An 82,926-nucleotide genomic window follows, 5' to 3' on the forward strand; every position below is an offset into this window, starting at 1 on the left:
CGGCAGGCCCCGCCGACCGATTGCAAGCGGTCGGCGGGGCCATTGTGGCTCTTGACAGCGGATTGGGTCATATGAGCGAACGGCCACCATTCGAGCCAAGGTGTCGCGAAAGAGGAGCGACGCGTACTTTTGTACGCGAGCGACGGTTTGAGCGACAGATTGGCCGAATGGTGGCCGTGCAGCGTCGAGTAGTTACGCGGTTTGGTAATACCGCGTAACCTAAAAGTTGTCGGTATCGAGGACGATGGTGAAGGGGCCGTCGTTGACGAGGTCGACCTTCATGTCGGCGCCGAAGATGCCATGCGCTACGTGCTCGACGTCCTCGCGCACAAGCGTCAGGAAGTACTCGTAGAGCTCGTTGGCGACATCGGGGGCGCCGGCATCCGTAAACGATGGGCGGCGGCCGTGACGGCAATCGGCGAACAGCGTGAACTGCGACACCACGAGAACCTCACCGTCGACATCGGCAAGCGCCAGGTTGGTCTTGCCGTTCTCGTCCTCGTTAATGCGCAAGCCCCGGAGCTTGCCCCACAGATTATCGGCCTCGGCGCGCGTGTCGCCGTGGCCCACGCCCAGCAGCACCAGATAGCCGCGCCCAATTTTGCCCACGCACTCACCGTCGACCGTCACGCCGGCGTTGAGCACGCGCTGAACCACCGCACGCACGGCCTACTCCTCGCCCGTCAGTTTGGCGGATAGGTGCTCGAGCGCATGGAATCGATGGCTGATGGCGTTCTTCTCGTCCGCCGTCAGCTCGGCCATGGTCTTGCCCGGCGTGTCGACCGGCAGGAACAGCGGGTCGTAGCCAAAGCCGTGATCGCCGCGGCCCTCGTGTGCAATAACGCCCTCGCAGGTGCCCTCACCATAGGTGACCAAACCGTCCGTGTCGATGAGCGCGACGACGCTCATAAAGCGCGCGGTGCGGTCTTCGTCGGCCACGCCCTCCAGATTCACGAGCAGCTTGGCATTGTTGGCGGCATCGTCGCCGTGAACGCCCGCGTAGCGCGCGCTATACACACCGGGCTCACCGTCCAGCGCGTCGACGACCAGGCCCGAATCGTCGGCAATGGACATGAGTCCCGTCTCCTCGACGGCAGCCTGCGCCTTGATGATGGCGTTCTCCAAAAACGTCGTGCCGTTTTCCTCGGGGTCCTCAAAATCGCCCAGCTGGCCGAGCGCCACAAAGCGAACCTCGGGCATAACCTTGCCCAAAATGGCCTCGATCTCGGTGAGCTTATGGGCGTTGCCCGTTGCCACGACGATGGTCGCCGCCGGGTCGAGGGTGTCGATGTCGATCTTCTCAAGTGCCATGAGTGGTCTCCTTGTCTCTATAGCAATGCCGTGTTGAGGACGACGAGGCCTCGGCCTCTCCCCCTCTAATCAGCGGCAGTCTTATACTTCGACGTTTTCCCAGATAAAACCTGCCAAAATAAACCTGTCTCTTTTTGGCAGGTTAGACGAGGGCCTGGCGCTGGAGCTCGATGAGATCGGCGATACCCTTGTCGCCCAAATCGAGCAGGGCATTGAGACGCTTGCGGTCGAAGGGCGCCTGCTCGCCAGTGCCCTGGAGCTCGATCATCTCACCGGTGTCGGTGGCGACAAGGTTCATGTCGACCTCGGCGTGACTGTCCTCGGAATAATCCAGGTCGAGCAGGGTGTTGCCGTCGACAACGCCCATGGAAATCGCGGCGACCTGGCCCGTGAGCGGGATGCGCTCGAGCTTACCCGCCTCGACCCACATGGCAAGGGCGTCGTGCAGTGCCACCCAGGCGCCGGTAATGCTCGCCGTTCGCGTGCCGCCGTCTGCCTGAATCACGTCGCAGTCGACGATGACGGTGCACTCGCCGAGCGCCTTCATGTTGACGACGGTGCGCAAGCTACGGCCGATCAGACGCTCAATCTCCATGGAGCGACCCTTGCGGTTGGCGTGCTCGCGCTTGCAGCGCTTGCCGGTCGATGCCGGCAGCATGGCATACTCCGCCGTTACCCAACCGGCCTTGGCGCCCTTGCGCCAGCCCGGCACGCCCTCCTCAATGGTGGCAGCGCACAGCACGCGCGTATCGCCAAACTCGGCCAGGCACGAACCGTGGGCGTGCTTCATGACGCCGCGAGTAAGCTTGATGGGGCGCAGCTCATCGGCGGCGCGGCCGTTGGCGCGATTGACCTGCATATACTCCATAGAAAAATCCTTTCGGCAAAAGGTGTGGCGAAGGCTTTGGCGGCTGCCTTACATCTATTTCAGCTCATCGATATCGATATGCTCAATGCTCTTGAGCGGCTGGCCAAAGATAAAACTGCCCGCCACCGCAAACTCGGCAATGTTATCGGCCGTCGTTGCAAAACGATGCTGCGGCTCGGCTGCGTCGCCCGCCAGCTGCTCGCGGCGCGTGAGAATATCGGTCAGCTCGCGCGTGGTCTCCTCGGCGGAGCTCACCACGCGCACCCCAGACCCCAGCGTATGGCGGATAGGTCCCACCAACAGCGGAAAATGCGTGCAGCCGAGCACCACGGTATCGATGCCGTGATCGCGTAGCGATTCAACCGTGGCGCCGACCAGCGCGCGTACGGCAGGCGTATCGAAGATATCCTCGTTCTCGAGCCACTGCTCTTGCAGATGCGCGCCCGAGGCGAGCTCGTGCTCAACGACCTCGACAAAGCTCGAGGCAGGGCAGCCGTATACGTCGACGCCGGCATCCAGATCCTGAATGGCACGTGTGTAAGCGCCTGAGCGAATGGTGAGGTTGGTGGCAAGCACGCCCACCCGGCGCGTGCGGGTACTGTTGATTGCCGCGCGTGCGCCCGGTGCAATTACACCGATGACGGGAACGTCGAGCACCTGCTGGGCCAAACGCAAGGCCGCTGCAGTCGCCGTGTTGCAGGCGATGACCATGATCTTGACGTCGTGCTTCGACAGCCAACGGCCCGCCTGCAGTGCAAACGAGCGCACCTCGTCCTCGGTGCGGGTGCCGTAGGGACAGCGCTTGGTGTCGCCGAAGTAGTAGACGGACTCATGCGGCAGCGCCGTCGCGATGGCACGTGCAACCGTCAGACCGCCCAGACCCGAGTCGAATACGCCAATGGGGCGCGTGTCCCCGGCCAGATTCTCGATATCGGACATTACCTCACCAGTCTCTCTCGAAAAGACATGTCCAAGTGCGGCGACGGCGCGCTACGAACGCGCCGCGACCAGCAGCTCGGCCGTTGCCACCCAGCCGTCGACAATCTTACCGCGCGTGACGTAGGCGTTATCGCAGGCATCCAGGAACTCGGGCGCGCCGGCGCTCGTCAGGCCGTTCTCGACCAGGCAGAACGTGCCCACGTGATCGGCCATGTAGAAGTCGGACTCGGAGTCGCCGAGCGCGAGCGTCTCCTCGCGCTCGATCCCTAGGTGCTCGCAGAAGCGCGCAATGGCAACGCCCTTGTTGAGACCCGCCGGATTGATGTTGAAGGCACGGCCGTCCTCGACGCGATCGAGCTCGAGCGTCGTCGGCTTGGACAGGTGAGTCAGATGGCCGTTGCAAGCCCAAATCAGGCCGCAGCCGGCCTCGTCCAGGATGGCCTGGACCTCATCGTCGGGCACATCGCCGCGCATGCCGACGGTGACCTCACGGTATTTGTAGCCGGTCGACATGTCGTTGTGGTACTCGATCTTGTGCGGCCAGCGGGCAAGGATCTTCTCGCACACGCCGGTCTGCTCGATCACCTGGTGCGGCGTAAGGCCGCAGGCGGGGTCGTAAGGCATGTCGCCGGTCAGATACTCCCAATCGTTGGCCTTGAGATCGTACATGACCAGGCCACCCATCTCGCCGATGTAGGAGTTGAGGCCAAGCACGCGCGCATCCTCGTGGATCATGGTGCGGTTGCGGCCCGAGGTGGGAACCACCTGAATGCCGGCGCGGGCAAGTGCCACGACAGCCTCGACGAGCTTGGTCGAGGGGTTGCCGTCGTTGTCGCGCAGCACGCACGAGCCGGGCGCGAGCATGGTGGCGTCCAGGTCGGTAAAGACGTACTTAACCTTGGCAAGACGCTCGCGCATCTCGCCCGAAAGCTCAGCGACGGTCGGCAGGGTATTGTGGGACATGGTCACTCCATTACGTAGAAGGGGATTCTGGTCTTAGGCGTCGTACGCCGCAAGGGTGCGCTTGAGAATCGAACCGTCGCGCTCACAAGGCTCGGGTCCGTTCTTGCGCAGCATACGCTCTTCCTCGCCCTTACCGGTCACGATGACCACGGCAGGACGGACAGTTTCGCGCACGACAGTCTCGATAGCGGCAACGCGATCAGTCACGATTTGCCAGTTATCATTTCCCTGCGCTTGAACGTTGCGCGCGATCTCGGCGCAAATATCCTCGACATCCTCGGGGCCGGGGTCATCCTCGGTAATCACGATTCGGTCGGCATACTTGCCAGCGGCGATGCCCATCGTGGTGCGTCGATCGACACCCTTACCGCCCGTAGCGCCAAATACAACCGCCAGCTCGCGCTCGGGATAGTTCTCGCGCAAGTCGCGCAGGAGCGTCTCGAGGCTCATGCCGTTATGTGCAAAATCGACGATGCCCAGGATTTTGCCCGATACGGACGGATAGAGCTCCATACGGCCGGGAACGAAGACGCCCTCAAAGCCGTGGACGATACCCTCTTCGGAAATGCCCAGAGCCTCGGCGCAGGCAATAGCGGCAAGCGCGTTGGACACATTGAACTTAACCGGCGTGGGAATCACAATGTCGCGCGTAAAGCGGGGCGTGCGCACCGTTGCCACCACGCCGCAGTCACCATTGCGAATCGCCAGCGCAAGCACGTCGGCACGCTCGTCGGTCAGGGAGAACGTCACCGTACGTTCGCAACGAGATGCCGCCTCGAGCACACGATCGACCTTATCCATATCGAGATTGACCACGGCAAAACGGCTCTGCGAGAAGATTTTGAGCTTGCTGGCAAAGTAATCCTCGAGCGTCGGATGCTCAATCGGCGAAATGTGATCCTCGCCGATATTGGTAAAGGCGCCGACTTCAAAAGCGATCTTGCCTGTGCGCTCGTATTTGAGGCCCTGGCTCGATGCCTCCATAACCAGCCACGGGGCACCCGCCTCCGCAGCATGTGCGATGCGAGACTGCAGCAGAAAGGATTCGGGGGTCGTCAGCTTGGAAGGACCTGCCTCGATGCCGTCGTCGAACTCAATGCCCGTATTAAGAGCGGGTCGATGACAGCCCGTAAGCTTGGCCTCGTTGGCGAGAATGCCGCGCAGATAAAAGCTACAGGTCGACTTGCCCTTGGTGCCTGTAAAGGCGCAGACCTTCACCTTACCCGACGGGTGCCCATAAAAGGCATCTGCCACCACGGCGAGCGTGCGACGAATATCACTCACAATCACCGCGGGAAGATCAACATCGTAATCGACCTCGGAAACGTAGGCCACGGCGCCATCGGCGATTGCCGAAAGCAGATACTCACGCTTAAACGCGCGGCCCTTGCAGACAAACAACGTGCCCGGGCGCACCTGGCGCGAGTCATCAGTCGCAAACTCAATGCGCTGGTCGCACGAAGCGCTCGGTTTGGAAACAACAAGATCATCTTCCTCGAGCAACTCTATATAGCGCATCAGAGTTAGCTTCTCTTGTGTCGGACTCGACATACAAAGACCTCTCTCGCTAAATTCAGCCTTAAAGGGCAAAAGACGTCCCGCGGCAGAAACGATGAAACATTCTGTATTATCAACCATCCTAATATGCCACCTGACCTTGCGCGCACTGCAGCCTTCTAAAAAAATGCATGGACTGTGCCGTGGGTTAATAAATGACAACAGTGTCCGTCCCGCGTAAAAACAGGGAAACCTGGGTGCTATTCTTTATCCAAATGTCTTGATGTGCCTCACTGACTCACAATGCCGACCCATCATGCCCAAGCAAAGGATTCCAGATGAAACGACACTTCGAACGTCGCCACCGCTCGGCACGCGTCCAGTTGACCCGGCGCATCGTCTGCGCCTTCGCGACGGTCGTTGTGGCCCTTGCCACCATCATCGGCGCGAGCGGCTGTTCGTCCTCCTAGAACGCCTCGAGCACCTACACACTCGTCGAGAATGGCAAGCTCACCGTCGCAAGTGACTTGGCCACGCCCCCGTTTGAATACGTCAACGATTCCGGCGAAGACCAGGGCTTTACCTATGAACTCATGGGTATGATCGCAGACGAGCTCGGTCTGGAGCTCAACTACTTGCCGGCGCAAAAGTTCGACGGCATTATCCCCATGGTCAAGCAGGGTGTAAAGACCGATGTCGGCGCATGTAACATCACGATTACCGACGAGCGCAAGGAAGAGGTCGACTTCGCCGATCCCTATATCGACTCCAACCAGGGCGTCGCAGTTGCAAAGAACACTGGATACGACACGGTCGATAGCCTCAACGCACCGGGCGTCAAAATTGCCGTGCAGTCGGGCACCACGTCCGAGGAGTGGGCAATCGAGAACCTGCCGCAGGCAACCACCGTCAACTTTGACGACTGGACGGCAGCCTTCACCGCCGTCATGAGTGGTCAGTGCCAGGCGGTCGTATGCGATCTTCCCGTTGAGCAGTGGATGGTTTCGAACTCCTTTACCGGTATGGAGATCATCAAAGAGGTTCCGACGGGCGAGCAGTTTGGCATTGCCGTCTCTAAAGACAACCCCGAGCTGACACAGGCCATCAACGATGCCCTTGCCAAGATCAAGAGCTCCGGTGCCTATGACAAGCTGTACGAGAAGTGGTTTGGCATGGCACCCACGAGCGGGTCCGATAACGAGGATGCCTCGAGATCAGACGACGCGACGGACGCTTCACTCGCCGTCACCTCGGCGACCGCCAAGTCAAACGAAGACAGCGGTAACGGCGTGCTCGGCGGCATCGCAACCCGCCTGACCTGGGAAGCGACAACGGGTAGCGACGAGGGCAACGTTTCGCAAATTGAGCTTGAGCTGCCCGAGGGCGGATCGTTTGAAAGCACAGATGTTAAGGTCACGCTGCTCGACGGACTGAACCAGACGGGTGTCAAGGCATCGTGCTCGCTGAACGGCTCAAAGCTCGTCATCAAGTTCGCCGATCTCGTCGCCGCCGGCTCACAGATTCGCGTTGTCGTCCCCGACGTCGTATTCCCGAGCAACGCGGGCGCCTATGCCGTCACCGGCAGCTATGTCGCCGACGACGACAAGCGAGATCTTCCCGAGAGCCCCACCATCAGCGTCTCGGAGAGCACCATGGTGCAAGAAATCGTCGCCTGGCTCGATGCCCAGCCTTGGGTTGCCGCATGGAACTCCAACCCGTTTTTGGGCATGTTCTGCAAGCCGCAGATTATCGTCACCTCAATCGCCTCGCTCTTTAAGGGCTGGGGCATAGCACTTGCCGTGACCGCCATCGGTTTTCCGCTCGCCATCCCCATCGGCTTGCTGTTTGCCTTTATGAAGATCAGCCATAGTCGTATGCTGCGTGGCATCGCCGTGACATACATCAACGTCCTGCGCGGAACCCCGCTCTTCCTGCAGATCTACATTGCGTTCTTTGGGTTCCCTATGATCGGTCTCAACGTGCCCAATCTGCCGCTCGGCGTTGGCGTGCTCGCCATCAACTGCTCGGCCTATCTTGCCGAGATTTTCCGCGCCGGCATCGAGAGCGTACCGCATGGTCAAGCGGAAGCTGCCTACTCGCTTGGCATGACTTGGTCCCAAGTTATGTCGCGCATCGTGATTCCGCAGGCCGTACGTTGCGTTATACCGACTATGACCAGCGAGTTCGTTATGCTGTACAAGGACACGTCACTGCTTTCGAGCGTTGGCGTCATGGAGCTCATGCTGTTCTCCAAAAACCTCACGGCCACCACGGGCAACATTACGCCCTACATTTGCGCCGCACTTTACTATCTGGTCGTGACGATTCCGCTCATCCACATCGTCACCAAGGTGGAGCACCGTCTCGCCGAGCGCAGCAAGCGCTAACCGCTCGTACATAGCGTTCGCAACCACGGCCCGCCGCTTCGTCTGAAGATCGGGCCGTGGTTTTTTCGGTTCGCTCGACGCTTATGCCCTATCACGAAACAAAAGATTGGCATGATAGTAAAGATTATTTGACATCAGCTGCCGCAATCCTTGCGGCAGTACACCTGAGCCGTCAGCAGAAAGGATCTTGCATGTGCGGTTTTGTCGGTTTTACCGGTACAGATGAACAGAGTGAGCTGGTTCTCACGGCTATGATGAATCGCATCATCCACCGTGGTCCCGATATGGGCGGCCAGCATATCGTCGACAACGTTGCCCTTGGCTTCCGTCGTCTTTCGATTCTTGATCTTTCCGAAGCTGGAGCTCAGCCCATGTCGAGCGACGACGGCAAGGTCACGATTGTCTTCAACGGAGAGATCTACAACTTCCAGGAGCTTCGCGCCGAGCTGGAGGCAGCCGGCTACGCCTTCCACTGCAACGCTGATACCGAGGTCCTGGTACACGGTTACGAGGAGTGGGGCGAGGACCTGGTCAACCGCCTGCGTGGCATGTACGCGTTCGTGATCCACGACCAGAACAAGAACAAACTCTTTGGCGCTCGCGACATCTTTGGTATCAAGCCGTTCTATTACTACCAGGCATCCGATGGCTCGCTGCTGTTTGGCTCCGAGATCAAGAGCTTCCTGGACCATCCCAAGTTTGAGAAGGCCGTCAACCACGACGCGCTGCGCCCCTACCTGACGCTGCAATTCCCCGCCACGGAGGAGACCTTCTTTAAGGGCGTGTTCAAGCTTGCCCCGGCGCATTGCTTTACGTATGACCTGACGACCAACACCATGGACATCAAGCGTTACTGGAGCTGTGACTTCACCGACGACAACTCCAAGACCTTCGAGGAGTACGTGGACGAGTGCGACAAGGTCGTGCACGAAAGCGTCGCTGCGCACCGAATCGCCGATGTTAAGGTGGGCTCGTTCCTTTCTGGCGGCGTGGACTCCAGCTACATTGCCGCCTGTCTCATGCCCGACACCACGTATTCTGTCGGCTTCGATTACAAGAACTTCAACGAGACCAACTACGCTGCCGAGCTTTCCGACAAGCTGGGCATCAAGAACGTGCGCAAGATGATTACCGCCGACGAGTTCTTCGATGCATTGCCCGATATCCAGTATCACATGGACGAGCCGCAATCAAACCTGTCCAGCGTGCCGCTGTACTATCTGGCGCAGATGGCTTCCGAGGAGGTCACCGTCGTCCTTTCGGGCGAGGGTGCCGACGAGCTGTTTGCCGGCTACGAGTGGTACGAGGACACCCCCGAGATGCGCTCCTTTAAGAAGCGCGTGCCGCTCGGCGTACGTCGCGCCCTGGGCTCGCTCGTTCAGCATCTCCCCTACTTTAAGGGCCACAACTTCCTGACGAAATGCGCCGAGGTTCCCGAGCGCTGGTATGTGGGTCAGGCAAAGGTGTTCGATCCCTCCGAGGTCGACGAGGTGCTCAAGCCCGCTTATGACACCGGCAAGAACGCCGCCGAGATGTGCGCCGAGTACTACAAGCAGGTTCCCAACTGCTGCGAGCTTTCCAAGAAACAGTATCTGGATATGAACATGTGGCTGCCGGGCGACATCCTGCTCAAGGCAGACAAGATGTGCATGGCGCATTCTCTGGAGCTTCGCGTCCCGTTCCTGGACAAGAAGGTCATGGAGTTTGCCGAGCACATTCCTGCCAACTACCGTGTTAACGAAGAAGGCTGCAAGCTCGTTCTACGTCACGCTGCCAACCGTACGCTGCCCGACGAGTGGGCAACGCGCAAGAAGGTGGGCTTCCCCGTACCGGTCAAGTTCTGGCTGCGCGAGCAAAAGTACTACGACTACGTAAAGGAATATATCACCGCACCGTGGGCTGCCGATTTCTTTGACACCGATGCGCTCATGAAACTGCTTGACGATCACTTTGAGGGTCGCGCGCTCAACCAGCGCAAGATCTACACCACGCTGACGTTCCTCATCTGGTACAAGCGCTTCTTTATCGACGAGGACACGGACGCCGAAGTCGCCGCGTAAGTTTCGTTATGAATTAGCAGTGAACAGCACGGGGTTTCCGCTATACTCAATCCCTGCGGGCGATTGGCGCAACGGTTAGCGCAGGTGCTTTACACGCACAAGGCTGGGGGTTCGAATCCCTCATCGCCCACCACTTGATTGAAAAGGCTCCCAGTGATGGGGGCCTTTCTTTTTGCGCCCATCGCAGAGGGATTCGAACCCGCAAGGGTGCGGAGCTGAGGAAACGCGCAAGCCTTTTCCAGCGCAGCACGCGAGGGCCGCAGGCCCGAAGCGGAAGCGGGCGGCGAAGCCGCACGCGACATCCCTCATCGCCCACCACTGATTTGGAAACGGTCCTTGCAAGGGGACCGTTTTTGTTTGGGCCCATCGCAGAGGGATTCGAACCCTAAGGACCCCTTATTTCAAGGTCCGTGGTCAAAAAATGGCAAAAATGAGTACTGCTACTTTGCTTGCAACATATAAAAAGATAGTATTTGCTTAAGTTACGCAACATATGTCCATTATAAGGACTAACAATTGGATCAAAATCGTGCATTCATCGCCATTTCGTCTTGCTATCTGGCCTTATTAGTCCAAAATTGCTGCTACCAAATCGGTAACAGTACTCATATTTGACGTTTTTTGACCAGCAGGTCTTCCCGCCTTAGCAAATCGATAGCAAAACGGGCTCCAGACCGCTAAATCGTGCCGCATAGGGCACGTCCACAGTCCGGAACCCGGTCCAAATTGAGTTATTGCGCTGTGTTAGGCCAAAACGTCCGACAAAATCTCGATCAGGCTGTCCACGTCGGCTTCCTCGCAGACAAGCGGCGGCAGGAATCGCAGTGTATGAGCTCCGGTCGCGTTAATCACGGCGCCGGCGGCCAGCGCGCGGGCAACAATATCATGTGCATCGCCCGCAGCGTCATCCAAGTCGCAGCCGAGCATCAAGCCGCGACCGCGCACCTCGGTAACGTGCGGAAGCTTGACCAGCGCCTGCTCCATATAGGCGCCCACCTTGTCGGCATGCTCAGCGTAGTCGCCGCGCACGAGCGCGGAGAGCGTCGCGGCGCACGCCGCGACAGCCAAGCAGCTACCGCCAAAGGTCGAGCCGTGGTCGCCCGGCTTAAACGCGTCGGCGATCTCCTTCTTTGCCACCACGGCACCCATGGGCACGCCATCGGCAATGCCCTTGGCAAGGCTCATAATGTCGGGCTCCACGCCATAGGTCTGGAATGCAAACGGCTTGCCGGAGCGGAAGATGCCACACTGGACCTCGTCGGCGATAAGAACGGCACCGGCCTCGTGCGCCAGGTCGCGCGCCGCCGTCATAAACTCCTCGGTCATGGGATGCACACCGCTCTCACCCTGAACCGGCTCGAGCATCACGGCGCAAATCTCGCTTCCCAGCTGCTTAAAGATTGCGCGCAGCTCATCGACATCGTTGGGCGTGCAGGCCACAAAGCCGCCCGGCAGCGGACGGAAGCTGTCCTGCAGCCAATCCTGCATGGTGGCGGCAATGGTCTCGAGCGTACGGCCGTGGAAGCCGCCGCGCATGCATACGATGGTGTTGCCGCCGTTACCAGCACGCTTGGCGTACAGACGCGCGAGCTTCATCGAGCCCTCGTTGGCTTCGGCACCGGAGTTGGCAAAGAACGTCTCCCATACCTGCTCATCCGCAGCCGGGGCACCGAGCGCAGCGGCCGTGGTCTCATCGCCGGCGGCAATGGCATCGGCCAGAACGCACGCACCATCTACGTCGTCGTTGGCAAGCTTGGACAGCAGCGCCGCGACCTGTCCACGCTGCTCGATGTAGAAGTAGTTAGACACATGCAGAAGCTTTTTGGTCTGCGCCTCGAGCGCTGAGAGCACCGCAGGGTTGCCGTGGCCAAGGCTGCACACACCGATACCGGCAAGAAAGTCAAGATACTCACGGCCGTCATCGCCGGTGAGCTTCATGCCGTGGCCTTCGACAAACTCTACCGGAGAGCGACCAAAGGTATGCATAACGTAATGGGATTCGAGCGATTGTTGAGTTGCAAGTGACATGGGATGCCTTTCGTTGGGCGCCGTACGGCGCAGGGCTATGGGTGCAGGGACGCGACGACCGCGGGTCAGCTAGACCGTCTGGAGCTTCTCGACCTCGTCGAGGTTCTCGGTCAGGCGCGCCGCAAACGTCGAAAGCGGGTGCGGATGCGTATCGAACTCGTAGGCCGTCTCGGTGGAGTGGATCACGGTGCCGACGCCAGCATCGGTCAGCAGCTCCAGCAGCAGCGAGTGCGGCGTCGTGCCGTTGATGATGTGGGCTCGGAACACGCCGGCGGTAAGCGCATCGACGGCGGCGCGCAGCTTGGGGATCATGCCCTTGTCGACCTCGCCGCCATAGAGCATCTCATTGACCTCGTCGAGCGTCAGGTTGGAGATAAGCGAATCCTTGTCGCTAAAGTCCTTGTACAGACCGTCGACATCGGTCAAAAAAATCGCCTTGTGCGCATGGAGCGCCGCCGCAACGGCGCCGGCAGCAGTGTCGGCGTTGATGTTGAAGAAGCCGCCGTCCTCTCCCGCCGCGACCGTGGCGATAACGGGAATGTACTCGCTGTCGAGCAAACGCTCGATATAGTCGGTATTGACGTGCGTGACCTTGCCTACGCGGCCGAGTTCTGGGTCAAGTGGCTCGGCGATTAGGGTACCGGCGTCGCTGCCGGACACGCCCACGGCCAGGTTGCCGTGGTGGTTGAGCGCCGCGACCAACTCCTGATTGACCTTGCCGCCCAGTACCTCGCGCACGATATCCATGGTGGCAGGCGTAGTCACGCGCTGGCCGTTCTTAAACTCGACGGGGATGTCGTAGTGGCTGAGCGCCTCGTTGATGGCCTTGCCGCCACCGTGCACGATAACAGGGCGCATGCCGATAATCTTGAGCAGGACGATGTCGCTCATCACGTCACGACGCAGCTGCTCGTCGACCATGGCGGCACCGCCGTACTTGATAACGACCGTCTTACCGGTCAGGTTCTTAATCCACGGCAGCGCCTCGAACAGCAGCTGCGCGGTAACTTCGTTGGATTCGCTCGAGCGACAATCGCGTGCGAACTTCATAGTCCGCCTCGTCTTTCGTGTAGCTATCGCGCCGTACCTCGTTGCCCGCGATTGTAGCGGGACGCGCGGCACATCGGGAGTCTAGGAACGGTAATCGCCGTTAATGGAGATGTACTCGTGCGTGAGGTCGCAAGTCCACACGGTGGTCGCCGCGTCCCCTGCGCCCAGGTCTGCCGAGATCACAATCTCGGGTGCCTCAAAGCGACGCAGCGCCTCGTCCTCGTCAAAGGGAACGGTCAGGCCATCACGGCAGACGGGCATACCCATCATGTCGATGGAAACATCTTCCTGGTTAAACTGCACGCCGCACTTGCCGAGCGCCATGGCAACGCGGCCCCAGTTGCAGTCGTGGCCGGCGATGCAGGTCTTGACGAGCGGCGAGTTGGCGACAGCACGAGCGGCGATATCGGCCTCCTCGTCGTTCACGGCGCCGGTGACGTTAACCGTCACGAGCTTGGATGCGCCCTCGCCATCTGCGGCGATGTTGCGCGCCAGGCTCTCGCACACCTCATGCACGGCAAAGGCCAGCTCGTCGAAGGCGTCAGAGCCCTCGACAATAGGCTCGGCATCTGCGGCAGCGCCGGAAGCAAGCATGATGCAGGTGTCGTTGGTCGAAGTATCGGAGTCGACCGTTACCTTATTAAAGGTCTGCTTGACGGTGGAGAGCAACAGGGCGTGGAGCGCCGCCGGCTCGACGGGGGCATCGGTAGTGATGACCGCGATCATGGTTGCCATGTTGGGCATGATCATGCCCGAGCCCTTGCACATACCGCCCGCCGTATAGGCATTGCCTGCGTGCCCCGCGGCCTCGCTGCGGTAACACACGGCATACTCCTTGGAGTGCGTGTCGGTCGTCATGATAGCGCGGGCGGCATCGGCGCCACCGTGGGCAGAGAGCGCTTCGTAGGCGGCAGGAACGGCAATCTCAAACGTGTCGATCGGCAGAATCTGACCAATTACGCCCGTGGAGGCGACCAGAATCTGCTGGGGCTCGCAGCCGATGACCTGCGAGGCGATGTTGCAGGTTTCGCGCGCGCAGGCAAGACCGGTCTCACCCGTGGCGGCGTTGGCATTGCCAGAATTGACCGAAACGCCGGCAATGACGCCGTAGCCCTTGTCGGCACCGCCCAGGTTGGCGCGGCTCACCTGCACGGGCGCCGCACAAAAGCGGTTAGTCGTAAACACGCCAGCCCCGGGACAGGGTTTATCGGGCACGACGAGCGCGTAATCCAGACGCTCGGGATTCTTGCGGAATCCGGCATGGATACCCGCCGCCTTAAAGCCGGCAGCCGCCGTTACGCCGCCCTCTACGGCATGAATCTTGATATCGAACTGCTCAGCATTCATCGTCTTTATGACTCCTTATGTCAAACAAAAAATGGACATCGATTGGTGCGCCATGCCAGCCACAATCATGAGACCAGCTTAAGAGTGGCGCCCCACTCGATGCCCGACTACCAAATCGTTAACAATCGAATGTGCTACACCGGGCACGCCACTGTGGGCAAGCCTCGTCGCTCGTCAAAATCAAAGACGATGTTGGCGCACTGGATCGCCTGGCCTGCTGCCCCCTTACACAGATTGTCGATGGCGCCCGTAGCCACCAGAACGCCCGCGCGCTTGTTGAGCGCGAGGCCGATCTGGGCGGCGTTGGTGCCGACGACCGAAGCCGTCTTGGGCTGCTGGCCGGCATCGAGTACACGCACGAAGGTGCGACCGGCGTAGAACTGCTTGTAATGATCGACAACGTCCTCAAGGGTCAAGGTATCGATAGCCTGCGGCGTAAGCGGCATCGTCACCGTAGAGAGCAGACCGCGCTTGAGCGGTGCCAGGTGCGGGGTAAAGACGACGCGATCGGTTAGGCCCAAGATCTGCTCGATTTCGGGCGTGTGACGATGCTTGCCCACGCCATAGGCCTCCAGGTTTTCGTCTGCGCTACAAAAATGCGTACGGGCGTTGCAGGACTTACCGGCACCCGTTACGCCGCTGATAGCGTCAACGATCACGGGACCGCTCTGGGCAACCCAGCCAGCGCGCACGGCAGGCGCGGCGGCAAGGCTCGTTGCGGTGGGATAGCAACCGGCGCAGGCGACCAGTACGGGCTTGCCATCGGCGTGGTCGGATGCAGCGGTCTCCAAATCCTGGCAGAACAGCTCGGGCAGGCCGAAAGCGCGGGTCTTGAGCAGCTCGGGGCTCGTGTGCTCGGCGGCATACCAGGCCTCAAAGGTGGCAGGATCGCTCAGGCGATAGTCGGCCGAGAGGTCAATGCAGGAGACGCCCGCGGCAAGCAGGGCGGGCACCTGTGCCATGGCAGCCGTGTGCGGCACGGCCAAAAAGACCGCGTCGCAGTTCTTGAGCTCGGGGGCGTCATGCGTCGTGAAGACAAGATCGCTTACGCCGGTGAAGCTCGGGTACACCGCAGACAACGGCTGGCCGGCATCGGCGTTGGACGTAATGGCAGCAAGTTCAAATTCGGGATGACCGAGTACGAGGCGAATAAGCTCGGCGCCGGCATATCCAGCCGCACCGACGATTCCAACCTTTATAGACATATCAGACTCCTTGTCTGCAGTTATGCACCAATGCGCATCTCGCAGCCGTCGTTATGAAGTGAGTTGAAACTTTAGCACCAAAAGATGCATATATACGCAAATCTTTTGTATATTCATGCATTGAAACAGTCCCGACACATTCACTCGAAGGAATTGACAAATAAATGCGGGCCCCATATTGCCCCGTGCGCCTTACGGTGACGTTGCAATGTGGGGCCCGCTACATACGAGAATTAAAATTGTCGAAGCTTGCTGAGAGACTCGTTTAGAGTTCGACCGGCACCCATTCGTCATGGTTGCAGATAAAGGCCTCGGGTTCCTCCACGCTAAAGAAGACGAGCGTAGGATCGCCTGCGCCCTCGTAGTGCTCGCCTAGGCGCTCCAGGTGCTTCCAGCCTGCCTCGCGCATATCGGGAGCGGCCTGGTCATCCAGGCCCGCATGCCCGCGCAAGATGAGCCAGCCATGGCCCGGCCACCAACTCGTGGCCTCAAAGCGTTGATTTTGCAGCAGCTCTTGCCACACGTCTTTGGTGCGCGCCGTTACAAACCACAGCTTGCCATCCTGGATCTGCGCAAACGAGAACGGACGCACATGCGGCTGCCCGTCCACGCTCGTCGCCAGATACCACGCCGGCACCGACGTCAGATACTCCAACACCGTATTCAATCCGTCCATGTGTCCTCCTGACGCTCGCTAATTTGGAATGGGCAGCTAATTTGGGACGGGGCTATTTTAGCTACCCCTTAACTGTCAATGAATTATTTGGACTAGGATAATTGTCAGCTGGCATATGGGGGTAGCTAAAATAGCCCCGTCCCAAATTAACTGCCCCGGAATACTGGTTGGTGAGGGTTAAAGCTCCAGGCGCTCCTCGCTGCCGTCGATATCACAGAAGCGGGCGACGATATTGCGCACCGAAAAAAACGCAAGGCGACCGTCATTGGCGCTCTCGTGTTCCTCGCCAATGCCCAGCATATGCTTAAAACCTGCCTCGCGCACCCGGTCGCTCACGACCACGTCGTCCTCGAGCGCGGCCTCGCCAGTCAGCACAATCCAACACTCCCCCGGTTTCCAACCCGAAACCTCAAACTTGGGGTTCGCGCTGAGCTCGGCCCACACGTCCTTATCGCGCGAGGTGCAAAACCACAGTTTGCCATCATCGACCATGGCAAACGAGAACGGCCTCACGCGCGGCTGATGTCCGTCCGTCACGTCGATCGTGGCGAGATACCACGCCGGAATACGCCTGAAATACGAACAGGCGCGCTCGAGCTGCGCCGTGCGGTCGTTGTCGGTCATTGGGGCCCCTTTCCTGCGCTCGAATCGCGCCTAAACAAGTTGAAGATTGATGACGATGACGCAGATGAGCAGCAACGCCGTCACCATCGCCGCCAACGCATCGCCGCGGCCAAATGCAAGCGCATGCAGACGTGTGCGGCCCTGCTCGCCATGATAGCAACGGGCATCCATGGCGGCAGACAACGTCTCAGCATGACGGAATACGCCGGTGAACAGCGGAATCGCCACGCTGCCGAGCATACGTACGCCGCCGAGCGGACCTCCCGTCACGCGCGCACCGCGGCTTGCCTGTGCATCGGCTGTCTGCTTCATCTCGGTGGCAAACTGCGGCATAAAGCGCAGCGCGATGCCCATGATCATGCCGAGCTCGTGCGCAGGAAGCCCCACACGCGCAAACGGCGCGAGCAGGCGCTCAAAGCCCGCGGTGAGGTCGAGCGTCGGTGTGGTGAGCGTGATAGCGCTCATACCGGCCATCATCAAGGTCAGGCGGCACGCCATAAAGACGGCAGAATGCATCGAGCCCTCGCTTATCTGCAAAAAGCCGAGCTGCCACAGAATGCGCCCGCTCTGGTCGGAAAACAGGTTGAGCACCGCGACCACCGCGACGATCGCCAGCAGCGGCACCATCGATGACAGGACGCGACGAGCCGGCACCCGGGACACGGCATAGATCAGGACAACGAAGATTGCGACCGGGACCAGTCCGCGGAAGCTGCTGACCGTGAGCGTCGTGATCAGAAACACAAAGCCCAAGAGCAACTTGGTTCGCGGGTCCAGGCGGTGGATTGCACTATCGCCGGGATAGTAGCTGCCAAACGAAAACGCCTCCATTAGCAGCCCTCCTCTCGCGCGGGTGCACTGGAATCGGCCCGACGAGAAGCGCTCGAAGGGCCATCCGCACAGCCGAGCAACAAGCTTGACAGTTCACCTGCTAACGACTCAACCGTATAGAGGCCGCCGCAACGCAGTGGCACGCCCGCTTCCGCAAGCGCCAGCGCCATGCGCTGAGCAGTGGGAACACCCAAGCCGATCGACTTGAGCTCATCGGCATGCGCAAACACCTGCGCGGGGGCTCCCTCGGCAAACACCGCACCTTCGTTCATTACGACGATACGGTCGCAGCAATTGGCCAGGTCATCCATACTGTGCGAAACCATGACAACGGTCAGGCCATCGCGGTGAAGCCGATCGATGAGCTCCAGGAAACCACTGCGCGCCGCCGGATCGAGCCCAGCCATGGGCTCATCGAGTACCAAGACCTCGGGCTCCATGGCAAGCACGCCAGCAAACGCCACGCGCCGCTGCTGCCCGCCCGAGAGCTCAAAGGGGCTCTTGTCGCCCACCGTGGCCAGGTCGAGGCCCACGCGCGCGAGCGATGACTCAACGCGGCGGGCAACCTCGGCCTGCGACAAGCCAAGGTTATGCGGACCAAATGCCACGTCCTGTGCCACGGTCTCGGCAAACAGCTGACGCTCTGGATACTGAAACACCACGCCGACCTTTGCCTTAACCGCGGCGGCATCTTTCTTGTTTACCAGGTCGAGCCCCAATGCATAAACGGAACCCTCCTGGGGACGAATCAGGCAGTTGAGATGCTGAACCAGCGTCGACTTACCCGAACCGGTATGGCCCGCAAGGCCCAGGAACTCGCCACGACGCACCGTTAGCGACACATTGCGCAACGCCCAAGGGCTGCGAGGGTCGTTGCCCCAGAGGGCCTGTTTGTTCGATGCACTCTCGGCGGCCGAGCGCTTGTGCCAACGGCGACGCTCGCGGGCGCTCAGCGAATAGCTATACGAAAGGTGCGAAATCTCGATGACGGGCTCCAGCGCGTCTGCGCCATCGATTGCAGAGGAAACGTTGTCGGGAATACGAGGATCGGATGCGAAAGGCCGCCCGGCGATGCCTGCCCTACTCCGCTCGGCATAAGCCTGCGCTATATCGGCAACCATATCCGCCTCGCGCACCTGTGCGCAAATGGGCACGCCCTTCGCGCGAAGCGCCCTGCCAAGACAGCACGATGGTGGCATATCCAGGTTCAGCCGCGCGAGCTCGTCCGCCCGCGTCAAGATCTCCTCGGGCGTACCGAGCATGGCAACGCGACCCGCTTGGAAGACAGCAACGCGATCGGCCTCAGCGGCCTCTTCCATAAAATGTGTAATCATCACGATGGTCATGCCGCGTTCGTGCAGCGCGTGACAGGCCTCCATAAGGCCCTTGCGCCCGCGCGGATCGAGCATCGAAGACGCCTCGTCCAAAATGAGCACGCGCGGCTCCATGGCGAGCACGCCGGCAAGCGCCACGCGCTGCTTTTGTCCGCCCGAGAGAGCGTGGGTCTCGTGTCGCTCAAAGCCCACCAGACCAACGGCCTTTAACGCCTCGCGCACACGCTGCGCGATCTGGGCCGATTCAACCCCTAAGTTCTCGGGACCAAACGCAACATCGTCCTCGACAAGCGTCGCCACAAGCTGATCGTCGGGATTCTGGAACACCATGCCCGCAGTCGAGCGGATGTCGTAGACCAGTTCGGGATCGGACGCGTCCATGCCGTTGACGCACACCGTTCCCGTATCGGGCTGCAACAGCGCGTTCAAATGCTTGGCAAACGTCGACTTGCCCGACCCGTTTCCGCCGAGGATGCAGAAAAACTCGCCATCCTCGATGTTCAGATCGATGCCATCGAGCGCCGGTGCCGCACCGTCATAGCTAAAGGAAACGCCCCGACACTCAATCATGCGCGGCCTTTAACCTGGTCCTTCTTGGGCGTGATGAGATTAGAGACCGCCTTGTACACCGCCAGCGTCAACACCGAGTTGAGCACGGTCTTGATAAGGTTGAACGGCAGCACGGCGGGAATCATGAGCGGCAAAATCACGTCGACCGAACCATACCAGAACCAAACGCCAATGGTCAGATTCGCGACCATAGAAAGCACCGTAGCGGCAATAACGCCCAGCGCCAGGCCAATCACGGCACCCTTGTAGGTGCGCATCTTCTGATAGACGATAGCCGCAGGCAGGATATAGCCCAGCGTGGCAACCAAATTCATAAGCGCACCGACCCAATCGCCCGTGGTGAGCGCATGGATAACGATCGCCATAGCGGCAACAGCGGTGCCGGCGCCAGGGCCATACGCAAATCCACACACCATCGCCGGCACCAGCGACGGGTCATACGTCAAAAACGGCGCCGAGGGGAGGATGGGCAGCTGCACATACATAAACAGTGCTCCCAAGGCGCACATCAACGCCATGGTAACGAGCTGTTTGGTGCTCCACCTATTCGTGTTCTCAAAATGGATATGCTGCGACTGTTCAGACATAAGATCACCTGCCTCTTTCATCCGGACTCTAACCGTTGGTACTGGGATCTCACCAGTTCAGCCGGCATGCGAACCAACGCACACACGGGTCGCGGACTCATCGGCTCGGTCGCAGACACTTTACCTGCGCCACGGCGCCCCTTTGGCACCGCCCGATTTACCGCCAGTGGGGAATTCCACCCCGCCCTGAAACAGCAATTGCAAGTGTAGCACCAGCAGGTTTTCGCGCAAGTATGCCAAGGGTAATTGATGGTGGGGAAACGCTCCAGAAATACGCCCGGGACAAGTTGGAACGACAACCACGTTCTCCGTTCAAGCCAAAGTGGTGCGCCTTTCGCGCAAAGCGCGAAACAGCAACCGGGATACGCATCCCTATCAGTCACAATCTCCGTCCACGCCGACCTCAAGGCCGTAAACGCAGGGGATCCGGGGGCGTGACGGGGGTTTCTCTCCGGAACATTCCGCAGGACGCAAAGAGGCTCCGCAGCGCGAAGCGCGATGCGGAGCCTCTTTGCATGTCCGAGGACGTTCCGGAGAGAAACCCCCGTCACGCCCCCGGATCCCCGGTGGGAGTTCTAGACCTTGTCGGCCTTAGTACATACCGCCGCCCTGCTGACCAGCGGTAGCAGCGGCGATAGCGTCCTCAAGCTGAGTGTTCTTGGGCACATCGGAGACGGTGGCCTCGGTGATGAGGATCAGGCTGGCGACAGAAGCAGCGTTCTGCAGGGTGACGCGGCTGACCTTGACGGGGTCGAGGACGCCCATCTCGATCATGTCGCCCCACTCGCCGTTGGCAGAGTTGAGACCCTGGCCGGCGGGCAGCTCGGCAACCTTGTCGACCACGACAGCGCCCTCAAAACCAGCGTTCTTGGCGATGGTGGCGACCGGAGCGGTCAGAGCCTTCTTGACGATGTCGACGCCGATCTTCTCCTCGGGGTCGTCGATCTCGACAGCATCGAGCGCAGGCGCAGCGTCCATGAAGGCGACGCCGCCGCCAGCGACAATGCCCTCCTCGACAGCAGCGCGGGTAGCCTGCAGGGCGTCCTCGACGCGGTGCTTGATCTCCTTGAGCTCGGACTCGGTAGCAGCGCCGACCTTGATGACGGCAACGCCACCGGAGAGCTTGGCCAGACGCTCCTGGAGCTTCTCACGGTCGAAGTCAGAGGTGGTGTTCTCCATCTCGCCCTTGATCTGAGCGATGCGAGCGTCGATAGCCTCCTTGGAACCGGCGCCACCCACGATAACGGTGTTGTCCTTGGAGATGGTGACTGACTTGGCGGTACCGAGCATATCGGCGGTGATGTCGGCAACCTTCACGCCCAGCTCATCGAGGGCAGCCTGACCGCCGGTGAGGACGGCGATATCCTCGAGCATGCGCTTGCGGCGATCGCCGTAGCCCGGGGCCTTGACGGCGCAGACGTTGAGGGCGCCGCGGATCTTGTTGAGGACGAGGGTAGGCAGAGCCTCACCCTCGACATCCTCAGCGATAATGAGCAGGCCCTTGCCGGTGCGCTGGACGGCCTCGAGAACAGGCATGATGTCCTGGACGTTGGAGATCTTCTGGTCGGTGATGAGGATGTAGGGATCCTTCATCACGGCCTCCATGCGATCGTTGTCCGTGACGAAGTACGCCGAGACGTAGCCCTTGTCGAACTGCATGCCCTCGACGGTGTCGATGGTAATGTCGAACGTCTGGGAATCCTCGACGGTGATGACGCCGTCCTTGCCCACGACTTCCATGGCCTGGGCGATCTTTTCGCCGACCTCGGGGTCGCCGGCGGAGATGGTACCGACGGAAGCGATCTGCTCCTTGGTCTCGACCGGCTTGGCCTGCTTCTTCATCTCGGCGACGGCGGCATTAACGGCCTTGTCGATGCCGCGACGGATGGCCAGCGGGTTGGCGCCAGCGGCGACGTTGCGCAGACCGTCGTTGACGATAGCCTGGGCGAGCAGGGTTGCGGTAGTGGTGCCGTCACCCACGGTATCGTTGGTCTTGGTGGCGACCTCCTTCACCAGCTGGGCGCCCATGTTCTCGATGTTGTCCTCGAGCTCGATCTCCTTGGCGACGGAAACGCCGTCGTTGGTGATGGTCGGGGCACCGAACGAGCGCTGCAGAGCGACGTAGCGGCCCTTGGGGCCCATGGTGACGGTAACGGCGTCGGCCAGAGTGTTGACGCCCTTAGCGAGCTTAGCGCGGGCATCGGTGTTGAACGTAATGTTCTTTGCCATGGTAGGTAATCCTCCAAAAGAAATGTGACTCGCGTCGCCGCTTCCGAGTCCTATGCGGCGGCCGTGTTCAAAGACGAATCAGAGATTCCGACGAGACTAGGCCTCGACAACGGCGTAGATGTCATCGGCGCGCATCAGCAGATACTTCTCGCCGTCGACCTTGACCTCGTTGCCACCAAACTTACCGTAGATGACAACGTCGCCAACCTTGACGTCCATGGGGATGCGCTCGCCCTTGTCGTTGGCCTTGCCGGCGCCAACGGCAACGATGGTGCCGCGCTGCGGCTTCTCCTGAGCGTTGCTGGCGATGTACAGACCAGAGGCGGTCTTCTGCTCGGCCTCGTCGGGCTTGACCAGGACGCGATCTGCAAGCGGCTTCAAAGACGACATGCTTGTTTCCTCCTTTTTGGGCCGCGCGGTCATGCCGCGCGGGTTAACCCTTTTTGTTTGCGTACGCGTTGAATGGTACCCACGAATGGCGGGTTATACAACACGGAGTCAAAAAATCTTATTTTTTGGCACTTAGATTTTCTGAATGCCGGGGGATAACTTAGCAGTGGCTCCCGGGGCGGACCGGAGGGCATGAAGTTTGCTGCTCTACAGTCCTGCTCGCACGAAGGCCACATTAAGTGGCCTTCGGCTCATGCGGAACTCGCGATAAACCTTATATCCCGCCCCTCCGGCGCCACACGGGAGCTGAGTCAACGTTATCGGGCCCGGCATTCAGAAAAGTCAGTACAGCAAAATGGCGATGCGGATGGAATGCACAAGATAGGGGGCACGTTGTTGGGACGCGCTCTTTTAAGTTGCGGTGGAATAGTTCCTGGTTTTGGGCTTGAAGGCCGATTTTAGGAACTATTTCACCGCAACTGAGGGATGGGATGTGGGGTTAGCGCTCGTAGATTAAGTTACCTGCCAGGTAGGTGGCCTGAACCTTGGTAGCCTGGAGCTCTTGTGGATCAACGGTGAGCGGGTTTTGATCCAGGACTACCAGGTCGGCGTATTTGCCGGGCTCCAGGCTGCCAAGGTTTTGCTCGTCGCCTGCCGCGTAGGCGCTGCCCAGGGTGTAGTTGCGCAGAGCCGTAGCCGCGTCGATGCGCTCGCTAGGGAGCCAGCCGCCCTCAGGCCAGTGACTGCGGGGGTCTTGGCGCGTGATGGCCGTGTAGAGCACGTTCATGCTGGTAACGGCTGTGATGGGGCTATCGGTACCGAAAGCTTGGCGGATGCCGCGCTGCTTATAGGTCGCAAACGGCCACATGATGCGGCTGCGCTCCAAGCCCAGATCGCGCTCCGGGCCACCCGGGTCGAGCGTGATGTGGCAAGGCTGGCTCGAGGCAATGATATTGAGCTTGCGCAGACGATCGATGTCCTGAGGTAGCAAATTCTCCAGATGCTCGAGCGTGTTATGACCGTGCGGGGGCAGACCGTAGAGTTCTGCCGCCTCCTCAAAGATATCGAGCGCGGCATGGATTGCACCGTCGCCGATAACGTGGATGCGCACGGTGTGGCCACGCTCGGCTGCCGCCAGAACCAACTTGCGCATGCGCTCGACAGGAACCGTCAGACGGCCCCGGTCACCCGGGAAGCGCGGATTAGTATACGGCTCGGTGAGATATGCCGTGTGTGCACTCGACACGCCATCGAAGAATTGTTTAAAACCAGGTGCCGAGAGCAGCGCGCTGTTCGCGTAACGTGCCTGCAGCTCTTCCAAGCGAGACTGATCGTCGAGCAGCGTGGGAAATAGATGGGCTCGAAGGCCCAGCCTGCCGGAGGCCTGCAGCTGGTCATAGACGTCGTCGCGAATAAAGTCGCAGCCCGGCATGGGCATGAGTGACATATCGCAGATTGAGGTGATGCCTTGCTCGGCCATACGCTTCATCTGGTCGGCGTAAGCGCTCGCGATGCGGTCCTCGCCCAGCCACTCCAGGCAGCGCGGCAGCAGCTGCATAGCAGCCGCCTCGTGGACAATACCCGTAAGCTCGCCGTTCGAGTCTTTATCGTAACTGCCGCCCGCCGGAGGCTCGCTGTCGCGCGTCACGCCGAGGGCTTCGAGTGCGCGGCTGTTGAGCCACAGGGTATGCCCATCGCCCGAATACATAACACAGGGGCGGTCGGGGAAGGCGGCGTCGACGGAGGCCTTGGTAGGGTGCTCGGGCGGATCCCAGCGGTAATCGCGCCAGCCCTGGGTCACGACCCAGGCGTCATCGGGCAAGCCCTGGGAAAACTCTCGTGCATGCTGCACCAATGCCACCTCGGATGTGCCCATATCCATGAGCATGTACGGCGAGGAGCCAACCGAAGTATGGAAGAAATGCAGGTGCGCATCGTGGAAACCGGGGCAGATGAATTGCTCGCCGTAGTCGACAACTGGCACGGCGGCAGGGGCGGCGGCAATCACGTCATCGAGCGCACCGACCGCGACGATGCGATCGCCTGCAATGGCAATCGCCAGCTCGCGGGCGGCATCGATGCCGTCTTGCGCGGTAAAAACGTTCTTGGAGCGGATAATCCGATCGATATGCTGCATGGGCATCCCCATCTCTGGCAGGAAATTCAACAACCCCGAGTGTACTCCCCCGCCCTTGCAACAAAACCCCAAGCGGCAAATGGCAACTTTACCAGCCCTAGCGGCAGGTGGCATACTTGAATGAGCCTGTATGATTTTGCGATCGACCCAGCAAGGAGCAAATCGACCATGACGAAGACCAAGGCACAGCAGATTATGGCGGCAACCGAGGTTCGCGCGGCAGATGAGGTCACCGTGGCCATCCGAGATATCGCCGCCGAGTTTGAGCCCTATATCATCAAGCAGCGCCGGCACTTCCATAAGCACCCGGAGCTGAGCCTTGCCGAGGAGCGCACGACCTCCGACATCGCCAACCAGCTTGACGCCATGAATATCCCCTACGAGCGTCCGCTCAAGACAGGCTTGGTGGCAACGCTTCGCGGCACCGCGCCCGACGCCTATCGCGAGGACGGCACGGCGCGCCGCCGTATCCTGCTGCGCGCCGATATCGACGCCCTGCCCGTCACCGAGCAGACCGGCGAGGAGTTCGCCAGCGTCAACGAGGGTTGCATGCACGCCTGCGGCCACGACTGCCACATCGCCATGATGCTCGGCACGCTGCAGATCCTGCGCCACATGACCGACGACATCCACGGCGAGATCCGCATCGTCTTCCAGCCCAGTGAGGAAAACGGCCAGGGCGCAAAACTCATGATCGGCACGGGTGTGCTCGACGGCGTCGACGGCGCCTACGCCGCGCACATTTGGAGCGAGGTCGATGCCGGCACCGTGAGCTGCGAGCCCGGCCCGCGCATGGCCAATACCGACTGGTTCCGCATCGACGTTCGCGGTACCTCATGCCACGGCGCCATGCCCCAGCGCGGCCATGACGCCGTTATGGTGGCGGCAGAGATTGTCAACGCCCTGCAGACCATCGTCTCACGCGAAATCAGCCCCTACGAGCCTGCTGTCATCACTGTCGGCGAGCTGAACGGCGGCACCGCACGCAACGTCATCGCCGGCACCGCCTACCTCGCCGGCACGGTGCGTACCTATGGCGATTCGACGCACGAGGAAATGCCCGAGCTCATGCGCCGCATCGTGGAGCACACTGCGGCGGCCCTGGGCGCCGAGGCCGAACTTACCGACTACACCATCGCCAACTATAAGGTCGAAAACGACGCCGCCTCGAGCGAGCGTTGTCGTCAGGCCGTGGTCAAGTGCCTGGGTGCGGCCGGCGAAGGCCATTACCGTGGCACGCTTTCGGGCGAGGACTTCTCGGAGTATCTGCGCCGCGTACCGGGCGTGCTCGCCTTTGTTGGCACGCGCAACCCCCAGATTGGCGCCACGTACGCCCAACATTCTTGCTTCTACAAGATTGACGAGTCGGTACTGGCCAAGGGTTCCATGGTAGCCGCCCAGTATGCCATCGACTTTTTGGCCGAGCCCACGCAAGAGGAGCTCGACGGCCCCACGATCACCGCGGTTGCCGAAACCAACCCCGACTTGGCCGCCAAACTGCGCTCTGCCAAGGCAACGGCCGCTGAGGCGCGCGACGCCATGCACGATGCCCGCACCGCCCGCCATGCCGCTATCAAGGGCATCCATGATGCGCGGGCTGCCGCTCGCCGCGAGGAGAAGCGCGACGAGTAGTCGTCGCGCGCCCACAGCCATCCGGCTATAACAAAGCGGGGGCGGACGCTACTTCGGCGTTCGCCCCCGCTTGTGTGCCGGTAGCTTTTTTAGCTCATCCCCTGTCACGACAGGCAAGCGCTTAGGAAGGCAAGCCATCGTGGTTGTTCGAGGTGGATGATATCGGTGGGAACTCCGGTGGGAGCGTGACCACCAAAGAGCAGGCCCGCGTCCGCCGGGTTGATAAGGCGCACGATCCACACGGCGACGACCAGCACGCACAACACGGTGACCGCAATGTCGATACCACGCTTTAGCTTGCTCGATGCCACCTCCTCGCGCACGAACGCGAGCACGAACGCAATCGGCACCACCCAAAACAGCGGATGGTAGGCAAAGGCCGCCGCAAAATCGAGGCGCAGCGCCGCCAGCCACGCCCTCGTCATGCCGCATCCCGGACAAGGAACGCCCGTCATCAATCGAAAAATACAGCCGATATCGAGCAGGTAGAGCGCGAGCCAGGCGACAAGGAGCGCGCCGGTGCAAGAAAGGGCGCGGCGAAGAAGCTCCGCCATGCCCTTATGTCCCTGGGAGCTGTTCACGCCGCCCTTATTGTTAGGCACGAGCGCCAAGACGGATGTTGTAAGCCGTTGCCATGGCATTGGTATTATTGATGATGATGTTCATGGCAAAGATGGGGCCAAGACCGCACAGCAGCACGCCGATGATCTGCCACAGAAGAACGGTGGTGCCGTTTTCCTGGAACACCAGGCCGTAGCGAGGAGCGTTGGCCTGCAGGCGGTTGCCAATCTTGTAATACCAGTAGTACGCGTAGAAGCCGCAGGTCACAAACGACAGCAAGATGAATGCCGCCAGACCCGGCGTGGAATCGCCGTCGTCTTGGCATATGACATTGATGTCGCGGGCCAAGCAATACAGGAAGTAGAACGAATAGATACCGCAGGTCACAAGAGAGAGCAGCAGCCAGCCGATCAGGCTGCGGTCAGCCTTGACGGGGCCATAGTCCATCGGAGCGGATGCGGACTGTTGGGCGTACTGACCGGTGTACTGCTGCTGAGGCTGGGGCGCGGGCTGAATAGCCTGGGCTGGAGCGGGCTGGACCTGCGTGGGCTGCGGGGCGGGCTGGGGCTGCGGGGCCGCAGCGGCAGAAGCGGCACCAACGGCGGATCCGCAAACAGGGCAGAATTTGGCATCATCCGAAATGGGAGAGCCGCAAGTGGGACAGAACATCAACTTCTCCTTTTCCTAAGGCGTCGCACGCCTTCAAACCTTACACGTCTATGTTCTCAACAATAGCCGCGACGTTGTTACGCAACATTGATCAATTTCCGAGAAATATTGCCGCAACCGTTTTCCAGGCATTTTCTTGCTTTCGCCGTAGAAAAAGGCACCCCGGGTTCAGTTGCCCAGGGCGCCTCGACCGACTATTCGGTTTGATTGTTTTCATCCGCAGGAGCCTCGCCCGACTCGTCAGCCGGCGTGGCGACGGCGGCCCAATCGGACTCCGTGGGCGTCGCCTCGGGCTCCGGTGCCGGGGCGGGTGCCGGGGCAGGCGCGGGCGCCGGGGCAGGCGCGGGCGCAGGCGTAGGCGCAGTACCAGTGGCGGCCGTAGGATTGAATCCCATAGGTGTAGGCTTCTTCTCGCCCGGAAGCACAAACGTCAGGACATCGTCGGAATCCTCGTCGGCCCACTCACTGGCATGACGTGCCGCCCAATAGCCAACGGCGCGATACTTGAGCATCTTGCCAAACACAATGAAAAACACCGAGACAAAGGCAGTGATCATCAGGAACAAGATGAGCACGATGCCGCCGCCCCTAAAAATCGCCTCGAGGCCCGAAGGAGAGTAATAGCCGTAATAGCCATAGCTGCTGAGACCAAGGGCTGCAAAGGAACCAAAGATGACGGTGAAGACCCCCATGATGATATTCGAAACAATGCCCGTCAAAACCTCGGGAAGAATCGAGGCGCAGAACAACTTGCCCAAATTGGCCTTGTAGGGCTTCCAAACCTTCTTGAGCGAAAACGCGCTCTCCATGCGGCCGGCGACCGCAAAGTGCATCACAGCGGCATCGCCAAACATCCTAAAGAAGATGCCCAGCACAAACGAGACGAACAGGGCAAAGACGAGCCACCCCATCGAGGCGATGAGGGCGCTCTCAAGGCCGCTCGAACCATAGAAATAATACGAACCGACAGCACCGATCACGGTGCTCTCAATCACCGAGAGCACCCCGCCAATCACCGGGATAGCGGCGATGAACCCGAGCACACCCGTAATGACAGACGAGAAGATGCCTAGTCCAAACGAGGTCGAGCGCAGCAGCGGACGCTCCATACCGTCATCATCCTTGAGCGACAGGTCGCGACCCCACTCGATAGCAAAGCCGGCACCGCACACGCTTGCCACGTAAGCGAGCAAAAAGCCAATGGCCGCCGCAATGCCACCGGTAACGGGGATGAACAGCACCAGCACCGACACGACGCAGATGAGCGCCGGCAAAAAGGCGATCTGGCACACGCGAACCAGGGCGCCGGGAACCTTAATCATGTCGTTGAAAGCCTGTGTCATGCAGCCCTTGGGCACGTTCATGACCGGCTGGGGCGCAACGAACGGCTGGGGCTGAAACTGGGGCTGCGAAGCAGAGGCAGCAGCCCGAGGGACCGCGGTATTGGGAGCACCGCACACGCCGCAGAACTTATCGTTGTCGCCCATGGGGGCGCCACACTGCGAACAAAACATCGAAATCATCCCTTCGTATCTTGAGCCAATCCTCAAATCGGAACCAATGTTTTGCACCATTATCGCCCAACATGAGGACAAATGTGCCCGAATGGCCATGAGGCAATGTAAAGGGTCTGTCGCAGCAGTTTAAAGTGAGCCGACCGCTAATTCGTACCGCGGAAGCCCTTACCGACAATCTCGGAACTATCGACGATCGTGATAAACGAGCCCGGGTCGATCTCACGGACATAGCGGCGCAGTTGCACCGCCTCGCGACGGCTCAGCACGCTCATAATCACCGTGACGCACTTGCCCGAGAAGGCGCCGTAGCCACGGCTGATCGTTGCCGTGCGGTTGAGATGCTTGACGATAAACTCCTCGACTTTGAGCGGTTCGGCGCAAATAATCGTACAGACCTTGCGCAGGTGGATGCCCTCGATGGCCTTATCGACGACGAGCGTCTTGGCAAATAGGCCAAGCACGCAGTACAGGCCGACGCGCGGGCCATACAGGAAAGCCGCGATGGTCACGATGCCGATATCGACCAGCAACAGGGCACGGCCGATCTCAAGCGTCGTACGACGCTTGAGGATCATGGCAAGGATGTCGGTGCCGCCCGTCGAGGCACCAATGTCAAAGACAATGGCACTGCCCAGCGCCGGCAAGATGACGGCAAAACACAGGTCGAGCCACATATCGCCCGTCATCGAGACATCGGTCGGAATGAAGAGCTCAAACAGCGAGACATAGGCGGAAAGCGCAAACGAGGCAAAAACGCTCCAAAGAATCGCCTTACGGTCCAAAAAGATGAAGCCCAAGACGACCAGGACCGCGTTGATGATCCACATAAAGACACCGACCGGTAGGGTCGGAAACAGCGTGGACAGGATAACCGACACGCCCGAGGTGCCGCCAAAGGCAAAGTGGTTGGGAGTTTTAAAGGCCACGATGGCGAACGCCGTGAGAATCAGGCCCAGGTTGAGCTCGGCGAAGAAGCGCGGAAAGCCCGGCTCCTGGCTGCGTTTTTGGCCGGCACGCTCGCCGCGCTCGATAACATTACGATCGACAACGCGCTCCATCGGCACCACGGGAGGACGATGCGCCTCCTCGGCAGCACGCGATGCCGCCTCTGCCGCGGCCGCCTCAATCGCCCATGCGTTGCTTTCTGTTTCGTGTTCGTCGGCCATTACGGCAACCCCTCGTTAACAATGTGGAAACAATGCGCCCATTAGGGTAACGCGGAACGCAGCGATTGCAACCCCTAGTTAGATGAGCGGTATGCCTGCATCGGGGGCATACAAATAACGGTCGGCCGCACATGCATCCGCGCGGCCGACCGTTTAGTGTTTCCGCAGATAAAACCTGCCAAAATAAACCTGTCCCTTTTTGGTAGGTTACTCATGCTGGCTGGTGCGGTGCTCGTACTCCTTGGGGGTGATGACGTCCTCGATGCGCAGGTTGACGCCTGCCACCTCAAGGCCGGTCATTGCAGCCAAGCGCTCGGTGACGCGTGCCTTAACGTCGTCGAAAATTGCGGGCGCATAGGCACCGTACTCGATGATGACCGAGATGTTGACGACCACGCGGTTGTCGTCGGTGACCTCGACCGTCACGCCCTTGGTCAGGTTCTCGGCACCAAACTGCTCCTGCACAAAGTGCATAAGGTTACCCTTCATGCCCAGAACGTGCGGCACCTCGCGGGTGGCCATGGCGACGATCTTCTCGATCACGCCGTTGGAATAGGTCAGCGAGTCCTCGGACTCGTCCGCCTCCTCGTCCATCTCCTCGTTGTCCTCGTCCGCATCGGGCTCGGCCTCGACGAGCGCCTCGTCCTCGAGCGTCACGTCCCCGGCATCGGCGATGGCCTCGTTCGCCTCGAGCTCGGTATCGGCTACATCGACCTTCGTGTTAAAAGCCATGGTTCCTCCTTATGCCTGCCGCGGATGCGACAGTCGAATACGTATTAACGGCCGCTAAACAGGCGCCCGAAGAAGTTGACGATGCCGTTTTCGCCATCACGAATCTGGCCAATCACGGCGCCGATGAGCACAAAGAACGCGATGACGAGCGTATCCCACAGGCCCAGCGTAAGCACCAGCACGGCGAGGATAAAGCCAGCGACGGCGCCGAGCGTGGTGTTGGGATGGCGTACGGCGTAGCTCCAGATGGCAGCACCCGTTCCCTTGATGAGACCCATGGCCTCGTCAAAGTCATTAGCGGCGCTGTCGTGCTGCTCGCCGGCCTCGGGCTTGGTGTCGGCGGACTCGCCTGCCGGCGTAGCGTTCTGGTCGATCGACAGGCGCGGCGTGCGGGCAGTCTTGTCTTGGTTGGTATCACTCACCGGAAACCTCCACGGTCTGGACGGTAGTCTTGGACGGCAAAAAACGGACGCGCGCGGTCGTGCCCGGCGTGCCGAGCATGGTGTCGCAGGCCTTCTCGATGCGCTGCTGCATCGAGGTGGCAAGGGAAGCGACGTCTTTATCATCGAGCGCGATGGCGTCGACCTTAAAACGGACGCGCGATTCGTCGGAACCCTGCACGCGTGCCTCGACATGCTCGATCATCACACGGTCGTCGCGCTCTGCCGCAGCACGAGCACACGAGGAGAGGGCCGCGAGCGTGACCTCGATATTGCGCTCCCCCGCCGGATGCACGCAGGATGGCTCGCGTCGAGCAAACATCAGGCGGAAGAAACCCACGAGCACGCCGAGCGCCACGACACCGCCGCACGCCGTAACAACGATACGCGGTGCAGCGTCGCGCATCAGCAGCATAAAGCGATAGGTGTATGGCCCCCAAAACTGGCAGACAAGCGTGCCCAGCGCCACGATGGCGGCGGCAAGATACACAATCGCTAGGGCTCGTTTGAGTACGCGCACGCGCGCTCCCTTCAGGTTTCGGTCCACAGAATGCAAAACGATTCGCATCATTATAAAAGAGCCGGGTCCGGTGCTTTACGCACGCGGATCCGGCTCATCTATTCCACGAGACTTGCATGCTCGTCTCATTATGCCCAGATATGCACGGCTTAACCCGTGCAGGCGCTACTCCTCCTCGAGGGCAGCGATGACCTCGTCGGTCATGTCCATGGTGCTGTAAACATCCTGGACGTCGTCGAGCTCCTCGAGACGGTCGATGAGGCGCTGAACCTTCTTGGCGTCGGCGCCGGAGACCTCGGTCGGGGTGGTCGGGACCATGGTGGTCTCGGAGCCCTTGACCTGGACACCCTGCTCCTCGAGCGCCTTGGAAACAGCCATGACGTCATTGGCGGCGGTCCAGACGATCCACTCCTCGCCGGCGTCCTCGTAGTCCTCGCCGCCGGCCTCGGCGATGGCCATCATGAACTCATCCTCGTCACCGGCAGCACCGTTGGCGATCATGATCTCCTTCTTGGCGTTCTCGTCCAGGATCTCCTTGGCGACGACGATCTGGCCCTTGCGCTCAAACTGGAAGGCGACGGAGCCGGAGGTGCCCAGGTTGCCGCCAGCGTGGGAGAAGGCGGAACGGACATCGGCGGCGGTACGGTTGCGGTTATCGGTCAGGCAGTCAACGTAGACGGCAACGCCGGCAGGACCATAGCCCTCGTACACGATGTTCTCGTAGACGGCGGCATCGGCACCCGAACCGAAGGCCTTGTCGATAGCGGACTTGATCTTGTCCTTGGGCATGGACTGAGCCTTGGCCTTGGCAACAGCAGCAGCGAGGCTGGCGTTGTTCTCGGGCAGCGGGTCGCCGCCGAGACGGGCAGCAACGGTGATGTTGCGGCTCAGCTTGGAGAAGAGGGCGGAACGCTTGGCGTCCTGCGCGCCCTTACGATGCTTGGTTGTGGCCCACTTAGAGTGTCCGGACATACGTGTCTCCTATCGGTTTCGACCTACAGCCCAGCGCAGATGCCGGGGCAATATAAACAAACGTCGTTATGATATACCTACTGGTCTGCGAGATAAACCCCAAAATGAAGGCGTCGTGATGATGCAACCCCTTGGTGCCACGTAACCTATCCCCTTTGCACCACATTAGGACCAGAGGAGGTCGCTGCGGGTGATGGTGGCGCCGATGGCAAAGGGCATGCAGACGATGACCGGATACAGGTAGCGCATGTAAGTCGAGCCGTTGCAGGGACCGATCAGGCACACGGCGAGCACGCCCAGCAGCGGCACCCAAATGGCCAGCCCGCGCCACGAATGACGACGTAACAGATAGACCACCACGGCGATCATGATCCACACATAGGTGGCCGAGCTCATGGTGAGCGAGATAAACGGGACGCGTTGTACTGCCACGCGATACAGGTTGCTCAGGTGGTCGCACCAGCGCACGACCTTGCTATCGACCGGATGGAAGTCGAAGTACTTGAGATTATCGGGGCGTGCCATAATCTCGGCACTGCGCGCCGTGCTGTAGACCCACGCATCGCGGGCACTCGGATAAAAGTAGCCGTAGTAGTTATTGATGAGCGCCGAGATATAGCACTCGGGATCCTTTTTGAACATCTGGGCCCACACCTCAAAATAGGCCTTGATGTCCTCCTGCGAGGCGTACTCGTTAAAGCAATTTTTGACGGCGTCCGACTTATCCGGGTCGTAACGGTGGCCCAGATTGTCGTACTTGAGTACCCGGTCGATCGCGGCACGCTCTTCGTCGGTCACCAAGCCGTCGCAAGGAGCCTCCACGATGGTGCCGTCCTCCTTAACCGTGGGGTTGACGCCCGAGTTGAGGCCGTCGTGCTTTTGGACGAAACGAGCCGTCTGCTGGAATGGAATCGAGAGGATTTCGCGCTTGGAACCAGGCGTGATGTCGTGTGCCGGCATAAAGACCTTAGTGAAGTACATATTAGAGGCAAGGCAGAGTGCAAGCACCGCAAGAACTCCCACCCAGCGGAAACGCGGGATGGCGCCCGAAGGCGCAGCACCAGCCTGCTTGCCTGCACGATGGGCCATATGCACGTCCCATGCGCAAAACGCCGCCGCGATTACGCATGCCGCCAGGGGAAACACCAGGCCGCCGTTGCGCAGAAACGTGGAACCCATGGCGCCCAGAGCGAGCAGCAGCCAGTCATGGCGCGCAAAGAGCACGGGCCTGGGATCGCCCGCACGCTCGGCATTGGCATAGCGACGGGGCAGGCCGCAGGCCACGAGCTTCACGGTCTGCACCAACAGCACCAAAAACGCGTCGGCAAACAGCACATCTTTGGTAAGCAGGGCCGCGTAGTTGGAGAACATGGGCATAAACACAAAGAACAGCAAGATCACGCCGCGGACCGGCAGGCTCACGCCCAGCTTGCGCAGCGACGAGATGGAATAGGCCATGCAGGCGGCCGTAATGACGAACTGAGTGCAGGTGTAGATGGCAAGACCTGCATTGGCGCTGTTGAACAGTGAAAGCCCCAGCTGGACGCACGAACCGATGATAGCCGTGTGCACCACGGGGTGATGTCCGTTGAGTAACACATTGGGATTGAGCAGGCGCAGGTAGTCACTTGTGCCGTTGGGATAGTTGAACCACTGGCGAATCTGCGCACCCGTATCTCCCATAAAAAGGCCGGGCAGCGAAGCGATGAGCGTGGGCGCCCAGCCGATCATAAGCACCAGGAAGGGCCCGGCAAAGGGATGGACCGAGAGCGCGGCGTGAGCCACACGCCATACGCGGCCAAAGTGCGCTTCGGAAAACGGAATACGTCGAGAGCTCAGCCAATCTAGACACTCAAAGGCAAGGTAGAAGGCAACGACCGCCAAGAGCATCCAGCCCACACCGCCGATCCAGGCGCAGATGATGCGGGCCTTGTCGCCAAGGACAAGCTCGGCCGAATCGGTGAGGTCGTAGCTGCGGCCAAACACCATGCAGACGGCAAAGAACAGCGACGGAAGGATCACCGAGGGACGCCAGGCGTCGCCGCGGCCAAAGAAAACGTAGCGAAACGGCAGCGTGAGCAGGCAGGCAAGCGCAAGCAGCATGACCGCGTCGGTATGGCCGGCAAACGAGAGGAGCACCTCGTAGCACACGTACAGCGCACCCGTCGCCTTGGGGTCAATCGCCAAGACTGCATTGCTCGACACCGGGGCGGGATCGATGGAAAACGCCGTGGTCGCCAACAGCGCGAGCAAAAATGCGATAAGCGTCTGCTTGGCGGGGTAGCGCTTAAACCAAACGATGCGGGCAGCGTCGCGCGCAGCCGTTGTGGAGAGGTCGGAATCCTTCACAGTCCGAAAGCCTTTCTAGAAACCTGCCAAAAAAGGACAGGTTTATTTTGGCAGGTTTTATCTGGGAAAACGTTACGGTTTTGTCATCGTTTCCCAGCGAATCACCACAAAGGCGCCTGTCCCCTTTTGGTGGTTTTGGTGGTTAGGCGTCCAGGTAGATGCGCTGGGGACGATTGCGATGTCGGGCGAAGATGATGAGCGCCAGACCGGCGATCACGAGCGGCGAACTCAGCAGCTGGCCCATGGTGATGACGCCTCCCAGCAGATAGCCCAGCTGGGCATCGGGCACGCGCACGAACTCAACGAGAAAGCGGACGATGCCGTATCCCATCACGAACACGCCCATAAACGTGCCCTGGGGCAGCAGCGGCTTTTTGCGGCTGAGCACCTGCAGAATGCAAAAGAGCACGATGCCCTCAAGAAATGCCTCATAGAGCTGGGAGGGATGACGCGGCATATCGCCCGCGGTGCCACCAAAGACAACACCCCAAGGCAGGTCGGTCGGCTTGCCCCACAGCTCGCCGTTGACAAAATTGGCACAACGGCCCAGGCACAGGGCCAGCGGGGCGCCTATGACGGCAAGGTCTGCCAAAGTCCATGCGTCGAGCTTATACATGCGGCACACGATGATGCCGCCGATAATGCCGCCCACCAAGCCGCCATGGAAGCTCATGCCGCCCTCGTTGGTGGCAAAGATCTCGAGCGGGTGGGTCCAATAGTAGCCATCGCCGTAAAAGACGACGTAGAACAGGCGCGCACCGATAATGAGGCCAAAGACCACGCCGACCACGACACTCGTCAGGTCGTCAATCGTGATGTTAAAGCCCCAGCGACGCTGCGTGCGGTACATAACGACCGCCGTAAGCAGAGCGCCAACCACATAGGCCAGACCATACCAGTAGATGGTGATGGGGCCCGCCGAGATCGCGACAGGATCAAGCATATGGTAGAAGTCGTTGAGCATGTCGACCCTCCTACTCCCTACATACAAATGCGGCCGCGGGCCTTGCGCTCGCAGCCGCATATTTGGACGTAACGTCTATGCGGAGTATGTCGTCCGCAGCCTTCGCATCTTAGAACGGCGCGTACTCGTCGTACAGGTCGTCGGCCTCACCGGAAGCATTGACCTGCTCGACGCGGGTAACGCCGGGCACATGCTCCTTCAGGATGCGCTCGATGCCCATGGACAGAGTCAGCGAGCTCATGGGGCAGCCGGCGCAGGAGCCCTGCAGTTCCAGCTTGACGACGCCCTCGTCGTCGACGCCCACATACTCCATATCGCCGCCGTCGGCCTGCAGGTTGGGGCGAATCTCTTCAAGAACCTTCTTAAGCAGCTCTTCGTTAACAGCCACAGGGGCTCCTTTCTCACAATAACGCGGGCGCGCCCGCGGACAGAAGCTATGTTACTACAGCCATGTACCCGCTCACGAGCCGTCCATGCGCGCAGACGCGACTTTCACGAGCAGTCAATTTGGGACGGGGCTCTTTTAGCTGCCTTCTGTTGCCAGCTGGCGTTGCCACGCGCTACTGCCGAGCCTGTCCCCCGGTACCAATCTGGACATCGACGATAACCTGGCGGTAGCTGATGCCACAGGAGTCGAGGATGCGACGGCTGATACGGCCGTCATCGGTGTCGGCATACTTGTTGTCCAGGTAGACAACCTCGCCTACACCTACCTGCGCCAGGATCTTGGCACAGTCGTGGCACGGGAACAGCGTGACGTAGACCGTGGAACCCTCAAGGTCTTTGAGCGAGCCGCGGTAGTTGAGCACGGCGTTTGCCTCGGCATGCACCACGTAGTTGTGCTTATCCTGCAACGGGTCGTCGCTTGTGCCCCACGGGAAAAAGTCGTCGTTGAGCGCCGAGGGCGTACCGTTGTAGCCCACCGATAGAATGCGGTGGTTGGTGCTGGCGATGCACGCGCCCACCTGCGTGTTAGGGTCCTTGCTGCGGCGCTGCGCGGCGATAGCCACACTCATAAAGAACTCATCCCAGCTAATAACGTCGCGGCGCTTGCCCGACGCGGTTTGATGAAGATCGTCCGACATGGCAGACACCTCCGAAATCGCAATAGTTTGACCTATTGTAGCAGGTGAAAGGTGGGGGCGTTTGTCCCACCGGCGCCCTCACTTTTACACGCGGCGGGGCTTTTGGTTGATGTGGTAGAGCTCGGCGAGACCCCGCAGCGTCAACGCGTCATCGACCGTCAGGCTATGACCGACCAGGGCCGCAAGCGCCTTGGCATCGTCGCCGGTAATGACGATGGGCACATCGCCCTCCCCCGCGATCTTGGTCGCGCGCATCTCGGCGAGCACCATGTCGAGCATGCCGTCGATGCGGGCCACCTCGCCCAAAACCACGCCCGAGCGCATGGCCTCGCGCGTGTTGCGGCCGATGACGTGTGTCGGCGCCGAGGGCTCAACCTGGGGTAGGCGCGCCGCAGCGGCCGAGAGTGAACGGGCACCGAGCGCCAGCCCCGGCGCGATAACGCCGCCGACAAAGGTGCCGTGCGCGTCGATGACCTCGATATTGGTCGTGGTGCCCAGGTCGATCACGATGCACGGCGAGCCGTAGACGGCGCGGGCCGCCACAGCATCGGCGATGCGGTCGGGGCCGATCTCGGCGGGATCGTCGTAGCGCACGGGCATGCCGGTCTTAAGTCCCGGCCCCACCGTGAGCACGCGCCCCGTGCAGGTACGGGAAAGTGCCGCCTTCCACGGGCGCTCGAGCGCCGGGACCACACAGCTCAGCACAGCAGCCGCGGGCACAAGCGCACCCGGCATGCCCGCATCGGCCGCCAGTGCGGCCATGACCTGCACGAGACGCATGCGCGCCTCGTCGGCCGTAATACGGGCCGGCGTCGTGATCTCGCACGTCGCAAGCGGACATTCCTGCGCCGCGGCCGAATCCTCTGCAAACAGGCCAAAGCGAATGAACGTGTTGCCCACGTCGACCGTCAATATATATGCGCACCCATTAAGCATCGTCGGCGCTCCTCTCGTCTGCCCAGCAGTATATCCCGATGATTATTCTGGGACGGGGATTTAAAAATCATTGCGTACCTAATGATTTTTAAATCCCCGTCCCAGAATAATTATCCTTCGGCTTTGCTCGGGGCAGCTAAAAAAGCCCCGTCCCAAATTAACTAGCTTGCGGCTATACTGGTGCGCGGTCGCGCGCGAGCTCACGCGGCGGCCCTTGGTAACCCGACTTCCCGCGCCGTATCCGTAGCGGCGCTCCCGGGGGAAGCGGATATACGCAAAGGAGTTCTATATGAGCAATCCCTCGAACCGCACCTCGATGCGCGGTCAACTCACGCTGCGCGGCGTCGTCATCGGCGTCCTTGGCTGCATGATCATCACGGCAAGCTCGGCCTATACCGCCCTCAAGATGGGTGCGCTCCCCTGGCCGATCATCTTCGCTGCCGTCATCTCGCTGTTCTTCCTGAAGCTCATGGGCAACGCCAGTCTCAACGAGGCCAACGTTACCCACACCATCATGTCCGCGGGCGCCATGGTCGCCGGCGGACTGGCGTTTACCATCCCGGGCGCCTGGATGCTGGGCTATGCCGACCAGATCAGCTGGCTCGACATGTTTATCGTGGCACTCGCCGGCACCATCTTGGGCCTTCTGGCGACAGCGCTCATCCACCGTCACTTTATCGTGGACGCCGCGCTGGAGTTCCCCACCGGCAACGCCGCAGCTCAGACTCTGCGCGCCACCGAGGCCGGCGGCAAGACTGGCAAGCAGCTCTTTGGCTCCATGGCCATCGCCGGCATCTACAGCGTGCTGCGCGACGCTCTGGGCGTGGTGCCCAGCATGCTGTGCACGCTCAATATCCCCGGCGTGACCTTTGGCATCTACAACTCGCCCATGTTGCTGTCCATCGGCTTTTTGGTGGGCTTCGCCCCGGTTGCCTTTTGGTTTGCCGGCGCGCTGCTGGGCAACTTTGGCATTATCGTCGGCGGTACCGCTGCCGGCCTCTTCGATGTTGTGACCGCGCAGGGTGTCGTCAAGTCCCTGGGTATGGGCCTTATGATGGGCTTTGGCGTCGCCGTCGTCCTTAAAGACATCCTGCCGCAGGTCGCAGGTATCGTCCGCGGCCTCGCCGCCGACAGCTCCAGCGACACCGACGAGCAGTCGCTCATCTCGGGCTCCCTTAAGCTCGACGCCGGCATCATCGGCCTGGGCACCGCCGCCATCGCCGTGATCGTTGCCATCGCGCTCGACCTCGGTCCCGTCCCGGCCGTCATCGTCACGCTGTTCACCTTTGTCACCACCATCATGAGCGCTCAGAGCTGCGGTCAGACGGGTATCGACCCCATGGAGATCTTTGGCCTCATCGTCATGCTCATCGTGGCAGCCTTCGCGCAGCTCGCGCAGGTCAAGCTGTTCTTTATCGCCGGCATCGTTGCCGTGGCGTGCGGCCTTGCGGGCGACGTCATGAACGACTTTAAGGCCGGCGCCGTGCTGGGCACCAACCCGCGCGCGCAGTGGGTCGGCCAGGCCATCGGCGGCATCGTGGGTGCCCTGGTCGCCGCAGCCGTCATGGTCGCGCTCGTCACCGCCTATGGTCCGGACGCCTTCGGCCCCGACAAGAGCTTTGTGGCCGCGCAGGCAAGCGTGGTCGCCACCATGGTCTCGGGCATCCCGAGCGTGCCGTGGTTCGCAGGCGGCTTTATCGCCGGCATCGTCATGTACTGGCTCGGCATTCCGGCCATGATGATCGGCCTGGGCGTGTACCTGCCGTTCTACATGTCGCTCACGGCCTTCCTGGGCTCCTGCATCAAGCTCGCCTACGACAAGTGGGCCGCACACCGCGACGCCGCCGCCGGTCTTTCGGACGAGGAGAAGGCCGCCAAGGATGCTGCCTTCCAGGAGCAGGGCCTGGTCGTTGCCAGCGGTCTGCTGGGCGGCGAGTCCGTCGTCGGCGTTATCTTGGCGTTTGTCTCCGTGGGCTTAAGCCTGCTGGGCTAAGCTGAGCAGCTGCTCGACAGCAACCATATTGCCTACGGCTTGCCCGGTCGGTAGCTTTTGCGGCTGCCGACCGGGCTTTTTTATATCGAAACAAAGAAAGGCCGGGCGCACTGCGTTTAACAGCGCGCCGGCCTTATCGGTTTAGTTATCGAAGCGTTCCTGCTATGAACCGCAGTTCGTTGCAGAATCTACGCTCGAAACGCTACATCTGCTTGCGACGACGATCACCCAGCGTCACACCCGCGGCCACAAGCGTTATGCCGCCGATGACGAACACCTCGCCTGCAAGTGCGGAGTCATCGCCAGTCTGGGCGAGTGCGGCCGACGCGGCCTTCTTCTTGGCGACAGGAGCCTTTGCAGCAGCCTGCGCAACCTGAGGCTTGGCCTGCAGCTCAGCCTTGGGATGATACTTGTCGTACTCGGCCTGCGCGGCAGCCAGGGCATCCTTGGCATCGCCAAGCTCGGCAAGCGCGGCGGCATAGGCGTCGTTGGCATCGGACAGCTTGGCATCGGCATCGCTCAGAGCAGCCTTGAGGCCAGCGGCGGCATCGACGGCGGCCTTATAGCGAGCGTAGGCAGCGTTCAGATTGACCAGCTTCTCGTTGCCCGTCGTGCCCGCGGCAAGGGATGCCTTGTGGTCGACAGCCTCAAGATCGGCCTTGAGCGCCTCGTCGTTGGCAAGCTCGGCCTTGGCCTTGACGATCTCGAGGTTCGCATCGACGACTGCTTCGTTGGCGGCCTCGAGCTGCTTCTGGGCATCGGCGACACCGGCGACGGCAGCATCATAAGCTGCCTTGGCGTCGTCAACAGCCTTCTGGGCTGCGGCATAGCGCTGGAATGCCTTGTTCGCTGCGTCGAGCGCGGTCTGCGCGGTCGCGACCTTGCCCTGGGCGTTGGACAGAGCCTGCTGCTTGTTGGAGACTTCCTGTTGAGCATTTGCGAGAGCCGTTGCGGCAGCGGTCTGCGCAGCCTGGGCGCGCTCCATCTCAGCTTAAGCGGCGTCGTCGGCCTTCTTGGCATCATCAACCGCGCTTCGCTTACTCGCAAGATCTGCCCTTGCGGCATCGCGCTTGGCGGTAAGGTCCTTGACCGAAGCAGTGGCGTTGTCATACGCCTCGTTGGCCTGGTCGGATTTTGCCTTGGCGGCATCGCGAGCGGTCTTCGCCTCGGCCTTGTAAGCAGCAGTCTTCTGCGCCTTCTTCTGGCATTCGGGGACCTTTGCGTTGGCGGCATCGAGCGCGGACTGGGCAGCGGCAGCCTCGCTCTTGGCGGCATCGAGCTTGGCCTGGGGCGTCTTGACGTCGATACCCTTGAGTTTGGCTTCGGCGGCGTCGTATGCCGTCTTCGCGGCGGCGGTGCCGGCTTTAGCCTTCTCGTACTCGCCCTTGGCAGTGTTCACGTCCGTGTCGGCCGCGGTATAGGCATCGCGAGCGCTTTCTTGCTTATCCAATGCGTTAGAATAAGCCGTTCCAGCAGTCCCGAAGTTCTTCTGTGCCTCTGCCAACTTATTCTGAAGCTGCTTCAGCTGCTCCTTCTGCTCCTGCGTGCCGCCTGCATTGTAGGCGGAATCGATGTAGTCGGTGACGAGCTTCTTGAACTCGGAGACAGTGAAGTCCTTCTGCCCCGTGCTCCCGCTATAGTCGAAAATGGTTACCTCGGAATCGGTGTTCTTACCACTACCGGTTGCGATGCCGATAGCCTTCGCGCCGGCATCGATGATGTTGAGATAGTGTCCGCACTCATGGTAGATGCTGTTGTAGTGCTGGTAGATATAGTAGGAATCATATCGGTGGCTGCCGAGTTCGTCGCCATACTGCTCGACGTACTTATCGAATGCCTCTTTCTCCTGGGTGTAGAGACCGGTATATGGCCAGCCGAGGGTATCCTCGGTCTCGCCTCCGGTGTATGCTCCACCGCCGCCTGCAAGGTTCTCACCTTGATCGAAATAGCAGTTCGAGTGTCCCCAGATGTTCGATGAATATGATGCATTAAGGGCGGCTGCCGCAGTCATGCGGAGGCTGACGCTGAGCTCCGACTGACCGTTCGCCTTGCGGAGGTTGTTCTGGGTATCGAGGTAAGTCAGGGCGTTGCGCATCTGCTCCAAGGAAAGCGGATTGGTGTCGCGAGACATGTCCTGATCGACGTACTTGTCATACCAGTCCTGTTTATCCGTCGTCCCCATGAGCATCGATACGGCAGTGCTTGCATTCGACTTCTGCGTGGCTGTGAACTGGCTGCCGCCAATGATGTAGTTCATGAAGCCGAACATACCCTGGCTGATGACATTCTGGTCTACGGTCATGTTCGACTTGAGGTCGGCAATCTGCTGGTTAAGCTTCTCGACCTCGGCGTTCGCGGCATCGTATGCCTTCTTGGCGGCATCGGATTCAGCGCATGCCGTCTCCCACTCGCTGTGCTTCTGCTGACGGATCCCGACGAGTCGGTCGTACTCGGCCTTCTTGTCGCCCTCGGTCTGCTGCGCCCGCTCGTATGCGGTCTTAGCGGTGGTGTACTTGCCGGTCGCATCGCTGAGCTTCGCGTTCGCCTCGTCGTATGCAGCCTGCGCGGTCGTGACGGCGGTGTTCGCGGCGTTGACGCGCTCCTGAGCGGCGGGGACGGCGGCCTGTGCGGCCTGGAGGTTCGCCTGGGCGGTTGCGTCGGCAGCAGTCGCGGCGTCAAGGGCGCTCTGCGCGGTTGCAAGCTCGTTGGCGGCGGTGTTCTTAGCAGCCTCGAGCGCATCCAGATCGACACCCGTGCCAGAAGTAGCGGCATCGAGCGCGGCCTGCGCCTGATCCAGCTTCTGCTGGGCGTTGTCACGTGCGGTGGTTGCAGTAGCGAGGGCAGCGGCGGTCTGCTGTTTCTTTGCCTGAGCGGATGTCAGAGCAGACTCGGCATCCCTCTTTGCCTGCTGGGCATTGGAGACAGCCGTCTTAGCGGCATCGAGCTCACCCTCGGCAGTCTTCACATCGGCGTTCGCTGCATCGAATTTTGCCTGCGCGTCCTCGACGACCTTCTTGGCGGCCTCGTATTTATCCATGCCTATGGCCTCGAGCTTGGCCTCGGCGTCATCGAGGGCTTTCTTAGCTTCGTCGCGCTTTGTGTTGGCATCCTTGAGCGCCTGGGTCTTGTCATCGACCCTCTTATTGGCCTGATCGAGCTGGTCGTTCAGGTCTCCCAGCTTCTTTTGCTGTTGCTCGGCCTTGTCGACGGCCGCCTTAAGCTCGTTGATCTTCTCCTGAAGCGCGGCGACTTCTGCCGCGTTCTGCTCGGCCGTGTTGTCGCTCAGGGCCTTAGTAGCATGGTCTCTGTGCTGCTGGGCCTGCTGCTGAGATTGAGCTGCGGCATCAACCTTCTTCTGGGCGGCGTTGTAGGCCTCCTGGGCGGCCTTGAGTTGCTTTGCCGACTCCTCGGCAAGCTGGGCAGCCGTCTTTGCGACCGCTTGGTTACCGGCGGCAACGGTGTTCTCTACAGAACTACCCCCCTGAACAGAATCGCCGTTATCGGTTGACGGTGCGGCGATTGCCGCCAGCGGCGACATGAGCGGCTGAGCGATGAGGCCCGCCGTCAAAACGGTTGCGACGGCACGGTTAGCAACGCCCTTGACGTTGACGGCCTTTGCCCGAGGCTCAAAGTGTTGTGGACTGTAGTTTGCCATGGCTTTCTCCCTTTGACACGGATGTATCCATACGCATCAAAATGTAGGAGCTGATTTTTGAATTCTGTTGCGCAACATTGGTCACCGGCGAAGTTTTTGAAACTAACACCTCATGACATCACAATTTCGACACATATGAGGGCGTTCGTAAATCATATTTTCATGAGGCAGCGTCCAGTTTGCCATGTACGCTTGTTCTTACGTCATCCGCCCTGCCAGCCGGCATCCAACTAGCACCCCGCCCGCCACGGTGTAGAGTAAGGGCGACGGGCGGGATATGCGGCCCGTGCCAGAATGGGGTAAACATGGAGCTCGACAAACAACAGATCAAGCGACTGCGCGAGCGCCATCATCGGCGCCATGGCATCCGCCCCGCCCATAGCGAGGCCATGGAGAACGCAAGCCGCTTTCTAAAGCAGGCATTCAATATTCGTGAGGGTCGCGCGCCCTACCACGTGATTCGCAAGCGCTTTGTAAACGGGGCGCGGCTGACCGGCTCTCACCTGTGCATCCTCATCATCGCCATGCTCATCGCGAGTATCGGCCTCGATATCGACTCGGACATCGCCATCGTGGGAGCCATGCTCATCTGCCCGCTCATGGGCTCAGTCCTTGCCATGGCATACGGCATCGCCACGCTCGACCGCGAGATTGCCGTCGAGGCCGTCGCGGGCTTGGCTCTGCAGATGGCCTTTTGCCTGGTCACGTCCACGTTGTACTTTAAGCTCTCGCCCCTTGGCACCACCACGGCCGCCATCATCGACAATTCGACACCGACCGTGTGGGACCTTGCCGTCGCGCTCGCGGGCGGCTTTGCGGGCGGGCTGGGCAACTCGCGCGACCAGGAACCCGCAACACTCATTGCCGGCGTAGCCGTGGCGACCGCGCTCATGCCGCCCCTGTGCGCGGCTGGTTACGGCATTGCCATCGCGAGCGGGTCGCTGTTTCTCTCGGCGCTTTATGAGTTTGGCATCAACGTGGTCTTTATCGCACTGGCTACCGAAGCCGTGCTGCTTCTTTTGCGCGTGCCGCTCAAGCGCGACCTGAACGGCGACGGTATTGTGACTGCCAAAGAAAACGCCGAGGTCGACGAGCTATCGCGCAAGGTGCGCCGCCGCATCATTGTGGGCACGGTAGTCTTTGCCATCCCCTGCATCGTTATGACCGCGAGGTCCATTGGCTCGGCGCAGGCCGGCGTGCAGGACGGCTACGGCGTCACCGAAACTACGCGCGAGCTCGCCGCGGTGCTTCCGGGCTTTAAGGATTACACCGTCGCCGTCGAGACCTCGGCTACCGAAGGCGACGAGGAGGGCCTTGTCGAGCGCGAGATTGTCGCCCACGTGACGACAAGCGAGGCGCTTGGGGCACGCGACCGTCATGTCGCCCGCAAGCTCATCGACCTCAATGTGCCCGAGCTCGATCGCGTGGAGTTCGATGTGCAGTGATGCCGGCGCGGGATGTTTCAAAGCGGACGTAGCAACTCAGGATGTTGGTACCAAAGGGATCGGCTTTGACAAACGGGGCAGTTTCGTCGTAGCCGCCTGCAGCGCATTCGGCATCGAGCTGCTCTTTGATGGCGGCATGTTTCTCGACGTCGTAGGTCGCGACGATCTGATTGTGGAGCTTCTTTTGCTCGTCGGTGAGCTCATTGCTCGCGGTAGATGCGTCGCTTGCGCCGGCACTGACAGCGGAGCAGCCCATGAGCCCCGTCCCGACAAGCGTTAGCGCGCCCGCCGCACCCGCAAGAGCCGCTCGGCGCGTGAGCAACCCGCTGTCTTTGTCACTCAACTCCATATCGTTACCGTCTTTGAATGCCACCGTCGCTTGTCTCATATACCATGGCGTTTGCCCAGCCCTGTCCAATATTGGTCCGCAGCTTAACAAACACCCCTGAGCGGTAGCTTAAGCTTGCAACGGCGCAGAAACACGGCTTTGGGGGCGCGGTCCGCCCCCCAAAGAATCGTTTAGTACTTGAAGAAGCCCTCGCCCGAGCTTTCACCCAGCTTGCCTTCGTCGAGCATTTTCTTGAGAACGGAGGCCATGGCCTTAAAGTTGTAGGGCATCATCATCTTTTTGAGCAGCGGGCTCACCAGGCCCGGCACCTTTTGGTACTGCATGACGATGTTGTACGCCGTCTGGATGCCCACGGTGTCGAACACGCGGAACGGCCCCTTGGGAGCGCCGGTGCCGCGCGTCCATGCGAGATCGATGCTCTTGGGGTCGCTGACGCCCGAGACATACAGGTCCAGGCCCGAAAGCAGCCACGGCACCAGCATGGAATTGAGCAGGTAGCCGTTCTTTTCCTTGTTAACGGGCAGGGCAAGCATGCGGATGTCGTTGGCAAAGTCGACGAGCTCGTCGAAGTAGCGCTTGTCGGTTTGGTCCTGCGCCATGACCTCGGTCATGTTGTTCTTCCAGATGGAGTTGGCAAAGTGCAGCGACAGGTACTTCTCGGGACGGCCGGTGTACTTGGCAAAGGTGCTCGGCAGCAGCGTGGAGGAGTTGGTGACGATGATGGTTTTTTGCGGGAGAACCGGGGCGAGCTTCTTGTAGAAGTCGATCTTTGCCTGGGTATCCTCGGCCATAGACTCGATGACCAGGTCGGCGTCGGCCACTGCCTTGGCAAGATCGAGCTCCAGCTTGAGTGTGGCGTAGGCGCGCTCGACGGCGGCGAGCGCCGCCTCCTTGTCGAAGGGCTGGGTGCTATCGGCGATACCGGCGCACCACTCGCCCGTGCCGTCCGCCATGCCCTCGATTGCCGCGATGTACTCTTCGCGCACATGATCGATCTTGGGCTGGGTGCGGCCGATGCTGCCCTCGCTGCGCAGCCAGATCGTCACATCAAAGCCGCAGTAGGCGGCCTGAAAGGCAATCTGGCTTCCCAGCACGCCGCCACCGGCAACACAAACGGTCTTGTAGCTCATGGAACGGTCCTCTCTTACGTAATTCCATAGATGTGTATTTATTCAACCGTAAGAGGGTTGCACGCTGGAGGTGGGTTCTATAAACGGACGGTTGCTTGCGGCGAACGGCTACGCCTTTTCATTATCTCAGGGCTTTACAGGCCATTTTTCGTGCCGCAGGACCGTCGTTTTCGGAAGTGCGGTGAAAAACTGAGCTTCGCCGACCAGACCGACTTTTTTAGCAACAAAACCGCAGGTAACGAGAGCTCATAAGAGCAGTGTGCTCGGAGGCTTGGAGTTTTTCCCCGCACTTCTGAAATACGAGTCCGCCGAAGGCGTCAACAAGCCCATTTATGCAACATATGTCCAGTAAAAACGGGTGGTGACCGGTACGGCTGCCACCCGTTTGTCTTATATCCGACTCGAAGCAGGTCAGCTACTTCTTAATGCCGCGTCCCAGGCGCTCAGCGACCGACGCCACGGCACTCTCGTCGACCGAGCCGCAGCTCGCGCAGCCGTCGTGGGCACGCATCTGGCCGGTAACCTCGTCCATCGCGAGCGGCGCCACCTTCTCGAGCTTAAAGCCCTTGCCGGCGCGCAGGTTTTCCTTGGCCACGCTGATCATGAGCTTAATACGGTTGAGCTGGTTGACCTCGGACGCACCGGGATCGTAGTCCACCGCGACAATGTTGCTCTCGGGGTGCTGACGGCGCAGTTCCTTGATCACAGCCTTACCCACCACGTGGTTGGGCAGGCACGCGAAGGGCTGTGTGCAGATGATGTTGGGCGCACCGTGGTCGATCAGGTCGAGCATCTCGGCCGTGAGCAACCAGCCCTCGCCCATGTTGTTGCACACCGAAAGCACCGTGCGGGCCTTGTCCGCCATGGTGCCGATACGCTCGGGCGCCTCAAAGCGGCGGGACTTCTCGAGCATCTCCTCCACCGGCGTGCGCATCCAGTCCACAAGCTTGATGAGCGCTTGCATGCCCGCGCGCGTAGTGGCAGAGCTTCCCAGCTCGTCCTTCTGCAGCTCGGCGTTGCTCATGGAGTACAGGAAGAAGTCGAGCAGGCCCGGTACCACAGCCTCGCAGCCCTCACGCTCGATGACATCGACCACGTGGTTGTTGGCCGTGGGGTGGAACTTGACCAAGATCTCGCCGACCACGCCCACGCGCGGCTTGGTGCCCTTGCCCACAAGCGGCATGGTATCGAACGCGCGGATGGCCTCACGCGCAAGCTTGGTGTAGTTGTGACGGTTAAACTTGGGCGCCAGCTTGCGGGCACGCGCCATGTACTCCTCGTAGAGCGCGTTGGCGGCACCGGGCGTGGCCTCGTACGGGCGACAGCGGTAGAGCATCTGCATCATCACGTCACCAAAGAGCACCGCGTACACGGCCTGCTTAAGCAGCGCCGGCGTAATCTTAAAGCCGGGGTTATCCTCGCCGAGCGCCACGGCCGAAAGCGAGATCACCGGAATCTCGGGGTGGCCGCTCTCGCGCAGGGCCTTGCGAATGAGCGCGATGTAGTTAGTGGCACGGCAGCCGCCGCCGGTCTGGCTGATAACCACGGCCGTCTTGGACAGGTCGTACCGACCGCTCTCAATGGCCTCCATGATCTGACCCGTCACCAGGATCGACGGATAGCAGATGTCGTTATTCACGTAGCGCAGGCCGGCCTCGACGGCATCGTGGTCAGTCGAGGGCAGCAGCTCCAAGTTGTAGCCGGCACCGCGGAACACCTCTTTGACCAGGTCAAAGTGAATCGGCGCCATCTGCGGGCACAGGATGGTGTAGCCCTCCTCGCGCATCTGCTCGGTAAAGGGTACCTTGGGCCACGCGGTCGAAGCACTCTCGCGCTGAGCCTCAAACGTGTACTTGCGGCTCGCGAACGCGGGGGCATCCGTGGAGGGCGCCACCGGCGCGGCAACACCCTGCTCGTAGGCCTCGCCCGCGGCCGTGGCCTCGGCCAAGCGCTCGGCCTCCTGGTCCTTAAGCGCGGCCATGAGCGAGCGGATGCGGATGCGCGCGGCACCTAGGTTGGATACCTCATCGATCTTAAGCACGGTGTAGATCTTGCCGCTGGCCTCCAGAATCTCCTGCACCTGGTCGGTGGTCAGAGCATCGAGACCGCAGCCGAAGGAGTTGAGCTGGATCAGGTCCAGGTCGTTGCGCATCGTCACAAAGCGGGCGACGGCGTACAGGCGGCTGTGGTACATCCACTGGTCGACGACGCGGATCGGGCGCTCGGGCTTCACGAGATGCGCGAGCGAATCCTCGGTAAAGACCGCAAAGCCAAAGCTCGAAATAAGCTCGGGCAGGGCGTGGTTGATCTCGGGGTCGTTGTGGTAAGGACGGCCGGCGAGTACGATGCCGTGACCGCCGTGGTCCTCGACCCACTTAAGAGCCTCCTCGCCCATGGTCTGGATGTCCTCGTGGAAACGCGCATCGGCCTCAAAGGCGGCGTTGACGGCGGCATCGACCTCGGAGCGCGTGATCTTGGGACCGCGTACGCGACCGCGACCGGCCTCAGCATCGGCCACACGGTCGACGGCGAGCACCTGGTACAGGCGGCGCTTGAGCTCGGTCTTGTCGTGATACGGCACAAACGGATACAGGAACTCGATGTTCTGCTCGCGGATCTCGTCGATATTGAGCGCCAGCGCCGTAGGGTAGCTCATGACGATGGGGCAGTTGTAACAGTTGCCGGCGGTCGGATCCTCCTTGCGCTCCCAGCGCACGCACGGCATCCAGATGAAGTCGACATCGCGGTCGATGAGGTTCATCACGTGGCCGTGGCTCATCTTGGCCGGATAGCACACGCTCTCGGACGGCATGGACTCGATGCCCGCCTGGTAGGTCTTCTTGCTCGACTGGTCGGACAACTGCACGCTAAAGCCTAGGCGCGTAAAGAACGCGTGCCAGAAGGGGTAGTTCTCGTACATGTTGAGCGCACGGGGGATGCCGACGGTGCCGCGCGGGGCCTCGTCGGGGCTCAGCACCTCGCGGTTAAAGAGCAGCTCGTTTTTCTTTTTGAAGAGGTTGGGGGCCTCGGTCTTTTGCTTTTTGTGGCCGGCACCCTTCTCGCAGCGGTTGCCGGTAATGAAGCGCCTGCCGCCGCCAAAATCGTTGACGGTGAGCTGGCAGTTGTTGGAGCAACGGCCGCAGCGGACATGCTTTTGCGTCACGGTGAGGTGCGCGATGTCCTCGGCGGAAAGAATGGTCGAAGTGCCGTCGGCGCCGGCGCGATCGCGGGCGAGCAGGGCCGCACCGTAGGCGCCCATGCAGCCGGCGATGTCGGGACGCACGGCATGAACGCCGGTGAGCTGCTCAAACGCGCGCAGCGTGGCATCGGACATAAAGGTGCCGCCCTGGACGATCACCTGGCTGCCGATCTCCTTGGGGTCGCGCAGCTTAATGACCTTGAACAGGGCATTCTTGATGACGGAATAGGACAGGCCGGCCGCGATGTCACCCACCGTGGCGCCTTCCTTTTGTGCCTGCTTGACGCGCGAATTCATAAAGACCGTGCAGCGGCTGCCCAAATCGACCGGAGCCTTGGCATGAATGGCGGCGTCGGCAAACGCGCGCACGTCCATGTTCATAGACACGGCGAAACTTTCGATAAAGCTGCCGCAGCCCGACGAGCAGGCCTCGTTGAGCATGATGTGCTCAATCACGCCGTCCTTGACGCGCAGGCACTTCATGTCCTGGCCGCCGATGTCCAGGATAAACTCGACACCGGGCAGGAATGCCTTGGCGCCGCGCAGGTGCGCAACGGTCTCGATCTCGCCGGAATCGGCCTTGAGGGCCTCGATGAGCAGCGCCTCGCCGTAGCCCGTGGTGGTCACGTGGCCGATGGTGCAGCCGGCGGGGATGTGGTTGTAGAAATCGGCCATGATGACCTTGGCCGTGCCCAGGATGTCGCCGTTGTTGTTGCCGTACCAGGTGTGCAGCAGCTGGCCGTCCTCGCCCACGAGCGCGGCCTTCATGGTGGTGGAGCCGGCGTCGATGCCGATGAACACGCGGCCGGTGTAGCCATCGAGCTTGCCCTTGGGGACGACCTCGGCGTCGTGGCGGGTCTTGAACTCGGCAAAGTCCTCGTCGGTGGCAAAGAGCGGATCAAGGCGCTCGACCTCGGCACCCTGCGTGTCACCCAAGCTGTCGATGGCCTCGATGAGCTGCGGGAACGTGCTGAGCTTGTTGGACTCGTGCGCCATGGCGGCGCCGCTCGCCACAAACAGGTGAGCGTTTTGGGGCACGATACGGTGCTCCTCGTCCAGATTGAGCGTGAGGTAGAAGCGGTGGCGCAGCTCGGAGAGGTACTGCAGCGGGCCGCCCAGGAAGGCGACGTTGCCGCGGATGGGGCGGCCGCACGCCAGGCCCGAGATGGTCTGGGTCACGACGGCTTGGAAGATGGAGGCCGCCACGTCCTCGGGGCGGGCGCCTTCGTTAAGCAGCGGCTGCACGTCAGTCTTGGCAAAGACGCCGCAGCGGCTGGCGATGGGATAGATGGTGGTGGCGTTGGCCGCGAGCTCGTTGAGGCCGCTCGCGTCGGTGTGCAGCAGGGTTGCCATCTGATCGATGAAGGCGCCCGTGCCGCCGGCGCAGGTGCCGTTCATACGCTGCTCGATACCGTTGTCAAAGTAGATGATCTTGGCGTCCTCGCCGCCCAGCTCGATGGCGACATCGGTGGCCGGGATAAGGATCTCGACGGCGCGCTTGCTGGCAATGACCTCCTGGACAAACTCCAGGTTGAGCCACTGAGACAGCAGCAGGCCGCCCGAGCCGGTAATGGCACAGGTCATTTGGGCCGTCGGCAACACGGTCGCAGCGCCCTCGAACAGGTCGCGGGCGCAGGCACGGACGTCGGTGTGGTGGCGCTGGTACTTGGCGTAGACGATCTGGTTGTCGTCGTTGAGCACGGCAAGCTTAACGGTGGTGGAGCCCACGTCGATGCCCAGGTGCAGGTTGCCACGAGCGTTCTCGGGGTTGAAGATCGCGCCTTCGGGGGCGTGGGCGGCGGCTACGGGCTCAGCGGCGGTGGCGGACTCAATAGCGACGGACGTCTCCCCTGCCGCGTTCTTGGCCTCGGCAACTGCCTCGGCAACTTTCTCGGCAGCGGCGGTCGCGGCCTTCTGCGCGGCGTCCATCACGGTGGGCGCGGCCTCGCGTGCGGCAGCGACCATGCGGTCCTTAATGCCCTCGACGAGTTTGCTCATTGTCTCTCCTCTTAGTTGTTGGACTCGACGGTTGCGGCGGTGTCGGCCGCGTCCTCGAGCTGCAAGTTCAATAGCTTCATGCCGTATTCCGGCACGTTGATATCGATGGGTTGGCCATACAGGTCACCAGGGCGCACAAAAGCGAGCACCGTCATAATGCGTGCCATGGCCTCGGGCGATTCGGTGAGCCCACGCTCAAACCAGCGCTGGATCAGACCGACCTCGGCACTCACGACGTAGGTGACGTAGTAGTCAAAGAATGTGCCCAGCGCCAGGCCCAAAATACCCGTCTGCGCACGCGGCACCACGGCCTCGCGGGCGGTGTCGATGATCTTTTTAATGAAGGCCTGATCGCCGCCCGGGCCCAGCAGCGCACCGATTAAGTCGCGGTTGGCCGCAAGATAACGCAGCAGCTCAACCGAACCGGGCGCCGGCTCGAGCTCATCGATGTTGTGATAGAGATCAGGCAGCTGAGCTGCGATGATGAGCTCAATGCGTTCACGGATCTCGGCCAGCAAGCCGTCCTCGATTTGATTGATAAAGTCGGGGATATCGCGGTAGTGCGAATAGAACGTGCGGCGCGTAAGGCCAGCGCGCTCGGTGAGCGACGCGACATTAATGCGCGAAAGATCGCCGCTTTCGGCAAGTTCGCCGGCAAGCGCCTGGCGAAGGGCACGCTGCGAGCGAAGGGACCGGCGATCGCATTTCTCGAGCTGGGACAAGCGTCCTCCTTGTTACTCAGCCTGTGCGCTATTGCACAGTGCGAGTATTATTGCACACCGTGTGCATCAACACGTAAAGGCAATATTTGGGTTGTGGCAAAGGGACTGTCCCTTTGCCACAACCCGCCTGTCTTTTGGAGCGGCATTACCGATTGTCCAAAATGTCATTCGTGGGTAGAATGGTGTCGACGGCAGCCCAAGTTCTGCTAAGCTGGGCAGCGCCGTTGCTTGGATTAAGGGGTCAACGCCTTAGCGGCGGCGACCCCTTTTACGTTGCTTCGAACGCTGCTTGAGTGCCTCGGAAAGCCCGATAAGCATCGTGAGAAGCGAGACCAAAGCGGTCAGAAGCCTCACGAAATCAATCAAATCGGTCATGGGCATCACCTCCCATCAGATGGAGGGCGCTGCCCGGCACATGGAACTGCCGTCAACGATACCGATTCTATCAAAGCGCAGTTAGATATGCGAATGTTTGTTCGCATTTCAGAAGATCGGAGCTCGAGTATGGCGAAGGAACAGTTCCTTTGCCATACCCGAGCTTATCGCCGAACTGCTACCTACATTTTTCGAGTTATTCGGCCACGCTGCTGGTTCTGTATAAATGCACCGCCGGGATTATCTGAGAGTTTTTGTCCTTATTTGAGCGCATACATGCCCATTTGCTCACTTACGTCACCGAATCAAACACCATTAGAGGCATGAATGTTCCTGAGAGGGCATCTTTAGCCATTTAACGACCTCCGACAGGCCGAATAACTCGATATTTGTTGGTGGCGAAAGCGTAACAGTCCCATACGCCAAAAGCCGGCATCTCCCATGCGACAAAGGAGCAGTCCCTTTGTCACATTATTCGATGATGGTGCGAGAGTTCTGCTTATGCATGGTGGCGAGCATGTGCTTGGGGACGGCGTGGACCATGCAGCTGCCGATGGTCGCGCTCGCGGCGGCCTTTGCCGCGTCACTGCCATTCTTGGTGGCATAGCTGTGACGGAAGCGCTTGAGCATGGCTATGTCATTGCCGCCGTCGCCGTAGACCGCGACCTCATCCTCGGCAATGCCGTAGTAGCCCGCCAGCCAGGCCACACTCTCGCCCTTGTTGCACGCCACGTCCGTGATCTCGAACATCACCGGATCGAACGGCGCGTTGACCACGCGGTCCGATCGCTCGGCCAAATATGCCTTAAGGTCGCTCTCCAGCTCGGGCAAGATCACGCGGCAGTTGATCTTGCACACATCGTGGCGCAGGATGTCACCGATCGACTGGTCGAAATACTGTTCCTCGTGGTACCCGCCACGTGCACGCATACCGCGCATCACGATGCGCTTGATAGGGCTGTCCTTCTTAAAACCCGCCTGGTGCATCTCGAACGAACCGCTCGAGAACATGCCATCGGGCGTGGAGCAGTCAAAACAAATATCCGGGAACTCCTTGAGCAGCTCCTCGGTAATCTGTGGGTCGATGGTCCAGGTCTTGAGCACCTCGCCATGGCTGTCGCGCACGATGGACCCATTGGAGCAGCAGGCGTCAAGCGCCAGGCCCGTAAAGCCATGCTCGCCGATCGGTAGCGTCGAGCGTCCGGTCGCGGGAACCACATGCAGGCCAGCCTCGGTCAGCTCGCGAATGGCACGGCGGATGGTCCCATCTGCCTCGTGCAGAGCGTTCAGCAGCGTTCCGTCTAAGTCACTCGCAAACATCTTGATCATGGGCATGCCCCTCCTTCGTCTGCACGATATTGTAGACGAAGGAGAGGCATGCCCGAACAATGACATCCCGGCGCGGCGAGACAATACTTCCGCTCATTCACGGTGCCCCAGCGCCTTAAGACAATCGCCACAAGCGACTTTTCAGCCGATAAAACAGCACCGTCGTCAACGTCAGCACCGCCAACATGCCTGCGAATACAATCGCCGGAGTCCATCGATCGTATGCGAGCCCGTAAACCAATTGGCCAATAGGCGTTGCACAGGAAAGCGTCATATAAACGAGTGCCAGCACTTTCCCGCAGAGTTCCTTTGGCGCTGACCGCTGAACGAATGAAACGATTTCGACCGATGTAATGCTTGCCCACGCCATAACCCATGCCGAGCCGGCCGCAAGCGCAGCAAACGCTAATTCATCAGGACCGCTCAGTAGCGTGACAATAATCGGCACGACTCCAAAACAGATCATCGCAACATATCGACATATGCCCTTGAAAGAGAAACGATGCGGCCTCATACCGACCACACCACTGCCGACAAGACCACCCAAGCCCATAGCCACCTCAATAATCCCAACAAAGGATGACTGCATTCCGAGGTGCTTTACAACAATAACGGGGGCACCAATCGTTAACCCAACTAACGCAAGGTTTAAAACAGCCGCAAGTAAAAATACAACGAGCAATGATGCGTTTTGAAACAGGTACCGAATCGACTCCCGAAAATCGTTTCGACATGTCGTACGAGTCGCGCCGTCTCCCATCGTTTCAGATGAGGCATTTTGCTTGAGTGCGACCCCAAACAAGAAAGCTGAAATCGCAAACGTCGCCGCCGCGGTTTCGCATAGAGCATCGATACCAAAGCACCCATAGACCGCCGTCCCGACTACAGGCCCCAAGATATTGCTCGCCATGGTTATCTGCGAGACCAACGCAGTGGCACGCTCAACCTTTTCTTGGCCCGTCATGCGCACCGTCTCAATTTGAAGCATCGGTTTCAGCAGCGATTGGATGCCATATTGGACGCAAAGCGTTGCTACCACGACAACGGTAAGAGGCAGCGAATGCTTCATGGGGATAAACAACAGTGATGAAACCATCAGAACAATGCCGAGCACCACAAGAACCCCGCGATGTCTCCCGCGATCCGCCAAGATTCCGCCAGCCGGAGTCGCAAGCACGCCCGGCACGAACGCTATCGCCGCGACGGCGCCATATAACGTGGACGATCCGCTGCAATCGAACAAGTAAAGCGGATACGCAAAGCACAGCGCCGACAGCATCGAATACGCGCAAAGCTGCGCAACCAGAAGCTCCGTGAGTCTAATTGACCGCACTGTTTTTGATTCCAACGAGACGCTACTCCTCCGCATTCCAGCCATAAGTCCGCCCCCTAAACATACCAGTAGTATGTATTTATCAACTTGAAAAGGGCAGCCGGAGCTGCCCGTTCAAATCTATTACATACTATCGGTATCTATTTTACCACCCGGCACGGTTCCATACGTCCCAAATCTGAGCCGTTGTCTGGAGCACTTCATTACCCAAATCGAGCCCCACCGCGGCCGCCATCTGCGCCAAACATTGCGCGCGAGCAAGCATTCGATCCTTGGTCTCAAGCGGACGGAACAGCGGCAGCAGCCAAAGATTCGCCAACAACGATACCGCCTCCGCCGCTTCGCGCGGGCATTCACACGCAATGGAGCCGTCGGCGATGCCCGCCTCGATCACTGGCAGGAGATAGCCATCGGCCGACTCGTCAAACGAACCCTGGTACTGCATCGCCAGCAGCCGCGAGCTTTTTACCGGATCTGCCGCAGGATGTATGCGTGCCCATAGCTCAATTTGCGGAATAACGGACTCGGGCGCGTACAGTCGCTTGAGCTTTTGAGCTCCGGTCATATTACCGATACCAAGCGTTGAGCGACGGCGCTCAACAACCGGAGCCATTGCCCGATCAAATGCGGCGTTGAAAATCTCCTCTTTGCTCTTAAAATGATGATAGACAGCACCCTTGGTCATGCCATCGAGTCGGTCGACGATATCTTGAATGCTCGTCCCCTCATAACCCTGCGCGCAGAATAGCTCCAGCGCCGCGTCGAGAATCTTCGCGACCGTCTCCTCGGGATATTTATTACGACCCATAATCTGCCCATCCACAACGCAAGTCCTGTGCCTCATTGCAGTATTTTAACGTTGCGAATGGCAGGCGGTTGATTCTACACCGCGGTGGGGCCTTGTTCGCCGGTACGGATGCGGATAACCTCCTCGACCGGCTCGACCCAAATCTTGCCGTCTCCAACGGCGCCGGTGCGGGCGGCGTTGCAGATAAGTCAAACGCTGCGTTGTCGAATGGAAACGGTGCCGCAATCTTGGAAACGGCGCGGCAACGGGCGCGAACCGTACGGGAAATACGCGAGCAAGGGAGCCGCGAGGGCGCTCGTCCCGGCTAGCGCCGAAACAGCTCGTGGGCGCGGTCGCGAAGGTCGGTGGCACGAATGACGCCCTCGTAGCGGTTGATGCGCAAGCGCGGGAAAGCATTGAAGAAGCGCAGGTCGCGACGGCTGAGCGACACACTCGGCACCGGACGGCTTGCACGCCTGCCGGCACGGAGACAGGCGAGCGACGGACGAGGCACGCTCGGCGCGGCATCGGCCACGCGGCGAGCAGCGAGTGCCAGGCCGCGAGCACCGTCCGAGATAAACGTCGGCATCGAAGCCTTCTCACGTAGGGCATCGAGCGCCGCGTCGCCCAGCTCGGCCAGCCACGCGTTAACGGCGCGGCTGCGGATATGCGTCTGCGCCACCGAGTCAATCGTCGAATCGGGAATGCGCTCGAGCATGGAGTCGGACGCGTCGGCAAGTGACTCATTGATGCGGTCGGCAAGGTCGGCACGCACACGCTCCAGCTGATCGGACAGGCGGCGCCAACTGGCCAGCGAGCAAATCGCATCGACGATCATTGCAACTGCAACGACAAAGGCGGCCAAACGAACAATCAAGACCGGCAGATGGGCGAGCAGGCCCAACACCGCCGGTTCCACTACGCGACAAATGCACAACGAACCCAAGCCAAACGCGCAGGCCCAGTACAGACAGATGCGGCCATGCAAATTAAACGGCAGGTGCGAATAATCCCAAAAGCGCGCGCCTGTTGTTTTTTCCAACAGCACGCCTACGCTGTACTCAATCACGCTGCATACAAGCGCTGCAGCGACAAACTGGCTCGACGCGTCAGGAATTCCGCGCAACAACAGCCAGCAGGCAATGCCGCCCGCGCCATAGATGGGGCAGCACGGCCCCAGCAAAAAGCCGCTATTGGCAAATCGTCCGTGATTGAGCATGGCGCAGACCGTCGACTCCCACGCCCAGCCGCAAAAACCGTAGAAGGCAAACGAGAGCACCAGTGCCGAAAGCGGGCAGGCGGCAAGCGTCGCGCCGTCAAATGCCATGTCGATCGTGGTTCCCAACGTCTACCCTCTCCTCTTTTCGCTCGATTCGCTGCTCGCGCCATCGTCCGCCTCGTCCTTGTGCCGCAGACGGCCGGCGACCGTCTCGTGCAGCGCGCACCATTTATCTGCCAGGCACACAATCCATGCCTCACGACACGTCGGCGGCACCGGCACCAGCGGAAACATATGCCGCACGATAATATTCCGCTCGCGCGGCGTCAGCTCAAAATCTTCCTCCGCACGTGCCAGGGCAAAAAACGGGTGGCGGAAGCCATGCAGCCGATGGCTTGGGTCGGGATCGTGCCAGTCATAGAGAAAGTAATCGTGTAACAGGGCTCCGCGCAGCAACGAGGTACGGTCGACCGAAATGCCAGCACGGCCCAAGTGCTCGGCAAAGGACAGGCTCGCCCGCGCTACCGAAGTCACGTGCGCATAGACCGTCACATCACCATGCTGGATAAACTCGCGTGTCAGATCCAAACGGCCCACCTGGGCCAGCTGACGGGCGGCACAGTCGACCTCGTGCGCGATTCTCTCGGCACGATCGGCATCGGACATGCTGCCTCCTTCCAGCGGCTCACGGTGGCAATCCACGGTCTGCACGCATTGAATAGAATCATCATTGAATCTATCAGTATGGCATCGGACAAAACGTTTTGCCCCACCAGTTGGCGAATTACCGCGCCGCCGTCACATATCAAACGCCAAAATGTGCGAGACTGTCTTGTGCAATTGTGCCGGCCGAGGGAGCGCCGGCGCTCGATTCGCATGGAGTAACCCACAACGATGCTGCTTACGCAAACGACAACGCCCGAGGACGTCAAGGCTCTCAATCGCGCCGAGCTCCCGCAGCTCTGCAGCGAGATTCGCCACGCCATCCTCGAAAGCTCCGCCGCTGTCGGCGGACACGTTGCCCCCAACCTGGGCGTCGTTGAGCTTACGGTCGCGCTCCATCGCGTGTTTAACTCCCCCACCGACAAGATTGTCTTTGACGTGTCGCACCAGACCTACGCCCACAAGGCGCTAACCGGGCGCGCGTACACCTATATCGACCCGGAGCGTTATGGTGAGGCCTCTGGCTTTGCCAATCCCGACGAGTCCGAGCATGACCTGTTTGCCATGGGTCACACCTCGACCTCGATAAGCTTGGGCTGCGGCCTTGCCCACGCGCGCGACCTGGCGGGTGACACATATAACGTCATTACCGTTATTGGCGACGGCTCGCTTTCGGGCGGCCTGGCGTTTGAGGGCTTTAACAATGCCGCCGAGCTCGACAGCAACCTGATCATCATCGTCAACGATAACGACCAGTCCATCGCCGAGAACCACGGTGGCCTCTATCGCAATCTGGCCGAACTGCGCGCCAGCAACGGCACCTGTGAGCGCAACGTTTTCCGCGCGATGGGGCTCGACTACCGCTATCTGGACGCCGGTAACGACGTGTTGGCCCTCGTCGACGCGCTGCAGGAACTGCGCGATGTCGATCGTCCCATCGTGCTGCACGTCTCCACCGCCAAGGGCAAGGGCTTTGAGCCGGCCCAGAGCGACCCGGAGCACTGGCACCACGTGGGTCCGTTTGACATGGCAACTGGGCGCAAGCTCTGCCCGGGCCATCCGAGCGAGCCTGCGCCGCGCACCTATGCCGACATTACGGGCGAGGCGCTCAGCGCCGCCATCGAACGCGATCCGCAGGTCGTGGGCATCACGGCCGCCACGCCCTACATCATGGGCTTTACACCCGAGCTTCGCGCTGCCGCCGGCAAACAGTTCATCGATGTGGGCATTGCCGAGGAGCACGCCGTGACCTTTGCCACCGCGCTTGCGCGCTCGGGCGCCAAGCCAGTCTTTGGTGTGTACGGCACGTTTTTGCAGCGCGCCTACGACGAACTGTGGCACGACCTGTGCCTCAACGATATGCCGGCGACCATCCTGGTATTTGGCGCGTCGATCTTTGGCACCACATCCGAGACGCACCTCTCGTTCTTTGATATTTCCATGCTGGGCGGTCTTCCCAACATGCGCTACTTGGCGCCGACCTGCATGGAGGAATACCTGTCCATGCTGAGCTGGTCGCTCGACCATCGCGAGCATCCCGCGGCGATCCGCGTACCGGGCATCGGCCTGGTAAGCCGCCCCGATCTGGCGCCTGCCGAGGACACCGATTACAGCGTTGCGCGCTACAACGTTGTGCGTCAGGGCCGCGATGTGGCCGTGCTCGCGCTCGGCGATTTCTTTGAGCTGGGCGAGCGCGTGGCAAACCGCTTGGCCGCCGAGTACGGTATCGAGGCCACGCTCGTCAACCCGCGCTTTGCAACCGAGCTTGACCGCGAGTTCCTCGACAGCCTTGCCGTCGAGCATCGCGTTGTCGTCACCCTCGAGGACGGCATCTTGGACGGCGGCTGGGGCGAGCGCGTGGCATGTTATCTGGCATGCACGCCGTTGCGCGCGCGCACCTTCGGCATCGCCAAGGGCTTCCCCGACCGCTACGACCCCAACGAGCTGCTCGCTCAGAACGGCATGACGGTCGAGAACATGGCCGCCGAAACCGTGAAACTACTCAACGCGTAAGAAAGCCTCCGCAAGGAAAGCACCCCTGCGGAGGTTTTTGTTTTCGCGGCGCGATTATCTCAATCTGTAACATCTAGGGCCCGAATTCCCGTCTAACTGTTACAGATCTAGACAAGACGTCTTAGTCCCTGACCTTTGTCTCAATCTGTAACAGATAGAGACCTTTTGGCCGTCCAGATGTTACAGATTGAGACATTCGAATTCCCCTAAGGAGATAATCTCGATCTGTAACAGTTAGGACCCATTTCCTCGTCTGACTGTTACAGATTAAGACGAACCGCCAAAGTGGCACCTTTGTGGTAGTTAGCGGTAGCTGTTCTTGAGAATTTCGACGACGTCGGGGTCGGTCAGCGTCACGGGATCGTGGCTGAACAGGACGCCGTTGGTCGTCAGGGCATTGTGCGCAATGGCCGGCAGCTCTTTGTCCGCAATCCCCCACTCACTCATGGCAAGGTCGGCCACATGGCAGGCCTCCATCAGGCGCGTGAGCTCAACTACAAAATCGTGCGGATCGCTGGCGGTAGCATTGCCCATCAGGCGTGCCATGTCGATATAGCGCTCGGGTGCGGCGCCGTGATCGATCATCCACGTGTGATAGGCGCGGGCGATCATGATGAGGCCGGCGCCGTGCGGTAAGTCGTGATGATGCGCGCTCATGCCATGTTCAAGACCATGCGAGCCCGTGGTGCCCGAGGCATCCATGGCATAACCGCCGAGCGTGTTGGCAAACGCGAGGCTCGAGCGCGCCTCCAGGTCATCGCCATTATTGACGCACGCAGGCAGTGCCGCGGCGGCACGGCGGATGCCTTCGCGGCAAACCATGTCACCCATGGGCGTGTTGGTATTTGAGATGTAGCACTCAACGCAATGGAACAGGGCGTCGAATCCCTGATAGGCGGCCAGACGCGCTGGGACGCTCACCATGAGTTCGGAATCGACGATCGAAAGCACCGGGAACAGGCGCGGATCGCCCAGACGAAGCTTCTCGTCATGTTCCTCGCAGGACAGGACACCGCCCGCATCGACCTCGGAGCCGGTACCCGCCGTGGTGGTCACGCAGACAAGCGGCAGCGGATCGTTGGGGATCGGCAGGCCGAGCGCAGTGCCCCCATTCACAAAGTCCCAGATGTCACCGGGGCACTCGTTGCCCTCGGCATCGGTATGCGGGTTGGTCGCCACCGCGCAGATGCCCTTGCTGCCGTCCATGACCGAACCGCCGCCGAGTGCCAGGACAAAGTCGCAGCCATGGGTATGCGCCATCCAGCCACCCGCGTTGACAGTCTCGCGCAGCGGGTTGGGCTCAATACGGTCGAACAGCTCGTGCGCCACGCCGGCGCGGTCAAGCTCCGCCTCCACGCGCTGCAGATATCCAAAGCGCTTAACCGAATTGCCGCCGGTGGTAACGATGAGCGCTTTGGTGCCGGGCAGCTTCTGCGCACCCAGCTCGCCCAACTTGCCCGCGCCAAACAACACCTTGGTCGGTGCGAAAAACGAATAACCGTTCATACGCGATCTCCTTACTTATATATGTGTCGCGTTGCCGCCATTATAGCGACCGCTGCGAGCGCCTGCCCCGGCTAAAAGGTAGCGTCCCGGCTGCAATAACCGTCGTTTGCCCAGATAAAACCTGCCAAAATAAACCTGTCCCTTTTTGGCAGGCAGAATAACCCATAAGGTAAGTATGTTTCTGAGTTATTTCGTGTTGACCCATCTGAGCGCAATAGGGTATAACTCTACTCAACCACTAGGATTTTTTGAGAAAGGTGTTCTCCTATGAGCAAGAACCTCTCCCAGCAGGTCGTTCTCGACCGCCGCGGCTTTGTCGCCGCCATCTTCGCAACCGTCGCCGGCCTTGGTCTTGCCGGCTGCTCCGACACCAGCGCCGAAGCCGACAAGGGCTCCGCCGCCTCTTCCAAGAGCTCTGATGACACCAAGGCCTCCACCACGCTCGACGCCAAGGCATTCGACAAGCTCGTCGATAACGGCCCCAAGGCCGACGACGATGCCATCGCCGCCAGCACCTGGGCCACGGCCGTCAAGAATGCCGGTGTCTTTAAGATCGGCAGCGTCCAGACCTCCACGCTCTTCTCCCTCCTCAACGAGAAGGACGGCAAGACCCGCGGCTTCGATGCCGGCATCGCACAGCTCCTGTCCAACTACATCCTGGGCGAGAACAAGGTCGAGATCACGCAAGTGACCTCCGACACGCGCGAGTCCGTGCTGCAGAATGGCCAGGTCGACGCCGTCTTTGCCACCTACACCATCACCGATGAGCGCAAGAAGCTCGTCTCCTTCGCCGGCCCCTACTATTACACGCAGCAGGCCATCCTGGTGCTCGCCGACAACGACGACATCAAGAGCGTCGACGACTTGGCCGATAAGAACGTCGCCGTCCAGTCCGGCTCCAACGGCCCCGCTATCCTGGAGGAGTTTGCCCCCAAGGCCAGCCAGCAGGAGTTCAAGACCGACGAGGAGGCTCGCCAGGCACTCCAGCAGGGCCGCGTTGACGCCTACGTCATCGATAACAACATGCAGCAGAGCTCCCTGGTCCGCGAGCCCGGTAAGTACAAGATCGCCGGCAAGCCCTTCGGCAACCAGGAGCCCTACGGCATCGGCCTGCCGCTTGATTCCGACGGCGTCGCCTTTGTCAACGACTTCCTTAAGAAGATCGAGGACGACGGCACCTGGACCAAGCTGTGGCAGATCTGCATCGGCGACCGTACGGGCGACACCAATGTTCCCGAGCTGCCCGAGGTCGGCGCCTAGGCAGCGAGCCTGGTAACGGCCACAATGAAACCATATGGAAACGCACGATGCGCTTTATTGCGGTAAACTGTTTCCTCACTGAGTTGTCGGGGCTTCCGTACACACGGGGGCCCCTTTCCTTATCGGCGGGAGGTCCGCATGAGTCTCTCCGAACTCTGGTCGCTTTATGGCCAGAACTATATCGACGCGCTGCTAGCAACCTGGGGCATGACACTTGAGTCGTTTGTCATCGCCATGGTGCTGGCCGTCGCCGTCACCGTGATGCGCGTGTCGCCGCTCAAGCCGCTGCGCGTCTTTGGCGACCTGTATGTCCAGGTCTTCCGTAACATCCCCGGCATCGCACTGCTCATCATCGTCGTCTATGCGCTGCCGCCGCTCAAGGTCGTCCTGCCCTATCGAACCTGCGTTATCGTCGCCACGGTCCTTTTGGGCTCGGCCTTTGGCTCCGAAAACTTTATGAGCGGCATCAACACCGTCGGCGTCGGTCAGGTGGAAGCCGCCCGCTCGCTGGGCATGAGCTTTAGCCGTATCCTCGCCAAGATCGTGATTCCGCAGGCGTTGCGCTCGAGCGTGCTGCCCATGACCAACCTCTTTATCGCCGTCATGCTCACCACCGCGCTCGGCAGCCAGGTGCCGCTTAAACCGCAGGAGCTCACCGGCGTGGTGAGCTACATCAACACGCGCTCGCTCGGAGGCGTCGCCGCGTTCTTTATCTCGGCGCTCGGCTACCTGGGCACGGCCTTTGTGGTGAGCCACATTGGCAACTACATCGATAAGAAGGTGAGGATCCTCCGATGAGCAAGCACTCCACCTCCGCGCTCACCATGCGCGATGCGCTCTACGAGGCTCCCGGCCCCAAGATGCGCGCCAAGATTCGCATCGGCACCGCTATCTCGCTCGTTGCCGTCGCCGCGCTCGCCGTCCTGGTGCTGCAGCGCTTTTATGTGACCGGTCAGCTTTCGGTCCACTATTGGTATTTCTTTACGCACCTCACCACCTGGAAGTTCCTGCTTGCCGGCTTTGAGGGCACCGTTAAAGTCGCACTCACCGCTGGCGCCATCGCGCTGGTGCTGGGCTTAGCCCTTATGCTCGGCCGCACCAGCGACATTAAACCGCTCCAGCTGGTCTGCCGCCTGCTCACCGATTTCTTCCGCGGCGTACCGAGCCTGCTGTTCATTTACTTCTTCTTTTTGGTGCTGCCCCAGTACAAGATCGCGCTGCCGTCGTTTTGGATGCTCACGCTTCCCGTCGCGCTCGCTGCCGCCGGCGTACTCGCCGAGATCTTCCGCGCCGGCGTCAACGCCGTGCCGCGCGGCCAGGTCGAGGCAGCCCAGGCACTCGGCCTCTCCAAAGCTAAAATCACCTTTAAAATCGTGTTGCCGCAGGCTATTCGGTTTATCATTCCGTCGTTGATTTCGCAGCTTGTGGTCGTAGTCAAAGACACCACCGTCGCCTATGTGGTGAGCTACCCCGACCTCATGCAAAATGCCCGCGTGCTCATTACCAACTACGACGCCCTCGTGTCGGTCTACCTGGTAATCGCGGTCATCTACATCCTCATCAACGTCGCGATCAACAAGGCCGCCGTCTACGTTTCGCAGCGCACTGGCGCGACCATCATCCGCTAAGTACCCACGTTCTCAAAGCATAAGGAGCCGAGCACCATGGCACAGAGCACCTCTTTCACCGGCAATCAGCCGTTAATCGAGCTCAAGCACATCGATAAGCACTATGGCGATCTACACGTCCTCAACGACATCAATCTCTCGGTCGACCGCGGCGAGGTCGTCGTTGTGATCGGCCCCTCGGGCTCGGGCAAGTCGACCATGTGCCGCACCATCAACCGCCTGGAGACCATCGACTCGGGCGAGATCCTCATCGAGGGCGAGCCCCTGCCGCAGGAAGGCAAGGATCTTGCCCGCATGCGCGCCGAGCTGGGCATGGTGTTTCAGCAGTTCAACCTGTTCGCACATATGACCGTACTGCAGAACGTCATGCTGGGACCGGTCGACGTGCTGGGCGTCTCCAAGGACGAGGCCCGCGAGCGCGCCATGGACCTGCTGAGCCGCGTGGGCGTGGCCGAGCAGGCCGATAAGATACCCGCACAGCTTTCGGGCGGCCAGCAACAGCGCGTAGCCATCGCCCGCTCGCTTGCCATGCAGCCCAAGGCCATGCTCTTTGACGAGCCCACAAGCGCGCTGGATCCCGAGATGATCAACGAGGTGCTCGAGGTCATGGTTCGCCTGGCCCAGCAGGGCATGACGATGATCGTCGTCACGCACGAGATGAACTTCGCCCGCCGCGTGGCCGACCGCGTCGTGTTTATGGCCGACGGCCAGATCGTGGAAACCGGCACACCCGACAAGTTCTTCGACCACCCCCAGACCAAGCGCGCCCAGGACTTCCTCAACTCCATTAAGGGCCACTAAGCAGCCATCCCGTGGAACAAATTCATCGGAAGTGTTGTCCCACGCCTCTCATGCGCCCTGTCACCTTCAGATTCGAAAGCAACACCTATGATCGGAACCCGTACTTCCTCGTCCTATACCCCGCACGTCGACGTTGCCCCCGCCGACCGTCCACTCATCCTGGTGGCGCCGCGTTGGGAAGGGGCAAAGCCGTTTTTGTGCGAGATGCTCTCCCCCAACGAGGAAATCGCAAGTGTCTTTGTCGATGCCATCCTTGCCGCCGGTGGCCTGCCGCTGCAGATGTCCATCACCGAGGACATTGAGGTTATCCGTCATTACGTCGATATCGCCGACGGTATTGCCATCCCCGGCGGCCCGGACGTCAACCCCAAGCGCTGGGGCGATGATCGACCCTACGACCCCACCCTCTGCTGCGAGATCCGCGATAGCTTTGAGTTTAAGCTGGTCGGCGAGGTGCTCCGCGCCAAAAAGCCACTCTTTACCACCTGTCGCGGCACGCAGCTGCTCAACGTCGCCACCGGCGGCACCCTGTGCATGGACGTGCCGAGCCTGGGTGCGCGCGAGGGCCGCACGCAGTGGCGCCACACCCACGTGCTCAACGACCCCGTGCACCCTGTCGAGGTCATGCCGGGCTCGCTGCTGGAGCGCGCGCTTGGCGGGCACAGGCTGATCCAGACCAACTCCGCACACCACTGCTGCGTCGATCGTCTGGGTAAGCATACGCGCCTGGTCGCCCAGGCGACCGATGGCGTTCCCGAGTGCATCGAAGTCGAGGGCCAGCCGTTCTGCCTGGGTGTGCAATGGCATCCCGAGTACACCTGGCAGACGCTCGAGACCGACTTTAACCTGTGGAAGTCGTTTGTCGAGGCAGCGGCCAAGGTAAAGCAGGCCCGCTAGCTCGCGGACCACACAACAGACAAGGGCACCCCGCCAGCCACATGGTCCGACGGGGCGCCCTTTTACCTATACGCGGCAGGTACACATCAAAGCTCGCAAGCCCTTATTCAGCCGCCTCGCGCAGGGCCGACATCGTAGCCGCATATTGCTGCTGCAACGCATGCATGCTCTCGCGGGCGCCGTCAACGCCATCGGCGCCACGCAGCGCTTCGGTCACTACGACCGCCGGCTCGTACAGATTATCGAATCCCAGGTTCTGGCTCACGCCCTTGAGCGTGTGCGCTGCCATAAACGCACCTTTGGCGTCTCCTGCCGCCATAGCAACTTCCAGCTTGTCCATGCTCTCGTCATCCAAAAACTTGAGGGCAAAGCGGGCAAGCATCTCATCGCCCATCAGGCGGGCGCAAGCGTCATCATAATTGGCGCCGATCTTCTCATACGCCTCACGCATGGAAATCATGGATCAAAACTCCTTTGGTCAAACTAAATCGTGGGAAACGCGACGACGTCGGCAGGGCGCGTCAACGTCTCGGCAATACGGTCTTGCACCTCGAGCAGGCAGTCAAGCAGCAGCGGGTTAAAGGTGCCGCACTTACCGTCCAGGATCATCTTGATCGCCTCCTTGTGCGGAATAGCATCCTTGTACACGCGCACGCTCGTCAGTGCATCGTACACGTCAGCCACCGAAACCACCTGTGCGGCGATGGGGATATCATCGCCCTTAAGGCCATCGGGATAACCCTTGCCGTCCCAGCGCTCGTGGTGCCAACGCGCAATCTGGTACGCATATTCCAAAAGCGCATTGCCGACGTGATGGCGGCCCAGTTCAAGCAGCATGTCGGCGCCGATCGTAGTATGCGTCTTCATAATCTCGAACTCCTCGGGCGTAAGGCGCCCGGGCTTGTTGAGAATGGCGTCGTCAATCGACATCTTGCCTACATCGTGCAGCGCCGAAGCCAGGGCAATCGTGGATCGTTCCTCATTGTCAAGGGAGATGGTGTCGCTACGCCGGACCAGACAGCCAAGCAGCAGCTCGGTGAGCTTTTCGATGTTCGTAACGTGCCTGCCGCTCTCGCCATTGCGAAGTTCCATGACGCCGGCCATGATGTCGATGAGCATGCGACTGTTCTTGACGCGCTCTTTGTACTGCTGGGACAGCAGACTCGTCAGGCGGCGCTGCTTGGCGTATAGACGGATGGTGTTGCTCACACGGCGGCGAACGACACGGGCGTCAAACGGGCGGCTGATATAGTCCGAGGCACCCAGCTCGTACGCGCGCAGAACCACATCATCGGAATCTTCGCTCGAAATCATGATGACAGGCAGATTGTCGATAACCGATTGGCGCGACAGATCGGCCAGCACCTCAAAACCGCTCATGCCTGGCATGAGAATGTCCAGCAGCACGAGCGACAACTCATTGCCATGGCGGTCGACCATATCGAGCGCCGTACGACCGTTATCCGCCTCGAGGATGCAATACTCGTCCTTGAGCATCTCGTTGAGAATGGCTCGGTTCATCTCGGAGTCATCGGCAATAAGTACCAAAGGCTTTTCGCTTTGGAAGGCCTCGATGGAATCGGCATGGGTCACGACCGTACCGGCTTTTGCCTTAGCACGGCTCAGTAACTGGACAGCGCGGCCAACGCCCTCATCGACCGTCTCGCCATGAATGCGAACGCCACCAACACATGCCGTCAAGCTCACGTGCTCATGGCCCGGAATAACCGTGGAATGAACAGCGTCGGATACCTGACGCAGGCGACGGGCGAAGTCATCGGAGGGAATATCGGGCATAACGGCTACAAACGTGTCGCAGCCATAGCGCACAAGTTCGTCAGTCGAACGAATGCCGCTGCGTATGGCTGTCGCCACAGCACCGAGCGCAAGGTCGCCGGCATGGCGGCCACACGTATCGTTGAAAACCTTAAAATCATCAAGGTCGATCACCGCCACGCCAGCCTCCATGCGGGCGCTACGAAGCTTTTCCTCGTAATATCGGCGATTGCGCACACTCGTCAGCACGTCGGTGTACACAGGATCCTCTTTTGCGGCCTCTTGCTCATCAATCGGACGTACCATCAGCAAGACGTGAGGCTCGCCCTCGACCCTTAGAGGGCGCAGGCGAGCGCGGTACTCAGTACCATCGTCGAGCAGCCGCTCCGATACCTCATCGGAGCCCGCCAAGGCCTCAAGGCTTGACTGACGCAGACAAGGACACCGATCGCCGGCGAGCAAGCAGTTAGGCTCGCTCTTAATCTGATCGGCCGACAGCAAACGCACCACGGGGTAGGTCTTCGCGACGCGGGCGACCTCGGCGGCAGCCTCCTCGTCGGTTAGATTGACCTCGTGATTATTGAGCATATGGGGTCCTTTCTATCGTTACGCACGGCAACGGTACATATCAAATGGAATAAGGGTAACATCTAACAGCTGCAGGCAAACGCGCGATTATCGTTACATTTTTATGACCTGGCAAACGGCGGTCATGGAGCCGCGGGCGCGCGGTTATGGGCGCATTCGTTACCAATGACGAAACGCTAACAGTCCACCTCCCCGCAGGTCATCGAGCGTGCTAGCGATTCAAGGCATCGCGAACGGCGTTTGCCGCCGTAACGGGGCGATCGCGCAGACCGTTATGCGCGCCCGGAATCGTCATGAGAGGGCAATCGAGATATTCGGCAGCCGCTCGCGTACCAGCCTCGCGGGGCGTACCGACCGAAAGCTCGCCCAAAAACACGGCCGACACCGCCTTTGACGCGCGGGCGCGATCCCAGTCGGGAGCATATGTCATATTTGTCCCATATTCATTGGCCATAAAGCAACGACCATTGCGCAGGGCATGTTTGGCTTCCGCTTCGGTCGTCCCAGGAGCCTCGGGGTCCAAGTCGCCGAGGGCTCCCAAGAAAAGCCGGAGCGCCCTTGAAACCTTTCCAGCCGCAATCATATCGAGCAAAACCGGAGCTGCGCCCATGCCGATGCCTTCGGCCGATACAGCCGGCTCATGCAGAATCGCACGGGCGACGAGATGGGATCCGGTGCGAAGAAGCTCCAGCGCCACCAACGTGCCGGCGCTGTGCGCAAGCACATTTGTCGGGGCGCCAACGTGTTCGATCACGGCCTGCAGGTCGGCGGCCTGAGCGGCAAGATCGTAGCTGCCGTCTGCCGCCTCGCTGCTGCCACCACAGCCGCGGCGGTCGTAGGCAATTACGCGGTAGTTGCGACTGAGCTCACAAGCAATGCTGTCGAAAAATGTGCCGTCGACACAAGCGCCGTGCACGCACACCAAGGCGGGAGTATCAGGCGACATATCCGGGCCGGCATATTCGCGACAGGCGATCGTAGTGCCCGCATTCTCGACCGTAAAATCCATGTTGTGCCCCCATCATCAATGCCCATCCAGTTGCACGTCAGTACGGCTGGATGGACCCGCATTGCCTTACGACTTGTTGACAGATTAACTGTACCCGACCCGAGGCTTTTCATGGCACGGCATAATGAGCGACGTGAAAAAACGAAACATGTAAAGAAAGAGCCCGCACCTTGCTTTGGAGCCGATGCTATGCTAAGGCGCAATTGTCTTGAGGAGCATATGCCTATGTCTACGTTTTTGAATGCCAGCCCCATCTTTGGGCCCGTTCGCAGCCGTCGCCTTGGTCTCTCGCTCGGCGTCAACATGATGCCGGCCAGCGGCAAAATCTGCACGTTCGACTGCATTTATTGCGAAAACGGCCTCAACGCTGAGTGCCCCTGCCATGAGCCGTACAACACAGCTGCCGTGGTACTCGACGCGCTCGAGGCAAAGCTGTGCGGGATGGCAGCCGAAGGCGAGCTCCCCGATGTGATCACCTTCGCAGGCAACGGCGAGCCCACCGCCGCACCGGAGTTTCCGCAGGCCATCGCCGGGGCCGTCGCACTGCGCGACCAGCTTGCCCCAAACACCAAGATCGCCGTGCTTTCCAACGGCACGCGAGCCGACCGTCCCCAGGTGCACGATGCGCTCATGATGGTCGACGACAACATCCTCAAGCTCGATACCGTCGATCCGGCATTTATCCAGCTGCTCGATCAACCCGTTGGCCCCTACGATGTGGAGCACCAGATTGAGACGTTCGCAAGCTTTGACAGTCACGTTATAATCCAGACGATGTTTTTGACCGGCGAACACCAGGGCAAGCCTCTCGACAATACCGGCGAGGAGTATGTCGGCCCTTGGCTCGCGGCGCTCGAGCGCATTCGTCCGCAGAAGGCGACCATCTACACGGTGGCGCGCGAGACACCGGTCGCCGGCCTTGCCAAAGCGGCGCCCGAGGCGCTCGACACGATCGCCGCACGCGTGCGTGCCCTCGGCATTCCCTGCCAGGTAAGCTACTAGCAAAACCACGCAGCAGCTAGTGCCCGCCACCCCGCTCCATCAGTTGCGGTGATATAGTTCCTGTTTATGCCGTTAAACCGCTTAAATCAGAACTATATCACCGCAACTTTTATGGACGCGTAGGTGGGCTATACTAGCTGCGAATGAAAGGAAGTTAGCCATGTTTGACAACGGACCCGTGCCCGGCCGCAACGACGCTTGCTGGTGCGGCAGCGGCAAAAAATATAAGAAATGCCACAGCGCCTTTGATGAGCGCCTCGAACGCTTGTGGGAAGAGGGCTGGGAGGTTCTGCCCCGCACGCTCTACAAGACACCCGCCGATATCGAGGGCATCAAACGCTCCGCTGCCATCAACGTGGGCGTGCTCGACTACGTAGGCGAGCACATCGCCGCGGGCATGACCACCAACCAGATCGACCAGATGATCTACGACTACACCGTCGAGCATGGTGGCACGCCGGCCGACCTCAACTACGAGGGCTACCCCAAGAGCGTGTGCACCTCGATCAACGACGTGGTCTGTCACGGTATACCCTGCGATGCAGACGTGCTGCACGAGGGCGACATCATCAACGTGGACTGCTCCACGATCTTGGACGGCTACTTTAGCGACTCGAGCCGTATGTTCTGCATCGGCGAGGTCTCTGCCGAGCGCCAGCGCCTGGTCGACGTCACCCGCGCCAGCGTGGAAGCGGGTTTGGCAGCCGTCAAGCCGTGGCTGCCGCTCTCCGTTATGGCCGAGGCCGTGCAGAAGACCGTCGAGGACGCCGGCTTTAGCGTGGTGCGCGAGTACGGCGGACACGGCATTGGCAAGGAGTTCCACGAGGACCCGTTTGTGGGCTTTACCACCGAGGCACCCGATGTGGACACCATCATGGCCCCGGGCATGGTCTTTACCATCGAGCCTATGGTCAACGCCGGAGCGCCCGACATCAAGATTAGCAAGGGTGATGGTTGGTGCGTGCGCACCAAGGACGGCAGCGATTCGGCCCAGTGCGAGGTACAGCTCGTGGTGACCGAGGATGGTTACGAGCTGCTGAGCTGGTAGCCGTGGATGCGCCGGATGCCGACGGGCACGCTCGTCTTGCATCCGGCGTTTATATTTGAACGTTTTGCCTGATAAAACCTGCCAAAATAAACCTGCCCCTTTTTGGCAGGTCGAGCGGAGACTAGATTGTTCCGGCGTTTTGCCAAACGCCGGAACCCCTCGACACTGCGAGCCCCGTCTGGACGGCAATCTGCCTTTCAACTTCGGCGGCATGACCAGAAGGTCTATGCCGCCTTGTTTCAAGGCATTTTGCTCGCCCAGACGGGCTCTCGCTGACTTTTGTTCGACTTGTGGGGTCTTCAAATTGCTAGAGCGTTGCTAAGTAATTCTTTGCGTCTTCTACGCTCATTGCTGCGACGGGTGCATGCGAGCAGAGCTTGACATCGTTAGTGACCAGAAGGTCTGTCTTTGCGCGCATCGCTGCCGCGATAATTAAATCGTCTTCGTAATCGCTATGGAGCTTACGCTGCTTACTCGCCATCCATATGTCGCTCAGATCGCAGGGCACGGGCGTAGCAAGTTGCGACAACACATCAAGACAATCCCATGCGAGTGATGTCGCCGCCGAAGCGGCATCTTGAGACAGCGAACCGTGCTCTCGCCGATACCACGCCTTATGTTCGCTCGAAATCAAATAGAACAGGTCTTTGGACGATGTCGCCGCATACATCAGCTCAGCCTGAGCCGTACACGCATCACGCAAAAACTCAATTGCCGCCGAACGACCGCGTCGTGAAGGGATGAAATAATCAAGCCAGACGTTGGTGTCAACCAAGATGCGCTTAGGATTCTCACTCATAGAGCCAGTTCATCTCCTCGCCATAGCGATCCGCATAGGCATTCCGTTTGAGCTCTTCGTCGTCCGATGGCTGAGCCTTGACCATATCGATTCCCGACTCACGGCAAGCGGCAGCGAACAGCTTCGACCCCTGATCCATGAGCTCGAGCTTACGTTTGGCGACCTTTTCGCGCTCGCGCTGTTCCGCCCGGGCACGACTGGGCAGCAGGATATCCTCGAGCGCACCGGGGTGATCGGCCAGCGACGCTGCAAGCTGCCAGAGCGCTCGCACCGCTTGGCTCGGCGTCATACCGGCCCTGGAGAGAGCGGCGTCCCCACTCCTTTTAAGATCGGGATCGAGACGTACGTTGATCTGAGCGGCTGTTGTGGTCATGACCCCTCCTTAACACTTCAAAACTATCATAAAACTCTATGGTAGCTACGTAAAGCATGTATAGCATTTACAAGCATTAGCTGTACTCTGTACACAAAAAGCCGCCGAGGCACACTGCACCTTTAGGTTCCGCCGTTCTAACGAACGGCGGACTGGTCGACGCTGCGAGCCCGTCTGGACAGCAATCTGCCTTTCAATCCTCGGGCATGGCCAGAAGGCCAATGCCCTCCTCTTTCAAGGCACTTTGCTCGCCCAGACGGGCTCTCGCTGACTTTTGCTCTACCTGCGGCGTTTTAGGGCCCTATCGGCTTGCAATGCCACTGGCATTTTCCCAGATAAAACCTGCCAAAATAAACCTGTCCCTTTTTGGTAGGTTTTAGAGCTCCACGCTTTCGGCGCCGTTGATGGTTAGGTTTCGCTCGTAGAAGGCGGTGAGGGCGCGGATGGCGTACATCACGTCGCGCACGCCGCCAGTCTCGTAGCTCGAGTGCATGGCAAGCTGCGGCAGGCCCACGTCCACAGCATGCATACTCGCCTGCATATTGGACAGATTGCCCAGGGTAGAACCGCCGGCCATATCGCTCTTGTTGGCAAAGGCCTGTGTGGGTACGTCGGCGTCATCGCAAATGGCCTGGAACACCGCGCGGCTAAAGGCATCGGTGCAGTAATGCTGGTTGGCGGCTTCCTTGATGACGATACCGCCGTTGAGCACCACCTGATTGCGGACATCGCACTTTTCGGCATGATTGGGATGCACGACATGCGCGTTGTCGCAGCTCACGAGCATCGATGCGGCAAGGGCGCGATGGTACGACTCGTCGTCAAAGCCCAGCGATCCGTTGATGCGGCGCAGCGCGTCGGCCAAGAACGTCGACATGGCGCCCTGTTTGGTCTCGGAGCCAACCTCCTCGTTATCAAAGCAGCAAAAGACCGAGATGTCATGCGCATTCTCGGCATCCAAAAATGCCTGCAGCGAGGTGTAGGCGCAGGCCAGGTCGTCAAGCTTGGGCGTCGAGATAAACTCGTCGGCCCAGCCCCAAATGCGCGCATCCTGACGATTGACCAGGAATAGATCGCGGCCCAAAATCTGTTCGGGCTCAACATCCAGCTCTTCGGCGATCAGGGCGTCAAAGTCGCCCTGCTTAAGGTCGCCGGCGCTGATGAGCGGGCACAAGTCGACGGCGCGGTTGGGCGCAAAGCCCTCGTTTACGCCACGATTCATATGGATGGCAAGGCTCGGGATAATAGCGACCTCGCGCTCGGTGGCAAGCAGGCGGCTCTCAATACGGTCGCCTTCGCGCACCAACACGCGGCCCGCGAGCGCCAGTGGGCGATCGAACCAGGTGTAGTCGATCATGCCGCCGTAGGCCTCGGTGTTTAGGCGCAGCGTCTCGCCTGCACCGTCGAGTTCGGGCACGGCCTTGACCTTAAACGTCGGCGAATCGCTGTGCGACGCCGTGAGCTGAAAATGATAGTCGCCTGCAACGCCGTCCTCGCCCCACGTAGCAGCCAGGTCCTCGCCCACCTTAAAGGCAATGACGCTCGAGGTGTTGCGCTGCGTGTAATAACGCCCGCCCGGCTCGATATCCCACGCCGCGTTCTCGGGCAGATAGGTAAAGCCTGCCTCGTCGAGCTCGGCCATAATGGTCGCCGCCGTATGGAACATGCTGGGGCATGCCTCGATAAAGTCGATAAGGTCGTTGGCGGCCTCGATATCGTCGGCCGTCACGTGCACGCGCTCGGGCGCTTCCTGATCCGTCATGCTCTCCCCTTTCGCTGGGTTGATGGTCCCCTCCAGCATACCCCGCCACGCCAGTGCCGCACGCTTCATTCCGTGCTTAATTCCGCACCGCTCACCAAGTTGAGCCATCATGCCCGCGCTCCTTTTGCGACAATTGCGCTAACAGGACGAGAGGAGCCGTCATGAAGCCACGTAACATTGCCATCGCCTGCGGTGCCGCGGGTGTCGCCGTCGGCCTTGCCGCTGCCGCCGGCATCGTTTACCGCAAGCAAATCAAGTCCGCCGCGTCGCTCAAACGCTTGACGGGCTACGCAGACGGCTATGACCTGTACGGCATCGACATCGCCTACGACTACGACCTTGACCGCATCATCGCAGCCGATGTGCGCGACGACCAGGCCTACATCGATGCCGTGGTGGCGCAGGTGCTGCCCGGTGTGCCGGCACATGTCCAGGCGCCCCAGTTTTCCTGCAGCGCTTTTGTCGCCGTAGATGCCGAAGGCCGCGTGCGCACCGGTCGCAATTACGACTTTAAGGACGACACCTCGGCGCTGCTGGTGCGCAATCACCCGCGCGGCGGCTATACCTCCATCGGTTTTGCGGCCCTTAACAACCTGGGCGATAATACTCCGCTTGACTCCGTCGCCGGACGTGCCGCCGCACTCATGGGCCCGTTTGCCCAGCTCGACGGTGTTAACGAATGCGGCGTATCCATTGCTGTGCTCACCCTGGATTCCAAACCCTGTGACCAGGACACGCAGCGCCCCGTCATCAACACTTCGCTCGCCATCCGCCTGGTGCTCGACCGCGCGGCTACCACGCAGGAGGCCGTCGACCTGCTTTCTGCCTACGACATGCACGCCATGGCCAGACGCGATTACCACTTCTTTATCAACGACGCCGCCGGTGACGCGCGCGCAGTAGAGTGGGATCCGCACGATCCGGGCCGCGCTTTCAAAGCGACTCCTGTACGACAGGTTACGAACTTCTACGCCTGCTATGGTGACGAAGTGCTGCCCAACCAAAAGAATGGCGAGTTGGGCCATGGTAAAGAGCGCGCCGTCGCAATCGCCGATGTCCTTGACGCCCATGTCGGTGCCCAGGACGAAACGATTGTCTGGGAAGCCCTGCGCGCCGCAGCGCAAGAACCCAATCCGGAAGACATCACTAGCAATACGCAATGGTCGGTCGTCTTTGACAACACCGAACCCGCCGCCGCCATCACGCTGCGCCGCCACTGGGGCGACGTCGACGCCTTCGCACTGTAAGGAGCCAGGCACCGTCGTCCTTACGCTCGTCTGATGTTGCTTACATTTCTATACATTTGAGCTAACACGTTTTACCCCCGCATCAACAGTGTGCGGGGGTAAACTTATGCGCATGTTATAACTTGCCCGGAAGGATTCATAATGCTTAGGATCGGTCTTCTTACTAGTGGCGGCGACTGCCAGGCGCTCAACGCCACCATGCGCGGCATCGTCAAAACGCTCATAACCAATAGCGAAGAACCTATCGAGATCTACGGTTTTGAGGACGGCTACCAGGGCCTTATCTACAGCAGGTTCCGCGTCATGACGCCCGCCGATTTAAGCGGCATCCTCACCCGCGGCGGCACTATCCTGGGCACGAGCCGCACACCGTTCAAGCGTCTGGACATTCCCGAGGCCGACGGCGTCGAGAAGGTGCCCGCGATGGTCCACACCTATCACAAGCTGCAGCTCGACTGCCTGTTTATGCTGGGCGGCAACGGCTCCACCAAGACTGCCAACCGCCTGCGCGAAGAGGGCCTCAACGTTATTGCCTTGCCCAAGACCATCGATAACGACACCTGGGGCACCGAGCTGACGTTTGGCTTTACGAGCGCCATCGACGTCGCCACCAAGTGCATCGACGACATCCACACCACCGCCTCGAGTCACGGCCGCGTGTTCGTTATCGAGATCATGGGCCACAAGGTTGGCTGGATTCCGCTGTACGCCGGCGTCGCGGGCGGCGCGGATGTCATCTTGATTCCCGAGATCCCCTACGACATGGATAACGTCATCAAGACCATTGAGCATCGCATGGAAACCGGCAGCCGCTTTACCATCGTGGCCGTCGCCGAGGGCGCCATCTCCAAGGAGGACGCGGCGCTGTCCAAGAAGGAGTACAAGAAGAAGCTCGCCGAGCGCACGAGCCCGTCAATCGTGTACGACATCGCCAAGGAGATTGAGGCCAAGACCGGTCGCGAGACCCGCGTCGCCATCCCCGGCCACACGCAGCGCGGCGGCCAGCCCGACGCCCAGGACCGCATCTTTGCGACCCAGTGCGGCGTCGAGGCCGCGCTTGGCTGCCTGCGCGGCGAGTTTGGCTACATGATTGCCCTGCGCGACGGCAAGATGTGCCACATGCCGCTCGAGGATGTCGCCGGCAAGCTCAAGTATGTCGACCCCCAGAGCGATCTGGTGCGTGAGGCCAAGGCGCTGGGCATCAGCTTCGGCGACGAATAGCCTCGGCTGGAATCCATCCCATCGAGCCCTCCGACCCTGCCCGGCGTATTTCGATTTGGCTCCTCCCTTGACTCCGTCAAAGGTCGCCAATCGAAATCGTCGGGCGGGGTCGGAGGGCCCTTCGTCTACATACTCGCCGAGGCTATTCGTCTTCTTGCTGCGGGTGCCTGGTCTGAAATTAAGTTGCGGTGAAATAGTTCCTGCTTAGCCCGCAAATGGCTGAATTTAGGAACTATTCCACCGCAACTTTTGACCCGGGCTCTTAGCTGTTGCGCGCACTGACATTTGTCACATAATTGCTGGTCATGATGGTTGCTACCGGTAGTTGCGGTAGGGTTGGGGCAGATTCAAACTAGAAATGGTGGTCGCTACCGGTTGTTCTCGGCATACTCGGCTCATTCGATTACGGTCACCACACGAAAGGAACCACCATGGATCTTGCGATGGCACAGCGCCTCGTCGATCGCCGTAAAGCTGCCGGCCTTTCTCAGGAGACGCTTGCTGCCCAGCTGGGCGTAAGCCGCCAGGCTGTTAGTAAATGGGAGCGCAGCGAGTCCTCACCCGATACCGATAACCTCATTGCGCTCGCCGCGCTGTATGACGTGTCGTTGGACGAGCTGCTATATGGGCAGGCGGCCAACGATGCCGACGACCTGGAGGACGGTAGCGCCGACACCGAGACGGCGGATGTGGCTGACGAAGCTGAGGCTTCTACTGAGCACGCTGATTGCAGCGATAAGCCACTTGTCGATATTTCCCTCGCGCGCGGCATCCACGTCATTGATCCCAATACAGGCGAGGAAGTCCATGTTGGTTGGAGCGGCATCCATGTGGCCAACAAGCGCAAGGGCGAAGAGGTGCATGTGGGGCCGGGCGGCGTGCATATCGATACGCTTGAGGACGATGGACATAGCGTGCGTACCAATGACGACGGCACCGTCACCATCGACGGCGAGACGTTCTCCAGCTGGAAGGAAGCACACGACAAGCTCGACCATCATGGCAAGTATTTCCACACCAAGGTCGGACGTGCATGGAACAAGTTTCCCTTTCCCGCACTTGTCACTCTCGCCTATCTGGCGCTCGGCATTGTCTACGGCACATGGGCTACGGGACTCTTCCTCGTCTTTTTGATTCCCGTCTATTACGCGCTTGGCGACTTTATCGATCGACGCCGCCTGTCCAAGCTGATTGACGGCGTTTACCCAGCATCCGCCATTGCATGGTTTCTCTATATGTGGCTTTGCCTGGGACAGCCCCATCCTGCATGGATCATCCTCATCACGATTCCCATCGTAAAGGCGCTCATGCGCTGGTGTCGCAAACAATGGAAGTGCCGCAAGCAGGCCTAAACCGCCCCAACCAGCCAGCGCCACTCATCCGACACCGCCCGCCCTTCCAAGTTGCGGTGATATAGGGACTGTTTTGAGGCTCCAAAGCGCCAAACAGTCCGTATATCACCACAACTTACAAACAACTGGGTCAGTTCCGGCACGGAGATTAGCATTAAGCTGACCGCACGCCAAGAAAAGGGCCTATTTACTACGTTTAACTCGAGAGGGCCGACCATACCCGCCTTTTCCGACAATTGACAAGCCCTCTACCTGCAGTTTTAATTTTCGTTTTCCCGGCATGGTTGACGGTATCAAATTAAACGTAGTAGATAGGCCCGTTTTGTGGCATACGACCCATTCAAGCCCAATCTCGAAGACTAAAGAGAGCCTCTCATCCACGCCTGCGAGCGAAAGCCAAATAGAATGAAAGGCAAATGGAAAACCCGTTTGACGAGCGGAGGACATATGCGCGACGTAGTCGAAAGCGACTGGAAGCTGTTTAAGAAAATGCTTCCTCAATGGCAAGAACGTTATATGGAAAAGCTCATCGGCCAGTACGTTGAGATGCTGAACGACAGACATCCCCAGCAAAACGGGGCAAACGCCGGGCCACCTAAAGCTGACGTTAGATAACGATACTTTTGAAAACACTGGAAAATCAAGGTTTTTCGAGCGACGGACAAGCCGGGTATTGTACTAAAAACTGAATACGACGCAAAAGCGGCGTTTCCCACTCTCTACACAGGGAGAACAGGAACGCCGCTTTTTTCATGCCCTTTGTTACGCAGTAGGGGCAGAAAAAGCCTTGCTACAAGCGGCTTTCCGGGCGCGTATCTGACGCGGCAAGGGATTTATACCTTATCCCCCGAAACCGCGCTTCTACTGCGTAACAAATCCACAGCAAAAGGAGTGATTTACTATGGCAGTTTTCCGGGTGGAACGAAACAAGGGCTACACCGTAATGAGCAACCACCACCTACGCAACAAGGAGCTTTCTTTCGGTGAGAAAGTTCATAGTCTTTGCCGCCTGTTTCAGATTGTGGATTTTCGCCCACTGTTCATAGCCCTTACTCTGCGCCGCCTTGATACTGTTCTCAATGTCGATAAGCAGCGAAACGCCGCGCTGCTCTCTGGGGGCTTTCGCCGCCTTTGTCCGTCTGCCCGCTATCCGTTCCCTTATGGCTTCCTCTGTATAGTCTGCGCCGAGGGTTTTTAGGCGGGTGAAGCGTTCCTGTCCGGGGGCGCGGCATGATACATATTTCCCCGGCTTTATCTCATAGCCCGCCGCCTGTAACCGCGTTAGCAATTCCTCAAAACTGGAAACTTGGGGGATAAGTGCGTCAACGGCGGTTTTCAGTTTGCCTTTCCAACTTGTACCCGTCTTTTCTGCCTGGTACTCTGCATAGCTCTTTCCCTTGCTGCCCTTGCCGGGGACGACGACGGACAAGCCATTTTCCCGGCACAGCTTGTCGCTCATGTTCCGTATACCGTAATAGCTCCTTTTGTTGGAATTGTATTTGTGGTGGTCTACGAAGTTCACCGCGCAGAAAATAATGTGGTTATGGATATGCCCCTTGTCAATGTGCGTCGTCACAACATACTCATGTTGCCCCTTTGTTACCGCGTCGGCAAGCTGCTTTCCGATTTCATGGGCTTTCTGATAATCCACTTCCCCCGGCTCAAAGGACTGTATCAGATGAAAGGCTAAATTGTTCCCCTTTTGGAGTGCTTGGGACAATGTATATTCAAACTCAATATCTGCCGTTTCATAGGAGCAGCCGAAAGAGGACACAAGCATTTTTCCGTCCGTCTTGTCCGGGTTTTCGATATAGTCAAGGGCTTTGCTTAGAGTGCTTTTAATAGGCTTAATCTTTGTAACCGCCATATCTCCGCAAGCACCCCCTTTATTTCCTCTATGTCCTCTTGGTATGCGTTCCCCGTCGCGTTTACGCGGCGTGCTATCTGGTTGACGTTGACACCGATTTTTTTTATCTCTGCGGTCATAGCCTTTATGTCGGCGTGGTCTATCTGAATGATATATCCGTCAATGGCAATCTTCCGCAGATACGCCGCCATGTTCCGGGTGGGTACGAGCTTCATTTTTTCCAGTATTAAATCCCGTTCCGCTTCCGTCACTCTGAATTTGATTTGTACCGTCCTTTTGCGTCCGTCCATGTATTCGCTCCTTTCCTTTCCGTTCCGAGGGTTTGGGACACTTCCCAACAAGCAATTTTCAACCGACGCGCCGCAGCGCGGGAGGGGGAAAATACGGAAGTGGGTACCCGCTTCCTATGCTTGCTACGAATGTTTTTATCCTTTAGGCTCTTATCCCCTACTACGGAGAAAAAGCGATTTTGCCAAACTTCCGCAAAAGAAAAACGCTGCAATCTCAAAAAAGATTACAACGCTCTCTAAATCCTGTTCAGTTTTAAGCCGGACATTCCTATTCGCCCTCTTTTTCGACTTCGGAAATCTCTTTTGCCGTTGCGGTCACAATCCGTATGCCTGTATCGCTCATACCGTCAAGGAGCGCGTCAAGCTGCCGCCGCTTTGTGTCCTTTGCAGCGGGCGTGTCTAACAGGAATTGGTCTACGGATATATGGTAACGCTGTATCAGCTCAAAGAATATCTGTAAACTTGGGTGCTGCCCCTTGTTCTCAATGTTCGCAAGGTAGCGCGGCGAGATAAACATTTCGTCGCCTACTTTCTTGCGGCTTTCCTTGCGTCCTTCACGCGCTGCCTTTATCGCTGCCCCAAAAGCCTTGAAGTCGTATTTTGGTACTGGTCTTTTTGCCATAGTTATTCACCCTCTTACATTTTACTGTTCCCCTTTCTTCTTGGATATGTCTACATAGTTCTATCAGTTAGCCAAAATAATTCATATATATATATGTTGACAACAAGCTGCTTTTGTATATAATATTATATAAAAGGGGGGGAATGTTTATGTTACATAGCATGCGTATTCGATAAGCATTGAAATCAAAAAAGATTTTTCCCATTTTCAATATGGGCTTTTTTGTCATGCTTATTTTGCGTATGCTATACAACAAAACTAACGACGTATAGACATAGTATAAAAACTATGCCTTAATTTTGTTGTAGTATTATATGTATAAATGCAGGTCAATGCCCATGTTGAGAATTGACCTGCATTTTTTTGCGCAAAAGGAGAAATATTATGCTTGAAAAATATTGGATAAAATGTCCAATTTGTAACGGAAAGACGAGGGTTCAAGTATTTTATAATACGGTATTAAGAAATTTTCCTCTTTTCTGCCCTAAATGTAAATTAACGCATATCGTTGATGTTGAAAAACTAGAAATCATAATCAAAAACTCTGAAAAACAAACTTTTTAATTTTGAAAAGGAAGGATATTTAAATGAAACACTTACCTAAAAGTACACCTACGGAAATATTGAATGACCCATACGGATTTACTTACAAAGAAATGTCGGAAGTAATTGGAGAGGATAAAGCAAGAGCCTTATATACGGAATTGTATAAACAGCCATTTCACAAAGAAAATCTATCAATATCAACAAAAAAAGTCTATAAAAGTAGCGATACTGAAAAGTATGTTTATGAATTGAAAGATAACAGGTATATTGAAACGGTTTTTATTAAACGGCGAGATGGTGGGACTGTTTGCGTAAGTACGCAAGTTGGTTGTTCTGTTGGCTGTATTTTTTGTGAGTCCGGACGCAATGGTTTTGTTCGTAATCTAACACCGTCTGAAATTGTGCAGCAGGTTGTATTGATACGTCAAAAAGTAAATCGTATCGTTTTTATGGGAATGGGAGAACCTTTGGTTGATTTCCGATCTCAGCCGAACACATTGAGCAAATAGGCCGTTCCCGCAGTTAGCCGAACGCCCCCGCGGCCCC

Annotated in this window: 71 protein-coding genes, 1 tRNA gene, 4 pseudogenes and 1 riboswitch; of the genes and pseudogenes, 22 read left to right on the forward strand and 54 right to left on the reverse strand. The window is 59.6% G+C overall.

Going from position 1 to position 82,926, the window contains the following annotated elements:
• Nucleotides 1-219 precede the first annotated feature (219 nt).
• From dtd to GT495_RS03945, 6 genes are all read right to left on the reverse strand, one after another.
• Entirely contained in the window at nucleotides 220-666 is a 447-nt protein-coding gene (dtd, locus tag GT495_RS03920) for a D-aminoacyl-tRNA deacylase (protein ID WP_161161570.1), read from the reverse strand.
• Nucleotides 667-669: 3 nt separating this feature from the next.
• The gene (gene rdgB / locus GT495_RS03925; RefSeq protein ID WP_161161571.1) at nucleotides 670-1,311 is read right to left on the reverse strand and encodes an RdgB/HAM1 family non-canonical purine NTP pyrophosphatase; all 642 of its coding nucleotides are present in this window, start codon (nucleotides 1,309-1,311) and stop codon (nucleotides 670-672) included.
• Between the two features lie 142 nt (nucleotides 1,312-1,453).
• Complete coding sequence (gene rph / locus GT495_RS03930) at nucleotides 1,454-2,179, reverse strand: ribonuclease PH (RefSeq protein ID WP_161161572.1); 726 nt, start codon at nucleotides 2,177-2,179, stop codon at nucleotides 1,454-1,456.
• A gap of 54 nt (nucleotides 2,180-2,233) precedes the next feature.
• Nucleotides 2,234-3,118 carry a glutamate racemase gene (gene murI / locus GT495_RS03935; RefSeq protein WP_161161573.1) on the reverse strand — a complete coding sequence of 295 codons (885 nt, stop codon included), beginning with the start codon at nucleotides 3,116-3,118 and terminating at the stop codon, nucleotides 2,234-2,236.
• A gap of 51 nt (nucleotides 3,119-3,169) precedes the next feature.
• Nucleotides 3,170-4,081, reverse strand: a complete 912-nt coding sequence (locus GT495_RS03940) for an HAD family hydrolase (RefSeq protein WP_161161574.1) — start codon at nucleotides 4,079-4,081, stop codon at nucleotides 3,170-3,172.
• 33 nt (nucleotides 4,082-4,114) lie between these two features.
• Complete coding sequence (locus tag GT495_RS03945; RefSeq protein WP_240128088.1) at nucleotides 4,115-5,599, reverse strand: Mur ligase family protein; 1,485 nt, start codon at nucleotides 5,597-5,599, stop codon at nucleotides 4,115-4,117.
• Nucleotides 5,600-5,916: 317 nt separating this feature from the next.
• On the opposite strand from GT495_RS03945, the gene GT495_RS10990 reads away from it, so the two are divergent.
• From GT495_RS10990 to GT495_RS03960, 5 genes and pseudogenes are all read left to right on the forward strand, one after another.
• Nucleotides 5,917-6,048 (forward strand): hypothetical protein, encoded by a 132-nt coding sequence (locus GT495_RS10990; protein WP_255451708.1) that lies wholly within the window; start codon nucleotides 5,917-5,919, stop codon nucleotides 6,046-6,048.
• A gap of 51 nt (nucleotides 6,049-6,099) precedes the next feature.
• Nucleotides 6,100-6,738 (forward strand): annotated as a pseudogene (locus GT495_RS10995) (transporter substrate-binding domain-containing protein); the annotation flags it as partial.
• 567 nt (nucleotides 6,739-7,305) lie between these two features.
• Nucleotides 7,306-7,965, forward strand: coding sequence for an amino acid ABC transporter permease (locus tag GT495_RS11000; protein WP_255451711.1), 660 nt, complete (start codon nucleotides 7,306-7,308; stop codon nucleotides 7,963-7,965).
• Nucleotides 7,966-8,156: 191 nt separating this feature from the next.
• Nucleotides 8,157-10,025, forward strand: a complete 1,869-nt coding sequence (gene asnB, locus GT495_RS03955; protein WP_161161577.1) for an asparagine synthase (glutamine-hydrolyzing) — start codon at nucleotides 8,157-8,159, stop codon at nucleotides 10,023-10,025.
• Nucleotides 10,026-10,082: 57 nt separating this feature from the next.
• Nucleotides 10,083-10,158, forward strand: a tRNA-Val gene (locus GT495_RS03960).
• A 611-nt stretch (nucleotides 10,159-10,769) separates the two neighbouring features.
• Here the strand turns inward: GT495_RS03960 and GT495_RS03965 are convergent.
• From GT495_RS03965 to GT495_RS04020, 12 genes are all read right to left on the reverse strand, one after another.
• Entirely contained in the window at nucleotides 10,770-12,053 is a 1,284-nt protein-coding gene (locus GT495_RS03965; RefSeq protein ID WP_161161578.1) for an aspartate aminotransferase family protein, read from the reverse strand.
• 69 nt (nucleotides 12,054-12,122) lie between these two features.
• Complete coding sequence (gene argB / locus GT495_RS03970) at nucleotides 12,123-13,103, reverse strand: acetylglutamate kinase (RefSeq protein ID WP_117765156.1); 981 nt, start codon at nucleotides 13,101-13,103, stop codon at nucleotides 12,123-12,125.
• Between the two features lie 81 nt (nucleotides 13,104-13,184).
• Nucleotides 13,185-14,450, reverse strand: coding sequence for a bifunctional glutamate N-acetyltransferase/amino-acid acetyltransferase ArgJ (argJ, locus tag GT495_RS03975; protein WP_192924194.1), 1,266 nt, complete (start codon nucleotides 14,448-14,450; stop codon nucleotides 13,185-13,187).
• A 134-nt stretch (nucleotides 14,451-14,584) separates the two neighbouring features.
• Nucleotides 14,585-15,655, reverse strand: coding sequence for an N-acetyl-gamma-glutamyl-phosphate reductase (argC, locus tag GT495_RS03980; RefSeq protein WP_161161579.1), 1,071 nt, complete (start codon nucleotides 15,653-15,655; stop codon nucleotides 14,585-14,587).
• Between the two features lie 265 nt (nucleotides 15,656-15,920).
• Nucleotides 15,921-16,331, reverse strand: coding sequence for a pyridoxamine 5'-phosphate oxidase family protein (locus GT495_RS03985; RefSeq protein WP_156064462.1), 411 nt, complete (start codon nucleotides 16,329-16,331; stop codon nucleotides 15,921-15,923).
• Between the two features lie 177 nt (nucleotides 16,332-16,508).
• On the reverse strand, nucleotides 16,509-16,955 hold the full coding sequence (locus GT495_RS03990; RefSeq protein ID WP_161161580.1) for a pyridoxamine 5'-phosphate oxidase family protein: 447 nt from the start codon (nucleotides 16,953-16,955) through the stop codon (nucleotides 16,509-16,511).
• A 30-nt stretch (nucleotides 16,956-16,985) separates the two neighbouring features.
• Nucleotides 16,986-17,786 (reverse strand): energy-coupling factor transporter transmembrane protein EcfT, encoded by an 801-nt coding sequence (locus GT495_RS03995; protein WP_161161581.1) that lies wholly within the window; start codon nucleotides 17,784-17,786, stop codon nucleotides 16,986-16,988.
• Nucleotides 17,786-19,690 (reverse strand): energy-coupling factor transporter ATPase, encoded by a 1,905-nt coding sequence (locus GT495_RS04000; RefSeq protein ID WP_161161582.1) that lies wholly within the window; start codon nucleotides 19,688-19,690, stop codon nucleotides 17,786-17,788. Before GT495_RS04000 ends, GT495_RS03995 begins: the two co-directional genes overlap by 1 nt.
• Entirely contained in the window at nucleotides 19,687-20,277 is a 591-nt protein-coding gene (locus GT495_RS04005) for an ECF transporter S component (RefSeq protein ID WP_117862260.1), read from the reverse strand. The genes GT495_RS04000 and GT495_RS04005 overlap by 4 nt, the downstream gene beginning before the upstream one ends.
• A 5-nt stretch (nucleotides 20,278-20,282) precedes the next feature.
• A riboswitch (FMN riboswitch) is annotated at nucleotides 20,283-20,475 on the reverse strand.
• Between the two features lie 393 nt (nucleotides 20,476-20,868).
• Nucleotides 20,869-22,506, reverse strand: a complete 1,638-nt coding sequence (groL, locus tag GT495_RS04010) for a chaperonin GroEL (protein WP_148345185.1) — start codon at nucleotides 22,504-22,506, stop codon at nucleotides 20,869-20,871.
• Between the two features lie 96 nt (nucleotides 22,507-22,602).
• Complete coding sequence (gene groES, locus GT495_RS04015; protein ID WP_161161583.1) at nucleotides 22,603-22,896, reverse strand: co-chaperone GroES; 294 nt, start codon at nucleotides 22,894-22,896, stop codon at nucleotides 22,603-22,605.
• A gap of 499 nt (nucleotides 22,897-23,395) precedes the next feature.
• Nucleotides 23,396-25,033, reverse strand: a complete 1,638-nt coding sequence (locus tag GT495_RS04020) for an amidohydrolase (RefSeq protein WP_240128089.1) — start codon at nucleotides 25,031-25,033, stop codon at nucleotides 23,396-23,398.
• A 168-nt stretch (nucleotides 25,034-25,201) separates the two neighbouring features.
• Here GT495_RS04020 and GT495_RS04025 point away from each other — a divergent pair, with 168 nt between their 5' ends.
• Nucleotides 25,202-26,665: a M20 family metallopeptidase gene (locus GT495_RS04025; RefSeq protein WP_161161584.1), complete on the forward strand. Its 1,464-nt coding sequence runs from the start codon at nucleotides 25,202-25,204 to the stop codon at nucleotides 26,663-26,665.
• Nucleotides 26,666-26,769: 104 nt separating this feature from the next.
• Here the strand turns inward: GT495_RS04025 and GT495_RS04030 are convergent, their stop codons facing one another.
• The 13 genes from GT495_RS04030 to GT495_RS04085 all read right to left on the reverse strand — a co-directional run bounded on the left by GT495_RS04030 (nucleotide 26,770) and on the right by GT495_RS04085 (nucleotide 38,576).
• Entirely contained in the window at nucleotides 26,770-27,219 is a 450-nt protein-coding gene (locus GT495_RS04030; RefSeq protein WP_161161585.1) for a DUF2752 domain-containing protein, read from the reverse strand.
• A 40-nt stretch (nucleotides 27,220-27,259) separates the two neighbouring features.
• Nucleotides 27,260-27,895, reverse strand: coding sequence for a DUF4234 domain-containing protein (locus tag GT495_RS04035; protein ID WP_161161586.1), 636 nt, complete (start codon nucleotides 27,893-27,895; stop codon nucleotides 27,260-27,262).
• Nucleotides 27,896-28,089: 194 nt separating this feature from the next.
• Nucleotides 28,090-29,409 carry a zinc-ribbon domain-containing protein gene (locus tag GT495_RS04040; protein WP_161161587.1) on the reverse strand — a complete coding sequence of 440 codons (1,320 nt, stop codon included), beginning with the start codon at nucleotides 29,407-29,409 and terminating at the stop codon, nucleotides 28,090-28,092.
• Nucleotides 29,410-29,555: 146 nt separating this feature from the next.
• Nucleotides 29,556-30,578: a YitT family protein gene (locus GT495_RS04045; protein WP_161161588.1), complete on the reverse strand. Its 1,023-nt coding sequence runs from the start codon at nucleotides 30,576-30,578 to the stop codon at nucleotides 29,556-29,558.
• Nucleotides 30,579-30,785: 207 nt separating this feature from the next.
• Nucleotides 30,786-31,310, reverse strand: coding sequence for an Asp23/Gls24 family envelope stress response protein (locus GT495_RS04050; RefSeq protein WP_161161589.1), 525 nt, complete (start codon nucleotides 31,308-31,310; stop codon nucleotides 30,786-30,788).
• A 44-nt stretch (nucleotides 31,311-31,354) separates the two neighbouring features.
• A complete protein-coding gene (locus GT495_RS10640; protein WP_346969176.1) occupies nucleotides 31,355-31,732 on the reverse strand; it encodes a DUF2273 domain-containing protein in 378 nt (125 codons plus the stop codon).
• Nucleotides 31,725-32,270 (reverse strand): hypothetical protein, encoded by a 546-nt coding sequence (locus GT495_RS10645; protein ID WP_192924166.1) that lies wholly within the window; start codon nucleotides 32,268-32,270, stop codon nucleotides 31,725-31,727. The genes GT495_RS10640 and GT495_RS10645 overlap by 8 nt, the downstream gene beginning before the upstream one ends.
• Before the next feature lie 165 nt (nucleotides 32,271-32,435).
• Nucleotides 32,436-33,242, reverse strand: coding sequence for a YebC/PmpR family DNA-binding transcriptional regulator (locus GT495_RS04060; RefSeq protein ID WP_152073370.1), 807 nt, complete (start codon nucleotides 33,240-33,242; stop codon nucleotides 32,436-32,438).
• Between the two features lie 165 nt (nucleotides 33,243-33,407).
• The gene (locus GT495_RS04065) at nucleotides 33,408-35,591 is read right to left on the reverse strand and encodes a DUF6020 family protein (RefSeq protein WP_370457585.1); all 2,184 of its coding nucleotides are present in this window, start codon (nucleotides 35,589-35,591) and stop codon (nucleotides 33,408-33,410) included.
• A gap of 142 nt (nucleotides 35,592-35,733) precedes the next feature.
• A complete protein-coding gene (gene lgt, locus GT495_RS04070) occupies nucleotides 35,734-36,555 on the reverse strand; it encodes a prolipoprotein diacylglyceryl transferase (RefSeq protein ID WP_161161591.1) in 822 nt (273 codons plus the stop codon).
• Between the two features lie 109 nt (nucleotides 36,556-36,664).
• The gene (locus tag GT495_RS04075) at nucleotides 36,665-36,943 is read right to left on the reverse strand and encodes a NifU family protein (RefSeq protein WP_118377469.1); all 279 of its coding nucleotides are present in this window, start codon (nucleotides 36,941-36,943) and stop codon (nucleotides 36,665-36,667) included.
• 172 nt (nucleotides 36,944-37,115) lie between these two features.
• Nucleotides 37,116-37,640, reverse strand: a complete 525-nt coding sequence (locus GT495_RS04080) for a dCMP deaminase family protein (RefSeq protein ID WP_117584124.1) — start codon at nucleotides 37,638-37,640, stop codon at nucleotides 37,116-37,118.
• Between the two features lie 84 nt (nucleotides 37,641-37,724).
• Nucleotides 37,725-38,576 (reverse strand): type III pantothenate kinase, encoded by an 852-nt coding sequence (locus tag GT495_RS04085; protein WP_161161592.1) that lies wholly within the window; start codon nucleotides 38,574-38,576, stop codon nucleotides 37,725-37,727.
• A gap of 289 nt (nucleotides 38,577-38,865) precedes the next feature.
• Between GT495_RS04085 and GT495_RS04090 the strand changes: the two genes are divergently transcribed.
• On the forward strand, nucleotides 38,866-40,569 hold the full coding sequence (locus tag GT495_RS04090) for an OPT/YSL family transporter (protein WP_161161593.1): 1,704 nt from the start codon (nucleotides 38,866-38,868) through the stop codon (nucleotides 40,567-40,569).
• Nucleotides 40,570-40,771: 202 nt separating this feature from the next.
• On the opposite strand, the gene GT495_RS04095 is transcribed toward GT495_RS04090, so the two are convergent.
• Nucleotides 40,772-41,554 carry a hypothetical protein gene (locus GT495_RS04095; RefSeq protein WP_161161594.1) on the reverse strand — a complete coding sequence of 261 codons (783 nt, stop codon included), beginning with the start codon at nucleotides 41,552-41,554 and terminating at the stop codon, nucleotides 40,772-40,774.
• Between the two features lie 6 nt (nucleotides 41,555-41,560).
• Complete coding sequence (locus tag GT495_RS04100) at nucleotides 41,561-44,224, reverse strand: CAP domain-containing protein (protein WP_161161595.1); 2,664 nt, start codon at nucleotides 44,222-44,224, stop codon at nucleotides 41,561-41,563.
• Nucleotides 44,225-44,529: 305 nt separating this feature from the next.
• On the opposite strand from GT495_RS04100, the gene GT495_RS04105 reads away from it, so the two are divergent.
• Nucleotides 44,530-45,669, forward strand: a complete 1,140-nt coding sequence (locus GT495_RS04105) for a DUF389 domain-containing protein (RefSeq protein WP_161161596.1) — start codon at nucleotides 44,530-44,532, stop codon at nucleotides 45,667-45,669.
• Here GT495_RS04105 and GT495_RS04110 read toward each other — a convergent pair.
• From GT495_RS04110 to GT495_RS04155, 11 genes and pseudogenes are all read right to left on the reverse strand, one after another.
• Nucleotides 45,626-46,042, reverse strand: coding sequence for a hypothetical protein (locus GT495_RS04110; protein WP_161162676.1), 417 nt, complete (start codon nucleotides 46,040-46,042; stop codon nucleotides 45,626-45,628). The genes GT495_RS04105 and GT495_RS04110 overlap by 44 nt on opposite strands.
• 146 nt (nucleotides 46,043-46,188) lie before the next feature.
• Nucleotides 46,189-47,148 (reverse strand): 3-hydroxyacyl-CoA dehydrogenase, encoded by a 960-nt coding sequence (locus GT495_RS04115; RefSeq protein WP_161161598.1) that lies wholly within the window; start codon nucleotides 47,146-47,148, stop codon nucleotides 46,189-46,191.
• A 415-nt stretch (nucleotides 47,149-47,563) separates the two neighbouring features.
• Nucleotides 47,564-52,345 carry a 2-hydroxyacyl-CoA dehydratase gene (locus tag GT495_RS04120; protein ID WP_161161599.1) on the reverse strand — a complete coding sequence of 1,594 codons (4,782 nt, stop codon included), beginning with the start codon at nucleotides 52,343-52,345 and terminating at the stop codon, nucleotides 47,564-47,566.
• A gap of 11 nt (nucleotides 52,346-52,356) precedes the next feature.
• The gene (locus GT495_RS04125; protein WP_161161600.1) at nucleotides 52,357-53,067 is read right to left on the reverse strand and encodes a TetR/AcrR family transcriptional regulator; all 711 of its coding nucleotides are present in this window, start codon (nucleotides 53,065-53,067) and stop codon (nucleotides 52,357-52,359) included.
• Nucleotides 53,068-53,316: 249 nt separating this feature from the next.
• Nucleotides 53,317-53,442, reverse strand: coding sequence for a hypothetical protein (locus GT495_RS11005; RefSeq protein WP_255451709.1), 126 nt, complete (start codon nucleotides 53,440-53,442; stop codon nucleotides 53,317-53,319).
• 471 nt (nucleotides 53,443-53,913) lie between these two features.
• Nucleotides 53,914-54,771, reverse strand: a complete 858-nt coding sequence (locus GT495_RS04130) for an HAD-IIB family hydrolase (RefSeq protein ID WP_161161601.1) — start codon at nucleotides 54,769-54,771, stop codon at nucleotides 53,914-53,916.
• 115 nt (nucleotides 54,772-54,886) lie between these two features.
• A complete protein-coding gene (locus GT495_RS04135) occupies nucleotides 54,887-56,119 on the reverse strand; it encodes an MFS transporter (RefSeq protein ID WP_161161602.1) in 1,233 nt (410 codons plus the stop codon).
• Nucleotides 56,120-56,249: 130 nt separating this feature from the next.
• Entirely contained in the window at nucleotides 56,250-56,912 is a 663-nt protein-coding gene (locus tag GT495_RS04140; protein ID WP_161161603.1) for a TetR/AcrR family transcriptional regulator, read from the reverse strand.
• Between the two features lie 74 nt (nucleotides 56,913-56,986).
• Nucleotides 56,987-57,097: pseudogene (locus GT495_RS04145) on the reverse strand (P-II family nitrogen regulator); the annotation flags it as partial.
• 119 nt (nucleotides 57,098-57,216) lie between these two features.
• A complete protein-coding gene (locus GT495_RS04150) occupies nucleotides 57,217-58,236 on the reverse strand; it encodes a putative ABC transporter permease (protein ID WP_240128090.1) in 1,020 nt (339 codons plus the stop codon).
• A gap of 3 nt (nucleotides 58,237-58,239) precedes the next feature.
• Nucleotides 58,240-58,776, reverse strand: a complete 537-nt coding sequence (locus tag GT495_RS04155) for an HD domain-containing protein (protein ID WP_161161604.1) — start codon at nucleotides 58,774-58,776, stop codon at nucleotides 58,240-58,242.
• A gap of 228 nt (nucleotides 58,777-59,004) precedes the next feature.
• Between GT495_RS04155 and GT495_RS04160 the strand changes: the two genes are divergently transcribed.
• Nucleotides 59,005-60,786: a 1-deoxy-D-xylulose-5-phosphate synthase gene (locus tag GT495_RS04160; protein ID WP_152073354.1), complete on the forward strand. Its 1,782-nt coding sequence runs from the start codon at nucleotides 59,005-59,007 to the stop codon at nucleotides 60,784-60,786.
• Nucleotides 60,787-61,089: 303 nt separating this feature from the next.
• Here GT495_RS04160 and GT495_RS04165 read toward each other — a convergent pair whose 3' ends face one another.
• On the reverse strand, nucleotides 61,090-62,292 hold the full coding sequence (locus tag GT495_RS04165) for an iron-containing alcohol dehydrogenase (protein ID WP_161161605.1): 1,203 nt from the start codon (nucleotides 62,290-62,292) through the stop codon (nucleotides 61,090-61,092).
• Between the two features lie 267 nt (nucleotides 62,293-62,559).
• Between GT495_RS04165 and GT495_RS04170 the strand changes: the two genes are divergently transcribed.
• From GT495_RS04170 to GT495_RS04190, 5 genes are all read left to right on the forward strand, one after another.
• A complete protein-coding gene (locus GT495_RS04170) occupies nucleotides 62,560-63,552 on the forward strand; it encodes a glutamate ABC transporter substrate-binding protein (RefSeq protein WP_161161606.1) in 993 nt (330 codons plus the stop codon).
• Nucleotides 63,553-63,690: 138 nt separating this feature from the next.
• Complete coding sequence (locus GT495_RS04175; protein WP_117640236.1) at nucleotides 63,691-64,350, forward strand: amino acid ABC transporter permease; 660 nt, start codon at nucleotides 63,691-63,693, stop codon at nucleotides 64,348-64,350.
• Nucleotides 64,347-65,180 (forward strand): amino acid ABC transporter permease, encoded by an 834-nt coding sequence (locus GT495_RS04180; protein WP_161161607.1) that lies wholly within the window; start codon nucleotides 64,347-64,349, stop codon nucleotides 65,178-65,180. Before GT495_RS04175 ends, GT495_RS04180 begins: the two co-directional genes overlap by 4 nt.
• Nucleotides 65,181-65,216: 36 nt before the next feature.
• Entirely contained in the window at nucleotides 65,217-65,981 is a 765-nt protein-coding gene (locus GT495_RS04185) for an amino acid ABC transporter ATP-binding protein (protein WP_161161608.1), read from the forward strand.
• Between the two features lie 87 nt (nucleotides 65,982-66,068).
• Nucleotides 66,069-66,878, forward strand: a complete 810-nt coding sequence (locus tag GT495_RS04190; RefSeq protein WP_161161609.1) for a gamma-glutamyl-gamma-aminobutyrate hydrolase family protein — start codon at nucleotides 66,069-66,071, stop codon at nucleotides 66,876-66,878.
• A gap of 103 nt (nucleotides 66,879-66,981) precedes the next feature.
• Here GT495_RS04190 and GT495_RS04195 read toward each other — a convergent pair whose 3' ends face one another.
• The 3 genes from GT495_RS04195 to GT495_RS04205 all read right to left on the reverse strand — a co-directional run bounded on the left by GT495_RS04195 (nucleotide 66,982) and on the right by GT495_RS04205 (nucleotide 70,251).
• On the reverse strand, nucleotides 66,982-67,338 hold the full coding sequence (locus GT495_RS04195; protein ID WP_152073347.1) for an Hpt domain-containing protein: 357 nt from the start codon (nucleotides 67,336-67,338) through the stop codon (nucleotides 66,982-66,984).
• A 23-nt stretch (nucleotides 67,339-67,361) separates the two neighbouring features.
• Complete coding sequence (locus GT495_RS04200) at nucleotides 67,362-69,242, reverse strand: diguanylate cyclase (protein WP_161161610.1); 1,881 nt, start codon at nucleotides 69,240-69,242, stop codon at nucleotides 67,362-67,364.
• A 211-nt stretch (nucleotides 69,243-69,453) separates the two neighbouring features.
• Complete coding sequence (locus GT495_RS04205) at nucleotides 69,454-70,251, reverse strand: alpha/beta fold hydrolase (protein ID WP_161161611.1); 798 nt, start codon at nucleotides 70,249-70,251, stop codon at nucleotides 69,454-69,456.
• 225 nt (nucleotides 70,252-70,476) lie between these two features.
• Between GT495_RS04205 and GT495_RS04210 the strand changes: the two genes are divergently transcribed.
• Both GT495_RS04210 and map read left to right on the forward strand, forming a co-directional pair.
• A complete protein-coding gene (locus tag GT495_RS04210) occupies nucleotides 70,477-71,253 on the forward strand; it encodes a radical SAM protein (RefSeq protein ID WP_161161612.1) in 777 nt (258 codons plus the stop codon).
• Between the two features lie 160 nt (nucleotides 71,254-71,413).
• Nucleotides 71,414-72,301, forward strand: a complete 888-nt coding sequence (gene map / locus GT495_RS04215) for a type I methionyl aminopeptidase (protein WP_022094665.1) — start codon at nucleotides 71,414-71,416, stop codon at nucleotides 72,299-72,301.
• A gap of 307 nt (nucleotides 72,302-72,608) precedes the next feature.
• Here map and GT495_RS04220 read toward each other — a convergent pair whose 3' ends face one another.
• The 3 genes from GT495_RS04220 to GT495_RS04230 all read right to left on the reverse strand — a co-directional run bounded on the left by GT495_RS04220 (nucleotide 72,609) and on the right by GT495_RS04230 (nucleotide 75,235).
• On the reverse strand, nucleotides 72,609-73,100 hold the full coding sequence (locus GT495_RS04220) for a PIN domain-containing protein (RefSeq protein ID WP_161161613.1): 492 nt from the start codon (nucleotides 73,098-73,100) through the stop codon (nucleotides 72,609-72,611).
• The gene (locus GT495_RS04225; protein ID WP_161161614.1) at nucleotides 73,093-73,473 is read right to left on the reverse strand and encodes a translation repressor RelB; all 381 of its coding nucleotides are present in this window, start codon (nucleotides 73,471-73,473) and stop codon (nucleotides 73,093-73,095) included. The genes GT495_RS04220 and GT495_RS04225 overlap by 8 nt, the downstream gene beginning before the upstream one ends.
• A gap of 376 nt (nucleotides 73,474-73,849) precedes the next feature.
• Nucleotides 73,850-75,235: a M18 family aminopeptidase gene (locus GT495_RS04230; RefSeq protein WP_192924167.1), complete on the reverse strand. Its 1,386-nt coding sequence runs from the start codon at nucleotides 75,233-75,235 to the stop codon at nucleotides 73,850-73,852.
• A 161-nt stretch (nucleotides 75,236-75,396) separates the two neighbouring features.
• On the opposite strand from GT495_RS04230, the gene GT495_RS04235 reads away from it, so the two are divergent.
• From GT495_RS04235 to GT495_RS10650, 4 genes are all read left to right on the forward strand, one after another.
• Nucleotides 75,397-76,482: a carcinine hydrolase/isopenicillin-N N-acyltransferase family protein gene (locus GT495_RS04235; protein WP_161161615.1), complete on the forward strand. Its 1,086-nt coding sequence runs from the start codon at nucleotides 75,397-75,399 to the stop codon at nucleotides 76,480-76,482.
• Between the two features lie 141 nt (nucleotides 76,483-76,623).
• Nucleotides 76,624-77,703, forward strand: a complete 1,080-nt coding sequence (locus GT495_RS04240; RefSeq protein ID WP_161161616.1) for a 6-phosphofructokinase — start codon at nucleotides 76,624-76,626, stop codon at nucleotides 77,701-77,703.
• A gap of 431 nt (nucleotides 77,704-78,134) precedes the next feature.
• A complete protein-coding gene (locus GT495_RS04245; protein WP_161161617.1) occupies nucleotides 78,135-79,055 on the forward strand; it encodes a helix-turn-helix domain-containing protein in 921 nt (306 codons plus the stop codon).
• Between the two features lie 447 nt (nucleotides 79,056-79,502).
• A complete protein-coding gene (locus GT495_RS10650; RefSeq protein WP_192924168.1) occupies nucleotides 79,503-79,670 on the forward strand; it encodes a hypothetical protein in 168 nt (55 codons plus the stop codon).
• 355 nt (nucleotides 79,671-80,025) lie between these two features.
• On the opposite strand, the pseudogene GT495_RS04260 reads toward GT495_RS10650, so the two are convergent.
• The 3 genes and pseudogenes from GT495_RS04260 to GT495_RS04270 all read right to left on the reverse strand — a co-directional run.
• A pseudogene (locus tag GT495_RS04260) lies at nucleotides 80,026-80,922 on the reverse strand (relaxase/mobilization nuclease domain-containing protein); the annotation flags it as partial.
• Nucleotides 80,883-81,212 carry a plasmid mobilization relaxosome protein MobC gene (mobC, locus tag GT495_RS04265; protein ID WP_161161618.1) on the reverse strand — a complete coding sequence of 110 codons (330 nt, stop codon included), beginning with the start codon at nucleotides 81,210-81,212 and terminating at the stop codon, nucleotides 80,883-80,885. The gene mobC and the pseudogene GT495_RS04260, both read right to left, overlap by 40 nt.
• 268 nt (nucleotides 81,213-81,480) lie before the next feature.
• On the reverse strand, nucleotides 81,481-81,834 hold the full coding sequence (locus tag GT495_RS04270) for a helix-turn-helix transcriptional regulator (protein ID WP_009447119.1): 354 nt from the start codon (nucleotides 81,832-81,834) through the stop codon (nucleotides 81,481-81,483).
• A 384-nt stretch (nucleotides 81,835-82,218) separates the two neighbouring features.
• Here GT495_RS04270 and GT495_RS04275 point away from each other — a divergent pair, with 384 nt between their 5' ends.
• On the forward strand, nucleotides 82,219-82,398 hold the full coding sequence (locus tag GT495_RS04275; RefSeq protein WP_002588768.1) for a cysteine-rich KTR domain-containing protein: 180 nt from the start codon (nucleotides 82,219-82,221) through the stop codon (nucleotides 82,396-82,398).
• Between the two features lie 23 nt (nucleotides 82,399-82,421).
• A pseudogene (locus tag GT495_RS04280) lies at nucleotides 82,422-82,859 on the forward strand (radical SAM protein); the annotation flags it as partial.
• Nucleotides 82,860-82,926 lie beyond the last annotated feature (67 nt).

It is taken from the genome of Collinsella sp. BIOML-A6 (assembly GCF_009875845.1).
GTDB lineage: Bacteria > Actinomycetota > Coriobacteriia > Coriobacteriales > Coriobacteriaceae > Collinsella > Collinsella aerofaciens_H.

Coding starts and splice junctions, on each gene's coding strand:
- rdgB (WP_161161571.1), bottom strand. CDS start 1,311: ATGGCACTTGAGAAGATCGACATCGACACCCTCGACCCGGCGGCGACC.
- rph (WP_161161572.1), bottom strand. CDS start 2,179: ATGGAGTATATGCAGGTCAATCGCGCCAACGGCCGCGCCGCCGATGAG.
- murI (WP_161161573.1), bottom strand. CDS start 3,118: ATGTCCGATATCGAGAATCTGGCCGGGGACACGCGCCCCATTGGCGTA.
- GT495_RS03940 (WP_161161574.1), bottom strand. CDS start 4,081: ATGTCCCACAATACCCTGCCGACCGTCGCTGAGCTTTCGGGCGAGATG.
- GT495_RS03945 (WP_240128088.1), bottom strand. CDS start 5,599: ATGCGCTATATAGAGTTGCTCGAGGAAGATGATCTTGTTGTTTCCAAA.
- GT495_RS10990 (WP_255451708.1), top strand. CDS start 5,917: ATGAAACGACACTTCGAACGTCGCCACCGCTCGGCACGCGTCCAGTTG.
- GT495_RS11000 (WP_255451711.1), top strand. CDS start 7,306: ATGTTCTGCAAGCCGCAGATTATCGTCACCTCAATCGCCTCGCTCTTT.
- asnB (WP_161161577.1), top strand. CDS start 8,157: ATGTGCGGTTTTGTCGGTTTTACCGGTACAGATGAACAGAGTGAGCTG.
- GT495_RS03965 (WP_161161578.1), bottom strand. CDS start 12,053: ATGTCACTTGCAACTCAACAATCGCTCGAATCCCATTACGTTATGCAT.
- argB (WP_117765156.1), bottom strand. CDS start 13,103: ATGAAGTTCGCACGCGATTGTCGCTCGAGCGAATCCAACGAAGTTACC.
- argJ (WP_192924194.1), bottom strand. CDS start 14,450: ATGAATGCTGAGCAGTTCGATATCAAGATTCATGCCGTAGAGGGCGGC.
- argC (WP_161161579.1), bottom strand. CDS start 15,655: ATGTCTATAAAGGTTGGAATCGTCGGTGCGGCTGGATATGCCGGCGCC.
- GT495_RS03985 (WP_156064462.1), bottom strand. CDS start 16,331: ATGGACGGATTGAATACGGTGTTGGAGTATCTGACGTCGGTGCCGGCG.
- GT495_RS03990 (WP_161161580.1), bottom strand. CDS start 16,955: ATGACCGACAACGACCGCACGGCGCAGCTCGAGCGCGCCTGTTCGTAT.
- GT495_RS03995 (WP_161161581.1), bottom strand. CDS start 17,786: ATGGAGGCGTTTTCGTTTGGCAGCTACTATCCCGGCGATAGTGCAATC.
- GT495_RS04000 (WP_161161582.1), bottom strand. CDS start 19,690: ATGATTGAGTGTCGGGGCGTTTCCTTTAGCTATGACGGTGCGGCACCG.
- GT495_RS04005 (WP_117862260.1), bottom strand. CDS start 20,277: ATGTCTGAACAGTCGCAGCATATCCATTTTGAGAACACGAATAGGTGG.
- groL (WP_148345185.1), bottom strand. CDS start 22,506: ATGGCAAAGAACATTACGTTCAACACCGATGCCCGCGCTAAGCTCGCT.
- groES (WP_161161583.1), bottom strand. CDS start 22,896: ATGTCGTCTTTGAAGCCGCTTGCAGATCGCGTCCTGGTCAAGCCCGAC.
- GT495_RS04020 (WP_240128089.1), bottom strand. CDS start 25,033: ATGCAGCATATCGATCGGATTATCCGCTCCAAGAACGTTTTTACCGCG.
- GT495_RS04025 (WP_161161584.1), top strand. CDS start 25,202: ATGACGAAGACCAAGGCACAGCAGATTATGGCGGCAACCGAGGTTCGC.
- GT495_RS04030 (WP_161161585.1), bottom strand. CDS start 27,219: ATGGCGGAGCTTCTTCGCCGCGCCCTTTCTTGCACCGGCGCGCTCCTT.
- GT495_RS04035 (WP_161161586.1), bottom strand. CDS start 27,895: ATGTTCTGTCCCACTTGCGGCTCTCCCATTTCGGATGATGCCAAATTC.
- GT495_RS04040 (WP_161161587.1), bottom strand. CDS start 29,409: ATGTTTTGTTCGCAGTGTGGCGCCCCCATGGGCGACAACGATAAGTTC.
- GT495_RS04045 (WP_161161588.1), bottom strand. CDS start 30,578: ATGGCCGACGAACACGAAACAGAAAGCAACGCATGGGCGATTGAGGCG.
- GT495_RS04050 (WP_161161589.1), bottom strand. CDS start 31,310: ATGGCTTTTAACACGAAGGTCGATGTAGCCGATACCGAGCTCGAGGCG.
- GT495_RS04060 (WP_152073370.1), bottom strand. CDS start 33,242: ATGTCCGGACACTCTAAGTGGGCCACAACCAAGCATCGTAAGGGCGCG.
- lgt (WP_161161591.1), bottom strand. CDS start 36,555: ATGCTCAACGACTTCTACCATATGCTTGATCCTGTCGCGATCTCGGCG.
- GT495_RS04080 (WP_117584124.1), bottom strand. CDS start 37,640: ATGTCGGACGATCTTCATCAAACCGCGTCGGGCAAGCGCCGCGACGTT.
- GT495_RS04085 (WP_161161592.1), bottom strand. CDS start 38,576: ATGCTTAATGGGTGCGCATATATATTGACGGTCGACGTGGGCAACACG.
- GT495_RS04090 (WP_161161593.1), top strand. CDS start 38,866: ATGAGCAATCCCTCGAACCGCACCTCGATGCGCGGTCAACTCACGCTG.
- GT495_RS04095 (WP_161161594.1), bottom strand. CDS start 41,554: ATGGAGCGCGCCCAGGCTGCGCAGACCGCTGCCGCAACGGCTCTCGCA.
- GT495_RS04100 (WP_161161595.1), bottom strand. CDS start 44,224: ATGGCAAACTACAGTCCACAACACTTTGAGCCTCGGGCAAAGGCCGTC.
- GT495_RS04105 (WP_161161596.1), top strand. CDS start 44,530: ATGGAGCTCGACAAACAACAGATCAAGCGACTGCGCGAGCGCCATCAT.
- GT495_RS04115 (WP_161161598.1), bottom strand. CDS start 47,148: ATGAGCTACAAGACCGTTTGTGTTGCCGGTGGCGGCGTGCTGGGAAGC.
- GT495_RS04120 (WP_161161599.1), bottom strand. CDS start 52,345: ATGAGCAAACTCGTCGAGGGCATTAAGGACCGCATGGTCGCTGCCGCA.
- GT495_RS11005 (WP_255451709.1), bottom strand. CDS start 53,442: ATGACCGATTTGATTGATTTCGTGAGGCTTCTGACCGCTTTGGTCTCG.
- GT495_RS04130 (WP_161161601.1), bottom strand. CDS start 54,771: ATGATCAAGATGTTTGCGAGTGACTTAGACGGAACGCTGCTGAACGCT.
- GT495_RS04140 (WP_161161603.1), bottom strand. CDS start 56,912: ATGGGTCGTAATAAATATCCCGAGGAGACGGTCGCGAAGATTCTCGAC.
- GT495_RS04155 (WP_161161604.1), bottom strand. CDS start 58,776: ATGTCCGATGCCGATCGTGCCGAGAGAATCGCGCACGAGGTCGACTGT.
- GT495_RS04160 (WP_152073354.1), top strand. CDS start 59,005: ATGCTGCTTACGCAAACGACAACGCCCGAGGACGTCAAGGCTCTCAAT.
- GT495_RS04165 (WP_161161605.1), bottom strand. CDS start 62,292: ATGAACGGTTATTCGTTTTTCGCACCGACCAAGGTGTTGTTTGGCGCG.
- GT495_RS04170 (WP_161161606.1), top strand. CDS start 62,560: ATGAGCAAGAACCTCTCCCAGCAGGTCGTTCTCGACCGCCGCGGCTTT.
- GT495_RS04175 (WP_117640236.1), top strand. CDS start 63,691: ATGAGTCTCTCCGAACTCTGGTCGCTTTATGGCCAGAACTATATCGAC.
- GT495_RS04180 (WP_161161607.1), top strand. CDS start 64,347: ATGAGCAAGCACTCCACCTCCGCGCTCACCATGCGCGATGCGCTCTAC.
- GT495_RS04185 (WP_161161608.1), top strand. CDS start 65,217: ATGGCACAGAGCACCTCTTTCACCGGCAATCAGCCGTTAATCGAGCTC.
- GT495_RS04190 (WP_161161609.1), top strand. CDS start 66,069: ATGATCGGAACCCGTACTTCCTCGTCCTATACCCCGCACGTCGACGTT.
- GT495_RS04195 (WP_152073347.1), bottom strand. CDS start 67,338: ATGATTTCCATGCGTGAGGCGTATGAGAAGATCGGCGCCAATTATGAT.
- GT495_RS04200 (WP_161161610.1), bottom strand. CDS start 69,242: ATGCTCAATAATCACGAGGTCAATCTAACCGACGAGGAGGCTGCCGCC.
- GT495_RS04205 (WP_161161611.1), bottom strand. CDS start 70,251: ATGGATTTTACGGTCGAGAATGCGGGCACTACGATCGCCTGTCGCGAA.
- GT495_RS04210 (WP_161161612.1), top strand. CDS start 70,477: ATGTCTACGTTTTTGAATGCCAGCCCCATCTTTGGGCCCGTTCGCAGC.
- map (WP_022094665.1), top strand. CDS start 71,414: ATGTTTGACAACGGACCCGTGCCCGGCCGCAACGACGCTTGCTGGTGC.
- GT495_RS04220 (WP_161161613.1), bottom strand. CDS start 73,100: ATGAGTGAGAATCCTAAGCGCATCTTGGTTGACACCAACGTCTGGCTT.
- GT495_RS04225 (WP_161161614.1), bottom strand. CDS start 73,473: ATGACCACAACAGCCGCTCAGATCAACGTACGTCTCGATCCCGATCTT.
- GT495_RS04230 (WP_192924167.1), bottom strand. CDS start 75,235: ATGACGGATCAGGAAGCGCCCGAGCGCGTGCACGTGACGGCCGACGAT.
- GT495_RS04235 (WP_161161615.1), top strand. CDS start 75,397: ATGAAGCCACGTAACATTGCCATCGCCTGCGGTGCCGCGGGTGTCGCC.
- GT495_RS04240 (WP_161161616.1), top strand. CDS start 76,624: ATGCTTAGGATCGGTCTTCTTACTAGTGGCGGCGACTGCCAGGCGCTC.
- GT495_RS04245 (WP_161161617.1), top strand. CDS start 78,135: ATGGATCTTGCGATGGCACAGCGCCTCGTCGATCGCCGTAAAGCTGCC.
- GT495_RS10650 (WP_192924168.1), top strand. CDS start 79,503: ATGCGCGACGTAGTCGAAAGCGACTGGAAGCTGTTTAAGAAAATGCTT.
- mobC (WP_161161618.1), bottom strand. CDS start 81,212: ATGGACGGACGCAAAAGGACGGTACAAATCAAATTCAGAGTGACGGAA.
- GT495_RS04270 (WP_009447119.1), bottom strand. CDS start 81,834: ATGGCAAAAAGACCAGTACCAAAATACGACTTCAAGGCTTTTGGGGCA.
- GT495_RS04275 (WP_002588768.1), top strand. CDS start 82,219: ATGCTTGAAAAATATTGGATAAAATGTCCAATTTGTAACGGAAAGACG.